This is a genomic window from Nostoc sp. FACHB-888 (genome assembly GCF_014696655.1).
Lineage (GTDB): Bacteria > Cyanobacteriota > Cyanobacteriia > Cyanobacteriales > Nostocaceae > Nostoc.
On sequence record NZ_JACJQM010000027.1, the window covers coordinates 1 to 89,722 of the forward strand.

The window sequence follows — 89,722 nt, forward strand, 5'->3', positions numbered from 1 at the left end:
TGATCCCCCTAAATCCCCTTTAAAAAGGGGGACTTTGAGAGCTCTTTGCCCCCCTTTTTAAGGGGGGTTGGGGGGATCAAAAGGCTGTGCCGCAACTCTAGAAGACTTGTGTATACACCGTAGCTCCTAAAAGGAAAGAGGCTTTGATGCTTACTCCCTTTCCCTTTCTTCTCTACGAGAGGCTTCGCCAACGAGACGCTGCGCGAACGCAGGGAAGGGGCTGGGGTTAGGTCTGTATTTCACGCAATTGAGAACCGCTACATAAATCCAATTCGCCGCAATTCGCTTTTTCGCAATGACGCTCCTACGTCGCTAACGCAATTAAACTCAGCCTGACACTAGAGCCGGGGTTTTTACCTACCTTAAGATACAAGGATTTTTTCTCTACGAGACGCTACCGCGATCGCGCCACCTACAGGCGAGGTTTTGAACATGAAGCTTTTTTGATAAAGCGGACATCATATAGGACTTATATTTGATTTTTAAACAAAACTCAGTACACCTTTATTCCTTCTTCCCAGTCCCCAGTCCCCAGTCCCTTACCTCTACGAGTGATTCAGAAATCAAATCGGATTGCTATATTATAGGTTCTGCTCAAGTGGGTACTCCAAATCAGCGTGTGGAGGATGCCAGCAGCAAATCTTTCCGGCGCATTTCCCAGGCTAGGGTAGTGGACACAATTTGATCTAAATCATTATATTTTGGTTGCCAACCCAGTAATTTGCGGATTTTATCAGCACCAGCTATCACACAAGCAGGATCACCAGGGCGGCGTTCTGTTTCAATAACCGGAAAATCTACCCCAGAAATAACCTTAACCCGTTCGATAACTTCACGGACACTGTATCCTTGCCCATAACCACAGTTCAGAATTTGGCTTTCGTTACCTTGCTCTAAATAAGCCAAAGCATCTATATGTGCTGCTGCTAAATCTTCAACATGAATGTAGTCTCTAACTGCCGTTCCATCTGGTGTAGGAAAATCTGTACCGAAAATTTTTACTCCAAGTTTGCGTTTGAGTGCAGCATCACACGTAACTCGAATTAAATGAGATGCTTCTTTTGCCATCTGCCCCAATCGTCCACCAGGTTCTGCTCCAGCAACATTAAAATATCGCAAAATTACGTAATGTAAATCAGAAGCCTTTGCATAGTCACGAATCAGCCATTCACAAGAAAGTTTTGATCGGCCATAGGGGTTAATCGGTTCAGTTGGTGTCGATTCAGTGACAGCACTCGTTGCTGGTTCCCCATAGACAGCTGCTGTACTAGAAAAGATAATTCGGTTCACACCCATATTGCTGCAACAACGCAGTAAATTTAGGGTGTTGCGAGTATTGTTAGCGTAATAATCTAAGGGATGAGCAACAGATTCGGGTACATTCAGACTGGCGGCAAAGTGTAACACAGCCGTAAAATCATGCTGACGAAATACTTGAGAAAGACGTTCTGAATCTTTTAAATCACCAATAATTAACTCACCAGATAATACTGCTTGGGGCGAACCTGTAGAACAATTATCATAGACCACAATATCGTAACCAGCTTCGCCCAACTGACGAACTACATGAGAGCCAATATATCCTGCTCCACCAGTAACTAAAACTTTGTTATTCATCTGCCTTTGCCCAGTAACACTACCCGAATGGTTTTGAAAATGATCGCTAAATCCAAAGCTAGGGAATAATTTTTGATGTAGTAGAGGTCATAAGCTAATTTCTCGTAAGCATCCTCTACTGATGCGCCATAGGGATACATGACCTGCGCCCAGCCTGTAATTCCGGGTTTGACGACATAACGTAAGTCATAGTAGGGAATTTCTTCTCGCAGCTTGATATCAAATTCCGGCCGTTCTGGACGGGGGCCAATAAGGCTCATTTCTCCCCAGAGAACGTTCAAAATCTGTGGTAGTTCATCGATTCTAGTTAGGCGTAACCAGCGCCCTATTCTAGTAATTCGGGGATCTCGTTCCTTGGCCCACTGCACTCCTCGTTTTTCCGCATCCTGATACATGGAACGAAATTTATAAACTTTAAAGGGCTTTCCTTCCAAACCAGTCCGCATCTGTGTGTAGAACACCGGGCCTGGACTATCTAACTTAATTGCCAGTACTACTAGCAACAACATTGGAGATAAAAACTGGAATAATAACAATGCCAAAAGAATGTCTAAGAACCGCTTGAGCTTTTGACTAATGCTGTCAGCCGTTAAATTAAAACCAGTACCAAAAGCCAGCCAGTTATCTTGAAGCAGAAATGAGGGAAGTTTCTGCCATAAGGTTTCACAAATATCAGGAATCCCGTAGATGGAGACACTAGATAAACGTAACTGCATCAACTGCTGTATCTCTGCACTAGATAATTCCGTTGGGGTTGTTACTATTACCCCTGACCAAGATTGTTGACTCCATTGGGGTAAGTCATTGAGGCTTCCTACAGAAACTCGATTACTTTCTGCTAACTCATTGGTGTTCGCCTCTGGTGCTGCTAGAACAACCAAGCGCCCTAATGAACTGTGTTTTAGAAAAGTCTTGCCAAATAGAATCGCTTTTTGACCTGCACCCAAAATTAGCCAACGGCTGTGTTGAGCTTGCGATCGCACCCACTTTGCTGCCCATAATCTTGATACCATAGCCCACATGGTAAATATGCCTAAGCTGGGGAGCAAAATTCCTCGTTTCAAGACTATATCTTTACCCCAAATTCCAGTAAAGTAAACCAGAATTGCAACAATGCTGGCAATAACAACATTACTAATCAAAATGCGTGATGGAGCGCGTAAACCTGCTATTTGGGTATCTGGATGGTAAGTATCTGCTAAATACAGCCCTGCGAGAACTAGGAAAAAAAATAAATATATGAGAGGGTCAAAACTGTTCAGATTTTGCTCTAATCGTAACCATAATGACAGAGATAAACTCAACAATAAACCCACAATATCGGTTAACAACAATAATAAACAGAGGATATTATCTGTCTGATATAACTTCTTGGTTTTTTTGCCAACAGCAAGAGTAATAGTCATTTGCATATATTACTAATTACAGTAGACATGACAAAATTGTGTACAAGCAATGATTTGCTCGAAACTTTTAGCATCAGATTTTGATATCTAGAAAGAACTTAAAACACCTAAAAAAATACATAACGGACAATCGTCAACGTAAACTTTATTTTAATATTTAAAATAAAGTTTACTTAACTTAATCTAAAAAAAATCCTACGTGTTCTATTCTGCATTTATGAATGCTTTATTTGTAAACTTAACTTTAGCTATTCAGCCATGTGGAAATTACGGAACTATTTGAAGAGATACAGAATTCCTATTTAATTTTTCAATCTACAAAGACATAAAACTTTTTGAATAGTTTATTGCACAATTATTATGGTATAAATAAGGGTTTAGAAAAACCAAAGATTTGAGTCTAATAGCTCCAAACAAAATCAAGATAAGTGTACGAGCATCCCAGACACGTGGCATGGCAACCTCGATGCACTCGACTATTCAGAGGATAAGAGTTCAAGGTTATCAGAAAAATGGGTTTAAAACCCCGTGCTTCTAGCACGGCTTTTCTTGGTCTTGGATGTATTTTTTGAGAACTTCAAGGGGCGCACCTCCTATCGAAGATACAAAATAACTAGGACTCCATAGAGCTTGCTTACCATAAGGTTTAGGGTATCCAGCTTGACCATACCTACGGCTAGACACACCTTTTAACGCATTAACAATTTGAGATATTGAGAGCTTAGGTGGAAATTCAATTAACACATGAATGTGGTCTGATTCCCCGTTAAATTCAAGTACATTAAAGTCCATCTTTTTTGAAACTTCCACAAAAGATTTGCGGATTAGATCAAGGCTTTCATTAGTAAATATTTTCCTTCTATACTTGGTAACACAGACCAAATGTATTTTTAGGTCTGAAACACTGTGTCTTTCTTTCCTTAAACTACTTGCCATGTATGACTGACCAATGTAAGATATTTTAGTAGACCAATTTTACTACAAGGCATGAAAGCTAGGTATAGGTATAGATTTTACCCGACAGACCAACAAGGACAGAGTTTAGCTCAGTTGTTTGGGTGTGTTCGGGTAGCTTGGAATGATGCCTTGGCTTTCTGTAAGCAGTCTGTTAGCGTAGCGGGAGAGCGTACCCGCTCGACAAAACTACCAGGATACAACAAACTCTCAGCAATGCTTACTCAAGCGAAAAAGACTGATGAGAGAAAGTGGATGTCTGATGTTTCTTCAGTGCCTTTACAACAGTCTCTTAGACATTTAGATGTTGCTTACAAAAACTTTTTTAACTCTCGTAACGGGAAAAGAAAAGGTGGTAAGGTTGGTGTGCCTAGATTTAAGAAAAAGACTAACTCGCAATCAGCCGAGTTTACCAAAGCAGGTTTTTCTGTAAAAGATGGAGGAGTTTATCTAGCTAAAATTGGGGCAATTAAACCAATTTGGTCAAGAGAATTACCATCTGAGCCTAGTTCAGTTACGGTAATCAAGGATTGTGCTAATCGTTATTTCTTAAGTTTTGTAGTAGAAGTTGAGCCTATTCATATTGATGCCAAAAACCAAAGCATAGGTATTGATTTAGGTTTGAAAACTTTTGCATTCATGAGTAATGGCGAAACGGCTAAAAGTCCTAATTATTCACCCTTGGATAGACGGCTTAGACGCAAACAGCGTCAGCTTGCTCGTCAGGTAAAAGGATCTAATCGTTGGGAAATAACTCGGATACAAATCGCAAAGCTTCATAATCAAATAACTGATACTCGCAAAGACTTTTTGCACAAGCTATCAACCAAAATAGTTAACGATAATCAAGTAATCATTTTGGAAGATTTAAACGTGTCAGGAATGGTTAAAAACCGTCGATTATCTAGAGTAATCAGTTTGCAGGGATGGAGAGAATTTAGAAACCTGTGCGAGGCTAAGTCCGAAAAACTTAACCGTGATTTTCGTACAGTTAACAGATGGGAACCTACAAGCCAAGTATGCTCCGAATGTGGATTTAAATGGGGCAAAGTTGACCTCTCTATTCGTTCAATACTTTGCTTAAATTGCGACACTGAACACGATAGAGATGGGAACGCAGCTAAAAATATAGAACAAGTCGGGATGGGGAATCGCCACGACTCTAAACGGACGCAGAGGAATTGTAAGACTATTTCGGTAGCAGAATCCGTTGAAGCGTCAAGAATCACCGCTCCTTCAGGACGGTGAGTATTTCAATCTCCACAGCCAATACCTAATAAATAGTTTTCAGCATTGGACGGGAAATTCTTTACTGGATGCCAATGCTTCGCCACTTGAAACAGCACAGGCTCTATTTGAAGCACCATTTGCCTTAGTTTCTCACGGCACGGAGTCAGACCCAATTTTTAACTATGGTAATCGCAAAGCGTTGGAACTATGGGAGCTTTCTTGGGAGGAATTTACTATGATGCCTTCGCGGAAATCGGCTGAAGAAGTAGTGCAGGAAGAACGCGATCGCCTCTTAAAAGAAGCAGCAACTAAAGGGTTTAGCTATTTTTCTGGTGTGCGGATCACCAGTACTGGCAAACGCTTTAAGATCCAAGATGGCATCCTCTGGAATCTCTTAGATGAGCAGAATAAATTATGCGGTCAGGCAGCAGTTTACTCTAAGTGTACGTTTATTACATGATTACTGGCTCATACATAATATAAATACTAATTAATTACTTAGTGAAAACGAGATCCATCCACGAGGTAGAAGAAACTACTACCAGAAATCAGTATTTTGGGATTAGTGTCTTAAAAATCAGGAAAAACGCCCGTGGTTCCAATTAGAGATAATAATCCTACAAAAATTACGCCTTATGTAACTTATGGGCTGATTGCTGCTAATGTCCTCGCTTTTCTTTATGAAGCAAATCTTCCCCCCCAAGCATTAAATGGATTTCTACACCTTGCGGCTGTAGTTCCACGAGAACTGACTTTAAGTTTTGGTGGTATCTCTCTACATCAACCAGTACCAGAGTGGGCAACTTTGATTACCTCGCAATTTTTGCATGGTGGTTTCTTGCACTTAGCTGGCAATATGCTGTTTCTGTGGATTTTTGGTAACAACGTTGAAGATAAGTTAGGCCATGCCAAATATTTGCTGTTCTATTTATCTTGTGGTGTTTTGGCATCCTTGACCCAATGGTTCTTCGCTCAAGATTCTAGCATTCCTTCTTTGGGTGCAAGTGGTGCGATCGCAGGCGTTTTAGGAGCATACATTCTCCGCTTTCCCAACGCCGAAGTTCTCGGTATAGTGCCTTTAGGGTTTTTCTTCCCGACTTTCCGTGTCCCGGCATATTTCTTTTTGGGATTCTGGTTTCTCGAACAAGCCTTCTACGGGCTTGCTAGTCTTCAAACACGTACCAACATCGGTATGGAAAGCGGCGGTATTGCCTATTGGGCCCATGCAGGCGGGTTTATCTTTGGGGCAATTCTTGGTCCACTGTTGGGTTTGTTTAACGACAAATCGCTAAAAGAATCTTGGTATCAGTAATTTTTCAGGATATTCTCAGGGCTTTCAATTAGGCTAATTGATTAAAAAGGTGAAATTTCCAAGCTTCGCAACTGCTAGCCTTACAAGTTATATTGCAATTAGCCAATAAATTAGGAAAAACACCTGTGTTTCCCCTCTACGACGAAAATCCAACCCGAATTACCCCGTATTTCACCTACGGGTTAATTGGCATGAATATTGTAGTTTTTCTTCACGAGGTGAGCCTGCCAAATGCACAATTGAATCAGTTTTTAGGTCAATATGCAGTAATACCTCAAGAGTTAACCACCAATTGGAGTGGAGAGTGGATAACCTTATTTACGTCGCAATTTTTACACGGCGGTTGGTGGCACTTAATCTCGAATATGGTGTTTCTCTGGGTTTTTGGTAACAATATTGAAGATCGATTGGGTCATGCCAAATATCTGATTTTTTATTTGGCGTGTGGTGCTTTAGCTGCGTTGTGCCAATGGTTCATTGGTACGAATTCTGAAATTCCTTCATTAGGGGCAAGTGGTGCAATTTCTGGCGTTTTGGGTGCGTACATTATCCGCTTTCCCCACACTAAGGTCATGACCTTAATATTTTTAGGGATTTTCATTACCACAATTAGAGTTCCAGCATTAATAATAATTGGACTTTTTGTTGTGCAGAATATAATTTCCGGTCTTGTCACCCTGCAAACAGCCGCTAATATGACTGTGCAAACTGGTGGAGTTGCTTATTGGGCGCACATCGGGGGTTTTGTTTTTGGAGTAATTCTCGCTCCCCTATTTGGGTTGTTTAGGCAGGACTAATTGAAATTTTCACCCTCAGTTCATTACGGTTTCACCCAAAGTCATATTAAACAATCCAAAATGAGGAGATGCTATCTTAGCAATTCCCTGTAGTAATCCTAAATGAGTCGTGAAAATCTCCGATTTTTCTCTTTGCGTCCTGCCAGTTGCTACAAGTCGGGGAACTCGCCCAACGCACTAGCTTCTCTGTGCCTCTGCGCTTAATTTATTTTTACAAATGATTTAAGACTGCTACATTTGGGAAAGTATTAGTTTTTGCTGGCACCTGCTGAAAGTTCTTCTGATTCTTGTGCTTCAGACGTAAATCTTGATGATTGTACGGCTTGTTCAGGTAGAGAAACAATGATATCCGTACCATTAATAATTGTTCCCAATAACCCCAGTTCCGATTCAACCAATTGATCAATAGCTTCACCTAACATATTTTCTTGTGTATAGTGTGGTCGTGTCACAAGTACCATGCCATCGCTGTAAGGTTGGATCAACAAAGGGTCATTAGATATGCTAAGTGAGCTAGTGTCTAAAATAACTAGATCAAAGCGTTCGCGGACATCCTCCATCAGCCGCCGCATTTCGCTGGATTCAAGAATAGCAGCCGATTGTCGCACAGGTCCAGGGCTGGGAATAATGTATAAATTTTCCACATCAGGAACTAAACGAATACATTCACTTAAATTAGCGTAATAACGCAGGGGTTCAATGGTGGCATCGGGGTCAGGAATTACATTCAAGGATGTACAACGAGAAGGCGATCGCAAATCTGCTTCGATAATTAAGGTTCTTTTACCAGCACGGGCTGAAGCTATACCCAAGTTATACGCACTTGCTGTCTTACCCTCTAGGCTACTGGTGCTAGTAATCAACACCACCTTCAAGGCGTTACCACCAATCCGGCGTAGATTACTACGGAATTTTTCGTAAAATTCTAAATAAGGAGAATCCGCAGAAAGTACCACCGGCACTGCTTCTTGAGGCAAATCATCAACTGGCATTAAAGGCAATTCTCCCAACAGTGGCACTTCGCGTTGCTTGAGGCTGTCGCGAATATCTTCTCTGGTTTTGAAAGTCCCTTCCAGCGCTCCCAACAAAAATATTACCCCGCCACCAATTAAGGCACCTAATAAACCACCCACAGCAAGGGTAATAGGTACACTCTTAGGAGGTTTTATCTCCGCAGCTGCTGTGGGGCGTCTGGCAATGCTGAGGCTGCTGGTAGTTTCTGCCTCTGCGGTTTTAGAATCGGTTAGCTTTGCCTGCATTTGGTCATATATGGCTTTTTTAAGTCCAACCTCTTGTTCTAAACGCGATCGTTCTAATTGCTTATTGGGTATCAGAGAATACTCTCGCCGTAGTCGCGCTTCTTGTCGGATTTCTTGAGCTAGTTGTTGTTCCAGCGTCTCCCGTTGGGTTTGCAGAGACACCATTTGATTTGCCAACTGCTGGCGGGCTGGATCTAAGCTACTTTGGGCGCGAATACCTGCAACGCTACCCCGAAGCGGAGCCGCCGTACCATCACCGCCTAATACTTCAGAGGCACGTTGTTGCAGCAATTCCTCAGCAGCTTGTTTCTGACGCTGCAACTGAACCATCGTTGGGTGTTCTGGTCGCAAATCTTTTATGAGTAAGGCAATTTGCGACTCGCTTTGATAAATTTGCGCTCGCAAGTTACCAATAATTGGATCGGCACTCAAAGCAGAAGAGATATAAGCTTGTCCGACTGATAAACCTAACTTATTTTCTAAACTGCCAACTTGACCATCAACCCCAGAAATAGTTAATTGAATTTGCCGTTGTAGATTTTGGCTGTTAGTAATAGCACTTAACAAGCTACCATTCTCTGCTGCTAATATTGCCGTTCGCTCTATGCGATCGTACTGTTCCAGCCTCTTTTCTGCAATTTGCAATTCCCGTTTAGCTTGTGGTAAACGCTCATTAATCTTTTCAATAATTGCTTGTAATCGCCCAGTATTGATGTCACTACTCAACTTAATCATTGATTGCATCAATTCAGTCAAGACCTCAATGGCTCGTTTGGGGTCACTATCTACATATTTCAGTTCAAAAATACTTGTTTCAAGTTCTCCAGTCCTGGGATTTTTTTTAGGTAAAGTAAGGACAACATTTGTACCCAGTTGTTGCGGTTTGACATTTACTTTCTCTGCCACTGTCGCAATTATCTGGTTTGATAATAAAACATCCTGATTTAGTTCCTTTCCTTGCTGTTGGATTTGACTACCAGTTGCAGAGAAAGAAACTGGTGGGCCAGCATAGGTAAGTGCGGCAGATGCTATGTAGTTAGTAGGTGGCTCTGGCTGCATAGCCACCACCGTTGACCCCACTACAACTAAACCAAAACTAGCTAGTCCAATCCACTTGTATTTTTCAAAAGCAATAAGATAGCGTTTAACAATTGGTGGGGTCATGGTCGCTTCGCTCCAATTCAAAATTCAAAATTCAAAATTCAAAATTTAGGAAGCACCAAACTAAAGATAGTGGCTTTGATAGAAGGCAAGGGCGCTATTAACTTCCTACTGTATATCTCAATTGATATCTTCAAATATTTTAATAAATTTAATGCGAACTTGGAGATGTGGCTTCTTCCACTCCAAACTATTTCCAGCCTGTATCCTTCTTTTAGAGTCACTAATTTTACCTACCACCAAAGTCGTCAAAAAATCGGAGGAAAGACTGGACATTGAAGAAGGGTTGGGTAATGGTAGTCAAGAAATTAGTAATTCTACCGATGAGGTTCCTACCAACAACAAGAACATCATTATCTTGAAGAGCCACATTTTGAGATGCATCGCCTCCTAGAGCTTTTTTTGCATCAAGTTTCTGGGTAACAGCTTGACCTCGTTCAGGATCAAAGCGAACCAGAGCGATATCCCGGAGATTAGCAGTGTCGAGATTTACTCCTCCTAAAGCATCTACAAATGTACTCCCGTTAGGTAGTGCTTGAATCGAAAGACCTCCGGCGGCGTAGTTTAAAACCCTGACTCTAATCTGTGGTGTAGCTAAGGATGAACGTGCTACTAAATTGCGGTCATAACCGTCATCATTACCAACTTCACGACGGGGGATGAGTATCGCATCTCCGTCTTGTAAGCGTAAATTAGGAATTGAACCGCCATCTTGCAGTGCTGCATATAAGTCAATAGTTTGTGAAATCACAGAACCATCGATTAACTTCCGGCGTATTTGCACTTGTCGCAGGTCTGCATTTAATGTTGAACCACCAGATATTAGCAAGGCATCAGCAACACGGGGTGTTGATGAATTAATCGGATAAATTCCTGGTCGAAATATTTCCCCGCTAATGGTAACTTGAACTGGTCGCGTGCCTGCCAAGGCTACTACTACGATTGGATCGGGTACAATGCTACTTAAACCCAAGCGAATTTTTTCTTGAGCTTCTTCCAAAGTTAAGCCTTGTAATGATACCGTCCCCACTTGTGGCACTACAATGTTGCCTTCTGGACTAATTACAGCTTGAAAACTTAAGTCTTGACGCTGCGTTGCTAGACCTAAAACTATTACTGGATCAACCACATAACGATTTAAACCTAAGCGGATTCTTTCTTGAGCTTCTTCCAAAGTTAAACCTTGTAAAGAAACTTTTCCCAGTAGCGGCACCACAATGTTACCTTCTGGGTTGATTAAAGCTTGAAAGCTCAAATCTGGAAAGCGCTGAACCGAAACGCTAATTCCATCTCCTATTCCTAAGCGGTACGGGCCAGGAGGACGCTGAAGCACAACACTAATTACATCTCCTGGCCCCAAAAGATAGCGGCTGAGTTGAGGAGAAATTTCGTCATTTGCACCTTGAGGTACAACTTCAGTACCTGGCACAGGCGAAGGGGGTTGCCTTGGTGATTGTACTTGAGGTAGAAAAGGCTGGGCAACAACAAGTTGGATAGGTGTTGTTAAGAAAACTCCCACTTGAAGACTGACAAAACACAGGGCGCTGGATGCACGCATATAATAACTGGAATTTATAAACATCGGTGCAGGAAAACTGATATAAGAATTAGTCGCGCCGAGTGGTCATTTTACTCTAAAAATAAATGTCCTAAATTTTTTTTGTCTGCAAATATTTTACCAACAAAAAGTAGAAAAGTTTTGCCAATTTTAATTTATAATTCTACCTAAACGCGATTGTAGAGATGCAACTGAAGAATCTCTGCACCAAGGCATCTTTAACAGACTCTACAAAGGACCTGCCATCAATGCTGCTTGCACTGTTTCTCCTATAGACTGCGCCAAAGACCAAGATGTTTCTACTTGCCCTAAAGGTTCCATTGGAATCAGAATACTCACACCCACCCAAGGAGTGCGTTGCTTGCGCCACTGTGCCAATTGATCCGCCAAGAACCAGTGTAAAGGTGATGGATTTCCGCCATCTGGCATAGCGTACCATTGCAATACAGCGAAGGTTTGTTGTGGGGTGGAGGCGCGAAAAAACCTAGCTTCTACTTTCTTATGGGCATTTGAAGCCAACTTTGCAGGTGGTTTCACAGTAAATTCAGCAGAACGATATTGAGCTATATCCCACTTCCCCCAGCGCGATCTTCCCCAGCTGTTAACGTCTGTCCACTCTACCTCTGGTTGATCCATAGGCCCATTTTGCGGCAGCAAAAGCAAGATTGCCTGAGATTCGGAAGCTTCTTTTTTAATTACCTGCAAAGACCATTTATGTTCGCCAATTTGCTGTTCTGCTTGTTCAACACTTTGCCAACCAGGAAGGACTAACCCAGTCTTGCGGATCTGTTTTAACTCGTTAAGGGTAGTAACAGGTGGTGGCTGCTTCCATTGCCATTTTCCTGTCCGATATCCGGGAACCCCTCCTATTGCTAGCAGCAGTAGCAATAACAAAAGTGCTGCTACCTGACTTAATTGGTTTTCCTTGAAAAACTTGGAGAAGGAAATCATCAGTAAAATTTTATAATACTTAGGCAAAATTTTACTTTATAAAATCACACCATGAGTTCAGTAATATTTATGAGTAGAGAAGAAGCAAGGGAGCAGGGGAGAAGAGTTTTCCCCTTTGCCTCTTTTCAATGCCCCATACCCCATGCCCAATAATTCTAACTTTCTGCTTCTTGCTCAGTTTCTAGAGATGCTGAAAAATAGCTATTAAGCCAATTGAGTAAGGGCACTAATGACACTAGCATACAAGCTGAGTAGAGATCACCACCCCAACCGTCATGCAGCCATTTAAAAGCCGCTTCTTGACCTGTGCCGTGAAAGAAAGTCAGTAAAGTATTACGAATGATATTGGCAGTAGTACTAACGATCGCAGCAAGAGATAAAAACGATATAGTTATGCGGCGTGAAGACAAAGCGTCTGTCCAATAAAGCAGCATCAAGCCGACGTAGAGAGTCGTGAACAACATTTTCAGCCCTGCACAATAAGGGGCAACTTCCACAATCCGCCCTCCTACGTAGAGATTTATCTCATCTACGGTTACGTCCATACCGAATTGATTCAGTATGAAGCCTGCTGTGCCAGCAATGAAGCTTTGGAGAGGCAATGTATAAGGAGCAATAAGATAAGGTACTGCTGTTGGGGTTGCCAAAAATACTAGTAGCAGGGGAAATCCTTGCAATCGCAAACCTGCTATTCCTTTAAACCACAAGCATAATCCCGCCAGTATAACGGGCAAGGAAAGGTTAACCCACTCTGTAACACCGCTTAGATAAAACACTGCCCCTAATAACAACAAAACAGCGCTCAAAGGATGGATGGTATCTGGTAAACGTGTCCACTTTTTCCGGTTCATCCAACCTACATAAGCCGCAAATGGTAAACCAATAATCCCGTGGCTGAAATATTCGTGTTCTGTACTGATATTTTTGTGCAGCCAACCATCCAACCAGTGTAGCAATATAGGGGCATAAAGCAGCAGCAAAATGCCTAAAATAGCTAGATATAATAAGCCTGACGCGCTTCTGTTTTTAACCTGTTGCTGGAGTGCCATGATTTTTATTAGTCATTGGTCATTGGTCATTAGTCATTGTCATTGGTCATTTGCAAAGGACGACTGACAAAGCACAAATGTCTAATTGCTAGATGCACATTAGGTATGAATTAACTTCAGGTTACCACGCTGCCAAGGTCAAGAGGGGAGGATTGATCTACCTGAGAAGTTGTTGAGACTGCATGAGCGATCGCAGCTACAACTTCTTTGACTTGACTACTGCTCAAACCAGGATACATCGGTAATGATAATATTTGCTGTGACAGTTTTTCTGCTTCAAGGAAATCTCCAGGCTGATAGCCTAAGTTGCTGAATGCTGGCTGGAGATGACAAGGAATTGGGTAGTGAATGCCAGTTTGAATTCCTACTGCTGTGAGTTTTTCCTGGAGTTGCTGGCGCTCTATTGGGCAAGAATCATCAACTCTAATCACATAAAGATGATACACATGGCCTGTATCACTTTGGTTTTCCATAGGGATAATACCAGCAGTTGCCAAGGGTGCTAGTTCTGCATCATACTGCTGGGCAATAGTCAAGCGATCGCGATTCCATTGTGGTAAATATGGTAGCTTCTGGTGCAAGATCGCTGCTTGTAAAGTATCCAAGCGGCTATTTGTACCTGGTTCAGTATGAAAATACTTTTGCGATGCACCATAATTTCGCAAACGCACCATCTTCTGGGCTACATCTGAATCTTGCGTCAGCAGCATTCCCCCATCCCCAAATGCTCCCAAATTTTTGCTGGGATAGAAACTAAAAGCTGCTGCTACGCCTACTGAACCGGCGTGATATCCATCTCTTTGGGCAAGGTGTGCTTGTGCTGCGTCTTCAAAAATTAGAAGTTTGTAGGTATCGGCAAAGTTCAATAACTCGCGTGGTGATACCATCTGTCCATAGAGATGTACAGGGATAATTGCTTTAGTTTGAGGCGTAATTGCTTTGGCTGCGGCTTCTAAATCAATTAAGGCTGTTTGGCGATCGCAATCTACTAAAATTGGCTTCGCGCCAGCCCGTTGCACTCCAATCAAGGTTGCTATAAAAGTGTTTGCGGGTAAAATCACTTCATCGCCAGCACCAACATTACACGCTTGCAATCCGAGAGCGATCGCATCTGTTCCTGATGCAACACCAACACCATAAGCTGCGCCCGATGCTGCCGCAAATGCTGCTTCAAAATCTGAGAGTGCTTGCCCTAAAATAAAATCTCCCTGTTCCAATACAGATTGGATTGCTTCTTGCAATTGTGTTTGGATTGGTTCGTGTTGTAACTTCAAGTCTACAAAAGGAACTCTAATAGTCATTTTATTCATTACCAGTTGTCCTCAAAGAGAGATTTCCTCGGATGGAAAAAATAGAAAAACCTGTACAATTTCAGTGTTAAATTGTAATAGGTTCAATCTATCGGATAAAGAGTTATATAAACTATTTTGGATTGTCAGACATCAGTGCTAACTGTCATGAGTAATTACTGTTATAAAAATTACATAAATATAATTATTGTAAGTAAATTTACCTTAAAGATTGCAATAGCAATTTTCCCTTCTGTACATGAACAATTGCAGACCTTTGGTATTGTATCCTTAGCATTAGGTTACCCTGACTGAATCCAAATCTAACGCAGTCTGATCGTAAAACTCAAGCAATAAAGACTACAACAGTGCTAAATAGAGAACATTCAGTACCAGTAACTAGTAACTGCTCAAGACTGCTTTACCAACTTAATGGAAAGGGTAAAAAATTTTTGCCCCAAACTTGTTTGTTAGAGGCAAAATTAGGGAATGCTTAAAAATAGCAATTGATAACCTAGAAATAGGACTTGTATCAATTTATCAATTACAGGATCAAGAAATTATTAAGGTAGCAGTGGCAATGGTAGAGCCTGAAAACAAATTATTTGCCCTAAAGGATGGTTGGGACTCTCATGAATCGAGAGAACAACAACGCCTCAAAGCTTTGTCAGATTTAGGTTTGCGGCAATCAGAAACGATTCCAGTTTTTGAAGAAGCCACACAGACTGCTGCCCACTTTTTGGAAGCACCAATTTCCATATTGGGATTTGTGGATCAAGAACGCCATTGGTTCAAGTCAGCCGTGGGCTTATCTAGGTTGGGACTCATGAATCATTTGGCACAAAGCCGCCAACTAGCACGCCGGGAATCCTTTTGCACTCAAGTAGTAGAGAGTTCTCAAATATTTGTAATTAATGATACGCATAAGGTTACAGACTCAGTACTTGCTAGTAGTAAGTTGGTGCAAGATTATGGGATTCGTGCTTATTTAGGAGCGCCACTGATTGATGCAGAAGGAAATTGCTTGGGTGCATTGGCAGTGATGGATTTAGTGCCACGCAATTTTACAAACCGAGACATTGAGTTTTTACAAATCATAGCTCGTTGGAGCATGAGTGAATTTGAGCGTAATCGTCTCCTGCAAAGGAAACTCGAATCCAGCACTCCTGCGATCGCTCCTATATTTTCACTCCATGACGAACGTAATACTGAGATTAAAATCACCCCAGTCGCTAAAGATAAAGATAGTGACTCTGTTTCTACCAAACAACTAAAACTGGAACTTTTAGATCAGCTAACTCAGGAGTTACGCACGCCCTTAACATCTGTACTTGGTATGGCTAGTGTTTTAGGACGTGAGATTTATGGGCCTTTGACGACTAAGCAGAGAGAATATTTGGAAATTATCCAACACAGTGGTCGGTACTTACTTTCCTTAGTAAACGAAATTACCGAACTAGGAGCTATGGATGACAACTCAACTGTGCTAAATATAGCTCCTGTAGATATCGAAATGCTATGTCAACAAGCTATCAATACCCTTGAGGAAGTAGCTAATCGCCGCGAACAAGATATTCGCCTCTCTATTGAACCGGGACGCAACCGCATTTGGCCTTTAGATAAAGACAAGGTGCGGCAAATCCTCTATCACCTGATTTTCAGTGTGATTCAACTTTCGGCTACAGGTAGCATTGTTCGCATTCATGTTTCTTACAAGGAAGATACGCTCAACATTACCATTTGGGTTTCCCATCCTTGGCTAGGGGACGGTATCACTGAGGTTGATCCCTACTTCGGCCTCAATTCTTTATCACTGCTGGAGCTTACAGGTGAGGTAGCAACTTACAATACTCATACAGAAAGCCAGGAGCAACGAGATACTTCATCAGTAGCAGTGGACAATTCAAAAAACTTGAGTGATTCCCACTCAAACTTATTTGCTGCTAGTTCAGGTATAAATGTAGCTAAATCACATGGAAGTATTTCTCGTGAAAGCTTGGGTCTTTTGCTAAGTTGTCAACTAGCAGAATTACATAGTGGGCAAATTTTGATTCAAGGTTCACCAGAATCAGGATATCGTTATGTGCTTTCTTTGCCATTGCAGCTGGCGGCTCCTTCACAATCCATTGGCGATGTCTAATCAGATCGGCGTTGGGCATTGGGAAAGACGTACTTTGTATCTACTTGTTGTGTAATAAATACAACATTTAATTAATTCGTAGCGAATTCTCTACGTGCCTCTGTGCTTAACTCTGTGCCTCTACTCTGTGGGAAGATAAAGCGCCTATGCGTTTAAATTTCAACCCTCAATTCGTCACGATCTTACATAAAGCTGTACTAAGTACATTAAGAACTATCTTAACTTCGTATTGCCTAAAGTGGTTTTTGATTAAAGGCAGTGCCTGATGGCTGGGAATAAGAGTGCCGTTATGCGATGTGCAATTTCTGTTATTACCTTTTTATAGCCATAGGCATTATGATCAATTCCAAGTTCTGCGTCGGCAGGCTAATTGATCGCAATGTTTTTTATGAATTTAGTCTGGCAACGATTTACTTTATCATCTTTACCGCTCAAAGAATACCTTGCTAGCAGTTACGTACACCGTTTTCTGGTGGGACTGTTAAGTTCTTGGCGGCAAACCAGCATCTTGATTCAGTGGGGAGATGCGATCGCAGCGGCTTTACTCAGCTTAGTATATGCGCTTGCACCTTTTGTTTCGAGTACATTGGTGGGCTTGTTGCTGGTGGCTTGTGTAGGATTTTGGCTGTTGTTGACTTTATCTGATGAAGTAACACCAGCAAATGCCTCCTCAGTCACTCCCATTCACCTACTGGTATTGCTCTACTGGGGAATTGCCGCAGTAGCAACAGCATTATCACCAGTGAAAAAGGCCGCACTTAACGACTTGGCAACGTTGACCTTGTATTTGCTGCTATTTGCCCTTTGTGCCAGGATACTGAGGTCGCCTCGCCTGCGATCTTGGATTATCACACTTTATCTGCACATATCGTTAATTGTCAGCGTATATGGGTTGCGGCAATGGTTTTTTGGAGCCACAGCACTAGCAACTTGGGTTGATCCAGAATCTCCTCTGTCTAAGACTACAAGAGTCTACAGTTATTTAGGCAATCCGAATCTATTGGCTGGATACCTCTTACCAGCAGTAATTTTTAGCTTGGTGGCAATTTTTGCATGGCAAAGCTGGCTTAAAAAAGCTTTGGCATTAACAATGTTGATTGTAAATACTGCTTGCCTAATCCTCACTTTTAGCCGTGGCGGTTGGATTGGACTAGTGGTAGCAATTTTGGCTGTGATGACATTGCTAGTTTATTGGAAAAGCGTAGAAATGCCTCCTTTTTGGCGCACTTGGTCAATACCGATTGTTTTAGGAGGTTTGATCGGGGTATTGATACTAGCAGTAATATTTGTAGAGCCTGTGCAGATCCGGGTGTTGAGCATTTTTGCTGATCGCAAAGATAGCAGTAATAATTTTCGCCGGAATGTCTGGGATGCAGTCTTTGATATGATCCGCGATCGCCCGATTTTCGGCATTGGCCCTGGCCATAATTCTTTTAATAAAGTTTATCCGCTTTACCAACGCCCTCGTTACACTGCTTTAAGTGCTTATTCTATTTTGTTAGAAGTGGCTGTAGAAACTGGCTTTGTTGGTTTAGCCTGCTTTCTCTGGCTAATAACTGTCACCTTCAATACGGCATTTCTACAGATGCAACGATTGCGACGATTGAGAAATGTAGAGGGATTTTGGTTAATTGGAGCGATCGCTATTTTGTTAGGGATGCTAGCTCATGGAACCGTAGATACTGTTTGGTATCGTCCTGAAGTTAATACGCTCTGGTGGCTCATTGTTGGCTTAATTGCTAGCTACTGGACACCTTTAGGTCAAAATCAGACTAATTCATCTAATTTAGAATCAACAGTAAATTAAGATAATTAAGTTGTCAGTTGTTTTTCTACTAAACAACTGACAATTTTGAATCATCTAGTAACAGTCCGGCGGTAATAAACGTACCATTTCATTACAGTCAGAAAGCCCAAAACTAAAGCTTTTTGACTTTTGAGAGCTAGTTGCTAAAGAACCTAAGTTCGGCATAAGTTGAAACCCTTATTACACCGTTGCTTGATTCTGAGATAGGTCAACGTGTTTGCGTCGTTTCCGTCAACTAACGCTGAATAAATTTTCTTAACCCGAACTGAGGTTAAAGAGCAAAAACGCTAAGAGCGTAGCTTGTTTCCCAGTAGGGGTACACGTCGGCAGAGCCGACGCCAGTCAGTCATGGGCGAAACTCCCTACAGCCCTTTGGGCATCCTACGGCAGGCGCTAGCCTTTCGCTTTGGGAGAAGGCCGCATGCGCTGGCTCCTTTTGACTTCCGCCTTGTGGTACTAGTCCCTATAGTTAGTGGCTCCTGGAGCATTAGGGTCGCGGTAAGCAGTAGGTTGGCTCTCACTCTTTTTACCAGCCAAACCAGCCAAACCAGCTAGACCAAGCAATCCTAGCCAACCCCAATCAAAACCGTTGCGATCGTCGGAAGTGGTCGTTGTGGTCGTTCCTGAAGTAGTATTTGCTCCGGGGTCATTTGTCGTCTGAGCTTGTGCGGATAGAGTTAAAGGTAAAACTCCTATACTCAAGCTGAGAACACCAGCACTAACAGCTGTAATGAAATTACTTTTCATAAGTTGTGACAATTCCTTATGCCATCCGAAGTTACTAACCACTTTATCAATTCCTAACCTAAAGAAAATCAATCTGCGGCTATAAACTAGGAATTTTCACAACTCACGCTGTGGACATACAACATACTTCTTACAGCAATGGGTTTCTCACTCTGGTGTGGTAGTTTAGCGGCATTAACGCTCAATAGTTTTTCATTGCCCGTTGAATGTCACGCTGGTCTTGGCGTCGTTTCAGGTCTTCTCGCTTATCGTGGAGCTTTTTACCTTTGCCAAGGGCTATACTTACTTTTACCCACCCGCGTTTGAGATACATTTTTAAAGGGATTAAAGTTAAACCCTGCTGTTCTACTGTGCCAATTAGCTTGCGAAGTTCTTTGCGATGCAATAGCAACTTGCGTGTACGCCGTGGTTCATGATTAAAATATTGCCCACTAGCGTTATAAGGCGAGATATGCACATTGATCAACCATGCTTCACCATTGCGAAGCAAAGCATAGCCATCTTGAAGATTGACTTTACCCGCACGAATGGACTTAACCTCGGTTCCTGTCAACTCGATTCCAGCTTCGTAAGTTTCTAGAATTTCATACAAATAACGGGCTTGGCGGTTGTCGCTAATAACTTTGTAACTGTCGCTCTTGTCGCTCATTGATAATTTTGTGTGCTTTAAATGTACCTAAAAAATTATTTGGATTAGCTTGTTAATTATAGGCTGTATCTTAGAACCGCTATAAATTCTGAACTGTATATCACTAATTTAGCTTTTATTCAGTTCAAAATTAAGAGTCTTCTGGCAACTTTAAGTTAGCTGATCCCAATTACCTGTGAGGTTGAATAGAAAAATTAGCTCAAGCTCCAAGTCTGACGAAGGCCGATTTTGTGTAGTTTTACAAATAATTGGTATGACGCCAATAATCATTAGTGATTGACTAAGGATTAATTACAACGGACAAAAAAGGATACTTATACTTACTTAGTTTTTGAGCAATTATTAATTATGTCAATATTAATTTACACTGTGGTAAGCATTTGCTCTACCTTATTGATGAGTTGTTACAAATTACCAAGCTCTCTGTGCCTTCCAAGCGTAGGGAGTCAAAGGTGAGTTTAAATTCCTTAATCCTTCTTAAGGATTTAAGATTGATTTTATAAATCACTCTTGAAGGCATTCATTACCTGGTAATCCTGTCATAGTATGAAACATAAGAACACTATTCTTGCCTGTGTTCACTGATGAAGCGCGTAGAAGCAAATTTCTGAGTAAAAAAAATGCTAGGGGTGTATTGTCCATGCCCTTGACGATCCTTGTAGTGGATGATGATTTGGGCACTCGTCTGTCTGTTAGCGACTATCTTGAACTGTCTGGCTACTCAGTGATCACGGCTAATGACGGTCAAGAGGCTTTGGTTATGGTGGATGAGTATCATCCTGATTTGATTGTTACAGATATCGTTATGCCACAGATGAATGGTTATGAACTAGTGCGCCGAGTGCGTCAACAACCAGTGTTTCGGTTATTGCCTGTCATTTTATTAACGGCCCGAACTAAGACCCAAGAAAGAATTTTGGGCTACCAATCAGGGTGTGATTTATACTTACCTAAGCCTTTTGAATTGGAAGAGTTAGCAGCAGCAATCCGCAATCTTTTGGAGCGATCGCAAATTATTCAATCAGAGTACCGATTCTCTCATAAAGAGAGTTTGGGCATTTCCGCCTCGACAAAAGCGGCGGATGCCCATAATTCTCTGTCCACTCAAATTCAGAAATCCCATTTGCACTCGTCCCTAACTCATAGAGAACAGGAAGTTTTAGAGTTATTGACTCATGGTCTTTCTAATGCCGATATGGGTCATCAGCTACACCTGAGTCCTCGCACAGTGGAAAAGTACGTTAGCAGTTTATTGAGAAAAACTTCAACCAGCAACCGAGCAGAATTAGTGCGTTTTGCGATGAAGCATGGTTTGGTGGAATAAAAAAGTGAGGAGTGAGGAATAAAACTCCTAACTCCTAACTTTTAATTCCTAACTTTTGTGAGCAGACCTTCACAAGCATCAATCAGTAAATCAATAACCTGATTAAATCCCTCTTGACCACCGTAATAGGGGTCTGGAACTTCCTTTAGGGTGTGCCGAGAGCAAAACTCGCACATCAAACGCACTTTATGCTGATACTGCTTAGTTTGATCAAGAGCGATGATGTTCTCATAATTTTCTTGATCCATCGCTAAAATCAAATCAAAGTCTTGAAAGTCTGACTTTTGAAACTGGCGTGCTTGACCACGCAGTTTAATTCCCAACTTTGTAGCAGCCGCAGCACTCATGCGTCTGTCAGGTGGGCTACCAATGTGATAACTAGATGTACCAGCTGAGTCACAGAGGATGTGTTCGTTCAAGGCAGCCTGCTCAATTAGATGATTCATAATGTTTTCTGCCGATGGCGATCGGCAGATGTTACCTAAGCAGACAAATAACAACTTGTAAGCCATAGATATTTTTTGTCTTTTGTCAAGAGTCAAAAGTCATTTGACCAATGAGCCATGACTAATGACTTTTGACTAAAATCCAGGAAGTTCCAGTCCACTGGTCAAATCTTCCATGCGTTCCCGCATTGTTGCAGTGGACTTGTTGTAGGCTTCTTTCATTGCCACCGTCACGAGATCAGAAAGTACTTCTGCACCTTCCCCTAGAGCATCTGGAGAAATTTCTACCCGCTTGGGTTCCTGGTTCCCACTGACAATCACCTTCACTAGACCACCGCCAGATTCTCCTTGAATCTCCATTTGCTCCAATTCTTCTTGGAGTCGCTTTGCACCTTCTTGAACTTGCTGTGCTTTTTTAAAAGCTTCGGCTAGTTCCTTCATTTTTCCTAAGCCAAAGCCGAATCCCTGTCCTTTTCCTGTCATAATTATATTTACGCTTGTGCGTTGAATAACAAATCAAATTCAATTATAGATGCGGTAAGTAATTTGCCTATTTTTTTACTAATAATTAATGCATCAGAGAGTGGGGAGTAGAGAGTAGGAAATAGAGTATCAGTTATTTCTCTTTCTGCCTCCCTTGTTACCTCATCTCCCAGCCCCCACTCCCTACTCGCCATTCCCTATCCACAAGCACCTTGAAACTCTCCGAGCATTTTGACTTCTGGCTCTAAATTAATAGACCAACGTTCTTGTACCTGATGTTGGATGTGGCGAATGAGGCAAAAAATATCGCTGGCTTTTGCCCCGCCCCGGTTAACGATGAAATTAGCATGGAGTAGTGCTACTTGCGCTCCACCAATTTGGTAGCCTTTCAGACCAGTTTGTTCAATCAACCAGCCAGCACTATAAGGTTTGGGATTGCGGAATACACTCCCACAACTGGGAAAGTTGTATGGTTGGGTACTCAAGCGATGCTTTTTGTGTTCTTTAGTGATTGCCACAACTTTTGCTGGGTCTGCACCTGGCGCGAGTTGTAAGGTGGCTTGGGTGACTATGCGATCGCCACCTTGCAATAATGAAGTTCGGTAGCTATAACCTAACTGTTCAGGGGTAAGAGTTTCCAGCGTACCATCGGGTGAAAGTACCTCGGCACTAACTAACATATCTGCGATACAGCTATTATGTGCCCCTGCATTCATCACCACCGCACCTCCGGCTGTTCCAGGGATACCGACAGCCCATTCCAATCCTTGCCATCCTAATTCTGCTGCCGCCAATGCCAAACTAGGAATTGATTCTCCGGCAGCAACGGTTAATTGACCGGTTTGGGGGTCAAAGTTGCTGAAGCGGAGATGACGAGTAGCAATGACTAAGCCTGATATACCGCGATCGCTCACTAGCAGGTTAGAACCTGCTCCTAGTGTTGTCACCTTTAAATCACGTTCTTTTGCGTATTTAAGACTTGCTTGCAGTGCTTCTAAGTTTCGGGGGGCAACGTACAAATCAGCTGCTCCCCCAACTCTATAGGAAGTAAACGCTGACAAGCAAGCCTGGGGCTTGATCGTACAATCAGTATTAGGTAAGTAAATAACTTCACTGTCCACTGAATTAACCGTTTGATGTTTCTTTGTATTCAAAGCAGAAACTGTGCAGACGTTTCCAGCTGCCTGGGAAATGGTCATCTTTACTTTGTTTTGGTAAAATTTTTACATTTATTTACCGCAAAGATACGGTAATAGAGTTCACAAATGAAACCATTGCTAGAAGAGCGCTTTGTTCAGAAATAAAATTTCGCAAAGTTTCCACTTAAGATGTGGCTTTAGCCGGTTCGCAAAGTGTCGTAATTATTTCAGGAATCACCTGATTCAAGTTCCCAGCCCCTAAAAACAGCGCCAAGTCTCCTGGGCGTAGTGTTTGCAGCAAGAACTCACACACTGAGGATAAAGTTGGTTGATAAACTACAGGAGAATGCTGTTTAGCAATTTCCGCCGCTAGATGTTCACCAGTAATTTGCCCTAAATTGGGTTCACCTGCACTGTAAATATCAGTCAGTACAACCAAATCAGCATGGGTAAACGACTCGGCAAATTCTTCTAAAAATGTGAGTGTCCTGCTATAGCGATGGGGTTGGAAGATTGCAACCACTCTTTGTGCTGGTCTTGCCTGTAAACGTGCTGCGGCAAGAGTAGCGCGAATCTCGCTGGGATGATGAGCATAGTCATCAATGAAGGTAATACCATCAACTTCACCTCGGAACTCAAAGCGACGTCTTGCTCCTTCAAAGGTGGCAATACCTTTAGCGATTTCTCCAAATTCTAAACCCAAGGCGCGACCAACAGCCACTGCTGCTAAGGCATTACTGAGATTGTGCCGACTGAGCAGCCGCAATTTCAACACGCCCAAAGCTTTGCCTCTTTCCCAAACTAGAGCCGTGGTGCCATCAGCCCGATAATCAATATTAGTAACGGTATAGTCAGCGTCTGTATCTGAATGTAAACTGTAGCTGATTGTAGGTTGCAAGCGATCGCGCACTGTAGGACAGTCAATGCTACCTATCAATGTTTTACAACTCTGAGCAAACGTCTGGAAGATGTCAATTACTTCTTCTAATGTATCGTAATGGTCAGGATGATCAAGTTCAATATTGGTGATGATGCCAATCTCTGGAGCGTGTTTTACCAAGGAACCATCAGATTCATCTGCTTCGGCTACCAAATATTGGCTTTGTCCCAATCGAGCATTACCTTCCCAAGCATTGACTTCGCCACCAACTAAAATCGTTGGGTCTAGGCCAGCTTCTAGAAGCATATAGCCAATCATGCTACTGGTTGTAGTTTTGCCGTGTGTTCCTGCCACTGCAATGCTGTGGTAATCGGCAATCAAGGCTGCTAGTAGATCTGAACGATGAAAAATTGGGCAACCTAATTCTAGTGCTGCTTTGTATTCTAAATTATTTGTGTTAATTGCTGTTGAACAAATGACTTGAGGTAGTTTTGACTTAGTATCAGTAGGTAATTGTTCTTGTGAATTTAATACTACTGGATTCACTAATACTTGAGGGCGAAAGAATTCAAGATTGCTTGCCTCTTGTCTACCAAAAATATGAGCGCCGATAGATTCCAATTTGTGCGTAATGTGGTTAGCACGAAGATCCGAACCTGATACTGGAAATTGACGCTTGGCAAGAACGTATGCCAGAGCAGACATACCTATGCCGCCGATACCAATGAAATGAAATGGTCTACCACTAAAATCTACAGAATTAGTCATTTATTGCTCCTTTTACACCACACCACACCATAATCACAAATGACACGCGTATCATAACAGGAATTTGATTTTTACCGTAACTGTCTCTGTATCATGTTTATGTTTAATGGCCAAATGATGATTCCGCTCTGGTTTTCCTTGTTCAGAATGATTTTACCTTGGTTGGAGGTTTTTGCTATTTCTGAACTGTTGTTAAGATTATTCTGAAAATTTTGACCGCATCGGGAAAGAAATTCTTGTAATGTCAAATACATATTTTTGACTACCTTACTGGAATTGGCTACATCATACATTGTTAGTGAAACTGATTTTAAATTGCATCAAGTTTAGGACTGAATTGACTACAATAGTACATTGGTAATGAAACTATTTTTCAATTGCATAAAACCCAGATATAACTGGATGCAGCAATTAGCAATTTTTGGTGGCACATTTGATCCAATTCATTGGGGACACCTGCTCGTAGCCGAGACAGCTTTGCATCAAGTATCGCTTGAAAAGGTAATTTGGGTGCCATCCCTAAATCCTCCTCACAAAAAAGCAGCTTTGTTTGAGCATCGTGTGGCAATGCTGCAATTAGCCATAAAAGATAACCCAGGGTTTACCGTCTCACTAGTGGAGGCAAATCGCTCTGGGACTTCCTATGCGATGAACACGCTGAACGATTTATCTGCTTCTTACCCAAATACTCACTGGTACTGGATTGTGGGCTTGGATACTTTCCAAACCTTACCTCGTTGGTACCGTGGACACGAACTAGCACAAATGTGTGATTGGTTAATCGCACCCCGACTGCTAGGTGGTGAGACTATAACTCAAAGCAAATTAATCTGCAAGCAAGTGGAGGAACAATTCAAAGAGCAGTCACTTACCATTCACTGGCAACTCTTAGATATACCTTTAGTAGGAGTTTCGTCAAGTCTAATTCGCAAATTTTGCTGCGTTCGCCAGTCAATTCGTTATTTAGTCCCGGAAACGGTTAGATCATATATCACTAACAACAATCTCTACTCGAACAAATCTGAATAAATTATGTGTTTTTTTGTTGATCTAACACTTTATGGTTAAAAGTGCCCCCCCCCTTTGCGATATGATTGGGGTCAACGATATCAACATATAAGCATAAATACAGAGGGCAAGACACTGTGATTAGAGTTGCAATCAACGGTTTCGGGCGGATTGGACGTAACTTCGCACGCTGCTGGGTGGGTAGAGAGAATAGTCAAATCGACCTTGTGGCCATTAATGACACATCAGACCCTAGAACCAATGCTCATCTGCTGAAGTATGACTCAATGCTAGGGAAGATCAAGGGTGCTGAGATTAGTGCCGATGATAACTCTATCATCGTTAACGGTAAGACCATTAAGTGTGTATCCGATCGCAACCCAGAAAACTTGCCCTGGAAAGATTGGGGAATTGACTTAATTATCGAAGCAACCGGGGTGTTTACTAGCAAAGAAGGAGCGCTCAAGCATGTGAATGCTGGAGCCAAGAAAGTTCTGATTACCGCTCCTGGTAAAAACGAGGATGGCACTTTTGTGGTTGGTGTGAATCATCACGACTATGACCACAACAAACACCACATTATCAGTAACGCTAGCTGTACTACCAACTGCTTGGCACCAATTGCCAAGGTGTTGAACGATAAGTTCGGCATCATCAAAGGCACGATGACCACCACCCATAGCTACACAGGTGACCAACGTTTGCTAGACGCTTCTCACCGGGATTTGCGACGGGCGAGGGCAGCAGCGATAAACATTGTACCCACCTCTACTGGTGCAGCAAAAGCAGTGGCGCTGGTTATCCCAGACCTCAAAGGCAAACTAAATGGTGTTGCCTTACGCGTACCTACCCCGAACGTCTCAATGGTAGATTTCGTAGTTCAGGTTGAGAAGCGTACTATTACTGAAGAAGTTAACCAAGCTCTAAAAGATGCTTCCGAAGGGCCACTCAAAGGCATTTTGGACTATAGCCAACTAGAACTGGTATCTTCTGATTATCAAGGTAGCGATGCTTCTTCGATTGTCGATTCCAGCTTGACTTTGGTTATGGGCAATGACCTAGTAAAAGTTATGGCGTGGTATGACAACGAGTGGGGTTACAGCCAACGAGTTTTGGATTTGGCAGAATTAGTAGCCGCGAAGTGGCAATAATTAGTCATTAGTCATTAGTCATTAGTCATTAGTCATTAATCATTAGTTTTAGACAAAGGACAAATGATAAAGAACAAAGGACTATTGACCAAAATGTTGAAATCCCTGGCTGAGACTGAGAACTTGGTCAGGGAATTTTTTTTGTTCGTCGTGTAATAGTACTGTTGATCCTGATGTAATGTTTCCCACGATCGCAGCACCTTGACTAAGATGTTTTACTAAGGCTAATGCTGATTCTTGTGGCAAACACAGCACTAATTCAAAGTCTTCGCCACCGTATAGAGCATAAGCTAGCGCTTGCTCTTGTGTCAGCCAATTGTCAAAAGCTGCTGGCATGGAGATTTGTCTGCGTTCTAGGACAGCGCCAACACCACTGGCGCGGCAAATTTGGATAATTGCATCTGCCAAACCATCGCTGCTATCCATACCAGCTATAGGAATTTTGGATTTTAGGCTGCACCTTTGGTGCGCTTCCAGCGTAACTTGGATTTGGGATTGAGATTCTAGAATTTTCCAGAGGATTGGTAAAACATCTAATCGTGGCTGTGGGCGCTGGTGGGCGAGGATTAAAGCCGTTTTTTCTTCGTCGTTGAGGTCTTGTCCTAATTCGGGATGCAAGAGCAGTTCTAAGCCACCTCTTGAGGCTCCATGAACGCCTGTAACGATGATCGCATCCCCGACTACAGCAGCAGAACGGCGGATAATTTGGCTAGGGTTAACTTGACCAAAAGCAGTAATTGCTAGAGTAGTTACAGGCGATCGCACGACATCACCTCCGACAATTGAGGTATTGTATTTTTGCAGGCATTCTGTCATTCCCTGATACAATCGCTCAACCCAACTCACCCTAACTTCACCGGGTAGTCCCAACCCGACGGTGATTCCCAATGCGGAAGCGCCCATTGCTGCTAAATCTGATAAATTGGCAGCAGCAGCTCGCCAACCAGCATCTTCTGGGGAAGTGGTGACATTGCTAAAATGTACGCCATCAACCAGCACATCTGTTGTAACTACTAAAGATTGCTCTGGTGCAGTCACAAGTACTGCTGCATCATCCCCAATAATTTCTGGTGGACAAAAGCGTTGCAATCTTTCTAAAAGACCTTGTTCACCAATTTCTTGTACTTGTTGAGAAGATAACTTACTGTTCACAATCGGTTTTCCGCGTTGCAAAATTACTAAGAAAACTGATGATTTGCTTTACTGTTTAAAATAAGGGTATCGTCTAGGAGTCAGTTGGGATGGTAACAACACCAGTAACCAGCATCACATTTGAGGAGTACTTAACCTATGATGATGGCAACGGTTTCCATTATGAACTGGTGGATGGCAAGCTAGAGCTAATGAACCCACCAACTATTGAACATTTTCTGATTGCCAAATTTCTTGAGCAATTACTAGATGCAGAAATCAAACGTTGCAGCTCACCTTGGCTGAGTTTTCGGGAAAGTGGGGTGAGAACGGGTAGAAATAAATCTAGGTTGACTGATTTGTGTGTAGTGACAGTGGAACAAGCCAGAGAATTGTTGAATGCCTCAGCAGTATTTCAGTCACCCCCGTTACTAATTGTCGAGGTGGTCAGTCCAGAGTCGCTGAAACGGGACTATCGCTATAAGCGATCTGAATATGCGGCCTTAGAGGTTCCTGAATATTGGATTGTAGATCCGCTAGAAGGAAAAATTACAGTGTTACTACTGGAAGATGGATTTTACGAAGAAACACTTTTTACTGCTAATCAGCAAATTGTATCACGGACTTTTCCAGAATTAGCGGTTGCAGTTGATCGAATATTCACCGCCGGAAATCTGAATCAGGGGAGACGCGATTAATCGCGTCTGTACAGGAGTTAGGAGTTATTAATTAATCTCCCTCATCTCCCTCATCTCCCCCTGCTTCCTTCTTATGCTGCTTGCGGTTCAACCAGATTTTCTATTCCCTGAACGACTTTTGCCGATTCAATTTTGTCACCCGCCTTCAGTTGATCCAAAACTTCTTTGCCTTCGGTGAGATAGCCAAAAACGGCATAGCGACCATCTAATAGGTTGCGTCCGGCGGGAGTGAGTTCTGGTTCAAAGAGAAAGAAGAAGAATTGTGAAGAACCTCCATTTACTTCACTTTCGGGACGAGCCATTACCACTGCACCAAAAGCAGAGAAAGGCAGAACTGGCATATCAATGTAACGACCAGCTTGTTCTAGCGTAATCCCATAGGTAGGTTCTTTATCACCCTCAACTAAGACTTCTAAGGGAATAGCACGATATTTGTTGGTATTTGGATCAATGAAACCTACGTCTTTGCCGACGGGATCTCCAGTTTGCAGAAAGTAAGATTCTTCAGAACGGGTAAACTCTAAGCCATTATAAAAACCCCTCTGCACCAAATCTACAAAATTCCCAGCAGTGACAGGGGCACTATAACCGTCCACTACGAGGGTCAAATCGCCTTTGTTAGTTTTGATTTCTACAGTGGCACGACCTTTAAGTTGTGGCAGGTTACTGAACTGGGCAGGCACTTCAAAGGGGAATTCTTTCACCATTGACTCTTCTAGCTGAGTAATGAGATCAAGAAGTTTGCCTCTTTCTTGGAGAATTTGTTCTTTATCTTTGCTCTTCGCCAGTTCTTCTAATTTACCCACTCCAGATTTCAACTCGGTAATCCAAGCTTCCGCTTGGGGTTGGCGTTCTGCGGGAACGCTTGTTAATATTTGGGAGGGTTTATCGAGAATTCGGGATGCTTTGCTGATGTCTTTGGAAATAGCACCCCATCGCCGATTCGCCCGGAGTTGGGCAGAGATGTCCTCTAAACTGGCTTGTAGTTGCCGTACAGGTTTGTTATCTATCGGGAGTGCATACCGCAACAAAGCCTTGCCGTCGGTGATTGCGTTGCCGGCTGGCAGCGCGGCGCTACTGGAGGGAGTCCACCCAGCTGTAGTTATGCCTAAAAATATTGTTACCAGCAGTATTGCCATTAGGCTGTTCTTCAGCCAGGATTTTAATAAGTTAAGCATGGGATAACTCAAATGCAGCATTAAATTGTTGATTGGACGTAACCCATAAATAATCTTCCCACGTTAAGTGATGACTGGATCAGAGGTCTAGGGCAGAGGACAAATGACAAATGACAAATGACAAATGACAAATGCCCAATGACGACTCTAGAAGGGTACAATAAATGCCGATTGTCTTCCAAAATTTGAAAGCTTCATGATCTCCAGTAACGACTTTCGACCCGGTGTTTCAATTGTATTAGATGGGTCTGTATGGCGAGTGCTTGAATTCCTGCACGTCAAACCAGGCAAGGGTTCTGCCTTTGTACGAACTAAGTTAAAAAATGTCCAAAGTGGGAGCGTGATGGAAAAAACGTTCCGGGCTGGGGAAACAGTCCCGCAAGCCACCCTAGAAAAAAGTACGATGCAGCATACCTATAAAGAGGGCGATGAGTTCGTCTTTATGGATATGGAAACCTACGAAGAAGGCAGATTGACCCGTGCACAAATTGGCGATCGCGTCAAATACCTGAAGGAAGGTATGGAAGCTGAAGTTATTAAGTGGGGCGACCAGGTACTGGGAGTAGACTTGCCTAAGTCTGTGGTTCTGGAAATTATAGAAACAGATCCAGGTTTAAAAGGTGATACTGCCACTGGTGGCTCAAAACCAGCAACTCTAGAAACTGGTGCAGTTGTGATGGTTCCTTTGTTTATTTCTCAAGGAGAACGCATCAAAGTTGATACCCAGGAAGATAAGTATATCAGCAGGGAATAACTTTCATCTCTAAGGAGATGCTTGTTCCCGATGGAAATCCCTACATAGGGATTTAATCCCTGCCACACTTAAGATGCTCATTTACGGATAGGTCGAGGTAATAAAAACTGTGCCATTGGACTTTAATGAAATCCGCCAACTACTGGCAACTATCGCACAAACAGATATTGCAGAAGTAACACTCAAAAGCGATGATTTTGAACTAACAGTCCGTAAGGCTGTGAGCGTCAGCAATCAGATGTTGTCGGTAGGTCAACCGACATTAGGCGGTGTGGTAGGTTCGGGACTGATATCGGGTTCATCTGGAGGAAACCAGATGAACGCAAGTCAGGTAACGGAGGTATCTACATCTCGTGTGTTTGAGAATACTGGTACTAGCACACAATTGCAGTTGTCAGTAAATCCTCCCTCAACCATTGACCAAAGATTAGTAGAAGTGCCTTCCCCAATGGTGGGAACGTTTTATCGCGCTCCTGCGCCGGGGGAAGCGGCATTTGTGGAAGTGGGCGATCGCGTCCGCAAGGGTCAAACTGTCTGTATCATTGAAGCCATGAAGCTGATGAATGAAATCGAAGCCGAAGTCTCTGGACAGGTGATGGAAATTCTTCTCCAAAATGGTGACGCTGTAGAATATGGTCAACCTTTGATGCGAATTAACCCTGATTAAGTATTAATCTATATATCAAATGAGTCATTCCAAATGAGTCATCGTTAAAACTTCAGTCCTTGCGGGTTAATCCTGATGAAACAAACGTTGCCTTTACCACCAGAAGTGGTGCAACAAGTAGCTGAATACTTCAGCCTGTTAAGTGAGCCGATGCGTCTGCGGCTGCTCCACTTATTACGGGATGAAGAAAAATGCGTGCAAGAGTTGGTAGAGGCAACACAGACTTCTCAGGCAAATGTGTCAAAACACCTGAAGGTAATGTGGCAAGCAGGTATCCTTAGCCGCCGCAGTGAAGGAACTTGCGCCTATTACCGGGTAGAAGATGAAATGATTTTTGATTTGTGTAATCGGGTTTGCGATCGCCTTGCCACAAGGTTAGAAGAACAAGCCCGTAATTTTCGTGTATTAAATAGTAAACGTTAGGTCTTTTATCTTTTGTCATTTGTCCTTTGCTAATGACAAATGACCAATGACCAATGACTAAAGCGGATAATTTTTCTGAAAGCTTTCACGAGTTAGTGGCTGTTGTAACTCTACACCTTCACCACCTAAAACATCTAACGGTTTGCCGTTCACGTCAATGTACACCTTGGCTTTGGGATTTAAACTTGTCGCAGTATAAACAACTTGCCCTACGCGACCCATCATTGAAGTGCTACCACCACCACTGGTAAAATCTTCAGATAAATTAACGTGAACTTCGTCATTTTCTGACTTTAGCCCCAAAAGTTTGGTTCCTTTGGGGATAGTTGTGGAATCTGTCGCTTCGGCTGGTGACCCTGCCAACAAACTTTGGAAAGCTGCTTCTAATGGCTGGTTGGGTCGTATAGAAGCCACTCTAACAGGCTGGGGGACTAAAGCAACATTTTTGTCTGTTGATCTGAGCCAATAAACATTAGGGGTTTGCTCATTAGCTGGCTGCCTAGTTGATGGCTGTGTCGGCTGTTCGATGCGCCCAGAGGGATTTGATGGTGTAGGAATATTGTTGGATTGGGAAGTAAACCAAGCCACACCACCACCTACCGCTAAAACCACTGCTGAGACAGCTGCGATTGTGCCTGAAGAAATACGATTAGATCCTTGTTGGTCTTTCATGTTCAAAACCTTCCTGACTGAGGGCTGATATGGTAGTTATATGGGGAGCAGCCTGGTTAACGACGATACTTGTAACTGAAGAGTTTCCCACTATCTAAAGGAGACTTTATGCCTCAAAAGGCAATTTATTTTTAGTTGTGCAAGTCTCTGGTTTAATTTTAGAATTTCTATTTCTAATCCGTCACCTGCCAAATTATGTAAATCTCATTCTTTTTAGAGATGAAATTTACAACGCAGAGGAATGCAAAGTAAAATATTTATTCCTCTGCGAAGCTTTGCGTAAAACCTTGCCTTTAATTTTTTACCTGAATGGCGTCGGTAATCCACTTATGAAGTGTAGTTGTAACTTCCTCTATGACAATTTCTTGAGATTTGCGGGTGGCTCTTTCTACAACTTCAACTTTGCCATTAGCGATCGCCCGCCCGGTTACAATTCGATAAGGTATGCCTATCAAGTCAGCATCTTTGAATTTAACTCCAGCCCGTTCATCGCGGTCATCTAGTAGGGTTTCAATTCCCCTGGAATTGAGTTCTGTGTAAAGTTTTTGGGCGATTTCGATTTGTTGAGCATCCTTTATGTTTGGAATTGTGACGATCGCGTGATAAGGTGCGATCGCAACTGGCCAAATAATCCCATCTTTATCATAAGATTGCTCTACGGCAGCTTGTGCTAATCGTGATACACCCACGCCAAAACAACCCATAACTAGCGGCTTCTCTTCACCCTGTTCATTGGTATAAGTTGCTCCCATCGCTTGGGAATATTTAGTGCCTAATTGGAAGATGTGACCGGCTTCAATTCCACGGGCGCTTTGTAAGGTTTGTTCTGGGTTATGGATGGCGCGATCACCTGGTCTTGCTTTACGTATATCTACTATTCGCCTTGGTAGTGTAAATTTCTCGCCCCAATTAGCACCGACTACATGATAACCAGCTTCATTCGCACCTGTAACAAAGTTTTTTAAATCAACGGCTGTTTGATCCACTAAGCGCAAAAACTTGGGATGGATCTGTTTGTTGGCGGTAATATACTCATCTGCGATGTCTGGCGCAATGTAGCCTAGAGGTAGAGATTTAGCTGTCCATGCTTGCTGGGCTTCTACATTTGGCACATTCAAACTAATAATAGTTTTAGCGCTATATTCAGGAGCGACTTTGGTCAATTCATTTTGCAACTTAACTTCATTAACTTCCTGATCGCCTCGGATGCTCACCAGAACCAACACCGTCATACCATTATCATAAACTGTCTGATAAAGGACATTTTTCACTAATTGAGTGGGAGAACAGTTGAGGTGTTGACAGACCTTTTCAATCGTCTCTGTTCCAGGTGTATCGCGTTTCTCGTAGGTTGTAAACCGTGAAGTTTCGGCATCAATTGGTAAAGAAACAGCCTTTTCTACGTTAGCGGCGTATTTACCATCCTCAGTGTAGAGAACTTCATCTTCACCAGCTTCCGCCAAAATCATAAATTCTGTGGAACCAGAACCACCAATTGCACCAGAATCAGCTTCCACTGCCCGAAAAGCTAAACCAGAACGCCGCAGCATATTGCTATAGGCTTTATACATATCCTGGTAAGTTTCTTTGAGGCTGACTTCATCGGCATGGAAGGAGTAGCCATCCTTCATGATAAATTCTCGTCCGCGCATTAAACCAAAGCGGGGACGAATTTCATCGCGGAATTTGGTTTGAATTTGGTAGAGGTGCAGTGGTAACTGGCGATAAGAGCGAATCATATCACGAGCGATCGCTGTGACTACTTCTTCATGAGTTGGGCCTAATCCTAATTGTTGCTCACGGCGGTCAATTAGGGAAAACATGATCCCCTCAGCTTTGGTATAAGTGTCCCAGCGTTCCGATTCTTTCCATAAATCAGCAGGTTGTAATTGTGGTAAGAGGCATTCTTGTGCGCCTGTAGCGTTCATTTCTTCCCGCACAATTTGGGAAACTTTTTGCAATACCCGCCACATCAAAGGCAAATAAGCATAAAGACCACTACCGATGCGACGAATGTAGCCTGCACGGAGTAATAATTTATGGCTAGGAATCTCAGCATCAGCTGGATCATCCCGGAGTGTAACGAATAACATTTGTGACAGTCGCATCGTTTATAGCCTTTCTTTGATCACTAATTTCTATGTCAACTAAAGTATGAAGTATTAAGGATGAAGTACAAAGGGCATGGGGCATTGGGCATTGGGAAAGAGGAGGCATAAGGCAGAAGTTCTTTAATTTTAAATTTTGAATTGATTTCTCCCCCTACTTCCCCTGCTTCCCCCACTCCCTACTCCCCACTCTTCAGTCCCTTTAGGAGAAAACTACCTTGGCAGATGTAATTTATCAAGCACAGCCACCCTTAGAATTTATTCCTCCGGCGTTTAATCCCTTATTTTTACAAGTCGTCCATCTGTTGCTACCCAGTTGGATAAATTGGCAAACATCTATTACCCAAATTGAAGCAGACAACGTAGAGGTTCTGGTGGATCTCTATCGCCAGTTTCAGGAGGGTAAAATCCGTTTTATGCTGGCATTTCGCCATCCTAAAACAGACGATCCATTTTGTTTGGCCTACTTGCTGTCTCAGCTTGTACCAAAGATAGCGCGATCGCAAAACACAGCGCTAAAATTTCCGATTCACGCTCATTTTATCTACGATCGCGGCATTCCTCTGTGGGCAGGTTCCCACGTAGGCTGGATTGCTTCTCGTTTAGGTGGGACTCCGATTCAGCGAGGTAAGGCTGACTGGACAGGGTTACGTTCGGCGCGTGACTTATTTGCCAATGGAAAATTTCCGATGGCTGCTGCGCCAGAGGGTGCAACTAATGGTTTATCGGAAAATATCAGCCCCCTGGAACCCGGTATTGCCCAATTAGGCTTCTGGTGTGCTGAAGACTTGCACAAAGCTGAACGCCCCGAACAGGTTCTAATTGTACCAGTTGGGATTAAATATAGTTACGTTGATGCTCCTTGGGGTGCGATCGCAAATCTTTTAAGTGAATTAGAAGGGGCTAGTGGTTTACCTGTGAATTCAGCAGAAAATGCTTCTATAGAGTCACTTTATCCGCGATTATTAACCTTGGCAGAACATTTACTTTCGCTAATGGAAAAATTTTACACGCGGTTTTATCATCTAAAGCTGCCAGAGGCCAAAACATTAGTCGGAGAAATCGAAGATAGAAATGAAGCGTTAGCAGTTCGTTTACAAGCTTTATTGAATGCAGCACTACTAATATCAGAACAGTACTTTGATTTACAGTCAAAAGGTACATTAAGCGACCGATGTCGGCGAGTAGAACAAGCAGGGTGGAATTATATATTTAGAGAAGATTTTAAAGATGTAAAAGGTGTATCTGCTGTAGAAAGAGCTTTAGGCGATCGCGTGGCTGAAGAAGCGAATGCGCGGATGTGGCACATGCGTTTAGTAGAAAGTTTTGTGGCAGTTTCTGGTAATTATATTCGTGAAAAACCGACGGTAGAAAGGTTTGCTGAGACGACTTTAATTTTATGGCAAATGATTGCTAAAATCAAAGGCGATAAAGGTATACAGCGTCCGCAGTTGGGTCAGCAAAAGGTAAAAATTACTGTGGGTAAACCCATATCTATTTCTGAGCATTATCCGGCGTATAAGGAAAATCGCTTGGCTGCTAGACAAGCTGTTGCTGATGTGACAAATGATTTGCAGCACGCATTAGAAGGATTGATTTAATTATGATGGTGAAGCTATTCCTCTCGCTCACCATTATCTGCAATTGCAATGAGGAAGAGTAAGTGCCTCACATTAGTAACCTAGCAAGCAAACTTATCGATAAACAGAAAAAATTAGTTTTAGCTCTCTAGAAGCATTTTGAGCTATTTATCTATTGGTAGGAATTTTGCTTGTAACACAGTTTCTATAGCTGTTTGTTTTTGAGGATCTAATCCTTGGGCATATTCTAGGGGAAATGGAATATTAATGTCTGGTATTACGCCTTTACCTTCCAGCCTTTGATTGCCGTTTACAAATACATTCGTAACTGCAACATAAAGTAAGCTGCCATCTCGCATTAAATAAGGACGACCTGCAAGTACGGCTCCCGCCGTTTGAGTTCCAATCACTGGACCAATCTTACTTTGTTGAAACCCAAACGCGAGAATTTCCTTACTACTACGACTGCCTGAGTTCACTAACATCACTACAGGTTTTTTCCATTGATAGTTATAGGTATAACGGCTTTGGTTTCGTGGAATGTTAGTGACACTGAGATGATGTTTGGCAGTAAACATATTGAGATAACTAACATCTCCTCCACCCCATCCATCTCTTAAATCTAAAACTAAACCGTCTGCATTTTTTAAGCGACCATAAATCAGTTCATCTTGAAGTTGTTGCTGGTAGGGGTCTGCTGCATTTGACCATATATGAATATAACCAACTTTCTTGCCATCTTGCTCAATTAGCTTAATACTGGCTGTTTGAGCTTGCAAGAACATCGTGCTAGGATCAAAAATTTTTGGTACGACAGCAATTTCTTGCTGGCTGCTCAGTTCGGGCGATCGCTGTATCAGCATTTTGACAGTTTGCCCTGCTTTTCCAGCAAAAGAGTGTATTGGGTGATATGGATAACCATCAACACTTAAAATTTGATCCCCTACCTTTAAGCCAGCTTTCGCAGCAGGGCTTCCATCAAGAATAGAGCTAGTAAATGTTTTGCCATTGATATCTTTGGTGAACAAGCCAATATCAGTGTATTCAAGTTTCCCTTTGGGGAAAAACTGTTTTAATTGCTTATTTAAGTCAGGACTTTGAGGTAAGAAAATTCCTAAAAGTTGATAGTAAGCAGGTTCGTCTTGAGTATAAAATCGAGTATGAGAAGATTTGAGCTGAGAAAGCATTTGGTTAAGCACAACAGCAGCATCTTTGCTTGAGTAAGCTTTTATTAGCTGAGGTTGATATTGTTTTTTAATAGCCTTCCAATCTACTCCATTAAAGTTGGGATCGTAAAAGTTATCATTTACTGTTTGCCAAACTTGCTCAAAAATTTTAGTTTCTGGTTTTGCTAATATTGGCATAAGCGGTGAACTTAACCACGTTAGAAGCAAAAGAGAAATACTTAAAATAAATACTCTAGCTGAAAGTTTTAAGAAAGTAAGCTGGAATTTTTTCATGTTATTGTGTCTCTTAAATCAGCAACTTCATCACAAGTCATGAAAATCCTTAGTTATTAGTTACGTTTGTACTATTTTGAATTTTTGTACACTGAATATTTATCTTTGCGATAATGCAACAGATGAAATATTTGTGATTACTGGCAACGCTAAAATATGAAAAAAAGCCTACGTTTAGTCTTAGCAGTTATTGCATTAGCGTTAATTGCTCTTTCATGGTGGAGTGTGCTTAGGGTGCAGACTTCTCTTGTAGTACGCAAGATGGAACGTCAACAGATACCGTTATTATATATAGCGCCAAAGAATGCTCAAAATGTTCCTGGTGTTTTAATTGCACATGGTTATGCAGGCTCTAAACAATTAATGCTTGCTTATGCCTACACTTTAGCTCATGCAGGTTATGCTACCATGCTGTGGGATTTTAATAGCCATGCCGCTAATACCAAACCTCTAGAAAAAAACTCACTTCAGCAGAATTTAAATCTTGCATATACAGTACTTGTAGAGCAACCAGAGGTAGATAAATCACGTTTGGCCACATTAGGACACTCAATGGGTAGTGGTGCTGTAATGTCTGCCGCTATCAATCAGGCTTCGCGCTATGCTGCAACTGTAGCAGTCTCGCCTACAGGCGCGTCAATTACAGCAAATGTACCCCGAAACCTCTTATTACAGGCAGGAAGTTGGGAAAATAGATTTGTTGGCAATGCAAAGCGTTTACTCCAAGCTGGTGGTGGAGAAAATTCCAATTTTGCTCAGGGGAAAGCAAGAAAGTTAGTTGTTATCTCCAATGCCGAACATATTACAATTTTGTTTCGCCATTTTAGTCATCAGGCTGCTAAAGATTGGCTTAATAGCACCTTCGGTATAAACAACCAGAGTAACTATGTTGATTACCGAATGCTGTGGTATTTTTTACACTTGCTGGCATGGTTAACTCTGCTTGCAGCGATCGCCCCTATTTTGGCTGATTCTTCTATTACTTACAAAACAGGACAGTTAAAAAGCTGGATGGGTTTATTAATAGCACCTTTTGTAGCTACTGGTATACTCATGTTAATCAATCGGGTAAGCGATATTGATGGCTTGGGTGGAGTATTAGTAGGTGGAGCAGTTAGTATTTGGTTTGGAGTAGCAGGTTTAAGTTGGCTGATTGCTATGGCACCACTACAACTGCCATCAGCCAGAGCTTTGGTAATTGGCATAACCTTGTTTATCATATTATCGATTGGTTTTGGGGCAATGGCACAGGTAGTATGGTTAGAGTGGTGGTTAATCCCGGCACGTTTGCAAATTTTTCCTATCCTGGCAGTTGCTTGTTTTCCTTGGTTTTTAGCTTCTGGAGTGGCACAGCAAAATCTTAATTTTGGTCAGCGAACTTTGTGGTGGCTAGGACAAAGCACAGTCTTAATTGGTGGTTTTATTCTAGTGCTTTATTTTCTGCCACAATTAAGCTTTATTTACCTTTTACTGCCATTATTTCCTGTATTTATGGCGATTTTTTCATTTTGTTCTGAATTACTGAATAATGCTTGGGCTTATGCTATTGGTAGTAGTTTATTTTTTGGTTGGGTATTAGCATCTGCCTTTCCATTGTCATAAATTTTTCATTTTTCTATTTCTACTCAAACATTCCCTGCTTTAACAATTTGATGGAGAATTGGTGACAAGTGAAGAACTAAAGAAACTCATGACTGGGGTGAGCAGTCTAGTATGTTTAGTTCGTGCTTACAACGATCGTCAAGCACCACTGACTAAACTACTAAACGAAATACTGAAATAGCATCAAGATGAGTAGAAAATCTCGAAAACCATTGATTGGCATAACAACTTACGGTCGCCTTGCAGCATTACCATTTTCTCTACCAAGTGAATATATAAATGCAGTCCGTGCCGCAGGTGGTATTCCCATATTGTTACCACCAGGGGAAATTGACCCTGCCTTAGTTCTAGACTCTTTGGATGGATTAATTCTCTCTGGTGGTGGAGATATTGACCCTGTTTGTTACAACGGTTTTGCTGATCCTACTATTTATTCTGTTGATCGCGAACGTGATGCTTTTGAATTGCAGCTTGCCAAGTTTGCCCTTGAACGCCATTTGCCAATATTTGGTATTTGTCGCGGTTTACAAATTCTTATCGTCATTTGTGGGGGTACTCTAATTCCTCACATTCCAAATGTTTATGGTACATCTACATTACATCGTCTAGAGCCTGAACCTGGACGACGCTTACCGACAGAACATCTTGTCAGAATAGATGTAGAAAGCCGTCTAGCTAAATGTGTACAGAATTCTCGTATATCTGTAGTTTCTTGGCATCATCAAGCAGTAGATAAAGTACCATCTTCTTGGCGGATTGTTGGTCATGCTCCAGATGATGGGGTAATTGAAGCTGTGGAGCATAAACATCATCCTTGGGCAATTGGTGTGCAATGGCATCCTGAGCTTTCAATTTCTGATCCTAGTCATCAAAAAATTTTTCAAGCTTTCGTTCAGGCTGCGCGATCGCTTCCTCCAAAAACTGCTTGCGGCTAGTGTAGGTTTTGGAAAGCTAAATCAACAATTCTTGGTAGTATTGTTCGGGTTCGCTAGGTAGATATGTGGTCATCTGCAAGGTTTGTTCGCTCAACTTGTAAGCTTTGTTAATATCAATGCGACTTAATAAATCCAAATCGTGGGAAATTACCCAAAGCGCACCCTGATATTCATTGATACCTTCTACCATTTGATTAACGGTTTCGATATCCAAATTGTTTGTTGGTTCATCAAGAATCAGCAGATCGATTTTGGAAATGCTGATCATAGCGATCGCTAACCTTGCTAATTCACCCCCACTCAACACCGATGCTGGTTTATTGACATCATCATATTTAAATAAGAAGTGTCCCAACTGTTGACGTAAAAGCTGATAGCTAAGATTGGGGTTGGCAGTTTGCATATTTTCGATAATTGTCAGCTGGCGATTGACGATTTCGTAAGCTTGGTCGAGATATACAGCTTTAGTTGTGGATGTTGAAGCCAGCATAGCGGATGTGCTATCTCTAAGTATCGATAACTTATTTGTTATATCTGTTGCCAATGTTGCTAAAATAGCTTTTGCTAGGTTTGATTTGCCAGAACCATTTGCACCAGCTATAGCTATGCGATCGCCCGAAGAAATATGAAGCTGAATGTTTTCAATCAGCAGGCGTTCGCCTACCCAAAGATTTGCACCCTGAATATCAATGAGATTTCTCCGTTTTTGACTACTTTGTTCCAATTGAATACTTGTAGCCTTTGTCGTTCTGACTTTTGTATCTGTAAATTTCTGTGTTGCCTTCTCAACAATTCCTCCATGTTTTTGTTTTGCAATTCCTGCTGTCACCTCTGCTTTTCTTTTCATTGCCCCAGCTACAATTTTAGGAATGCTACCCGCTAGTTTCTGACCTGTTTTGCGGGATTGGGCTGCCCTTTGCTGTTCTTGTAGTGCTGAGGCTTTAGCACGTTTGAGTTCTTTTCTAGCAACTTCATGCGATCGCAATGCTGCTTCTGACTCTGTTTCTTTTTGTTCTTGGTATAAAGAAAAATGACCTCCGTAAACTTTGACTCCCTCTGCCGTGAGTTCCCAAGTTGTATCTGTAAGTTGGTCTAGGAAAAATGGTTTGTGGGAAACAATCACAAATGCTCCTTCAAAGTTATTGAGAAAGTCTTTTAAACTTTCTAACGCTATCAAATCCATGTGGTTAGTTGGTTCATCTAATAGCAACACTTTTGGCTGTTGCGCTAAACCAATAGCCAAGAATAGTTTTGTGAGTTCTCCACCACTGAGATTGAATAGTGGTAAGGATAAGTCAAGCGTGGTATTGAATTGTGTTTCCAGAATTGCCTCAATATTCCACCATTCTTCAGAAACAGAACTCAGAAAATCAAGAACTGTGTCTGCTTTGATTTCCTGTTTGATAGTGCTGATTTGAGGTAAGTAGTATATTGTGCTTTGAGGCGTAATAGAACCCGTTGTGGGATTGAGTTGACCAGCCAAAATTTTTAAGAGAGTTGATTTTCCCACCCCATTAGAGCCGACCAAAGCAATGCGATCATTCTCTGCAATGCTGAGATGAACACCTTTAAATAAAGCCCTAGTTGAGCTAAGTTCATAGCCTAAGTTTTCAGCTAACAATATTGATTTTTTCTGCATTCTTTCCAAACTCCTTTAAAATTATAGGCTTACGCAAAGCCTCCCAATCTAGTAGAGGGTTGGGAAGTCTGCAATATGTGAAATCCTCAAGATACCGTTGAGGTTGCGTAAGCCCTGAATTAATGCGACAGACTGCTAGACTTCTTCTCTCTTCCCTCTAAAGAGAAGAGTTGGGAATGAAAGCAATCCATGCTTCTATTTAGTAAAGTGAATATTTGTCACCTTGCTATGACGGGCGATAAGTCTATTTCTACAAGCGCGTTTCCTGCCGTAGGAAAATTAGCTAACCCAAAGGGAACACTAATCCCACAACAGGTGAGACATTGTTTAAAACAAAAAAATTCTTTTGCCAGTCCCTGTTGCTTATGAACAAGGGTTTTTGCTACTACTTCATTTCAGCTATCTGAGGCGTATTCAGGTTTAATTCTAGCTACATTATGGTAGCACGGGATTCCAAAAACGTAATTAAAAATGTGGGCGTATGAATACGGGATGAATTATGCAAACAGGTTGCTGCTTGATTGAGCTAACTGTGTGCCTACCCTGTTAACGTAGGCACACAGTTGATCCTGGCAAAAGAAACTGGGAATGGAAATTTTGATCAAGTGAGGTATTAGATAACCTTAAAATACTTTGTGATGAGCAATTACTACCAGGGTTTATTTTAGATTTAAGTCAGGTTTGGTAAGAAATAAATTCAATAATTTAATCGTGTTTAACAGTTAAAATGCAGTAATTTTGCTCAAATTTCAGTTGGTGGATGCCAGCCAGCAGACACCCAAGCTTGCCTAACGGTTACAGCATAAGGATTATTCAGTTGCAAAGCTAATACAGTTGCACGCCACAGGCAGTCAAACCTGTAATTTGAGTGCCGTTGTTTGTCCAAGTGAAATGATGTGACCATTTTTGTTGACGAGGGTTGAAGAGTTTGACTTTACGGTTTGTTACTCCATCTCTGGCATGAGTCTGAATACCTTTGTAGGCATTGCATAACCTACAGGCAAGCCACAGATTTTCCTCATCGTCGGTACCGCCTGCTGCTCTAGGAATGATATGTTCAATTTCTAAAATTCCCAAAACATACTTTTGGAGACTAAGGCAATAACCACATTGATGATTCGCCTGTATCCATATCTGCACCCGGACTTGTTCAGAAATCTGGCTCACTAGCTTAAGGGTTCAATCAACCCACGTTTGACAGCTTCGCTTAACGCAGTGGCTTTTCTTAAAAGTCCTTCTTGATATACCTGCATCAGGGTTTGTAATTCTGAGCGATCGCCTTCACTAAGAGTACCTGATTGTTGGCGATCAAGCAGTTCGCTCAACCGAGCATCCTGTTCTGCTTCCATTTGCAGTTCGATCAGCACCAGGACTTGTTCATCAGAAAGCACAGAGACACGCTCAAGATCAATAACATCCCCATTGACAGGCGGAATTGAAAGTTGAATGGTATCTACTAAAATGCTGGCAACATCACGATTTGCCAACCGTGCAAAGCGTTCTGCACGTTGGTAAATTTCATCTGGCAGGGTAATGATGATCTAGGTATTCATAGCTCTTGCAAATACTTCTCTCTATTCTCACTTGCAAATGGATAAAACGCGATTGCTGGGAAGCCATACCACTAGAAGTGCGAAAAAAGTTTGCACCGATTTGTCCTGAGTTTGTGATTGAATTGCGTTCCCAGAGCGATAATTTACGAATTTTGCAATACAAGATGCAAGAGTATATTGATAATGGCACGCAACTTGGTTGGTTAATTAATAGAAAACAACGCCGAGTTTTTATTTATCGTCCTAATATTGCGGTTGAGGTATTAGATAATCCTAAAACCCTTTGCTACCTGGTTTTGTTTTGGATTTAAGTCAGGTTTGGTAGCTCACATCTTGCACCAGACGATTAAAAATAGTGCCAGAGATATTTCATATACATAGAAAACATTAAATAAATGAACATTATACTCTCTAAAAAAGAAAGAGATGAAATACTTAAGTGGTTGAATCGTAACCGCCAGATGTTATTAGATTTATATAAAAATCAATATGTTGCTTACAATGCAAATGGAATAATTGCTCACAGCGAAAATTTACGCGAAGTTTTAGCATTAGCTAATACTGGGAAATAGCCTTTTTTGATTTACCTAGTTCCACGTCATACTGTTCTATAGAAATTTTACCAATTTGCTTTCGCACCGTCGCCCACCATCCATGATTGGCAGTAATTTTAGTCAAACTTTAGTAGGTGGATGCTAGCCAGCAGAAACCCAAATTTGCCTAACAAGGTTCCTAAGCTGACGCGCATCTAAATTTGATAATTTAGCGCCTGAACTCCTTTTTTGTCCTAGATTGCCGTGTAAAACTAGATGACGAACAGCTTAACTCAAACTCAAAAATTTATTCCTCATCTTCAAACAAAGATTCTAAATCTCTATAACCACTTGCAACACGAGTAACACTAATTCCATCCTCGCTGGGATAGTAAAATATAATGTAATCATCCACAACAAACCCGCGCAAATTCGTTACAAGTCTTCTGTAACTTTTCCCCATACTGGGAAAATCTGCTACTAACTTACACTTTTTACGAATATCATCAAAAAGCTTACTAGCTGCTTTTGGGTTACTGCGAGCAATATATTCACAAATTTCATCTAAATCTTGAATTGCTTCATCTGAAAATGAATAACTACTCATTCGTCAGACTCCTCAGCAATTTTCCGAATTTTTTCTTGAAATCTAGCGAAAACAACTTCGCCATCAGTTACTTGTCCTTTAGCGATTTGTTCAGTTCCTACAGCAATTTTTTGGCGTAATTCTTCAATTCGCCGTTCTCTTTCTTGAAGCAACCTAAAAGCTTCATTGATAACATCCTCTGCACTAGCAAATCTACCACTTGCAATTTGCGCTTGAATAAATTGCTCTATTTCTGACTTGAGTGTGATATTCATAACTTGTACCTCAGCTAAAAAAGTTTGTACCAGTTTGTGATTCAATTGCGTTCTGAAAGCGTAGTTTACCGCCGTAGGCATGGCTTGCAAGTTTTGCAAGACAAGATGCAAGAGTATATCCCGACTTCTTAATGAATCTTACTCACTAGCTTAAGGGTTGAATCAACCCACGTTTGACGGCTTGCTTCACTCAACGCAGTGGCTTTTCTTAAAAGTCCTTCTTGATATACCTGCATCAAGGTTTGTAACTCTGAGTGATCGCCTTCACTAAGAGTACCTGATTGTTGGCGATCAAGCATTTCGCTCAACCGAGCATCCTGTTCTGCTTCCATTTGCAGTTCGGTCAGCACCAGGACTTGTTCATCAGAAAGGACAGAGACAGGCTCAAGATCGTTAATGTTCCCACAGGTATAAGAGTATAATGTATTACTAACCGAACAGTGCATAGTAAAAGCAACAATTATTGTTATGGATAATAATTACCCTTTTGATGAAGAACAAATTTGGTTTAATGATTATGCTGACGAAGAGGATGATTTTCAAATTGATGAATATGATTTAACCTCTACACCAAATGATTTTAATGTAATAACAATTTATAACTTTATGGAATCTGGTGCTGTTAAAATACCAGGGTTTCAAAGAAATTATGTTTGGGATATAAACAGAGCATCTAAACTGATTGAATCAATAATTTTAGGTTTACCAATTCCACAAATTTTTCTATATGAAGAAGCAAGAAATAAATTTTTAATTATTGACGGACAGCAACGATTAATGTCTATATACTATTTCATTAAAGGTAGATTTCCTCTTAAGGAGAAACGGGTTGAACTAAGAAGAATTTTTGAAAAAGATGGTTCTATTCCCGATAAAATATTGAGCAACGAAAATTATTTTAGTAAGTTTGATCTAAGTCTTACACAAAAGCTTCCCGAACAGCCTAATAAATTTAAAGGACTTAATTACCACACTTTAGGTGACTACAAAACACAGTTTGAGCTTAGACCTATTCGGAACGTAATAGTTAAACAAAATTTCCCTAAAGATGATAGTTCTTCAATATATGAAATATTTAATCGTTTAAATTCGGGTGGTGTTAATTTGTATCCGCAAGAGATTAGAGCCAGCTTATATCATTCTCCTTTTTACGAAATGCTTAATCGTCTAAATATGGAAGAAGGATGGCGAAAATTATTACAAATGAATGAGCCAGATATTCACATGAAAGACGTTGAGCTTTTGCTTCGAGGTTTTGCCATGCTGATTGATGGAGAAGACTATGCTCCTTCACTACCAAAATTTTTAAATAATTTTTCAAGAAGGAGTAGAAAAAATACTCAAGAGCAAAATGATTATCTTGAGAACTTGTTTAAATCATTTCTAAGGCAGTTTGAATCTTTACCTGAAGATCCATTTATTGGAAAACGTAACAAACGCTTTCATATAGCACTTTTTGAAGCTGTATTTGCCAGTATATGTAAACCAATATTTTTACAGCATGAGTTTTTAGATTCTCCTATAGACATTAGTAAAATTAAGCAAATAGAAACTGATGGACAGTTTATAAAGGCTTCCTCAGAAGGCACAACAAAAAAGACAAATGTTGAAATTCGTTTAAAACGGGCTAAAGATATTTTAGGTATTCAAGGGTAGAAAAGTGCTAGAAGAAACAGGTGTTGATAGGCTCTATAAAGAGTTTAAAACTTTAATAGAATATATTGAACAAGGAAATGAAATATCACTCCGAAATACAGTAGATGAAAATTTTAGAAAAGCTTTACTTTTATCCGCAGCAAGTTATTTTGAACACCGTATAACTAATGACATTCTCGAATACATGGGTGAAATATCTAACAAAAACGAGCTTTTAGTTTCCTTTGTGAATAATAAGGCTATAAGTAGACAATATCATACGTATTTCAATTGGAAAGATACAAATGCAAATAGTTTTTTTGGTTTATTTGGTGATATATTTTCAAATTTTATCAAACAAGAAGTTAGAAATAGCGAACAGCTGAGTTCATCTATTAAGGCATTTCTTGAAATAGGACGCGAAAGAAATAGATTAGTTCATCAAGATTTTGGTACATTCTCTCTAGAAAAAACATCTGATGAAATCTATCTACTTTACAAAGATGCTTTACCTGATAAACTTCGCCAATGCTTACAAAAAAATGAAAATGAAGCCGAAAAAATCGGGACTGAGAAATAAATCTCAGTCCCGATAAAAAAGCGGGCTAACCGCTATTTATATGGTTAACCCGTGCAGCTTTGGGAACGCGCAGAGAAATTGTTATTGCAATACCAACTTCACATTGGCGTTTTGCAAACCGCGTTGTTTTACTTCAGCCAAAGTTTTGTTAACGGCATACTTTTGGTTGATGGAGTTGATCAACTCGGTTTGGTTGTGCTTCTTAGCAACGCCCCACAGGTCAGCGATTAGGTCAAAAGAACCATCGCTGTTGCGAGACCAGCCGAGGTCATATTCGCCATCTAACATAGCAACGATGTCAGAACGGACGCGCTGACCGTTATAACCACGGACATCAGCTTCAGTCTTTACGCTGATACCGAGGTCGCGCAAAGAAGCTTTGAGGATTTCGGCATCGGTGATTTTGGTACGCAGGGTGCTAAAGTGAGACATTTGGGTTTCCTCCAATGAGAAGATTGAGAAAAACGACAACGGTTTGTTTTGGGCGAAGCCGCGTTAGCAGGATGCGGCTTTTTTTTTAACTGCTAGCATTTAGAGCTAGCCTTTCCCCCTGGGATGGCAGAGGAAAGCTTTTAGAACTCCATTCGCTGATATTCAGCTACGGAGGACGCTGCGGGGCGTGCGCGCTGTCTGGCCCAATCTCTCAGAGCCGTTACTTGTTCTTGCATCGTTCGAGACAGCGGCAATGTTGCCTTCAGTGCAGCAATAATATCTAGTTGGGTGAACTCCCGATCTTGGGCAAAAGCTTCATACATTGCCGCAACGATCGCTTGCTCAACTTCTGCCCCAGAAAAGCCATCAGACATCTTAGCTAGTTGCTCAAGATCGAATCGAGAGATGTCTTCACGGCGCTTAGTTAGGTGGATATTGAAAATATCCTGCCGTTCTTCTGGTGTTGGCAGATCCACAAAGAAAATTTCATCAAAGCGTCCTTTCCTCAGAAACTCGCCAGGTAAGCGTTCTACTCTGTTAGCAGTTGCCATCACAAATACTGGTGATTTCTTATCTTGCATCCATGTGAGGAAGGAGCCGAAGATTCTACTTGAAGTCCCCCCATCGGAATCGGAAGAACCTCCACTACCAGCAAAGGATTTATCCAATTCATCGATAAACAAAATCGCTGGGGAAATAGATTCTGCTGTTTTCAGGGCGTTTCGCAAGTTTGCTTCACTTCGTCCCACCATTGAGCCGTCGTAGACTCGCCCCATATCCAACCGCAACAGTGGTAAACCCCACAGTCGGGAAGTAGTTTTGGCAATTAATGACTTACCACAACCGGGAACTCCGAGAATTAACATCCCTTTTGGTTGAGGCAAACCATACTCTCTTGCTCTTTCTGTAAAAGCGTTAGAGCGTTGCTTGAGCCATCTTTTTAACTCTTCTAAGCCACCTACAGCGTCAATGGTTTCATCTTCTTCAATGTATTCTAAGATTCCATTGCGCCGAATTAGTTGCTTTTTCTCAGATAAAACGATATCTACTTCATCTTCCGTCAGACGCCCTGTTGTTACCTGTGCCTTTCGGTAGACTTTCTCAGCTTCATCTTTAGTTAGACCTAAAGCTGCTCTAAGAAGCTTCTCTCTGGCTTCTGTTGTCAACCGCCGACCACGATTTTGGTCTACGTGCTGAGTTAGTACTTTATTTAACTCTGCCATATCTGGCAGTGTAAAATCGATAACAACAACTTCTTTTTCTAACTCTATAGGTACTTGTTGCATCGGTGACATCAAAATAATGTTCTTTTGCGTACCTTTAAAGCTAGCGATCGCATCACGTAACGATCTGTTTGTTGCAGGCGCATCAATAAAAGGATGTAAATCTTTAAGAATAAATATACTAGGTTCTTTCTGGCGAATTATCCACTCGATCGCCGCCTCTGGAGACACGGTATTGTGTTGGGTAACATTCCGGGGCTGACCATACTCTACAATCCCGTGTGTTACTGTCCAAACAAATACTCGGCGCTGGGGCTTTAACTCTGACTGGGCGATTGTGGAAATTGCTTGCTCGGCCCGCTCTTCCTCGGAGGTCACAAGGTAGATTAAAGGGTATTGAGCTTGAATTAGGATCTTGAGCTCTTGGTTCATACTTCGACCTACTTGAGACCTTATAGAGACAGTAGAGACATTGCTTCTGGTAAAGACAACCGAATCATTAATATCTATCTAGCAAGGAACTAACTCTTCCTCACCCTTGGGATAGGTTTCATCTTCATCCATTTCATCAATGGAAAGATGTGGTTGACCGACTACTCCTGGTTGATTGCCTAAAGTAACCAGTTCCCCATCACGTAATACTAGTGAGCTATCACAAGTTGGGCACGAATAAACTCTATGAGTCCGCCCATAAGAAGAATCTTCTACCTCGTCAACCAATTCTGAATTAGATAAGTAAAAAACGAGGGCACGTTCTGCAAGTTCTGACATTGGTTCTGAATCGACTGCTGAACGAATCTTCAATTTTTTGTGCAACTCTGGCGACAAATACAAAGTGACCTTTTGCTTAGTTTGCGTTTGCATATAACTCTTTAACGGTCTTACCCGGGTATGTATATTAAATTATCGGTTCTTCTATTGGTTGTCAAGACAGTAAAACGTTTTGACGCCAATATTGTTACATTTGTTTACATTTGAGGCTGAAATACTGTTTATTGAGTGATAAATAGCTGACTACAAACCTCTCAGAGTTAATCAGGACTTAGGCACTCAAAACCTCAAACCTCAATGGAAATTAGCGATCGCTAATTTAATGATTGCCTGAGTTGGCTGATTTTTTAACTATTTGGAGCGTAAGCGGATTAAAGTTGAACACCTTTCCGGTTGCAAACAACTGATATCCACAAGAGATGCCAGCGAATGACACCAACATAGAAAAAAGAGACACAGAGCCAATTACAACACCACTGGCAAGGAATAGAGCAATTCCTATGCCAATCAACACCCATCCCAATATCCGATTATCGCGCCCAGCCCAATTTAGAGCTACTACACCTCCGATACACAGCAAAATTCCAGGTGTGCTGCGTAAGTAGACGCTCACATAAATACTTGTACTTAAAAATGTAACGCCTGCGAGGATTAGTCCTAAGCCAATGAGCTTGCTGGCAAGGATTACTTGTTCCTCTTCTTTGCCGATGTTAAATACTGTAATTCTTGTGGGCGCGGAGTTTGGCGGAGGATTTGTTGTGGCAGATGCAGAGTGCTGCACCCTAAACATGAAAGTTATTTTTTCTCCCTGCCCAAGAGAAATTTTATCTCCTGGATGCAGTGGGAAAAAAACTTGAGGTTGAAGTTTCGCACCGTTAATGTATGTGCCATTAGAACTGCCCAAATCGGTGATATGGTATTCATCCCCATTTATCCAAATTTGCGCGTGGATGCGAGATGCCACATCCGAATCTGGTAAGCCAGAAATATCAATATCTGGTGGTTTTTGCTCGTTTGGCTTACCGATGCAAATTACAGAAAGATTTGCTGGAAATTGCAAAGATGTGTTGGTTTGGAAGTGAAAAAGCTCCAAAGTTAGTTCGGCTGTCTGAGTTGCACTGTGCATAGTTTGTGTGATAAAGCACTCTTTATAAGTTTGTCTACTGAGAACTCAAAAGAGAATGGTAAATATCCTGAATATTATTGAATTTTTAATGAGCGCTCTTTTGGTGCAGTTTCTTCAGCAGTTTACGGATTCGAGAATAGCTAGTAAATTGGCGAAGGTATTGATCTGAGTTTCTGGCACTTCTATAAAATCAGTAACTTTGGCAAAATGTGTAATGTAAATGGCTACTGCTAATAAAATCTGTAGTTTGGGGCGAAGAATTTATCGGTTTGCCGCAAGCGTTAGCGGAGTTATTGCCCTGTTAATAATTTTGTGGGGTTGTACTGCAAATTATTTTAACGCCGGAGCGATCGCCTGGAAAACTTATAGCAACTCCCGTTATGGCTTTGAATTTCCATATCCGAGTAACTGGACTTCTTTAGCAGCACCAGCAAATGATGATGGAATTGCGTTTTTTTCACCACAGGATAACTCAGTGGAAATTCGGGGGTGGGCAAGTCAGCAGTTACCAAATTCGATTGTTACAGATCAAGAGTCAGTGAAAAGGATAAAACCCAACTTTCAAACCGCCCAAGGACTGTCTGGGGTGATCGTTGTAGAAGTTGATCAACAAGTAGGTTCAATGACACTGACACTAACTCAGAGTCAAGTGAAATACTACTGGCAGGGACGAAGCAAGAGGCAAGATTTTCAAGATTACTATCGTTTTTTTTATTACATTGCCCAGCAGTATCGCATTCCGAAGTCCTGAGAGACGCGATTAATCGCGTCTGTACAAGAGTTAGGATAATCCGTTTATTTTCCACCATTTTCCTCTGCCTCTGCTCCCAAAATACACATCTCTCCCAGAATGATGATTGAGAGGGTACACAAACCTGATAGATTTAGCTATCAGCGAGTAAAAACTGGTGAAGATGAAAGTCCTGGTTATTGGTGGTGATGGATATTGCGGTTGGGCAACTGCTCTTTACCTTTCCAATCGAGGTTATGAAGTTGGAATTTTAGATAGTTTGGTGCGGCGGCATTGGGATAATGAACTTGGAGTCGAAACTCTTACTCCGATCGCACTAATTCAACAACGTCTCCAGCGCTGGCAAGATTTGACGGGTAAATCTATCGATTTGTTCATCGGCGATATTACAAATTACGAATTTCTCCATAAAACATTACAGCAATTTCAGCCAAATGCTCTGGTGCATTTTGGTGAACAGCGTTCGGCCCCATTTTCCATGATTGACCGAGAACATGCAGTTGTTACCCAGGTCAATAATGTAGTTGGTACGTTGAACTTGCTGTACGCTATGCGGGAAGATTTCCCCGACTGTCATTTGGTGAAGCTAGGGACAATGGGTGAATATGGTACACCCAATATTGACATCGAAGAAGGGTATATCACCATTGAACACAATGGACGCAAGGATACCCTACCTTATCCCAAGCAGCCTGGTTCGATGTACCACTTAAGCAAAGTCCATGATAGTCATAACATCCACTTTGCTTGCCGGATTTGGGGATTGCGGGCAACTGATTTAAATCAGGGTGTAGTTTATGGCGTCTTAACCGAAGAAACGGGGATGGACGAACTATTGATTAATCGACTGGATTACGATGGTGTGTTTGGTACTGCACTAAACCGCTTTTGTATTCAAGCAGCGATTGGACATCCGTTAACTGTCTACGGTAAAGGTGGACAAACTCGCGGATTTTTGGATATTCGGGATACAGTACGATGTGTAGAATTAGCGATCGCTAACCCTGCCGAGGCTGGTGAATTCCGCGTATTTAACCAATTTACCGAACAATTCAGCGTCGGCGACTTGGCATTGATGGTGAAAAAAGCTGGTAACGCTATGGGATTGAATGTAGAAATCAATCACTTAGATAATCCCAGAGTTGAGAAAGAAGAACATTACTTCAACGCTAAAAACACTAAATTGCTCGATTTAGGTTTACAGCCTCACTTGCTTTCTGATTCTTTACTCGATTCTCTGTTAAACTTTGCCATCAAGTATCAGACGCGAGTTGATCACAAACAAATTCTGCCCAAAGTCTCTTGGCACAGAAATTAGGATAAACTCTGCGTGCGGCTGATAACAGAACCTTATTTAACTCAAGTCAGTAATTGGCCTGAAAATGGTCGCCATATTTTAGCACAATATGACGACCATTTAATTGTTGTTTATCAGGCGTATCGTCCATCTATTGGTAACTTCGCCGCTACCTACGGTTATTTTGGTGGTGAGTTCAGTTTTGAGCGTATGAGTTGGATAAAACCTAACTTCCTTTGGATGATGTATCGTTCTGGATGGGGTACACAAAATGGGCAAGAGGTAGTGTTAGCTATTTCGATGAAGCGTTCGGCTTTTGATGAAATCTTAGCGGCGGCTGTTCATTCTAGCTACGTCCCAGAACTTTATCCTGATAAAAGTGCCTGGCAAAGAGCATTGAAGCAATCACAAGTTCGCCTACAATGGGACCCAGACCATGACCCATCTGAGACAAAATTAGAAAGACGCGCTATTCAGTTAGGGTTACGTGGTGAAGTACTAGCTGCTTATGCCAAAGATTGGATTGTCAACATTGAGGATATCTCGGACTTTGTACAATAAACAGAGGCAAAACATTAAATCTGACTGTGCAGAGTTGATTACACCACAGGAGAGGGTCTATTCTGTGTTTGATACCGAAACGCAAGCAAAGCTGAGATTATCTGCCTGGACTGAATAGTTTTATATGAGAATTGCCCTATTCACTGAAACCTTTTTACCCAAGGTTGACGGCATTGTAACGCGTCTGCGCCATACTGTTGACCATCTACAGCGCAGTGGTAATCAAGTGCTGGTAATTGCCCCTGATGGAGGCATCACAGAACACAAAGGCGCTAAAGTTTACGGCGTTACTGGCTTTCCTTTGCCATTGTATCCAGAATTGAAAATGGCACTTCCCCGCCCAGCCATTGGGTACGCCTTAGAAGAGTTTAAGCCAGATATTATTCATGTCGTGAATCCAGCAGTTTTAGGTTTGTCTGGGATATTTTATAGCAAAATCCTCAAAATCCCCTTAGTAGCGTCTTATCACACCCATTTACCCCAATATCTCCAACATTACGGCTTAGGGATGCTGGAGGGTTTTCTTTGGGAACTCCTGAAAGGCGCTCATAATCAAGCAGCTTTAAATCTGTGTACTTCCACAGCAATGGTGGAGGAACTGACAGCACATGGTATTGAACGTGTAGATTTGTGGCAGCGTGGCGTGGATACGGAACTATTTCATCCCGATTTAGCTAGTGTAGAGATGCGATCGCGCCTATCAAAAAATCATCCAGAAAGTCCATTGCTACTTTACGTGGGGCGGCTTTCGGCTGAAAAAGAAATTGAGCGCATCAAACCAATTTTAGAAGCAATTCCCGAAGCGCGGTTAGCATTGGTTGGGGATGGACCTCACCGTGAAGCATTGCAAAAACACTTTGCTGGGACAAACACTTATTTTGTTGGATATCTCATGGGGCAAGAATTAGGTTCTGCCTTTGCGAGTGCTGATGCCTTTATCTTTCCTTCTCGTACGGAAACACTGGGTTTAGTATTACTAGAAGCAATGGCAGCTGGCTGTCCAGTAGTAGCAGCCCGTTCCGGGGGGATTCCTGATATTGTCACAGATGGAGTAAATGGATATCTTTTTGAGCCAACAGCAGATGTTCAAGGAGCGATCGCCCCTGGCGTTGGCGGAGCCATCGCCGCTACTGTTCGCCTCTTAGAACAAAAACAACAACGAGACATCATCCGTCAAAATGCTCGCCGGGAAGCAGAAATTTGGGGTTGGCCATCTGCCACTAAGCAGCTACAAGATTACTACCAAAAGGTAATATTTTCTGAAAAGTTGGCAAAATAGGGTACTGGAGAGTCTGGAAATAAGGGAGTAGGGGAAGCAGAGGAAGAAGCAAGGGAGCAGGTGGTCACTGAGCTTAGTCAAAGTTGAGCAGGGAGCAAAGGAGAAGAGTTTTCCCTCAGCAAGAACCGCACCCCGCCCCTCTGCCTCTTTTCAATGCCCCATGCCCAATGCCTCATGCCCAATGCCTCATGCCCAATGCCTCATGCCCAAAATCTAAAATTCCCATGACACTCCCTAACTCTGGCAGCGTCTTGGCTACATTAACTGAATTAACTCAAGTTAATCGTACTCACGCCCTACTGCGTCGTGTTAAAGATTTATCTGTTAACGAATTTGTTTGCTTACTCGACTTCATAACGGCTGAGTTCCAGCAATTTCTTAGAGCCATTGAACTGATCAATAATGAAACTCTAGAAATTATGTTGGAGAAGGTGCTAGAAGCTATCACCCTCAAAATTGGTCAAATCCTGCAAGCAGAACATACAGCTATTTTTTTAGTTGATTATGATAAAGGTCAACTGTGGTCAAAAGTTCCCCAAGATAATACCCAAAAGTTTTTAGAAATTCGGACTCCCATTACAGCAGGTATTCCCGGTCATGTTGCTAGTACAGGTCAATATTTAAATATATCTGAAACTTATACTCACCCTCTATTTAGCCCAGAACTTGAAAAACAAATGGGCTACAAAATACATAATATTTTATGTATGCCTGTTCTCAGTAGCAAAAACCAGACTGTAGCGGTAGTGCAACTGGCTAATAAAACCGGGAATGTTCCGTTTAATTATGATGATGAAGAACGGTTTCGAGACTTCGCCGCTTCTATTGGGATTATTCTGGAAAGCTGCCAATCTTTTTATGTAGCAGCTCGCAATCAACGAGGCGCAACGGCTCTGTTGCGGGCAACTCAAACACTGGGGCAAAGTTTGGATTTAGAAGCAACTTTGCAGATAGTCATGGAGCAAGCTCGAATTTTAATGCAAGCAGACCGCAGCACACTGTTTTTATATCGTAAAGATATGGGCGAACTCTGGACGAAAGTTGCAGCGGCGGCAGATGGCACAAATTTAATAGAAATTCGCATTCCTGCGAACCGTGGCATTGTTGGCTATGTGGCCTCCACTGGTGAAGCATTAAATATTTCTGATGCCTATAAAGATCCGCGTTTTGATCCGACTATAGATAGAAGAACTGGGTATGTAACTCGCAATATTCTGTGTTTGCCAGTATTTAATTCGGCAAATGAATTAATTGGTGTTACACAATTAATTAATAAGCAACAAAGCAGTTTTACCGCTTCTGATGAAGAGTTTATGCGGGCTTTTAATATTCAGGCAGGAGTTGCTTTAGAAAATGCTCGCCTATTTGAAAATGTGCTGTTAGAAAAACAGTATCAAAAAGATATTTTACAAAGTTTATCAGATGCGGTGATTTCTACAGATATGGCAGGACGCATTGTTACGATTAATGATGCGGCCCTAGAGTTGCTGGGCTGTCCTATAAAAGATGCTAATAGTAAGAACAACAAGCTTTCGTGGGAACAAAATTTGATTGGTCGCCTAGTTTGGGAAGTTGTGCCAATTGAAAATCTCCAAATCCGGCTAGAAGATAGTTTAAAAACTGGAGCTAAACATTATGTGCCAGAGCAAAGTTTGATAGTAGGAATTTTTCAAGTTAAGAGTGAGGAGTTAGAAGTTAAAAATGAGACTCAAGAATCAAAATTCAGGACTCTGGACTCAATTTTAGCAGTCTGCGATCGCACTAACCCCGATATTTTCATTCCCTGGAATCTACCCCTTACTCCCCAATCTGAATTTCTCACCACTGATGAGGTGCAAAAATTAGAACGTAGCACGAATCTGACTGTCAATCCCCTAACTAACCCAGAAGGGGGTGTCCGGGGTGGTTTGGTGGTGTTAGAAGACATCAGCCAGGAAAAACGGATGAAAACTACTATGTCCCGCTACCTAACACCCCATGTAGCCGAGCAAGTTATGGCTTTGGGGGAAGACGCTTTAATGGTGGGTGAGCGCAAGGAAGTAACCATTTTGTTTTCTGATATCCGTGGCTACACAACACTTACAGAAAATCTCGGTGCAGCTGAAGTGGTATTGCTGCTCAATCAGTATTTTGAAACGATGGTGGAGGCGGTTTTTAACTACGAAGGCACTCTCGATAAGTTTATTGGTGATGCCTTAATGGCGGTATTTGGTGCGCCGATACCGCTAACTGAAAATCATGGTTGGAGGGCTGTGCAGTCAGCGTTAGATATGCGACAACGGTTAGAAGAATTTAACCATCGACGAATTATTCAAGCGCAGCCACAAATTCATATTGGCATTGGGATTAGTTCTGGAGAAGTGGTTTCGGGTAATATTGGTTCCCGCAAACGGATGGATTATACCGTAATTGGAGATGGCGTAAATTTAAGTTCGCGCTTGGAAACGGTAACTAAGGATTACGGTTGTGATATTCTTTTAAGTGAATTTACTTACCAGCTTTGCAGCGATCGCATTTGGGTGCGCCAGTTAGATAAAATTCGAGTCAAAGGAAAACACCAGGCTGTAAATATCTACGAGTTAATTGGCGATCGCACCATCCCTCTAGATGCCAACACTCAAGAGTTTTTATTTCACTATCATACTGGACGATCAGCTTATTTATCGCGCAACTTCTCACAAGCGATCGCCTGTTTTGAAGCTGCCAAATGCATCAAACCCCAAGATCAAGCTGTTGATATCCACATAGAACGGGCGCGTAATTATCAACAAACGCCGCCTCCAAAGTCTTGGGATGGTGTCTGGACAATGGTTACTAAGTAGTCATTTGTCATTTGTCATTCGTCATTCGTCATTTGCCCAATGCCCCATTCAACCTTCAACCTCTCCCTGATCATCCTTAAATGGATCTTCGCCAATTCTTAGCTCTATCTTTGAGCGTTTCAACTGTTGCCATAGATCCCTTATTTGTTCGTAAGCTTCACCTGGAGGCAGTTTTCCATTTGTTTCTAAGTTACAGATGTAGCTTACTCGTTGGGCAAATTCCTGTAGATTAGCATTAAAAACCAAGTTTTCTGGCTTTACCTGACCGTAGTAGCGACCGCGAGGGTAAAGAAAATCATCCTTGTTCACTATTTTGTTCTCCAATTTATCAACTCCCCTTGTGTTTGAATCTCTAAAGCTGAATCATTTGCTACCCTGATATCTACTTTTGTCACAAAAGAGTAAAGAGGCAGGGTAGAAGACCCATACATAAATGTAGTTGCTCTGAAACCCTTGACTGCTGGAAACTTCCAAATGCTCCCCACTCCCTTGCTTCTTTGGTCAGACTGCGGTAACTCGAACTATTAAATTTCTTTTCTAACTTAATGATGCGGGAATTAATTGATTTAGATTTTGAGACTAGAAAATAAAGCCTGAAATACTTTTACTGTAAAAGTTACAAAAAAATTTCTCCTAAAGTAACTAAAGAGAATAGTTTGACTTCCGTCCCAGTTGTAAATTTATCTTATCTTAATTTATGAAGTTCTGACTGTAATTAACTTCGGTAAAAACTCTGAGTTACATTTTGCTAAAAAACACCCGCATTTATAGTAATCATCATTTTTGCAAAAATAACTACAGATTTTTAGTGCAAAACTGCTTAAGTAAATATACTATGCGTGAAAGCGAATTGTCCTCTGTTAAAAGTTAGAGATTCAGTTGTAAACTACCCCATAGCCAGAAGCTGGAGGCTTTCAGCAGCCCTGATGTGGCTTACAAGATTGCAAGACAACACCGAACCTCCGAGCATGGTGAATGTTTAGCAACTTTCTGCTGACCAGTGGACAAAAAGAGGGAAAGGAGAAAATAGCTAAAGTGAGAAAATTTTCCTCTGTGCCCGTCTGCCTAATTACCCTTGTCCTCGCACCCTCTTAAATAATCATCAATGGCTAATAGTTAATAACTAAAGATAAAATGGTAAAGCCTCAAAGGACAGATTTTGTCCATCGCCTAGAACTTTACTGCCACCATGTCTGTTAATTCCAAGTTATACGAAGGCAAAGCCAAAATTCTTTATACAACAGACGATCCGGAAGTCTTGTTGGCCGATTTTAAAGACGATGCCACGGCGTTTAACGCCCAAAAGCGCGGCAGTATCCAAGAAAAGGGAAAGATTAATTGTAGCATTTCCACCCAGCTTTTTAAACAGTTGGAGGCAAATGGTATAAAGACTCACTTTATTGACAGCCCTACCCCAAATCAGATGCGGGTGAGAGCAGTAAAAATTTTACCCTTAGAAGTGGTTATCAGAAATATTGTTGCTGGCAGTTTGTGTCAGCAAACAGGATTACCAGTGGGTACAATTCTGAAACAGCCTTTGGTTGAATTTTATTACAAAAACGATCAATTAGGAGATCCTTTGTTGACACGCGATCGCCTGTACCTGCTAGAACTAGCTACTCCGGAACAAGTAGACGCAATTACACATCTAGCATTGCAAATCAACGAATTTCTCCAGAAATTTTGGCAACAATGTGGCATTACCCTAGTAGACTTCAAACTAGAGTTTGGTTTGGACTCACAACAGCAGTTGCTCTTGGCAGACGAAATTAGCCCAGACACCTGCCGTTTGTGGGATACCGCAGAACAAGACTCAAACCGCCGGGTAATGGATAAAGACCGCTTTCGCCGGGACTTAGGAAATGTAGAGGATGCTTACCAGGAGGTTTTACAAAGAGTGCTAAAAGCAGTAGAGAGTAATAATTAAGTGGGTAAAAATCAATTAAACTCGTGTGGATTGTCCTTTGTTATTGTTATTCATCAATGACTAATGACTATTTGTGATGGTGTGTGTGGTCGTGAAGAGGAATCAAAAGTAAAATGCGTTTATCTCCCTTATTGCTGGCAGCAGTAGCAATTGCAGCCCCTTTGGGCAGTTCATTGAGTGCAAGTGCAGAAACCGCCAACAGTTCAAAACAGACAACAGAAGTTTTGACACTAGAAACAAATCAGCAGCCAGAAAAGGACACAGGTCAGGTTCAATCTAGTAAAAGTCTAGAATCTCGATCTAATCCCACAGAGGTTATGGAGGCGGATAAATCCCGCATTGTCGCAGTTTACCCTGCCAATCCAGCAGCGATGCCTGCGGCGGGCTACGCCTACGTGGCACCAAAGGTAAAAGTGCCAACCTCCACAACCCCAAAAACTGCACAAACCCCTCCAATAGATCCTAATTCTAATCAGCAGCCCTCTCCCGCTCCAGACATTCCACCGCCAGAAATTCAACAACCAACGCTTTCCCCAACTCCTGAGACAACTCCAGTTCCAGAAAATGTTAATCCACCGATAACGGAACCTTTATTACCCACTACTCCAGAACCATCTACTGCTCCTGATGTTCCATTCCCAGATGGTCAACAACGAACACCTGCTCCAAACCCAGGTGGGACTCCCAGTCCGCAGAATGTTAACCCGCCGACAACTCCGGGAGAGACTCAACCCAACACAGCCCCAGAAGCCAATGACCCCCGCGTGCTGGTGTCGGAAGTATTGATTAGATCACAAACTGGCCAACTATCACCAGAACTGGAAGAACAAGTTTACAAAGTACTTCGTACCCAACCAGGACGAACGACAACCCGCACCCAACTGCAAGAAGATATTAACGCCATCTTTGGTACTGGCTTCTTCTCCAACGTGCAAGCAGCGCCAGAAGATACCCCCTTGGGAGTCCGGGTGAGCTTTGTTGTACAGCCTAACCCCGTTTTAAGCAAGGTAGAAGTGCAAGCCAATCCTGGCACTGGTGTTGCTTCTGTACTCCCAGCTAATACTGTGGATGAAGTCTTTAAAAATCAGTATGGCAGAATCCTCAACTTACGTGAGTTACAAGAAAACATCAAGCTGTTAAACAAGCGGTATCAAGACCAAGGTTACGTACTAGCTAACGTGATTGGAGCGCCACAAGTCTCTGAAAACGGGGTTGTTACCTTGCAAATAGCAGAAGGTGTAGTAGAAAACATTCGAGTCCGATTCCGCAATAAAGATGGTCAGGAGACAGACGAGAAGGGACAACCAATTCGCGGACGGACACAGGATTACATCATTACGCGAGAAGTGGAGTTGAAGCCAGGACAAGTATTCAATCGCAACACAGTGCAAAGAGACTTACAGCGAGTGTATGGACTAGGACTGTTTGAAGATGTGAATGTCTCCCTTGACCCTGGTACTGACCCCAGCAAGGTGGATGTAGTAGTGAATGTAGCTGAACGCAGTAGTGGTTCTATTGCAGCCGGGGCAGGGTTTAGTTCTGCTAGTGGACTTTTTGGAACAGTTAGCTATCAACAGCAAAACCTGAACGGTAGAAACCAAAAACTGGGGGCAGAGGTACAAATAGGAGCGCAGGAGTTATTCCTGTTTGATGCGCGGTTTACAGACCCCTGGATTGCCGGAGATCCCTACCGGACTTCCTACACAACCAATCTTTTTCGCCGCAGTTCTATTTCATTGATTTTTGATGGCAAAGATCAAGATATTAGGACATTTCAAGAGGGACAAACAGATGATGGCGATCGCCCCCGCATTCTCCGTCTAGGTGGCGGTGTCACCTTTACCCGCCCCCTTTCCTCCAATCCTTACAAAACTTCGGTATGGACAGCCTCAGCCGGTTTCCAGTATCAAAGAGTTTCCGCCCGTAATGCCGATGGCGATATCAGAGAAACAGGAGCGGTGTTTGACGACGATGGGAACCGCATTAGCGGCGAAATTCCACTTAGCTTCTCTGGTTCGGGTGAAGACGATTTATTGCTATTGCAACTAGGGGCACAGCGCGATCTCCGTAATAACCCTCTGCAACCCACTAACGGTTCTTATCTCCGCTTCGGAGTAGACCAGTCAGTACCTGTGGGACAAGGCAACATTTTGCTGACCAGATTGCGGGGTAGTTACAGCAAATATTTACCCGTTCAATTGATTAACCTCAGCAAAGGGGCGCAAACCTTAGCATTTAATATTCAAGCGGGAACCATCCTTGGTGACTTGCCTCCCTACGAAGCCTTTACCATTGGCGGTAGCAACTCCGTCCGAGGTTATGAAGAAGGAGCATTAGCTAGTGGACGCTCTTATGTGCAAGCATCAGTTGAGTATCGGTTCCCAGTTTTTTCAGTAGTCAGCGGCGCACTATTTTTTGATATTGGCAGTGACCTGGGAACTAGTACCCAGGCAGCTGAAGTGCTCAATAAGAACGGTAGTGGCTACGGCTATGGTCTCGGCGTACGCGTCCAGTCTCCACTGGGGCCAATTCGTATTGACTACGGTATCAACGATGACGGTGATAGTCGGATTAATTTCGGTATTGGCGAAAGATTTTAACTTGTCATTAGTCAGTTGTCATTGGTCATTAGTGAATCACAAAGGACAAGGGACAACTGACAAAGGACAAATGACAATTATCTTTTTTGGATTAGCTTGCTAATTTTTACATTTACCTCAATACTGTTCCGATAAAGGGATTAATGACATTAATAAGGGAATATCAGGGATTTTACCAAAACAGACCATGAACAATACTAAAAGAAATATACTGACTTTTAGACCATGCAACAGCACACCCTAGCTGCCCAAATCACCCAAATAGGGGTGGGATTGCATAGCGGTGTGAGTACCCAGGTGCGGATACTACCGGCTGAGGCAGGAAGTGGACGCTACTTTGTGAGGGTGGATTTACCGGATTTGCCGATCATTCCAGCGCAAGTTGCGGCAGTTAGTCACACTGTTCTCTCAACTCAGTTGGGTAAGGGTGAGGCATATGTTCGCACGGTAGAACATTTGTTGGCAGCCCTTGCGGGTATGGGTGTAGATAATGCCCGGATTGAAATTGATGGTCCAGAAGTTCCACTTTTAGATGGTTCAGCAAGTGTATGGACAGCCAATATTGCCCAAGTTGGCTTAGTATCACAACCCTTTAACAACGAAGCTCCCAAGGCTATTACAGAACCAATATGGGTCTATCAAGGCGATGCCTTTGTATGTGCCCTCCCAGCACCAGAAACCCGCTTTAGTTACGGTATTGATTTTGACCTGCCCGCTATTGGTAATCAATGGCACAGTTGGTCACTAACTGCTGAACTTGAAAACGCTTCTGCTAACTTTGCGACAGAAATCGCTCCTGCCCGCACTTTTGGGTTACTGCATCAAATTGAACATTTACAACAAACAGGGTTAATTAAAGGTGGCAGTTTGGATAATGCACTCGTTTGTGGACCAGAAGGCTGGTTAAATCCACCATTAAGATTTGCAAATGAGCCAGTCCGTCATAAAATCTTGGATTTAGTAGGAGATTTAAGTTTACTAACAACTTTTCCTATTGCTCATTTCTTAGCGTATAAAGCCAGTCACAATTTACACATCCAACTGGCTCAGAAAATTTTAGATTTTGGATCTGCTCTAAAGGTTAAAATCCAGGATTATTAAGGCTTTTGATATACGCCTGCCTACTCCATCAAATAAAACATTTACCACACGGCCAATGTCAATCCTCACTGAAGTGAATACCATCGATACAACTACATCTACCAAACCACAGGCTATAAATGAGACTACAATCAACTCTGAGATTAAAACAACTTTTACATCTGAAGAAATTCAGAAATTGCTACCCCATCGCTATCCATTTTTATTTGTAGACAAAATAATTGACTACATCCCAGGTAAAAAAGCTGTTGGCGTTAAAAATGTTACTATCAACGAACCCCATTTCCCAGGACATTTCCCTGAACGACCACTGATGCCAGGGGTGCTAATTGTCGAAGCAATGGCACAAGTTGGAGGCATTGTTTTAACTCAAATGTCTTCGGTAGAAGGCGGACTCTTCGTCTTCGCTGGTATCGATAAAGTTCGCTTTCGCCGCCAAGTTGTACCCGGAGATCAACTAGTCATGACGGTGGAACTGTTATGGGTAAAACAACGTCGTTTCGGTAAGATGCAAGGTCGTGCTGAAGTTGACGGTCAACTTGCTTGTGAAGGGGAATTAATGTTTTCTCTAGTTAACTAAAAGTTTGCTTTCGTGGTATTGGCATAGCCGTGAAATGCCCTTGCTGAATCCTGAAAAAGGATGAAAGTAAAAAAATCCACAACAGCATCTGATAATTTCTTGATTTTCGACGCCCTCTTTACGAGACGCACTCACAAACACACTTAACTTGCTTTGCCCGACACTTTCGTTCACTGAAATACTTAACGCTCAACAATGCCAGTCGCCTCAAATGGGATGGCAGTCAGTATAACTCTCTTAACCAGGGTAACGCACTGCTTTAAAAACCCCACCCGGCGCTGGCTTATCAAGACAGTTCTGGAGATTCACCCTTGAAAACGCTAATTCATCCAACTGCTGTAATTCATCCGAAATCGGAACTCCACCATACAGTGCAAGTCGGTGCCTATGCTGTGATTGGAGCGCATGTCAAAGTGGGCCCTGAAACAATAATCGGCGCTCATGCTGTGTTAGAGGGGCCTTGTGAAATTGGGGCGCAAAATCAGATTTTTACAGGTGCAGCCATCGGCATGGAACCCCAGGATCTCAAATTTGTGGGAGAACCAACCTGGGTCAAAATCGGTGATAACAACTTAATTCGTGAGTACGTTACTATTAACCGCGCTACTGGTGCTGGTGAAGCAACAGTGATTGGTGATGGTAACTTACTGATGGCTTATGCCCATGTAGCTCATAACTGCGTGATTGAAGACCAGGTGGTGATTGCTAACTCTGTGGCGTTGGCAGGTCATGTCCATATAGAGTCACGCGCTAGGCTGAGTGGGGTTTTAGGTGTCCATCAATTTGTGCATATTGGTAGACAGGCAATGGTGGGAGGCATGGCACGGATTGACCGGGATGTGGCCCCATATATGCTAGTGGAGGGAAATCCGGCGCGGGTGCGAACCCTCAACCTTGTGGGACTCAAACGCTCTGGTATGGACTCAGCAGATTTGCAAATGCTGAAAAAAGCTTTCCGCATCCTCTACCGTTCTAATTTGTCCTTTAAAGATGCCTTGGAACAACTAGAACTGTTAGGGAATAGCGAAGAATTGCAACATCTGCGTCGCTTTCTGCTACTTTCTCAGATGCCAGGAAGGCGTGGTTTAATTCCCGGTAAGGGGAAAAAAGGCGCGAGTGATGAATCGTGAGATGTGAGATATATCATGTCCGCCAAATTACCCACAATCAAAGCACCCCTCCCCGCAAGCGAGGAGGGGGCAAGAGTGCAGGTGGCAAAGATGCCTAGACATGATAATTATGAGTTATGAGTTGATGAATTAAATTTCTCACTCATAACTTAATAACTCTTGATTTTTACTAATTACCATTATCAAATGCGGATATTCATCAGCACTGGCGAAGTATCTGGCGATTTACAAGGGTCGCTGCTAATTACAGCCCTGAAGCGTCAAGCTGTGGCGATTGGGTTGGAATTAGAGATTGTGGCGCTGGGTGGTGAAAAAATGGTGGAGGCTGGGGCAATTCTGCTAGGCAATACCAGTAGTATTGGCTCAATGGGTATTTTAGAAGGGCTGCCTTATATTTTACCGACTCTCCAGGTGCAACGTCAGGCGATCGCTTCCCTAAAACAAAATCCACCTGACTTAGTGGTGCTGATCGATTATATGAGTCCGAATCTGGGAATTGGGACTTATATGAAACGGGAGTTACCAGATGTGCCTGTGGTGTATTACATCGCTCCCCAAGAGTGGGCTTGGTCAATCAGCTTGCGTAACACTAAGCGAATTGTTGGTTTTACAGATAAGCTGTTGGCAATCTTCCCACAAGAAGCCCGTTACTTTCGCCAGCAAGGGGCAGAAGTTAGTTGGATAGGGCATCCTTTGGTTGACCGAATGCAAGACGCTCCGAGCCGCCAAGCAGCCCGTGCAAAATTGGGGATTGCGCCAGAACAAATTGCGATCGCACTTCTCCCTGCTTCTCGTCGCCAAGAACTAAAATATCTTTTACCAATTATTTTTCAAGCTGCCCAAACTATTCAAGCTAAATTACCTGAAGTTCATTTCTGGATTCCCCTATCTTTGGAAGTCTATAGAAAACCAATTGAGGAGGCTATTAAGCGTTACGGTTTGCAGGCTACAGTTTTATCAGGCCAACAAAAGGAAGTTTTTGCTGCGGCTGATTTAGCCATCAGCAAATCTGGTACTGTCAACCTAGAACTTGCTCTGTTAAATGTGCCGCAAGTTGTAGTTTACCGCTTAAGTCCCCTAACTGCTTGGATAGCTCGTAAAATCCTCAAAGGTTCTGTAACTTTTGCATCGCCGCCTAACTTAGTAGTGATGAAGCCGATTGTGCCAGAATTTTTACAAGAGGAAGCCACAGCAGAAAATATTATCCAAACAGCGATGGAACTGCTACTCAATCCCAGCCGCAGAAACCAAACTTTGGTAGATTATGAAGAAATGCGGCAAAGTTTAGGAGAAGTTGGCGTGTGCGATCGGGCTGCTCAAGAAATTTTGCATATGGTGGCGGGGATTAGGGATTAGGGATTGGGGACTAGGGACTAGGAAAATTTTGTATATTTAATACTCAATACCCAATCCCCAATCCCTTTAGAGGTGTCATGGCTCATGAGATGAGAAAACAACGAGCGATCGCAGTTGACTTATTCGCTGGTGCGGGCGGTATGACTTTTGGCTTTGAGCAAGCTGGTTTTGATGTACTAGCGGCTGTGGAAATTGACCCCATCCACTGTGCAACACATGAGTTTAACTTCCCCTATTGCTCAGTGTTATGTAAAAGTGTTGTGGATACAACTGGGGAAGAAATTAGAAGTCGTTCTAAAATTGGCGATCGCGAAATTGATGTGGTAATTTGTGGCTCACCATGTCAAGGATTTTCTTTAATTGGTAAACGAGTTGTTGATGATCCACGAAACTCTTTGGTATTTCACTTTCATCGGCTGGTTTTTGAACTAAAACCAAAATTTTTTGTGATGGAAAATGTTCGGGGGATCACAGTTGGTAAACATAAACAAATCCTCCAATCTTTAATTAGCGAGTTTAAAATTCACGGCTATAAAGTGGAAGAAAATTACCAAGTTCTCAATGCTGCAAATTACGGAGTACCACAGTCCCGTGAGAGATTATTTCTCATAGGTGCAAGGGAAGATGTAGAGTTAGCAAAATATCCTCAGCCCATTACTAAACAAGCATTATCAAATAATTTAACTTTTAAAAAAATATCTGATATTCCATTAAGCCCTACAGTATGGGATGCGATTAAAGATTTACCTGAAATACAGAAATATCCTGAGTTACTAATAAGAGATTGGGTTATAGCAGAATACGAAAAGCCTAGTAACTACGCTCGTGTACTTCGCGGATTAAAATTCCTAGACGATGATTATTCTTACAAACGTGAATATGATTTCCGAATACTTTCTTCAAGTTTAAGAACAAAACATTCTGTAGAAACTATTCAACGTTTTCAGGAAACTCAACAAGGCGAGAGAGAAAAAATTAGTCGTTTTTATAAGCTGCATCCGGCTGGTGTTTGCAATACTTTAAGAGCCGGAACAGATAAGTACAGGGGTTCTTTCACATCTCCTAGACCAATTCATCCATTTACACCGCGCTGTATCACTGTCAGAGAAGCAGCGAGATTACATTCTTACCCCGATTGGTTTAGATTTCATGCAACCAAATGGCACGGATTTAGACAAGTAGGTAACTCTGTGCCACCGTTACTAGCAAAGGCTGTGGCGGCGGAAATTATTCGCAGTTTGAATATTTCGCCTTTGAAGCCCAGTTTTCAATACAAGTTGGGAGAGGAGAAGCTACTACAATTGAATATGTCGCAAGCGGCACAATATTATCAGCGTGACTGATAATAAGACACTTTGTAATACGTACAAGGTTGAGCTAAGTCCAGCTACGGAAGAATGTAGTATCTTCCCAAATATCAGCAGTTTGCCTTGCGATCGCTGTTAATTCTTCCTTTTTAAGAGGCACAAAAGCCCGCGCTATCTTAACATTATTCTCTAATTGTGAAACAGTCTCTGCTGCAATTACACAACAATGAACTCCAGGTTGAGACATTGTGTAACCTAAAGCTTGCTCCATACCTGTCAATCCACCCGGTTTAAACAGCCGTCCATAAGCCGGAACTTTCATCGCAATCACACCAACATTTTTTTCTTGAGCAACTGGTAAAACCACCGGGATAAATGGCTGTGGGTGGTGTTCATCGGCGGCATTCACAGGAATCAGTGTACTGTGGAAAGGATAGCGACGCAAGCCTTCAGCAATCACTTGAGGGTCATGATGTCCGGTAATACCTGCGAAACGCACCAATTTTTGTTGTATGGCTTCTTCTAAAGCTTTGATTGCACCAGATGGACTAAAGATGGTGTCGAGTTCTTCAGAAAAAGACACGCGATGCAACTGCCACAAATCGAGATAATCTGTATTGAGACGTTTAAGCGATCGCTCTAATTCTCGCCATGCACCATCGCGATCTCTTTGATCAGTCTTGCTTGCTAGAAACACCTTTGAGCGATGGGGTGGTAGCACTTTACCTAAATAATCTTCACTTGGCCCATAACTAGCCGCCGTATCAAAATAACGAATACCAAGTTCCAACGCCCTTTGAATAATTGCCGCAGCATCATCCTCTTTTCCTTCCCAGGATAGCGGCGTTTGCCCTGCTCCTCCTAACCCGAAGATAGGGAGTTTTACTTCCGTGCGTCCCAGCATCCGTTCTGGCATACTTGCTGGCGTTGTTGCGGTGTTGGTAGGATTTTGCCCAAAAGCATTAGTTGCCACAATACCTCCAGTTACAGCAATGCTGGTTATTAGGAAATTACGCCGCGTTTTTCCTTCTGTCATGATTGGCTCCGGGGGCGAAATTACTTTTATTATAAATTTTAGCTAGGGGGAATTAATGTCAGAAAGCAAAATTACTGATACAGGAACACTACGAAAGCGCTGATCATTGGTTAAAAAAGTAGAGTATTGAGTCAATAGTGCTGTTGCTGCATGGATAGCATCTGTTCCACTCGTCTGGAGATTTTGCTGATTGAGTAAGGCTAGCTTCACGCCTAATCAAATAACAGCAATAATATTTAAAAGATTACGAGTCTGAATGTTTATAAATCGGCATCCTTTCCTGCTAGAAAGTAACTAAATGGGTAGACAAAAATAAAATAATTATACCTTTGGTTGTTGATAGAGGGCTATAAATTGCTTTAGCTTATTATTCGGGTACAACTATTAAATTTGTCTCTGCCAATAGGTAAGGATTCAACTCAATTAAGTGGCTTCCATAGATACTCGTTTGACCGACTAATTATTGCTACAGCCAGATTTCATGATTTTCCTTTGTTAACTGCGAATGAAAAAAAATCTTAACTATACTGATGTGCAAACTCTTAAGTAGTGCTAGCACTTGAGTACTAATTCACCCCAACTTATCTCGTCTGCTTTGCGATAATTCCGCTTTATTTGCTCCGTAATTCTGTTATGACCTCGAAAGATCCTGTTGCCTCACCCGTGAATGGATTGGTTTTATCCGAAGAAGCCTTTTTCTTTGAGCGATCGCTCGATCTGCTGTCGGTCATTGGTCTGGATGGCTACTTTAAGCGGATCAACCCCGCATTTACCCAAACCCTTGGCTACTCAGAAGCAGAATTATTAGCCAGTCCTTTTTTAGACTTCGTGCATCCAGACGACCACTCCGCCACGTTAGCAGAAATGGAGAAGGTGAAAATCGGGATACCAACGCTCAATTTCGAGAATCGTTACCGGACGAAAAATGGTTGCTACCGATGGCTGGGATGGACAGCATCACCGCAGATTTTCTGGGGATTGCTATACTGCGTTGCCCGTGACATGACCCAGCAAAAAGAGACCGAAGCTGCCCTACAACGCGCCAACCAGGAGCTAGAACAGCGCGTTGCCGAACGGACTGCCCAGTTAGAACAGGCAAATGCAGTCTTGGCAGAACGAGAAGCCTTGTATCGAACGCTGACACAACACATCCCCAATGGCGCAGTTCACCTGTTTGATCATGACCTGCGCTTTTTGCTCATTGAAGGTAGTGAAATCAAACAATTGGGATTAGATGGAGCGGCACTGGTGGGGCAAACTATTTGGGAAGTCCTGCCTCCAGAAACCTGTGAGCAAATTGAACCGATCTATCGTGCAGCACTGGTGGGACAAATTTCAGTCCAGGAAGTCCTTTACTCCAATCAGATTTATGAAGTACATACTTTACCTGTCCGCAATGAGCAGGGTGAGATTTTTGCAGGCATGGTACTCACCCAAAACATAACGTATCGCAAGCAGGTTGAAGCAGAGTTACAAGAAAGCAAAGCAATACTACAACGGCAACTAGCTGAGATTGAAAGCATCTACCAGTCTGCCCCAATTGGATTGAATGTTCTCGATACCAACCTACGCTTTGTGCGGATTAACCAGCGATTGGCAGAGATCAATGGATTTTCCATAGAGGAACACATTGGGCGAACAATTCGAGAGTTATTGCCTAACATCGCTGATACTGCCGAAGAGTTGCTGCGCCCTGTCTTAGAAACGGGAGAACCGCTACTGAACGTCGAAATTCGGGGGGAAACTCCGGCACAACCGGGAGTAAAGCGTGTGTGGTTGGAGAGCTTTTTGCCGTTAAAGGATGGCGAGCAGATAATTGGCATCAATACCGTTTGTCAAGAGATCACCCATGTCTACGACGAGCTTCGCTTACGCAAACAGGCAGAAGAAGCCCTGCGGGAGAATGAAGATCGCTTGCGGATAGCGATCGCCTCTGCTCAATTGGGAACCTGGGATTGGAATCTAGTTACAGGAGAATTGAAATGGGATACTGGCTGCAAAGCCATGTTTGGGCTACCACCCGATGCCGAGAGTAGTGGAGAGGTGTTTTTTGAGGGCTTACATCCCGATGATCGCGATCGTCTTCAGGAAATTATTCAAGAGGCGTTTAACCCAGCATCAGGTGGCTCTTATGACACTGAGTATCGAACGATCGGCATTCAGGATAAAGTTGAACGCTGGCTGAGGGCGAAAGGGCAAGCCTACTTTGATGCAAACGGAAAACCGCTCCGCTTCATTGGTACGGTGTTGAATATTACGGAGCAAAAACGAACCGAAGCGCAATTAATTCATGATGTTTTTCACGATTCACTAACTGGACTGCCAAATCGTGCTTTATTTGTCGAAAGATTGGAGCAGGCGCTGGCGCTAACAAAACGTCATTCAGACTACAGATTCGCTGTCCTGTTCCTAGATGTGGATCGCTTTAAAGTTATCAACGATAGCCTTGGTCATATAATTGGGGATCAATTGCTAACGGCACTGGCACGCAGATTAGAAAGGTGTCTCCGTGCAGGAGATACAGTTGCCCGTTTGGGTGGAGATGAGTTCACAATCCTATTAGATGATATCAAAGATTTAAATGATGTAAAAAATGTAGCTAACAGAATAAATGTAGCTTTGACAGGAGCTTTTAATCTTGGTGGAAATGAAGTAATTACTACTGTAAGTATTGGTATCGCTTTAGGCACAAGCACTTATAATCTGTCAGAAGAACTCATCCGTGACGCTGACATTGCAATGTACCGTGCTAAAGCATTAGGAAAAGCACGCTACGAAATATTTGATTTTAGTATGTACACTCAAGCTGCCGAGTTATTACAGTTAGAAATGGATCTACGACGAGCAATTGAACGCCAAGAATTCCAGGTTTACTATCAGCCAATTGTCTTGTTAGAAACTTATCAGATTATTGGCTTTGAGGCTCTTGTGCGCTGGCAACATCCTGAACATGGAATTATCTCTCCAGAAAAGTTTATTCCCTTAGCAGAAGAAACTGGGCTGATTGTGCCGATTGGTTATTGGGTGTTACGCGAAGCTTGTCGTCAGATGCGGGCTTGGCAATTGAAATTTCCTACTAACCCACCCTTAAGCATCAGTGTCAATATTTCTAGTAAACAGTTTTTCCATCCCAATTTGATTGAGAAAATTCGCCAAATTCTGCTCGATTCTGGTTTAGAAGGCAGCAGTTTAAAGTTGGAGATTACTGAAACCGTACTGATGAAAAATTCTGACTCAGCCACTGCTATGCTTTTGGAATTACAACAGATGAATATTCAGTTACATCTAGATGATTTTGGCACAGGTTATTCATCCTTGAGCTACCTGCACCATTTTCCCTTTAGTGCATTGAAGATTGATCGTTCATTTGTTATCAACATTGGTGCTAATGGAGAAAACTTGGAAATTGTTCAGGCGATTATTTCTTTAGCACAAAGTCTTAACATAAATGTGATAGCAGAGGGTATAGAAACAATAGAGCAATTAACTCAACTTAAAATTAAAAAATGCAACAACGCACAAGGATATATTTTCTCTCAGCCACTTGATAGCAAGTCGGTAGATGCATTAATCGCATCTAGCTTGTACTTTCAGCTAAATTAATAGCTGTTAGGTTTGTCAAATTTAACGCTTATTAGAACTTACGCACTGTACAAAGAAATCATCTTGTGTATCAACGTAAAGACGTTGTTTTAGGCTTTTATAAACCCCTTTTGTTGGTTGCGATCGCTTGGTGAATAATAGAAAAATCAAGTTAGAAGCGCTGAAAATCATACCTCTTATTTTGATTTTTATGTCAATGCGTAAGTCCTAGATTATCTTCAGCTTGAATGCCGTGATGCTACCAATCCTAAGTGTTGGGATATCGCATTTCATCATGTCATAACTAATAAATCCGAAAACCTAAGAAAATATCTTCTATCTCAGGGTTCCCATTTACAGGGAAAAACAACATTTTAAAAATCTTTAAAGTTTTATAGTGAAAACATACTTGAATTTATTATAATTGCTGTAAAAACAACAGCTTTAGACTATTTTTCTGCGTCTTTGGGTGAGTCTTAAATATTAGCGTTCCTTTGTGATCACAGAAGTACCATTACTAATACTTACTTTTTGAATAAGAACCTCAGAGCAAGATGATAAAATATCAGTGCTGATTTGATTAGCAATAAATTCAAAATCTTGGTTTGTTAATCCCTGTGCAGTATCGCCGCTTAAGTTAATACAAATAGTTAGAGGTTGAGGATTACTAGAAGAGTCTTCATTATCTACTGCTTCTAGTTCAGCTTCTGCTATGCCTAAGTTAAACTCTTTACTCCAAGCTGGAAACTCTTTTCCAGTTTGTTGCCCGTGAACTTTCACTATTTCAATAGATTCAGCCCCTAAAGCGGTTAACCCTTTGCGAATAAATGGAACTAAAATTTGCTGATTTAGTACTTGGGGAGATTCTAGTATTACCTCCAAGCAAGTATCTTGGAAGGCAACCTGTGCAGTGATCCCTTTGGGGCGTAAGTGGCGGTTCATCAGAGATGCGATCGCCTGGGTATCTCCGTGTTTTGCAAGTTCCAGAATATTCGGCTGTGTCATAATCACTAAAAGAGAAAATCTAAAAAAATAAACTTATATTCTCAGGATTCCCTCTTGACAGCGTTAAGTAACATTATGATGCAAGATATCAGCTAACCTGGGCTAAAATGTCTAGGATAAAGATAGTCATTCACAGACTTTTGCAAAAAATAGATTTTCCCTGTATCAATATCAAAAACTCTTGTTTTTGTGCTTGCCATAACAAGATTAATATTAATCAGTTTAATTACAATTTTTAATATGAAGTTTTATCGAGATCATGCTTGGCCCTCGACGCTCGAAGAAGCCATAGTTATCCAAGAAAAGCTGCGAGATCAAGTAATTACTGAGGATCAATTCCAAGAACCTATCCAGTACGTTGCTGGAGTGGATATGGGTTTTGAAGCTGATGGAACCATTAGCCGTGCAGCTGTCGCAGTACTGAGTTTTCCTGATTTACAAGTAATCGAAACAAGCCTAGCACACCGTCCTACAACCTTTCCTTATGTTCCTGGGTTCCTCTCATTTCGGGAAATTCCAGCTGTTCTCGATGCCCTGGAGAAGATTAAAACAACACCAGATATCATCCTGTGTGATGGTCAAGGAATTGCCCATCCTCGCAGATTAGGTATAGCTAGCCATTTAGGATTACTCATAGATATGCCGACAATTGGTGTAGCCAAGTCCAGGTTGGTAGGTAAGTATGAGGAATTGCCAGAAACAAAAGGCAGCAGACAACCACTTATATATAAAGGTGAAACAGTTGGGGCAGTTCTACGCACACGCGTAGGAGTAAAACCTCTCTACATCTCCAGTGGCCATCGAGTTAGTTTACCGACAGCGATTGACTATGTATTACGCTGCACGCCCAAATATCGGCTGCCAGAAACTACGCGCATCGCTGATAAATTAGCGTCGGCTAAATAAAGCTTGTTGAAATATTTCTAAAATACTTGCTTGTACCGACTCAAGCGTGTTAGGAATCGCACAGAAAGAAGTTGAAGTAGCTAAATACGATTTACGAAGTTAGAACAATGAACGCACTAACTTTACAGTGGCACGATGCAGGTCAAGATAAAACTCAGAGCATTTACGAACAACAGCCAAGCCAAAATCGTGGTACTGTCCGCATTGGCCGTGATCCACTCCGGTGCGATATTGTTTTGAGTCACCCCACTGTCTCTGGTCTGCACGTTGAAATATTTTTTCATTACCAGCAACAGCGCTTTTATATCAGGAATTTGCGATCGCAAAATCCCCCCTTGATCGATGGACGGCAATTAGTGCAAGGTGAAGTGCCTTTAACTGAAGGCGCTAATATCTCTTTGGGACAAATACAACTTAAGGTTACTAAAATTTCCACAGGCAGTATTCCAGTAACAATTTTGCTGCCACCGCATCCATCAGTCCATATCGGATATCACCATCATTCACTAACACCCTCTGCACCACCGCTAGGAGTTTATGGCTTAGAATGCCCCAGATGTCATAAAGTTTCCCCAGGAGAGAATCTACAAATTGGCTGTCGTTGGTGTGGGACATCTTTGGCTGCGGCTGTGAGTGTATTAGTAACACCGAGTAGTTGAAATGAAAGGCAGGGGAAGTTCTAACTCTTAACTAATGACTAATGACAAATGACTTACAAATCCAATTGAGTTGGGAAGAACCAGCGACGGGTGAACGGCGAGAACCAAGGCTGAATATGCCGATCGCTTTTGGTCGAGAATTCGCTCGCTTACCTGCTGAACTCCGAGGAGTGCGCGTTTCTAGGATGCTGCTTAACAGTAACGAAGTTTCTCGCTACCATGCTCTAATTGACTGGGAACAAGATCATCTGGTAGTTATTGACCAAGGCAGCGTTAACGGTGTGTATGTCAATGGCCAACCACAAACGCGCAGTGTTTTGGTTAATGGCGATACGTTGCAAATTGGCCCATATCTAATCACAGTGACCTTTGCTGCTAACGTACCCGCACCAGATACCACCCCTCCTTCAACGATTCACTTCAACGCAAATACCAATCTTCCAGACCCTAGTTTGCCTGTAGCCCAGCCGCTAACGCCCTTGGCAAATAATTTCCCGCCACTAGCGTTTCAGGCGGAAAATGTTGCTGTGCAAGCACTTCATGGTACAGGTCTACCAGTAGATGAATCTGATTATCTAGCGATCGGAGCGGGACTGGGTAGCTTTGTTTGGGCTGATTTGCTGCGAATTAGTGGTGTACGTGCTGACAAAATTGTGGCTTTGGGATTAGAAGGAGAACCTTATGCTCGTTACAAGCGCCTTTGTTTGAATTCGCAAATTCCCTTATATGAAAGACTGCGATCAAATTCTGACTCTTGTCCTGATAATATTTGGGGCTGGCCTAGTTATGCCTTGCGTGAGGCTTGGCACGATTGCACTAAGAGGGAGATGAAGTCAGCATTCAAATATTTATGGCAAGTGTTTGCTGAACCAACATTTGCGGAAACTTATACACCCCGTGCAGGTAACGTCTTTGATTCCATAGACCGTGAGGCGAAGCGCATTGGTTGGAATCAAATTTATCGCTATGGGCGAGTTAGGGTAATTCGTAAAACTGATGATGGCAGGTATTGCGTAGCCTATTCTCGCGCCCCAGGAAATTATGCTTTTTTAGTTACTCGTTATTTACATTTAGCTACTGGGTATCCAGCAATTCAGTTTCTTCCAGATTTGCAAGCTTATAGAGAAAAATATCAAGATTTTAAATCTGTCGTGAATGCTTATGAAGCACACGATCATGTTTATGAGCAACTAGAGCGACATGGTGGTACGGTATTGATTCGTGGGCGGGGAATCGTGGCTTCGCGGATTGTGCAGCGCATTTATGAAGCAAGAAAACGAAATCAGAATATTGCAGTTTTGCATTTAATGCGATCGCCTAAACCTCAAGGCAACAAATTTCAAAATACCCAGCGCCTAGTCAAAAATCATTACGAATTTCAACCCTTTAACTGGCCTAAAGCCTGTTGGGGCGGTGAACTCCGGGCAATGTTAGAAAAAGCCACCCCCGATGAACGCAAACGCTTACTAGCAGACTGGGGTGGAACTACCACCGCCGACCGCCACGACTGGCAACAAATTACTGCCCAAGGGATCAGCGAAGGCTGGTATCAAATTACCTTTGGAGAGGTTTTGGATGTAGAACGAGATGCCCAAAACCGGACTATTACCCATATCCGAGAGCAAAACTTTGGGGAAATGAAATTGCTAGCTGATTTTATTGTTGATGCTACTGGACTGGATGCCAAAGTAGATGCTAATCCCCTTCTATCAGATTTGGTGAAACATTACAACCTCCCACTGAACCATCTAGGAAGATTGACTGTAGCAAACAATTTTGAGCTAGTAGAGATGCGTAGTGGCAAAGGTCAAATGTATGCTGCTGGGGCTATTACTTTAGGTGGCCCTTATGCCGCAGTTGATAGTTTCTTGGGCTTGCAATATGCTGCATTAGTTGCCGTTGATGGACTCGCCGCCACCCGTGCGCCTGGAATCCATCGTTTGAATAGTGTAAGTTCCTTTAGGCAGTGGTTGAAATGGGTGTTAAATCAGTCACCTTAGTCTCAGAAGGAAGAAGGCAGGATGAATACAGTATTTATCTTTTCATCTCGCTCATTTTTGCTCAACACCGATTAAGGTTCTACTAACACTGATGTACCAAGTTTAACCATTTCATACAGTTCACGGACATGCTCGTTATACATCCGAACACAACCAGCAGAAACTGCTTTTCCGACGGATGATCTATCAGGAGTGCCATGAAATCCAATGTATTCTCTGCCAACATTCCAAAACGCAATCCAGCGTTCTCCCAAAGGATTATTTTCACCCGGAGGAACTAAAATTCCAGTTTTAGGATTTGTCCAATCGGGGTTTTTCAGCATTTCAATAACTTTGAACTTCCCTATTGGCGTTTCCAACCCCGCTTTACCAACGGCTACTGGGTAACTAGCTTGTAAATTTTCTCCTTTATATACATACAGTTGCCGTGTACTTCTTTTAAGCACTAGACGGATGTGTTGTTTAGAAGCTATTGGAGTAGTTAATTTTCCTCTAGGAGGTGCTGGCTTCTCAATTGTCTTGTGGGAATCTGCACTTTGGCCAACAGTGACGTTAGCGTTATGTTGTGATTGCATCCAGAAATATAATCCAATTGCACCAAAAGCAATACCTAAACCAGTAGAAAGATACAGGCTATTCTTTATTACCTTAATTTTCATAAACTATCTGTCTTGATAATAGGCTTAAGAATAAGGATGGTCTAAATAAATCACGGCTATCAGGTTTACTTAGAACCCAATAGACAAGTTTTAGTTTCTCGTTGCACCTTCCTCTCGACTCTACCTTGCGTTAAACCACTATTTGGATAAATAAAAACATTTAGAATTAAAGAATTAACCAGATGATTTCTGAACTTTTGATTTTTGCCTTTCCAGTTTGCTCCTTGTTATCAATTTTTTCAGAAATCTATCTATTTTTATCCTCGTCTGATTGGGAAGTTTTGAGGTATTACAGGTACTTTTGGAGATGGTCTGGTAGGTCTTCTTATCGTTCTTTTTTGAACACTTTGTCTCTGTGGTGTGTATATTACTGGCCGAACCCGTGGTGTAGATTCTCGTCTAACACTGGCTCTTTCACGTCGTACAGACCGTTTTGCAGATTGTCTTCTACGAAGCGATTGATTTGGTTTAAAAGCTAATTGGTTACTTTTTGATTCTTCTATTGCTCGTCCTGCAACAGGCGGTTCACTAAATGTATTTTTATTTGGTTCTATTGCCCGGCCTGCGACAGGAATCTCTTGCGCCAGTAACCGTTGTGCTGGAAGACAACTTAAACTCACGAAAACAAATACAGCAGTGGTAGAAAGTATAAATTTCATTTTCTTTAATAAACCTTGGTTGTTAACTTACTTCACTTAAATACTGTTCAGAATGCCAAACTAAATTAATTAAATTTATGTCCGGACTATCGATAGTTAGTGTTGAATTCTTTGCATGATAAATTATTACTTCCTTCTAACTTATCTTCACGCCATGTTCCATCTTGCTCAGTCTTATCTTTAAAAACATATACTCCTCTTCCTTGACATCTATTGTTAACAAACGCTCCGATATATTCATTTTGATTTCTCAGTTTCAAACGTCCCAACCCTTGGAACTTATCACTTTGAAACTGACCTAAATAATAGTTAATATTACTTTCTACCGGATATGATAATTTTCCACATCCATTACGCTTATTATTCTTAAACGTTCCATAGTATTGAAAACCATTATTTTTAAAAATCATCAACCCTCTACCATTAGCTTCTTTTGTTTTTGGATTTATCTCTCCGTAGTATTTATAAATGCTAGTTTCCCACGTTGGTTTTCCTGTAGCTGGAGGAGGTGAGGATAGTTGTTGATCGTTATCACAAGGTAATGGTATTGTTGCGGAATCCGGTACAGTGTTTAATTCAGGAGTTGTGGTTGGTGTTATATCTGGTGTTGTTGTGGAATCTGGTGTTGTGGAATCTGGTACAGTGTTTGATTCAGGAATTGTTGGAGATGTTTGTTGCCCTAATATTTTTTGTATCGGAATAAAAGTTAAACTCGTGGAAATAAATAGACAAGAAAAAGAAAGTACGAATTTTATTTTCATAAATAAAATAACCTTTATTTTTAACTGTATTTACACTACCATTACTAATGGTAATAAACTAGGATTTAAAAAAAATTATATTACATAAATCAGCACAACCTCATTAAAATTCAGTATATGTTTTTAACGTATCAAAGCAATTAATTATCAATTCATAAAAGTCTAATATATAAAGGTAAACTTCTCTGAAACGAATTGACAAAATCTACATTTAATGTATTAACAATAAAATCTGATTTATGGTTCTATTGATTTCTATAAGATGATAGCGATGTTTACGACAAACTACGCCTACACCTAACTCATTCTCAATCAATAGGGGTTAATGCGATTACTTGTGTTTTTATTGAGATTAGGGCTTGTTTAATGAACAAGTGCGCTTGTACTGGCATAGAGGGTATCATCACTTAAGCCAATAAACTGAAATAATTAAAAATATTTTGGGCTAAAAAGCTGATATTGAAATAATAGGTGCTGAAGACTCCTTACATAACAAATTTTCACTTCCTTTTAACTTATCTTCATACCACAATCCATGTTGCTCAGTCTTATCTTTAAATACATATACTCCTCTTCCTTGACATCTATTGTTAATAAACCCTCCTATATATTCATTTTGATTTCTCAGTTTCAAACGTCCCATCCCTTGGAATTTATCATCTTTAAACTGACCTAAATAATAGTCTATATTCCTTTCCAACGGATATGATAATCTTCCACATCCATTACGTTGATTATTCTTAAAGTCTCCATAGTATTGAAAACCACTATTTTTAAAAACCATCAACCCTCTACCATTAGCTTCTTTTGTTTTTGGATTTATCTCTCCATAGTATTTATAAGTGCTAGTTTCCCACGTTGGTTTTCCTGTAGCTGGAGGAGGTGAAGATAGTTGTTTATCGTTATCACAAGGTAATGGAGAGAATTCTAAAGAAGTTGATGTTTTTGTAGGTACTGGTATGTTTGATTCAGAAGTTAATGGAGATGTTTGAGGCTGTTCTGTAATTAGTGGTTGGGGATTTGGAGGGTTTTGTTTTTGAGTATTTTCAGTAGAATTAGGTACTGCATACTTGAATGCGAGAAACACAAGTAAAACTACTCCACCTATTACCATCGCTTTCCAATGAGAGGGAAATCTCCAGCTTGCTGGCTTTAGTTTTGGTAATGGTCGAGGATGTGGCAATGAAGTGAGTGCTTGCAATGCTTCTGCTGCTGTTTGGTATCGCTGACTAAAGTTGTAACGTACCATTTTGGTTAAAATATTAGCCAGTTTATTGCTAATATTTGCCTCATGTTGCCAAATTATCTCTCCAGTTGCAGGGTCATCTTGGAAATCTTGAGGTGATTTTCCTGTCAAAGCTTGGATACCAATCACTCCCACTGCATAGATATCACTAGATAGTCTTGGCTTGGAATTAGCTTGTTCATTAGGCATATAACCATTGGAGCCAATAACAATAGTTGAACTAACTTGACCTTGAGTATCCGCACTCAAACCTTTAATTTCTTTAACTGCGCCAAAGTCAATCATCACAATCTTGCCATCATGACTACGACGCATCAGGTTTTGGGGCTTGATATCGCGGTGGATGATATTCTCCTGATGAACGACAATCAAAACTTGTAAAATTTCTTGTAAGAGTTTGACAACCTCAGCTTCACTCCATTGGCTCCCAGGTATTATTTCTGCGCTTAAGTTATACCCATCCACAAATTCTTGCACTAGATAAAACTCGCCGTTTTCCTCAAAATGAGCAAATAGTTTAGGTATTTGGTTGCTAAGGTTACCTAAACGGTATAAAACTTCTGCTTCACTCTCGAATAGTCGTCTAGCAACCAGCATAATTTCCTGTTCGGACGCTTTAGGCTTAAGCTGTTTCACGACACATTTGGGATGACTAGGTAAATCTATATCTTCTGCTATGTATGTGTCGCCAAACGAACCACTTCCTAAAAACTGTAAGATTTTATAGCGGTTACGAAGGACTATGCCTTTCATATTGTATTTTGCAGAGTATTTCGGTTGTACTTTAGATATTTTCTTATCTTAATCTATTAAGTTGTTATTATAGTCCCATCTGAAAGCAATTACCCACTGCTGTAAAGGAAGTGTGTTCATGGGTTTGTTCTTGTAAATCTTTATTAGGATATAGGTAACTACAAATATTCACAGCGCAATTCCTGAAAAGACTATACACAATTAACAAAATTTTTACAAGTTGTGATGAGTTCTGTAACTTCTTTATTTTAGACAACTCATTGATATTAATGAGCTTTAAATAGGGGCCTATTTTACTTTTATCAGAGTAAATTATAATAACAAAAGCTTAGAGGGGTCGAACTTTATACTAATTGCCTCACCATGAGCCGGATCATGGCAATAATGTAGATAAACGTCTCCGATGTTCCGGGTATAACCCATAGTCTGTAAACAATCGCCGATATCCTATCAGCCAGCCAAAAGTGCGCTCTATGACCCAACGTTTTTTGGACAATACAAAGCTTATGAGTTGTTTTGATCGCAGAATCACCTGTTTAACCTTATTAACCTTAGCAGCGATCGCTCATCAATTGGAACTTTAAATGGTGATGTCTAACGACAAGCCGCTGCGCGTCTACGCTCCTCTTCTCTCTTCTTTAGCGCTCTTTGCGTCCTTCTCTACGAGAGGCTTCTCTTTCAGAGATGCTAACGCGGACGTGGTTCGATTCTCATACTAATTGACAAAGTGCCTAGGCGTAGCCCGCCGTAAACATCGCCTAGCCTTTTGTTCCCAGATCAAAATTTGAAGTTCAGAAGCTCAAAGTCCATCCTCAAAAGCTCAAATAACGATACCTTACCGTAAGACCACTCCTTTTAAATAGTTTTTATGAAACAAATAGTATTTTTACCCCAAAGAGAGGAGATTTCCAAATGCAGACAAAGTAGAATCTAAAATAAAGTATATATACAAACTGTTTATGCAATGGGCTAATTTTCTAGCCAAAGAAGCTGCTACTCATGGCTTATCCCTAAAGCAAACAGCAGCGTTTCTAAAGTATTTTAAGACTGAAAATTTAGGTAAAAGTGAAGATAAACTTGCTAGCGAATTAAACGTTGATATTGCTGCTTTCAGAAAATGGATGGGTGAAGTATATAATAAGTTCGCCCAGAATTATCCTGAGTTAGCGATTTCCAACAGCCGGGACAAACTAGAAAACTTACAAGCTTACCTGACGGCAAAATATAATAGCGAATTTGATGCTCTCAAACCATTGGCAGCGATGAAATTATTAAAAACGCTGGTGGTTCGGGAAAGACTGCAACAAGAACCTTTGGTTGCGAGAAGAATTTGTAAATTTTTAGGATATTTGCCTTTAGCGTTAGAGTTAGTAGGGCGATATCTGGATAAAATGCCAGATTTGTCTCTGGAAACACTACTGAAAAGGCTAGAGCAAAAGCGAATAGAACATGAAGCAGAGGTCAATGATAATTCATTGATGACTTATGAATACGGTGTAGCTGAAGCTTTTGAGTTGAGTTGGGAACAGTTGGATGAAAATGCACAAAGCTTTGGCTGTTTGCTAAGTTTGTGTGCTATAGCTGACATTCCCTTATCTGTTGAGGTGATAGAAGATGACACAAAACAAGAACTCAATCAGAAAGCCATAGCCGATTTACTAGAATTGCATTTGCTACAACAGAAAAGTAAAGGAATTTATCGTCTAAATCCACTTATTCGTCAAATTTTCCAAATTAAGTTGGATAAGTCAAGCGAAGCGGATGAAGCAAAAACTAAATTTGCAACGATGATGTTAGAGGTAGCAAAACTAATTCCGCAACAGCCTAACTCTGAAGATATTCTTAACCTTACTTCACATATCCCGCACATTACAGAAGTTGGAACCCACCTATCTCAATATCTCAGTGATGAAAATCTAATTACTCTGTTTACCAAATTAGCTTGGTTTTATCAAGGTCAAGAACTTTATCAGCAAGCAGAATCTTGGTTGCAACAGTGTGTAAAACTGGCTCAAAATCGTCTTGGTTTAGAACATACTGATGTCGCTGCTAGTTTGAACCATTTAGCAGGACTTTACAAATCTACAAGACGTTATAGCGAAGCTGAACCCTTATATCAGCAAGCTTTAGAACTCAGAAAACGCCTACTGGGAGACAATCATCTTGATGTTGCCACTAGCCTAAACAATTTAGCATTACTCTATGAATCGGCAGGACGTTACAAGGAAGCCGAACCCTTACTTGAGCAAGCTTTAGAACTGAAAAAACGCCTGCTGGGAGAAGAACATCCCGATGTAGCCACTAGCGTCAGTTATTTAGCATTACTTTACGAATCTACAGGACGCTATAGCGAAGCCGAACTTTTGTATCAGCAAGCTTTAAAACTGTGGAAACGCCTAGTGGGAGAAGAACATCCCCATTTCGCCACTAATCTAAACAATTTAGCAGCATTGTACTGTTATACAGGACGCTACAGCGAAGCCGAACCCTTGCTTGAGAAAGCTTTAAAACTGAGAAAACGCCTGCTGGGAGACAACCATCTTGATGTCGCCACTAGCCTGAACAATTTAGCACAACTCTATGAATCTACAGGACGCTACAGCAAAGCCGAACCCTTGTATCAGCAAGGTTTGGAACTAAGCAAACGCTTGCTAGGAGACAACCATCCTGATGTTGCCATTAGCATGAACAATCTAGCAGCGCTCTACCGTCATACAAGGCGCTACAAGAAAGCCAAACCCTTATTTGAGAAAGCTTTGAAAATTTGTGAACGGACTTTAGGTGTCAGTCATCCTACTACTATGACGATTCGGGCAAATTATGCAAGCTTTTTAAGAGAATCATATCACTAGCGTAGACGCAAAGCGGCTTGTCGTTAGACATCGCTGGGCATAATTCATAATTCATAATTCATAATTCGTAATTAGTTAAAAGAATATCCCCCTCTTCACCAGCGAAGAAGGGGTTAAATTTTACTTACATCCTAAAGACTGGCGAGTATCTACACCAGTTTTAGAATTAACACCACTTGCATTAACACAAAGTTTTTTCACTTGCGTCCCATCTAAAATTGCATTCGTAAAATCAGCACCTGTGACATTTACATCATCAAAAATAGAACGCAGCATCATGGCATCAATAAACACAGCATCAGTTAAATCAGCATCCTTAAACTTTGTTAGATAGGCTATGCCTTCACTAAAATCAGTACCATGCAGATTTACTCCCTCCAGGAGACTACCGTTAAACACGACACCACGTAAGTCAGCATTGCTAAAATTAGCATTCTCTAATTTGAGATTGGTAAACTCAGTACCAACTAAGCTTTGACCAGAGTAATCCTTGCCCTTGAGTTCATCATTACCCACAGAACGGGTAATACTAGAAGAACTTGCAGCTTGCGCCGATAGGGGAAACCAAAAAAGAAGCATAGCTAAAACAAAGCTAGCTATTATTCGCCAATATTTCATAATGTCTTCTTAATAAATCTCAACAATTGCACCATTAACTATTAAACCTCACAGAAGGGGACAAGGGGAAAAGGAGGGGGATGAGGGAGCAGGGGAGCCAAGGGAGACAAGGGGACAAGAGGTGAGAAATTGAAACAAGTCTTTCCCCTTGTCCCCAAGTTCTCTTACCCATGCCCAATGCCCCATTCCCAAATTCAATACACAAGACTGTAAAACCAGAAAGCATCTCGTAGGATTATAGATGTTGAGGTGCGATGCCTAACGGCAAGTTGCTCCGCATCTACGCAAAATTACCTGTGGCTAATCAAGAAGACAACGCCCAATCTCTGGCGCAAACCCCTTTATATCAAGTGGGTGTAGAACTTAAAGCACGCTTTACCAGCTTTGGCGGTTGGCAAATGCCTGTGCAATTTAGTGGCATTAGCCGTGAACACGAAGCTGTAAGAAATACAGCCGGAATGTTCGATATTTCCCACATGGGCAAATTTACCCTCCAAGGTAAAAACCTTATTTCCCAACTCCAGTCTCTAGTACCTTCAGACTTGAGTCGATTGCAAGCCGGTCAAGCACAATACACCGTCTTGTTAAATCTCCAAGCGGGAATTATTGACGATATCATTGTTTATTACCAAGGTGAAGATGCCACTGGGACACAGAAGGCATTCATCATCGTCAATGCGGCAACCTCCAGTAAAGATAAAGCATGGCTATTGCAACATCTTGACCTGGATAAAGTGCAATTCCAAGACCTTTCACCAGAAAAAGCCTTAATTGCTGTGCAAGGGCCAAAAGCGATTAAATATCTCCAGCCATTAGTGCAAGAAGACTTACAACCAATCAAAGCCTTCGGACATTTAGAAGCAACCCTACTAGGGAAACCTGCCTTCCTGGCCCGCACAGGCTACACCGGAGAAGATGGCTTTGAGGTGATGGTAGACCCAGATGTGGGGGTAGAATTGTGGCGAAGTCTCCATAAAGCTGGTGTTATCCCCTGTGGACTCGGTGCGAGAGATACTCTGCGCCTAGAAGCGGCTATGGCACTTTACGGACAAGATATCGATGATATCACTACACCCTTAGAAGCAGGTTTGGGGTGGCTAGTTCATTTAGATACCAAAGGCGATTTTATTGGTCGGGAAATTTTAGCACAGCAAAAAGCCGTTGGAGTGCAGCGTCGATTGGTAGGTTTGCAAACCCAAGGACGTAATATTGCTCGTCACGGCTATCAAGTGTTATCAGCAGGTAAAGTTGTGGGAGAAGTTTCCAGTGGCACTCTTTCGCCTACACTTGGTTATCCCATTGCCTTAGCTTACGTTCCTACTCAACTAGCATCCGTTGGTCAGCAGCTAGAAATCGAAATTCGCGGCAAAGCCTACCCAGCAGTTGTAGTTAAACGTCCCTTTTATCGGTCAAAAAATCGTGTCGCCAATTGATAAGCGTTAGGGTTTTTGAGGAATAATGTGTTGTGAGTTAGTCAATCTCCAGTAAGGTTCATTACCAGATATGGCTTGGATGACTGTTGGGGCAATTATTTTTTTGATAAGGGAGAGGAAGTGATATGTCTTTTGAATATCCTCAAGATTTCAGATACTTGGATTCTCATGAGTACGTGCGGCTAGATGGCGAAATTGCCACCATTGGCATTACTGAGTTTGCCGTACATGAATTGGGCGATATCGTCTTTTTGGAACTGCCAGAAATTGGCGACGCTCTTACTAGGGGAGAAAACTTTGGCACAATTGAATCAGTGAAAGCCGTTGAAGAACTGAATTCACCAGTAACAGGAACAGTTGTAGAACGTAATGAAGCCTTAATTAATTCTCCTGAAGAAGTTTCAGAAGACCCCTACGGGGAAGGGTGGTTTTTAAAAGTACGCGTCAATGACCCTGGTGAAGTTGAAGATGCCTTGACAGCAGATGAGTATCGGGCGCAAGTAGAAGGAGAGTAGGGAGTAGGGAGTAGGAGAGAGGAGGATGAGGAGGAAAAGCTAAAATTTTCTCCCTTGTCTCCCTCATCTCCGATTCCCCTTATCTCCACCCGAAGATAAGTTATGAAATTTAGATGAACTGAAAAATTACACCTACTTCTCATGAGTATTTATTGCAAAATATGAAATAGTACTATCTGGAGAGTAATTTGTGGTATTGAACGCCCCTATTCTCAAGTCTCATGAGCAGCAAGTGCTGGACGAAAAAAGTCAAAAGTTAAGTAGTTTTGCGCCAAGGCACATTGGTCCTAACTCTGATGATATCCAGCAAATGCTTAAGGTTTTGGGGTTTCCCAGCCTGGATGCTCTAATCGACCAAACAGTTCCACAGGCAATTCGGCTGAAGCAACCGCTAAAGTTACCAGAAGCAGAAAGTGAGTATGCAGCACTGACATCCTTAAAAAAAGTTGCTGCCAAAAATCAGGTTTTTCGCTCATACATTGGTATGGGATATTACAACAGTATTACCCCACCTGTGATTGGGCGCAATATCCTAGAAAACCCCGGTTGGTATACTGCCTACACTCCTTATCAGCCAGAAATTGCCCAAGGGCGACTGGAAGCGCTGCTAAATTTCCAAACCTTGATTATCGACTTAACAGGTTTGGAAATCGCCAATGCTTCGTTACTTGATGAAGCCACAGCCGCAGCCGAAGCGATGAGCCTAAGCTATGGTGTTTGTAAAAACCAGGCAAATGCCTATTTCGTCTCTGGTGATTGTCATCCCCAAACTATCGACGTGTTACAAACACGTGCTAAACCATTAGGGATTAAGATCATTGTCGGCGATCATCAAACATTTGATTTTGCTCAACCAATTTTTGGGGCTGTTCTGCAATACCCCGCTAGTGATGGCACCATTTACGACTACCGCGCTTTTATAGAAAAAGCCCATGCTAAGGGTGCATTGGTAACGGTAGCAGCAGATCCTTTAAGTTTAACTTTGCTCACCCCTCCTGGAGAATTTGGCGCTGATATTGCTGTCGGTAGTACCCAGCGCTTTGGTATTCCGTTGGGGTTTGGGGGGCCTCATGCGGCATACTTTGCTACGAAGGAAGAGTATAAACGGCTGGTTCCAGGGCGAATTGTGGGAGTATCAAAAGATGCTCAAGGTAAGCCTGCATTGCGTCTGGCGTTGCAAACCCGTGAACAGCACATCCGCCGCGAAAAAGCTACTAGTAATATTTGTACTGCACAGGTGCTACTGGCAGTGATGGCGAGTATGTACGCGGTATATCATGGTCCTGCTGGACTGAAGCAAATTGCTGAAAACATCCACTCCTTGACGGTGTTGCTGGCACAAGGACTGAAACGTTTGGGTTACAGTGTTGTTTCCGAATCTTTCTTTGATACGCTGCGAGTAGAAGTGGGAACACATAATTTAGAAGATATTCTGGCAAATAGCGAACAACTTCAAATTAACTTGCGGATTTTTGATGCAACTGCTGTAGGTATATCGCTGGATGAAACAACTACAGTTGATGATGTGCTTCACATCTTAGCAATCTTCGCAGGCGAAAATGAACTACCCTTCAGCTTAGAAGAATGGTTTTCTCCGCTTCTCTCTATTTCCCCCTCCCCCCATCTTCCCCTCCCCCGTACCAGCACCTATCTTACCCATCCCGTTTTTAACCGCTATCATTCAGAAACTGAGTTATTGCGCTATCTGCACAAACTAGAAAGCAAGGACTTGTCGCTAACAACATCGATGATTCCTTTGGGTTCTTGCACAATGAAGTTGAATGCGACTGCTGAAATGATTCCGGTAACTTGGGAGGAATTTGGCAAAATTCATCCATTTGCCCCTGCGTCGCAAACTCAGGGTTATCAAATGCTATTTAAGCAACTTGAGAAATGGTTAGCTGAAATTACCGGGTTTGCTGGTATTTCTCTGCAACCAAATGCTGGTTCTCAGGGTGAATACGCTGGACTTTTAGTAATTCGTCAATATCACGAAAATCGGGGTGAAGCACACCGCAACGTCTGTTTAATTCCTACTTCGGCACACGGGACAAATCCGGCGAGTGCTGTGATGTGCGGGATGAAGGTAGTAGCAGTTGCCTGTGACTCACAAGGTAATATTGACGTTGATGACTTGAAGGCTAAGGCAGAAAAACATAGCAATCAATTAGCCGCCTTAATGGTGACATATCCCTCAACTCATGGTGTTTTTGAGGAGCCAATTCAGGAAATCTGCGCTATTGTCCATAGTCATGGTGGCCAAGTTTACATGGATGGGGCAAATATGAACGCCCAAGTAGGGATTTGCCGTCCTGGAGATATTGGCGCGGATGTTTGCCATTTAAACTTGCATAAAACCTTCTGTATTCCTCATGGCGGCGGTGGCCCTGGTATGGGGCCTATTGGGGTAGCCTCTCATCTCGTGCCTTTTCTCCCCGGACATCCTGTGGTAGGAACTGGTGATTGGGAACTGGGGACTAGGAAAGAAGAAATTCCCAATCCCCAATCCCCAGTACCCAGTACCCAGCATATTGGTGCTGTTGCTGCTGCACCTTGGGGTAGTGCGAGTATCTTGGTGATTTCTTGGATGTATATCGCCATGATGGGTGCAGATGGTTTGACCAAAGCAACTAAGGTAGCGATTCTCAATGCTAACTACATTGCTAAGAGACTGGAATCGTACTATCCGGTTTTGTATCAGGGGAAAAATGGTCTAGTTGCCCATGAATGTATTTTAGATTTACGATCGCTGAAAAAATCAGCTGCGATCGAAATTGATGATGTTGCCAAGCGTCTCATAGACTACGGTTTCCATGCACCGACTGTCTCCTGGCCTGTAGGGGGTACAATCATGGTGGAACCTACAGAAAGTGAATCTAAACAAGAGTTGGATCGTTTCTGCGATGCGTTGATTTCTATTCGCCAAGAAATTGCTGAAATAGAATCAGGCAAGGTGGATACCCAAGATAATGTTTTGAAGAACGCACCCCACACTGCCGAAAGTCTTATCACTGGAGAATGGCAGCATTCTTATTCTCGTGAACAAGCTGCCTACCCTGCGCCTTGGACTCGTGAATATAAATTCTGGCCGGCTGTCGGTCGCATTGATGCAGCTTTTGGCGACAGGAATTTTGTTTGTTCTTGTCTGCCAATGGATGCTTATTAAAATCAAGTGAAGAGTTAGAGATTATATCATGTCCACTTGATTACTTAATTAACCCCCAACAACCCCATCCCGACGTAGCTTTGTCAGTGTGGGGTTTTTGACTAAAAGTAGTAACAGTGGTCACATTAACACTAAGGATAGTACTTGACAAGACGGTAACACCCACGATCGCAAGTAGTTACACAGATACATATATTTTATCTATACCATGAGCTTGAGCGATCGCTAGAGAATATGCAAGTGTGCGTCCATAAAAAGGATAAGGTTTAAAAGTTACGTACATTTGCAAAAAGTCGAAAGCTTTGCCTTAAATCTGGTAAAGTGCATCAGCCTCAGCATTGCGTTTTGTAGATGCCTACGTGTATCATTAAACTACTATAGGACTAATATTTGATTTCTGAAAAAGCTCCGTACATTTGAAGAGTGGTAAAATCAAAGGTAGTGTGTCGGATAAACCACTCAAACATCCACTTCA

76 protein-coding genes and 2 pseudogenes are annotated in these 89,722 nt (G+C 41.9%); 40 read left to right on the forward strand and 38 right to left on the reverse strand.

All coding sequences use genetic code 11. The features are described 5' to 3' along the window. Nucleotides 1-612: 612 nt before the first annotated feature. The 3 genes from galE to tnpA all read right to left on the reverse strand — a co-directional run bounded on the left by galE (nucleotide 613) and on the right by tnpA (nucleotide 3,959). A complete protein-coding gene (galE, locus tag H6G26_RS17985) occupies nucleotides 613-1,617 on the reverse strand; it encodes a UDP-glucose 4-epimerase GalE (protein ID WP_190730553.1) in 1,005 nt (334 codons plus the stop codon). Next, nucleotides 1,614-3,023, reverse strand: a complete 1,410-nt coding sequence (locus tag H6G26_RS17990) for a sugar transferase (protein ID WP_190730554.1) — start codon at nucleotides 3,021-3,023, stop codon at nucleotides 1,614-1,616. The genes galE and H6G26_RS17990 overlap by 4 nt, the downstream gene beginning before the upstream one ends. Before the next feature lie 534 nt (nucleotides 3,024-3,557). Continuing rightward, nucleotides 3,558-3,959, reverse strand: coding sequence for an IS200/IS605 family transposase (gene tnpA, locus H6G26_RS17995; RefSeq protein WP_190730555.1), 402 nt, complete (start codon nucleotides 3,957-3,959; stop codon nucleotides 3,558-3,560). Between the two features lie 51 nt (nucleotides 3,960-4,010). Between tnpA and H6G26_RS18000 the strand changes: the two genes are divergently transcribed. The 4 genes from H6G26_RS18000 (at nucleotide 4,011) to H6G26_RS18015 (ending at nucleotide 7,316) form a co-directional block, all read left to right on the forward strand. Beyond that, nucleotides 4,011-5,225, forward strand: coding sequence for an RNA-guided endonuclease TnpB family protein (locus tag H6G26_RS18000; protein ID WP_190730556.1), 1,215 nt, complete (start codon nucleotides 4,011-4,013; stop codon nucleotides 5,223-5,225). Then, entirely contained in the window at nucleotides 5,188-5,667 is a 480-nt protein-coding gene (locus H6G26_RS18005; protein ID WP_190730557.1) for an MEKHLA domain-containing protein, read from the forward strand. Before H6G26_RS18000 ends, H6G26_RS18005 begins: the two co-directional genes overlap by 38 nt. Nucleotides 5,668-5,799: 132 nt before the next feature. Further along, entirely contained in the window at nucleotides 5,800-6,519 is a 720-nt protein-coding gene (locus H6G26_RS18010) for a rhomboid family intramembrane serine protease (protein ID WP_190730558.1), read from the forward strand. A 125-nt stretch (nucleotides 6,520-6,644) separates the two neighbouring features. Next, nucleotides 6,645-7,316 (forward strand): rhomboid family intramembrane serine protease, encoded by a 672-nt coding sequence (locus H6G26_RS18015; protein WP_190730615.1) that lies wholly within the window; start codon nucleotides 6,645-6,647, stop codon nucleotides 7,314-7,316. Nucleotides 7,317-7,564: 248 nt separating this feature from the next. On the opposite strand, the gene H6G26_RS18020 is transcribed toward H6G26_RS18015, so the two are convergent. From H6G26_RS18020 to H6G26_RS18040, 5 genes are all read right to left on the reverse strand, one after another. Then, nucleotides 7,565-9,739 (reverse strand): tyrosine-protein kinase domain-containing protein, encoded by a 2,175-nt coding sequence (locus H6G26_RS18020; RefSeq protein ID WP_190730559.1) that lies wholly within the window; start codon nucleotides 9,737-9,739, stop codon nucleotides 7,565-7,567. Between the two features lie 226 nt (nucleotides 9,740-9,965). Continuing rightward, the gene (locus tag H6G26_RS18025; RefSeq protein ID WP_190730560.1) at nucleotides 9,966-11,318 is read right to left on the reverse strand and encodes a polysaccharide biosynthesis/export family protein; all 1,353 of its coding nucleotides are present in this window, start codon (nucleotides 11,316-11,318) and stop codon (nucleotides 9,966-9,968) included. A gap of 204 nt (nucleotides 11,319-11,522) precedes the next feature. Next, complete coding sequence (locus tag H6G26_RS18030; protein ID WP_190730616.1) at nucleotides 11,523-12,245, reverse strand: cyanoexosortase B system-associated protein; 723 nt, start codon at nucleotides 12,243-12,245, stop codon at nucleotides 11,523-11,525. A 155-nt stretch (nucleotides 12,246-12,400) separates the two neighbouring features. After that, on the reverse strand, nucleotides 12,401-13,294 hold the full coding sequence (gene crtB / locus H6G26_RS18035) for a cyanoexosortase B (protein WP_190730561.1): 894 nt from the start codon (nucleotides 13,292-13,294) through the stop codon (nucleotides 12,401-12,403). A 116-nt stretch (nucleotides 13,295-13,410) separates the two neighbouring features. Beyond that, complete coding sequence (locus H6G26_RS18040) at nucleotides 13,411-14,595, reverse strand: DegT/DnrJ/EryC1/StrS aminotransferase family protein (protein WP_190730617.1); 1,185 nt, start codon at nucleotides 14,593-14,595, stop codon at nucleotides 13,411-13,413. Between the two features lie 568 nt (nucleotides 14,596-15,163). Between H6G26_RS18040 and H6G26_RS18045 the strand changes: the two genes are divergently transcribed. Together H6G26_RS18045 and H6G26_RS18050 are read left to right on the forward strand one after the other, a co-directional pair. Continuing rightward, nucleotides 15,164-16,723, forward strand: a complete 1,560-nt coding sequence (locus H6G26_RS18045) for a GAF domain-containing sensor histidine kinase (protein ID WP_190730562.1) — start codon at nucleotides 15,164-15,166, stop codon at nucleotides 16,721-16,723. A 388-nt stretch (nucleotides 16,724-17,111) separates the two neighbouring features. Beyond that, nucleotides 17,112-18,530, forward strand: coding sequence for an IctB family putative bicarbonate transporter (locus H6G26_RS18050; protein ID WP_190730563.1), 1,419 nt, complete (start codon nucleotides 17,112-17,114; stop codon nucleotides 18,528-18,530). Between the two features lie 456 nt (nucleotides 18,531-18,986). On the opposite strand, the gene H6G26_RS18055 is transcribed toward H6G26_RS18050, so the two are convergent. Then, nucleotides 18,987-19,277, reverse strand: coding sequence for a WGxxGxxG family protein (locus tag H6G26_RS18055; protein ID WP_190730564.1), 291 nt, complete (start codon nucleotides 19,275-19,277; stop codon nucleotides 18,987-18,989). A gap of 181 nt (nucleotides 19,278-19,458) precedes the next feature. Continuing rightward, the gene (gene smpB, locus H6G26_RS18060; RefSeq protein WP_100900463.1) at nucleotides 19,459-19,926 is read right to left on the reverse strand and encodes an SsrA-binding protein SmpB; all 468 of its coding nucleotides are present in this window, start codon (nucleotides 19,924-19,926) and stop codon (nucleotides 19,459-19,461) included. A 640-nt stretch (nucleotides 19,927-20,566) separates the two neighbouring features. Here smpB and H6G26_RS18065 point away from each other — a divergent pair. Then, a complete protein-coding gene (locus H6G26_RS18065) occupies nucleotides 20,567-21,250 on the forward strand; it encodes a response regulator transcription factor (RefSeq protein WP_190730565.1) in 684 nt (227 codons plus the stop codon). A gap of 41 nt (nucleotides 21,251-21,291) precedes the next feature. Here the strand turns inward: H6G26_RS18065 and H6G26_RS18070 are convergent, their stop codons facing one another. The 4 genes from H6G26_RS18070 to murC form a co-directional block, all read right to left on the reverse strand. Further along, entirely contained in the window at nucleotides 21,292-21,762 is a 471-nt protein-coding gene (locus tag H6G26_RS18070) for a low molecular weight protein-tyrosine-phosphatase (RefSeq protein WP_190730566.1), read from the reverse strand. Nucleotides 21,763-21,831: 69 nt separating this feature from the next. After that, on the reverse strand, nucleotides 21,832-22,179 hold the full coding sequence (locus H6G26_RS18075) for a YbaB/EbfC family nucleoid-associated protein (protein ID WP_190730567.1): 348 nt from the start codon (nucleotides 22,177-22,179) through the stop codon (nucleotides 21,832-21,834). A gap of 197 nt (nucleotides 22,180-22,376) precedes the next feature. Then, nucleotides 22,377-23,378, reverse strand: coding sequence for a UDP-N-acetylmuramate dehydrogenase (murB, locus tag H6G26_RS18080; RefSeq protein WP_190730568.1), 1,002 nt, complete (start codon nucleotides 23,376-23,378; stop codon nucleotides 22,377-22,379). A gap of 124 nt (nucleotides 23,379-23,502) precedes the next feature. Continuing rightward, nucleotides 23,503-24,966, reverse strand: coding sequence for a UDP-N-acetylmuramate--L-alanine ligase (murC, locus tag H6G26_RS18085; RefSeq protein WP_190730569.1), 1,464 nt, complete (start codon nucleotides 24,964-24,966; stop codon nucleotides 23,503-23,505). A gap of 402 nt (nucleotides 24,967-25,368) precedes the next feature. Between murC and nadD the strand changes: the two genes are divergently transcribed. Both nadD and H6G26_RS18095 read left to right on the forward strand, forming a co-directional pair. Continuing rightward, nucleotides 25,369-25,995 carry a nicotinate (nicotinamide) nucleotide adenylyltransferase gene (nadD, locus tag H6G26_RS18090; RefSeq protein WP_190730570.1) on the forward strand — a complete coding sequence of 209 codons (627 nt, stop codon included), beginning with the start codon at nucleotides 25,369-25,371 and terminating at the stop codon, nucleotides 25,993-25,995. Nucleotides 25,996-26,111: 116 nt separating this feature from the next. Then, nucleotides 26,112-27,125 carry a type I glyceraldehyde-3-phosphate dehydrogenase gene (locus tag H6G26_RS18095; RefSeq protein WP_190730571.1) on the forward strand — a complete coding sequence of 338 codons (1,014 nt, stop codon included), beginning with the start codon at nucleotides 26,112-26,114 and terminating at the stop codon, nucleotides 27,123-27,125. A gap of 81 nt (nucleotides 27,126-27,206) precedes the next feature. Here H6G26_RS18095 and thiL read toward each other — a convergent pair whose 3' ends face one another. Further along, entirely contained in the window at nucleotides 27,207-28,277 is a 1,071-nt protein-coding gene (gene thiL / locus H6G26_RS18100) for a thiamine-phosphate kinase (RefSeq protein WP_190730572.1), read from the reverse strand. An 89-nt stretch (nucleotides 28,278-28,366) separates the two neighbouring features. Here thiL and H6G26_RS18105 point away from each other — a divergent pair, with 89 nt between their 5' ends. Further along, nucleotides 28,367-28,954, forward strand: coding sequence for a Uma2 family endonuclease (locus tag H6G26_RS18105; RefSeq protein ID WP_190730573.1), 588 nt, complete (start codon nucleotides 28,367-28,369; stop codon nucleotides 28,952-28,954). A 71-nt stretch (nucleotides 28,955-29,025) separates the two neighbouring features. Here the strand turns inward: H6G26_RS18105 and H6G26_RS18110 are convergent, their stop codons facing one another. Beyond that, nucleotides 29,026-30,132, reverse strand: coding sequence for a peptidylprolyl isomerase (locus tag H6G26_RS18110; RefSeq protein ID WP_190730574.1), 1,107 nt, complete (start codon nucleotides 30,130-30,132; stop codon nucleotides 29,026-29,028). Between the two features lie 196 nt (nucleotides 30,133-30,328). On the opposite strand from H6G26_RS18110, the gene efp reads away from it, so the two are divergent. The 3 genes from efp to H6G26_RS18125 all read left to right on the forward strand — a co-directional run bounded on the left by efp (nucleotide 30,329) and on the right by H6G26_RS18125 (nucleotide 31,976). Next, a complete protein-coding gene (gene efp / locus H6G26_RS18115) occupies nucleotides 30,329-30,886 on the forward strand; it encodes an elongation factor P (RefSeq protein WP_190730575.1) in 558 nt (185 codons plus the stop codon). A gap of 109 nt (nucleotides 30,887-30,995) precedes the next feature. Beyond that, the gene (gene accB / locus H6G26_RS18120; RefSeq protein WP_190730576.1) at nucleotides 30,996-31,553 is read left to right on the forward strand and encodes an acetyl-CoA carboxylase biotin carboxyl carrier protein; all 558 of its coding nucleotides are present in this window, start codon (nucleotides 30,996-30,998) and stop codon (nucleotides 31,551-31,553) included. Nucleotides 31,554-31,628: 75 nt separating this feature from the next. Then, nucleotides 31,629-31,976 carry a metalloregulator ArsR/SmtB family transcription factor gene (locus H6G26_RS18125; protein ID WP_012407243.1) on the forward strand — a complete coding sequence of 116 codons (348 nt, stop codon included), beginning with the start codon at nucleotides 31,629-31,631 and terminating at the stop codon, nucleotides 31,974-31,976. A gap of 57 nt (nucleotides 31,977-32,033) precedes the next feature. Here the strand turns inward: H6G26_RS18125 and H6G26_RS18130 are convergent, their stop codons facing one another. Together H6G26_RS18130 and H6G26_RS18135 are read right to left on the reverse strand one after the other, a co-directional pair. Further along, a complete protein-coding gene (locus tag H6G26_RS18130; RefSeq protein ID WP_190730577.1) occupies nucleotides 32,034-32,648 on the reverse strand; it encodes a GerMN domain-containing protein in 615 nt (204 codons plus the stop codon). Nucleotides 32,649-32,941: 293 nt separating this feature from the next. Next, a complete protein-coding gene (locus H6G26_RS18135; protein ID WP_190730578.1) occupies nucleotides 32,942-34,756 on the reverse strand; it encodes a proline--tRNA ligase in 1,815 nt (604 codons plus the stop codon). 218 nt (nucleotides 34,757-34,974) lie between these two features. Between H6G26_RS18135 and H6G26_RS18140 the strand changes: the two genes are divergently transcribed. Beyond that, the gene (locus H6G26_RS18140; protein ID WP_190730579.1) at nucleotides 34,975-36,357 is read left to right on the forward strand and encodes a 1-acyl-sn-glycerol-3-phosphate acyltransferase; all 1,383 of its coding nucleotides are present in this window, start codon (nucleotides 34,975-34,977) and stop codon (nucleotides 36,355-36,357) included. 143 nt (nucleotides 36,358-36,500) lie between these two features. Here the strand turns inward: H6G26_RS18140 and H6G26_RS18145 are convergent, their stop codons facing one another. Continuing rightward, entirely contained in the window at nucleotides 36,501-37,796 is a 1,296-nt protein-coding gene (locus H6G26_RS18145; RefSeq protein ID WP_190730580.1) for a S41 family peptidase, read from the reverse strand. A 156-nt stretch (nucleotides 37,797-37,952) separates the two neighbouring features. Between H6G26_RS18145 and H6G26_RS18150 the strand changes: the two genes are divergently transcribed. Together H6G26_RS18150 and H6G26_RS18155 are read left to right on the forward strand one after the other, a co-directional pair. Continuing rightward, on the forward strand, nucleotides 37,953-39,398 hold the full coding sequence (locus H6G26_RS18150; RefSeq protein ID WP_190730581.1) for an alpha/beta hydrolase: 1,446 nt from the start codon (nucleotides 37,953-37,955) through the stop codon (nucleotides 39,396-39,398). A gap of 188 nt (nucleotides 39,399-39,586) precedes the next feature. Next, complete coding sequence (locus H6G26_RS18155) at nucleotides 39,587-40,333, forward strand: gamma-glutamyl-gamma-aminobutyrate hydrolase family protein (RefSeq protein ID WP_190730582.1); 747 nt, start codon at nucleotides 39,587-39,589, stop codon at nucleotides 40,331-40,333. A 16-nt stretch (nucleotides 40,334-40,349) separates the two neighbouring features. On the opposite strand, the gene abc-f is transcribed toward H6G26_RS18155, so the two are convergent. The 3 genes from abc-f to H6G26_RS18170 all read right to left on the reverse strand — a co-directional run bounded on the left by abc-f (nucleotide 40,350) and on the right by H6G26_RS18170 (nucleotide 43,459). Continuing rightward, nucleotides 40,350-41,972 carry a ribosomal protection-like ABC-F family protein gene (gene abc-f, locus H6G26_RS18160; protein ID WP_190730583.1) on the reverse strand — a complete coding sequence of 541 codons (1,623 nt, stop codon included), beginning with the start codon at nucleotides 41,970-41,972 and terminating at the stop codon, nucleotides 40,350-40,352. 825 nt (nucleotides 41,973-42,797) lie between these two features. Continuing rightward, nucleotides 42,798-43,139, reverse strand: coding sequence for an HNH endonuclease (locus tag H6G26_RS18165; protein WP_347242475.1), 342 nt, complete (start codon nucleotides 43,137-43,139; stop codon nucleotides 42,798-42,800). Next, nucleotides 43,139-43,459 (reverse strand): hypothetical protein, encoded by a 321-nt coding sequence (locus H6G26_RS18170; RefSeq protein ID WP_242053783.1) that lies wholly within the window; start codon nucleotides 43,457-43,459, stop codon nucleotides 43,139-43,141. Before H6G26_RS18170 ends, H6G26_RS18165 begins: the two co-directional genes overlap by 1 nt. Before the next feature lie 104 nt (nucleotides 43,460-43,563). On the opposite strand from H6G26_RS18170, the pseudogene H6G26_RS18175 reads away from it, so the two are divergent. Continuing rightward, a pseudogene (locus H6G26_RS18175) lies at nucleotides 43,564-43,850 on the forward strand (Uma2 family endonuclease); the annotation flags it as partial. Between the two features lie 70 nt (nucleotides 43,851-43,920). Next, nucleotides 43,921-44,097 carry a DUF5678 domain-containing protein gene (locus H6G26_RS18180; RefSeq protein WP_229559735.1) on the forward strand — a complete coding sequence of 59 codons (177 nt, stop codon included), beginning with the start codon at nucleotides 43,921-43,923 and terminating at the stop codon, nucleotides 44,095-44,097. 268 nt (nucleotides 44,098-44,365) lie between these two features. Here the strand turns inward: H6G26_RS18180 and H6G26_RS18185 are convergent, their stop codons facing one another. The 3 genes from H6G26_RS18185 to H6G26_RS18195 form a co-directional block, all read right to left on the reverse strand. Beyond that, nucleotides 44,366-44,665: a type II toxin-antitoxin system RelE/ParE family toxin gene (locus H6G26_RS18185; protein ID WP_190730584.1), complete on the reverse strand. Its 300-nt coding sequence runs from the start codon at nucleotides 44,663-44,665 to the stop codon at nucleotides 44,366-44,368. Further along, nucleotides 44,662-44,919 (reverse strand): type II toxin-antitoxin system ParD family antitoxin, encoded by a 258-nt coding sequence (locus H6G26_RS18190; RefSeq protein WP_190730618.1) that lies wholly within the window; start codon nucleotides 44,917-44,919, stop codon nucleotides 44,662-44,664. Before H6G26_RS18190 ends, H6G26_RS18185 begins: the two co-directional genes overlap by 4 nt. A 128-nt stretch (nucleotides 44,920-45,047) precedes the next feature. Beyond that, nucleotides 45,048-45,365: a hypothetical protein gene (locus tag H6G26_RS18195; protein ID WP_242053784.1), complete on the reverse strand. Its 318-nt coding sequence runs from the start codon at nucleotides 45,363-45,365 to the stop codon at nucleotides 45,048-45,050. Between the two features lie 22 nt (nucleotides 45,366-45,387). Between H6G26_RS18195 and H6G26_RS18200 the strand changes: the two genes are divergently transcribed. Both H6G26_RS18200 and H6G26_RS18205 read left to right on the forward strand, forming a co-directional pair. Further along, nucleotides 45,388-46,575 (forward strand): DUF262 domain-containing protein, encoded by a 1,188-nt coding sequence (locus H6G26_RS18200; RefSeq protein ID WP_190730585.1) that lies wholly within the window; start codon nucleotides 45,388-45,390, stop codon nucleotides 46,573-46,575. A gap of 4 nt (nucleotides 46,576-46,579) precedes the next feature. Beyond that, entirely contained in the window at nucleotides 46,580-47,134 is a 555-nt protein-coding gene (locus H6G26_RS18205) for a HEPN domain-containing protein (RefSeq protein WP_190730586.1), read from the forward strand. Nucleotides 47,135-47,215: 81 nt separating this feature from the next. On the opposite strand, the gene H6G26_RS18210 is transcribed toward H6G26_RS18205, so the two are convergent. The 4 genes from H6G26_RS18210 to H6G26_RS18225 form a co-directional block, all read right to left on the reverse strand. Beyond that, complete coding sequence (locus H6G26_RS18210; protein WP_012407317.1) at nucleotides 47,216-47,566, reverse strand: DUF1257 domain-containing protein; 351 nt, start codon at nucleotides 47,564-47,566, stop codon at nucleotides 47,216-47,218. Nucleotides 47,567-47,706: 140 nt separating this feature from the next. Beyond that, nucleotides 47,707-49,221 (reverse strand): AAA family ATPase, encoded by a 1,515-nt coding sequence (locus H6G26_RS18215; protein ID WP_190730587.1) that lies wholly within the window; start codon nucleotides 49,219-49,221, stop codon nucleotides 47,707-47,709. Nucleotides 49,222-49,299: 78 nt separating this feature from the next. Next, nucleotides 49,300-49,653, reverse strand: a complete 354-nt coding sequence (locus tag H6G26_RS18220; protein ID WP_190730588.1) for a hypothetical protein — start codon at nucleotides 49,651-49,653, stop codon at nucleotides 49,300-49,302. A 226-nt stretch (nucleotides 49,654-49,879) separates the two neighbouring features. Further along, nucleotides 49,880-50,686, reverse strand: coding sequence for an FHA domain-containing protein (locus H6G26_RS18225; RefSeq protein WP_190730589.1), 807 nt, complete (start codon nucleotides 50,684-50,686; stop codon nucleotides 49,880-49,882). Nucleotides 50,687-50,906: 220 nt separating this feature from the next. Between H6G26_RS18225 and H6G26_RS18230 the strand changes: the two genes are divergently transcribed. The 5 genes from H6G26_RS18230 to H6G26_RS18250 all read left to right on the forward strand — a co-directional run bounded on the left by H6G26_RS18230 (nucleotide 50,907) and on the right by H6G26_RS18250 (nucleotide 57,396). Then, nucleotides 50,907-51,437, forward strand: coding sequence for a hypothetical protein (locus H6G26_RS18230; RefSeq protein WP_190730590.1), 531 nt, complete (start codon nucleotides 50,907-50,909; stop codon nucleotides 51,435-51,437). 163 nt (nucleotides 51,438-51,600) lie between these two features. Then, nucleotides 51,601-52,755, forward strand: coding sequence for an NAD-dependent epimerase/dehydratase family protein (locus H6G26_RS18235; RefSeq protein WP_100899423.1), 1,155 nt, complete (start codon nucleotides 51,601-51,603; stop codon nucleotides 52,753-52,755). A 12-nt stretch (nucleotides 52,756-52,767) separates the two neighbouring features. Continuing rightward, nucleotides 52,768-53,295, forward strand: coding sequence for a DUF4291 domain-containing protein (locus tag H6G26_RS18240; protein WP_347242476.1), 528 nt, complete (start codon nucleotides 52,768-52,770; stop codon nucleotides 53,293-53,295). A gap of 124 nt (nucleotides 53,296-53,419) precedes the next feature. After that, nucleotides 53,420-54,574 carry a glycosyltransferase family 1 protein gene (locus tag H6G26_RS18245; RefSeq protein WP_190730591.1) on the forward strand — a complete coding sequence of 385 codons (1,155 nt, stop codon included), beginning with the start codon at nucleotides 53,420-53,422 and terminating at the stop codon, nucleotides 54,572-54,574. Between the two features lie 224 nt (nucleotides 54,575-54,798). Next, nucleotides 54,799-57,396, forward strand: a complete 2,598-nt coding sequence (locus H6G26_RS18250) for a GAF domain-containing protein (protein ID WP_190730592.1) — start codon at nucleotides 54,799-54,801, stop codon at nucleotides 57,394-57,396. 48 nt (nucleotides 57,397-57,444) lie between these two features. Here the strand turns inward: H6G26_RS18250 and H6G26_RS18255 are convergent, their stop codons facing one another. After that, nucleotides 57,445-57,708 carry a hypothetical protein gene (locus tag H6G26_RS18255; protein WP_190730619.1) on the reverse strand — a complete coding sequence of 88 codons (264 nt, stop codon included), beginning with the start codon at nucleotides 57,706-57,708 and terminating at the stop codon, nucleotides 57,445-57,447. A gap of 877 nt (nucleotides 57,709-58,585) precedes the next feature. Between H6G26_RS18255 and purC the strand changes: the two genes are divergently transcribed. The 7 genes from purC (at nucleotide 58,586) to H6G26_RS18290 (ending at nucleotide 67,433) form a co-directional block, all read left to right on the forward strand. Then, entirely contained in the window at nucleotides 58,586-59,323 is a 738-nt protein-coding gene (gene purC / locus H6G26_RS18260) for a phosphoribosylaminoimidazolesuccinocarboxamide synthase (RefSeq protein ID WP_190730593.1), read from the forward strand. 113 nt (nucleotides 59,324-59,436) lie between these two features. Continuing rightward, nucleotides 59,437-61,923, forward strand: coding sequence for a BamA/TamA family outer membrane protein (locus H6G26_RS18265; RefSeq protein ID WP_190730594.1), 2,487 nt, complete (start codon nucleotides 59,437-59,439; stop codon nucleotides 61,921-61,923). Nucleotides 61,924-62,148: 225 nt separating this feature from the next. Next, on the forward strand, nucleotides 62,149-63,024 hold the full coding sequence (lpxC, locus tag H6G26_RS18270; protein WP_190730595.1) for a UDP-3-O-acyl-N-acetylglucosamine deacetylase: 876 nt from the start codon (nucleotides 62,149-62,151) through the stop codon (nucleotides 63,022-63,024). Between the two features lie 55 nt (nucleotides 63,025-63,079). After that, nucleotides 63,080-63,604, forward strand: coding sequence for a 3-hydroxyacyl-ACP dehydratase FabZ (gene fabZ, locus H6G26_RS18275; RefSeq protein ID WP_190730596.1), 525 nt, complete (start codon nucleotides 63,080-63,082; stop codon nucleotides 63,602-63,604). 311 nt (nucleotides 63,605-63,915) lie between these two features. Next, nucleotides 63,916-64,734, forward strand: a complete 819-nt coding sequence (lpxA, locus tag H6G26_RS18280) for an acyl-ACP--UDP-N-acetylglucosamine O-acyltransferase (RefSeq protein ID WP_190730597.1) — start codon at nucleotides 63,916-63,918, stop codon at nucleotides 64,732-64,734. Between the two features lie 186 nt (nucleotides 64,735-64,920). Continuing rightward, nucleotides 64,921-66,090, forward strand: coding sequence for a lipid-A-disaccharide synthase (lpxB, locus tag H6G26_RS18285; protein ID WP_190730598.1), 1,170 nt, complete (start codon nucleotides 64,921-64,923; stop codon nucleotides 66,088-66,090). 77 nt (nucleotides 66,091-66,167) lie between these two features. After that, a complete protein-coding gene (locus H6G26_RS18290) occupies nucleotides 66,168-67,433 on the forward strand; it encodes a DNA cytosine methyltransferase (RefSeq protein ID WP_190730599.1) in 1,266 nt (421 codons plus the stop codon). Between the two features lie 34 nt (nucleotides 67,434-67,467). On the opposite strand, the gene H6G26_RS18295 is transcribed toward H6G26_RS18290, so the two are convergent. Beyond that, the gene (locus H6G26_RS18295) at nucleotides 67,468-68,433 is read right to left on the reverse strand and encodes an aldo/keto reductase (RefSeq protein WP_190730600.1); all 966 of its coding nucleotides are present in this window, start codon (nucleotides 68,431-68,433) and stop codon (nucleotides 67,468-67,470) included. Between the two features lie 633 nt (nucleotides 68,434-69,066). Here H6G26_RS18295 and H6G26_RS18300 point away from each other — a divergent pair. Then, nucleotides 69,067-72,036: an EAL domain-containing protein gene (locus H6G26_RS18300; RefSeq protein ID WP_190730601.1), complete on the forward strand. Its 2,970-nt coding sequence runs from the start codon at nucleotides 69,067-69,069 to the stop codon at nucleotides 72,034-72,036. Between the two features lie 462 nt (nucleotides 72,037-72,498). Here the strand turns inward: H6G26_RS18300 and H6G26_RS18305 are convergent, their stop codons facing one another. After that, nucleotides 72,499-73,020, reverse strand: coding sequence for a hypothetical protein (locus tag H6G26_RS18305; protein WP_190730602.1), 522 nt, complete (start codon nucleotides 73,018-73,020; stop codon nucleotides 72,499-72,501). Between the two features lie 240 nt (nucleotides 73,021-73,260). On the opposite strand from H6G26_RS18305, the gene nfi reads away from it, so the two are divergent. The 3 genes from nfi (at nucleotide 73,261) to H6G26_RS18320 (ending at nucleotide 76,585) form a co-directional block, all read left to right on the forward strand. After that, on the forward strand, nucleotides 73,261-73,926 hold the full coding sequence (nfi, locus tag H6G26_RS18310; RefSeq protein WP_190730603.1) for a deoxyribonuclease V: 666 nt from the start codon (nucleotides 73,261-73,263) through the stop codon (nucleotides 73,924-73,926). A 107-nt stretch (nucleotides 73,927-74,033) separates the two neighbouring features. Beyond that, nucleotides 74,034-74,585 carry an FHA domain-containing protein gene (locus H6G26_RS18315; RefSeq protein ID WP_190730604.1) on the forward strand — a complete coding sequence of 184 codons (552 nt, stop codon included), beginning with the start codon at nucleotides 74,034-74,036 and terminating at the stop codon, nucleotides 74,583-74,585. Between the two features lie 41 nt (nucleotides 74,586-74,626). Further along, nucleotides 74,627-76,585: an FHA domain-containing protein gene (locus tag H6G26_RS18320; protein ID WP_190730605.1), complete on the forward strand. Its 1,959-nt coding sequence runs from the start codon at nucleotides 74,627-74,629 to the stop codon at nucleotides 76,583-76,585. Between the two features lie 71 nt (nucleotides 76,586-76,656). Here the strand turns inward: H6G26_RS18320 and H6G26_RS18325 are convergent, their stop codons facing one another. From H6G26_RS18325 to H6G26_RS18345, 5 genes and pseudogenes are all read right to left on the reverse strand, one after another. Further along, nucleotides 76,657-77,244 carry a L,D-transpeptidase gene (locus H6G26_RS18325; protein WP_190730606.1) on the reverse strand — a complete coding sequence of 196 codons (588 nt, stop codon included), beginning with the start codon at nucleotides 77,242-77,244 and terminating at the stop codon, nucleotides 76,657-76,659. Between the two features lie 257 nt (nucleotides 77,245-77,501). After that, a complete protein-coding gene (locus tag H6G26_RS18330) occupies nucleotides 77,502-77,903 on the reverse strand; it encodes a hypothetical protein (RefSeq protein WP_190730607.1) in 402 nt (133 codons plus the stop codon). Between the two features lie 86 nt (nucleotides 77,904-77,989). Further along, nucleotides 77,990-78,664 carry a hypothetical protein gene (locus H6G26_RS18335; protein ID WP_190730608.1) on the reverse strand — a complete coding sequence of 225 codons (675 nt, stop codon included), beginning with the start codon at nucleotides 78,662-78,664 and terminating at the stop codon, nucleotides 77,990-77,992. A gap of 445 nt (nucleotides 78,665-79,109) precedes the next feature. Continuing rightward, nucleotides 79,110-80,663, reverse strand: coding sequence for a protein kinase (locus H6G26_RS18340; protein ID WP_190730609.1), 1,554 nt, complete (start codon nucleotides 80,661-80,663; stop codon nucleotides 79,110-79,112). Nucleotides 80,664-81,007: 344 nt separating this feature from the next. Continuing rightward, nucleotides 81,008-81,195, reverse strand: a pseudogene (locus H6G26_RS18345) (transposase); the annotation flags it as partial. Between the two features lie 427 nt (nucleotides 81,196-81,622). On the opposite strand from H6G26_RS18345, the gene H6G26_RS18350 reads away from it, so the two are divergent. Beyond that, nucleotides 81,623-83,515, forward strand: coding sequence for a tetratricopeptide repeat protein (locus H6G26_RS18350; RefSeq protein WP_190730611.1), 1,893 nt, complete (start codon nucleotides 81,623-81,625; stop codon nucleotides 83,513-83,515). 120 nt (nucleotides 83,516-83,635) lie between these two features. On the opposite strand, the gene H6G26_RS18355 is transcribed toward H6G26_RS18350, so the two are convergent. Further along, nucleotides 83,636-84,133 carry a pentapeptide repeat-containing protein gene (locus H6G26_RS18355; protein WP_190730612.1) on the reverse strand — a complete coding sequence of 166 codons (498 nt, stop codon included), beginning with the start codon at nucleotides 84,131-84,133 and terminating at the stop codon, nucleotides 83,636-83,638. Between the two features lie 296 nt (nucleotides 84,134-84,429). On the opposite strand from H6G26_RS18355, the gene gcvT reads away from it, so the two are divergent. From gcvT to gcvP, 3 genes are all read left to right on the forward strand, one after another. Beyond that, nucleotides 84,430-85,566, forward strand: coding sequence for a glycine cleavage system aminomethyltransferase GcvT (gcvT, locus tag H6G26_RS18360; protein ID WP_190730620.1), 1,137 nt, complete (start codon nucleotides 84,430-84,432; stop codon nucleotides 85,564-85,566). Between the two features lie 125 nt (nucleotides 85,567-85,691). Beyond that, a complete protein-coding gene (gcvH, locus tag H6G26_RS18365) occupies nucleotides 85,692-86,081 on the forward strand; it encodes a glycine cleavage system protein GcvH (RefSeq protein ID WP_190730613.1) in 390 nt (129 codons plus the stop codon). A 190-nt stretch (nucleotides 86,082-86,271) separates the two neighbouring features. Beyond that, nucleotides 86,272-89,247: an aminomethyl-transferring glycine dehydrogenase gene (gcvP, locus tag H6G26_RS18370; protein ID WP_190730614.1), complete on the forward strand. Its 2,976-nt coding sequence runs from the start codon at nucleotides 86,272-86,274 to the stop codon at nucleotides 89,245-89,247. Nucleotides 89,248-89,722 lie beyond the last annotated feature (475 nt).

Bases quoted from the DNA above. Each gene is read 5' to 3' on its own strand.
- H6G26_RS18340 (WP_190730609.1), bottom strand. From the start codon at position 80,663: ATGAAAGGCATAGTCCTTCGTAACCGCTATAAAATCTTACAGTTTTTA.
- murC (WP_190730569.1), bottom strand. From the start codon at position 24,966: ATGACTAATTCTGTAGATTTTAGTGGTAGACCATTTCATTTCATTGGT.
- H6G26_RS18350 (WP_190730611.1), top strand. From the start codon at position 81,623: ATGCAATGGGCTAATTTTCTAGCCAAAGAAGCTGCTACTCATGGCTTA.
- H6G26_RS18295 (WP_190730600.1), bottom strand. From the start codon at position 68,433: ATGACAGAAGGAAAAACGCGGCGTAATTTCCTAATAACCAGCATTGCT.
- H6G26_RS18150 (WP_190730581.1), top strand. From the start codon at position 37,953: ATGAAAAAAAGCCTACGTTTAGTCTTAGCAGTTATTGCATTAGCGTTA.
- fabZ (WP_190730596.1), top strand. From the start codon at position 63,080: ATGTCAATCCTCACTGAAGTGAATACCATCGATACAACTACATCTACC.
- H6G26_RS18245 (WP_190730591.1), top strand. From the start codon at position 53,420: ATGAGAATTGCCCTATTCACTGAAACCTTTTTACCCAAGGTTGACGGC.
- H6G26_RS18195 (WP_242053784.1), bottom strand. From the start codon at position 45,365: ATGCACTGTTCGGTTAGTAATACATTATACTCTTATACCTGTGGGAAC.
- H6G26_RS18215 (WP_190730587.1), bottom strand. From the start codon at position 49,221: ATGAACCAAGAGCTCAAGATCCTAATTCAAGCTCAATACCCTTTAATC.
- H6G26_RS18330 (WP_190730607.1), bottom strand. From the start codon at position 77,903: ATGAAATTTATACTTTCTACCACTGCTGTATTTGTTTTCGTGAGTTTA.
- H6G26_RS18305 (WP_190730602.1), bottom strand. From the start codon at position 73,020: ATGACACAGCCGAATATTCTGGAACTTGCAAAACACGGAGATACCCAG.
- H6G26_RS18230 (WP_190730590.1), top strand. From the start codon at position 50,907: ATGGCTACTGCTAATAAAATCTGTAGTTTGGGGCGAAGAATTTATCGG.
- crtB (WP_190730561.1), bottom strand. From the start codon at position 13,294: ATGGCACTCCAGCAACAGGTTAAAAACAGAAGCGCGTCAGGCTTATTA.
- H6G26_RS18235 (WP_100899423.1), top strand. From the start codon at position 51,601: ATGAAAGTCCTGGTTATTGGTGGTGATGGATATTGCGGTTGGGCAACT.
- H6G26_RS18125 (WP_012407243.1), top strand. From the start codon at position 31,629: ATGAAACAAACGTTGCCTTTACCACCAGAAGTGGTGCAACAAGTAGCT.
- nadD (WP_190730570.1), top strand. From the start codon at position 25,369: ATGCAGCAATTAGCAATTTTTGGTGGCACATTTGATCCAATTCATTGG.
- H6G26_RS18050 (WP_190730563.1), top strand. From the start codon at position 17,112: ATGAATTTAGTCTGGCAACGATTTACTTTATCATCTTTACCGCTCAAA.
- H6G26_RS18145 (WP_190730580.1), bottom strand. From the start codon at position 37,796: ATGAAAAAATTCCAGCTTACTTTCTTAAAACTTTCAGCTAGAGTATTT.
- H6G26_RS18290 (WP_190730599.1), top strand. From the start codon at position 66,168: ATGGCTCATGAGATGAGAAAACAACGAGCGATCGCAGTTGACTTATTC.
- H6G26_RS18040 (WP_190730617.1), bottom strand. From the start codon at position 14,595: ATGACTATTAGAGTTCCTTTTGTAGACTTGAAGTTACAACACGAACCA.
- abc-f (WP_190730583.1), bottom strand. From the start codon at position 41,972: ATGCAGAAAAAATCAATATTGTTAGCTGAAAACTTAGGCTATGAACTT.
- H6G26_RS18000 (WP_190730556.1), top strand. From the start codon at position 4,011: ATGAAAGCTAGGTATAGGTATAGATTTTACCCGACAGACCAACAAGGA.
- efp (WP_190730575.1), top strand. From the start codon at position 30,329: ATGATCTCCAGTAACGACTTTCGACCCGGTGTTTCAATTGTATTAGAT.
- nfi (WP_190730603.1), top strand. From the start codon at position 73,261: ATGAAGTTTTATCGAGATCATGCTTGGCCCTCGACGCTCGAAGAAGCC.
- H6G26_RS18110 (WP_190730574.1), bottom strand. From the start codon at position 30,132: ATGCTTAACTTATTAAAATCCTGGCTGAAGAACAGCCTAATGGCAATA.
- H6G26_RS18300 (WP_190730601.1), top strand. From the start codon at position 69,067: ATGACCTCGAAAGATCCTGTTGCCTCACCCGTGAATGGATTGGTTTTA.
- H6G26_RS18025 (WP_190730560.1), bottom strand. From the start codon at position 11,318: ATGTTTATAAATTCCAGTTATTATATGCGTGCATCCAGCGCCCTGTGT.
- H6G26_RS18325 (WP_190730606.1), bottom strand. From the start codon at position 77,244: ATGAAAATTAAGGTAATAAAGAATAGCCTGTATCTTTCTACTGGTTTA.
- H6G26_RS18055 (WP_190730564.1), bottom strand. From the start codon at position 19,277: ATGAAAAGTAATTTCATTACAGCTGTTAGTGCTGGTGTTCTCAGCTTG.
- purC (WP_190730593.1), top strand. From the start codon at position 58,586: ATGTCTGTTAATTCCAAGTTATACGAAGGCAAAGCCAAAATTCTTTAT.
- H6G26_RS18155 (WP_190730582.1), top strand. From the start codon at position 39,587: ATGAGTAGAAAATCTCGAAAACCATTGATTGGCATAACAACTTACGGT.
- H6G26_RS18250 (WP_190730592.1), top strand. From the start codon at position 54,799: ATGACACTCCCTAACTCTGGCAGCGTCTTGGCTACATTAACTGAATTA.
- H6G26_RS18030 (WP_190730616.1), bottom strand. From the start codon at position 12,245: ATGATTTCCTTCTCCAAGTTTTTCAAGGAAAACCAATTAAGTCAGGTA.
- galE (WP_190730553.1), bottom strand. From the start codon at position 1,617: ATGAATAACAAAGTTTTAGTTACTGGTGGAGCAGGATATATTGGCTCT.
- H6G26_RS18075 (WP_190730567.1), bottom strand. From the start codon at position 22,179: ATGACAGGAAAAGGACAGGGATTCGGCTTTGGCTTAGGAAAAATGAAG.
- H6G26_RS17990 (WP_190730554.1), bottom strand. From the start codon at position 3,023: ATGACTATTACTCTTGCTGTTGGCAAAAAAACCAAGAAGTTATATCAG.
- H6G26_RS18265 (WP_190730594.1), top strand. From the start codon at position 59,437: ATGCGTTTATCTCCCTTATTGCTGGCAGCAGTAGCAATTGCAGCCCCT.
- smpB (WP_100900463.1), bottom strand. From the start codon at position 19,926: ATGAGCGACAAGAGCGACAGTTACAAAGTTATTAGCGACAACCGCCAA.
- H6G26_RS18020 (WP_190730559.1), bottom strand. From the start codon at position 9,739: ATGACCCCACCAATTGTTAAACGCTATCTTATTGCTTTTGAAAAATAC.
- H6G26_RS18335 (WP_190730608.1), bottom strand. From the start codon at position 78,664: ATGAAAATAAAATTCGTACTTTCTTTTTCTTGTCTATTTATTTCCACG.
- gcvH (WP_190730613.1), top strand. From the start codon at position 85,692: ATGTCTTTTGAATATCCTCAAGATTTCAGATACTTGGATTCTCATGAG.
- H6G26_RS18130 (WP_190730577.1), bottom strand. From the start codon at position 32,648: ATGAAAGACCAACAAGGATCTAATCGTATTTCTTCAGGCACAATCGCA.
- H6G26_RS18180 (WP_229559735.1), top strand. From the start codon at position 43,921: ATGAACATTATACTCTCTAAAAAAGAAAGAGATGAAATACTTAAGTGG.
- H6G26_RS18045 (WP_190730562.1), top strand. From the start codon at position 15,164: ATGGTAGAGCCTGAAAACAAATTATTTGCCCTAAAGGATGGTTGGGAC.
- H6G26_RS18225 (WP_190730589.1), bottom strand. From the start codon at position 50,686: ATGCACAGTGCAACTCAGACAGCCGAACTAACTTTGGAGCTTTTTCAC.
- H6G26_RS18070 (WP_190730566.1), bottom strand. From the start codon at position 21,762: ATGGCTTACAAGTTGTTATTTGTCTGCTTAGGTAACATCTGCCGATCG.
- H6G26_RS18200 (WP_190730585.1), top strand. From the start codon at position 45,388: ATGGATAATAATTACCCTTTTGATGAAGAACAAATTTGGTTTAATGAT.
- H6G26_RS18065 (WP_190730565.1), top strand. From the start codon at position 20,567: ATGCCCTTGACGATCCTTGTAGTGGATGATGATTTGGGCACTCGTCTG.
- H6G26_RS18355 (WP_190730612.1), bottom strand. From the start codon at position 84,133: ATGAAATATTGGCGAATAATAGCTAGCTTTGTTTTAGCTATGCTTCTT.
- lpxB (WP_190730598.1), top strand. From the start codon at position 64,921: ATGCGGATATTCATCAGCACTGGCGAAGTATCTGGCGATTTACAAGGG.
- murB (WP_190730568.1), bottom strand. From the start codon at position 23,378: ATGACCATTTCCCAGGCAGCTGGAAACGTCTGCACAGTTTCTGCTTTG.
- H6G26_RS18210 (WP_012407317.1), bottom strand. From the start codon at position 47,566: ATGTCTCACTTTAGCACCCTGCGTACCAAAATCACCGATGCCGAAATC.
- tnpA (WP_190730555.1), bottom strand. From the start codon at position 3,959: ATGGCAAGTAGTTTAAGGAAAGAAAGACACAGTGTTTCAGACCTAAAA.
- H6G26_RS18105 (WP_190730573.1), top strand. From the start codon at position 28,367: ATGGTAACAACACCAGTAACCAGCATCACATTTGAGGAGTACTTAACC.
- H6G26_RS18185 (WP_190730584.1), bottom strand. From the start codon at position 44,665: ATGAGTAGTTATTCATTTTCAGATGAAGCAATTCAAGATTTAGATGAA.
- H6G26_RS18320 (WP_190730605.1), top strand. From the start codon at position 74,627: ATGACAAATGACTTACAAATCCAATTGAGTTGGGAAGAACCAGCGACG.
- H6G26_RS18190 (WP_190730618.1), bottom strand. From the start codon at position 44,919: ATGAATATCACACTCAAGTCAGAAATAGAGCAATTTATTCAAGCGCAA.
- H6G26_RS18135 (WP_190730578.1), bottom strand. From the start codon at position 34,756: ATGCGACTGTCACAAATGTTATTCGTTACACTCCGGGATGATCCAGCT.
- H6G26_RS18315 (WP_190730604.1), top strand. From the start codon at position 74,034: ATGAACGCACTAACTTTACAGTGGCACGATGCAGGTCAAGATAAAACT.
- H6G26_RS18220 (WP_190730588.1), bottom strand. From the start codon at position 49,653: ATGCAAACGCAAACTAAGCAAAAGGTCACTTTGTATTTGTCGCCAGAG.
- lpxC (WP_190730595.1), top strand. From the start codon at position 62,149: ATGCAACAGCACACCCTAGCTGCCCAAATCACCCAAATAGGGGTGGGA.